Here is a 110,873-nt window from a genome sequence, read left to right on the forward strand (position 1 = left end):
GCGCCTTGGCCGGGCCGATGCTGACGGCAACGACCTCTTCGGCGGAACCCGCTTCCTTCAGCCGGATCGCTTCTTCGACGGCGATTTCGTCGAAGGGGTTCATGCTCATTTTCACATTCGCAAGATCGACGCCGGAACCGTCCGCCTTCACGCGCGGCTTCACATTGTAATCGATCACCCGTTTGACGGGCACAAGGATCTTCATCGCAGGCCTCTCCTCTGGCGACATCCATATGCCGCATGGTCTGCCGCTTATGTAAACAAGCTGACGTATAGGTCAAGCTGGCTCGAGCGGCGCTTTCCCTAGAGACGCGCAAGACCGAGGGCGCGTTCCCGGCGAAACCTTCGGCGCGCCGGGCGATTGATGAGCTGGGGAGACCGCAATGGCCACCGATCCGAACAATGTCGGCGAAATTCTCGACGGGCTTCAGGAGCTTGCCGAGCGCAATGACAGCGTAACGGTCGACAATGTGATGGACGCTTTCGGTGCCCGCACCTTCGGTCCGGCGATCATGATCCCCGCTTTGCTGGAGCTCACGCCGATCGGCGCGATTCCTGGCGTTCCGACTTTCCTCGCTGTCACTATCGTGCTGATCGCGGTGCAAAAGGCGATCGGACGAGAGCATGTCTGGCTGCCCGGTGCCATCCTCAATCGTTCGGTCGCGAGTGGGAAGATCCAAAGCGGGGTCGAAAAGCTGCGGCCCGTCGCCCGGTTCATGGATCGGCATTTCCATGGACGTCTGAAATGGATCGCGCGCAAGCCTTTTTCGCGCATTGCTGCAGGCATCGTCGTGCTCCTATGCCTCACCGTGCCCTTCCTCGAAGTGTTGCCCTTTGCCAGCAGCGTGCCGATGCTGGCCATCGCGGCGTTTGGCCTTGCGGTGCTCGTCAGGGACGGTGCGCTGATGATCCTGGCGCTCGCCGGCAGTCTCGTCGCACTGTCGCTAAGCCTCGACTATTGGGACGGCGGCATGAGCGACACGCCGGAGACCGACGGTGTCGTATCCGAAGAAAACGTGCAGGCTGCAGAGGCTACGGCGGAGAAGGCCGAAATGACAGCGAAGGACACGGCCGAGAAGGCTGCCGATGCCGTCAACGGCGATTAGCGGGCGCTACAGGCTCAAGCCGCCTTCTTGACCTGTGCGACGATCTTCTTGGCCGCATCGCCCAGATCGTCTGCCGAAATGATCGGCAGGCCGGAATTCTCCAGAATGTCCTTGCCCTGCTGCACATTGGTGCCCTCGAGCCGCACTACCAGCGGCACATCCAGCTCGACTTCTTTCGCCGCGATAACGATGCCTTCGGCAATCGTGTCGCAACGCATGATGCCGCCGAAAATGTTGACGAGGATGCCTTCGACCGCCGGATCGGACAGGATGATCTTGAATGCGGCGGTGACCTTCTCGGTCGTCGCGCCGCCACCGACATCGAGGAAGTTGGCCGGGAAGGCCCCGTTCAGCTTGATGATGTCCATCGTCGCCATGGCAAGGCCCGCGCCATTGACCATGCAGCCGATATTGCCGTCCAGCTTGATGTAGGCGAGGTCGTGCTTGCCGGCCTCGACCTCCATCGGGTCTTCCTCTGTCTCGTCGCGCATCCCCTCGATATCGGGATGGCGATAGAGCGCGTTGCCGTCGAAGCTCATCTTGGTGTCGAGCACCAGCAGCTCACCGCCTTCGGTTTCGACCAGCGGATTGATTTCCAGCATTTCGCAATCGAGCGTCGTGAAGGCTTCGTAGAGCTGCTTCGCCAGGTTGCTCGCCGCCTTGGCCAGCGCGCCTTCCAGCTTCAGCGCATTGCCCACGGCGCGGCCGTGATGCGGCATGAAGCCGGTGGCGGGATCGATCGCGATCGTGGCGATCTTCTCCGGCGTTTCGTGCGCAACGTCCTCGATATCCATGCCGCCCTCAGTCGAGACGATCATCGCAACCCGGCTGGTTTCGCGGTCCACGACCATGGAAAGGTAGTATTCCTTGGCAATGTCGACGCCATCGGTGACGTAAAGGCGATTGACCTGTTTGCCCTCGTCTCCCGTCTGGATTGTGACCAGCGTATTGCCGAGCATCTCCTTGGCATCGGCCTCGACATCCTCGACGCTCTTCGCAAGCCGCACACCACCCTTGGCGTTCGGGGCTAGCTCCTTGAACTTGCCCTTGCCGCGTCCGCCGGCATGGATCTGCGCCTTCACCACATAGAGCGGTCCGGGCAGCTTCTTTGCGCCTTCCACGGCCTCTTCCACGCTGGTTGCCGGATAGCCCGTTGGCACGCCGATGCCGAATTTCGCGAGCAGTTCCTTGGCCTGATATTCGTGGATGTTCATGAGAGACGCGCCTTCGTGCGAATGGAGTCGAGATGTGGTGGGCGCTTAAGCATCATAGGGCGGCGCTTGCAAACCCTGATCTGCGGCATCATTTCGGTCGTTACGCGATGATCGACACGATGAAACTGGAGCAGGTCTGCCGGGAGGCAGGCCATATGGCGCTCGGCAAGTGGCCAGGGCATGGCCACGCGCTCAAAAGCTGGGAGAAAGCGCCTGGCAACCCGGTGTGCGAAGCGGATATCGAGGTCGATGCTTTCCTGCGCCGGGAACTCACGAGCCTGCTGCCCGCGGCTGGCTGGCTGTCGGAGGAAACCGCAGACGATCCTTCCCGGCTGGACAAGGGGCTTGCCTGGCTGGTCGACCCGATCGACGGGACGCGCGATTTCATCCGGGGTCGGGAAGGCTGGGCGGTCTCCGTCGCGCTTGTGAGCGGCGGCCGCCCGCTGGTCGGCACACTGGTCGCCCCGGCGCGCGGCGAGGTCTGGTCCGGCGTTGCCGGGAAGGGCGCCTGGCTTAATGGCACGCGTCTCAAGGCGAGTACTCGCAAGAAGCTGCCAGGCGCGCGCGTACCCGCGCACGACCTTCCGAAAGCTGACCACGATCTGGAGAAGGTGTTTCAGCCCAATTCCATTGCCCTGCGCGTTGCGATGGTGGCCAATGACGAAGCCGATCTCGTTGCGACACTGCGCTGGGGTTACGAATGGGATATCGCCGCCGCCGCGCTGATCGCGCGCGAAGCCGGTGCGCGGGTGTCCGACGCTTTCGGCAAGCCGCTCGCCTACAACAAGCGCGACCCCCGCGCCTTCGGCTTGCTCGCGAGCGCGCCGGGCATTCACGACGCGGCGGTCGAGCGGCTGGCGGGAAGGGCGGAGTTAATGTCTTGAGAGGCCGCCCCCGGGCGGACGTTCGCCCTTGCCTCGCTTCGCTCGGAGCTCCGCCAAACCTCTGAAATCTAGCAATGGGATCGTTGTGTTCATGCGACGAGAGCGCGCGAACTGCGCGCCCGCAGATGCCCCGCAGCCGGACCAAGCGCGGCGGAGGAAATAGCAGCGAGGATGTCCGCGCGGAGGCGCGGACCCAAAGAAAAAAGGCCGCCCCGCATGGGACGGCCCTTTTCGTGGTCTGACGGCAATCAGTACGCTTGCTGCACGTCGTCCTGCGTGACCGGGGTGATACGGATTTCGACGCGGCGATTCTGCGCGCGGCCGGAATCACTGGTGTTGTCGGCGATAGGGTACTGCTCGCCATAACCGATGGTTTCGATGCGAGCGCGCGATACACCGCGCGACGTCAGGTAGTTTGCCACCGATTCGGCGCGGCGGCGCGACAGGTCAAGATTATATTGGTCGCTGCCGGTCGAGTCGGTGTGGCCCATCACGTCGATCAGCGATTGCGGACGATCGACGAGGTTCTGGGCGACGCCGTCGAGCACATTGCGCATGCTCGGCGAGATCGTCGTCGAATTGACGGCAAAGGTTACGTCCGGGAAGCGCACGAGGAAGCTGTCATCGCCTTCGACGACATCCACGCCGGTGCCGGCGGTGACTTCCTCGATCTCGCGAATCTGCTCGTCCATGCGGTAACCGACATAGCCGCCGGCCGCCGCGCCGATGCCGGCGCCGACGATACGAGCGGTCTTTCCGCCGACGATTCCGCCCAGCAGATAGCCGAGACCGGCACCGCCGATGCCGCCGATAGCGGTGCGGGAAATCTTCTGCTCGCCGGTGTTCGGATCGGTGACACATGCCGTCGTCGTGCCGACAAGTGCGACAGACGCAATCGACGCGGTCAGAAATTTCTTCATTTTCATTATCTTATTCCTCCAACTGGGCACGGACCCCTCTGCGAGTGGTCGGTCCTGCTGTCGCTGCAACGTCCATGTGCCCTCCCTGTTCCGCTTGGAGCGGTGCAGACCCCCTTCGCACGCGGCAGCATATCTGTTAGCGCCGCTGTCCTGATGTCGCCCTTTCCCTGGCACTATCTCGCCGCCCTCGCTTTCCTGATCGTGCTCAATGGCGTTTTCGCTATGTCGGAGCTGGCGATCGTCTCTGCCCGCACGGCGCAACTGCGCATGGCGGCGGACAAGGGTAGCCGCAGCGCTGCCGTCGCGCTGCGCCTCGCGGCGGAGCCGGGCAAGTTCCTGTCCACCGTGCAGATCGGCATCACGCTCATCGGGATCGTCGCCGGTGCGGTTTCGGGTGCGACGCTAGGCCAGCCAGTCGGTGAACGTCTGGCGGCGCTCGGCGTCGATCCCGACACGGCCGATACGCTCGGCTTTACTCTGATGATCGGCCTGACGACATTCTTCAGCCTCGTCATAGGGGAGCTTGTGCCCAAACAGTTGGCCCTGCGCGCGGCGGTGCCCATCGCGCTCATCATGGCCAGACCGATGGCTTTGCTCGCAAAGGTGGCCGCGCCCTTCGTCTGGCTCCTCGATGCTTCGTCCAACCTGCTGCTCGCCGTGCTCGGCATTCGCCACAAGGGCGATCACCGCCTAACGGCGGAAGAGCTGCAGATGATTTTCGCGGATGCCACGCGCACCGGCGTGATCGAGGAGCAGGAGCGCGCCATCCTGTCCGGCATCATGCGGCTGCAGGACCGGCCCGTGCGGGAATTGATGACGCCGCGCACCGAAATCGACTGGATCGACATCGGCGCAAGCGAAGCGGAAATGCGTGAGGCGATCGCCGCATCGCCGCATTCGCTGCTGCCAGTGGCCGATGGGTCGCCCGACAAGGTGCTGGGCGTGGTCAAGGCACGCGAATTGCTGGCATTGCTCGTGGCGAAGGAGCGCGTCGTACTTGAATCGCTGCTGCGCAAAAGCGAGGTCGTGCCCGATCAGCTGGACGCGATGGACGCGCTGCGCGTGCTTCAGCAATCGGGCACAGGCATGGCGATGGTCCATGACGAATACGGCCACCTCGACGGGATCGTGACGACAGCGGACGTGTTGGGCGCCATTGCGGGCGATTTCGCCAGCCACCAGGATGAAGGCGACACGCCGATGATCGTGGAGCGAGAGGACGGCTCGCTATTGGTGTCGGGTGCGCTGGCTGCCGATGCCCTGGCTGAACGCCTCGGCCTCGACCTCCCCGAAGGCCGCGAGTTCGCTACCGCAGCGGGATATGCTCTCTATGTGCTGAAGCACCTTCCGGCAGAGGGCGAGCATTTCACCGATCAAGGCTGGCGCTTCGAAGTCGTCGATATGGACGGGCGCAAGATCGACAAGTTGCTGGTTGCGGAAGCATAGGGGTTGTTTGCAAATCAGGAAGGTATCACCGCACTAGCAGCCTGGCCGTCGCCTTGCGGGGCGGCGAGGATGGTGCGGACTTCGGTGCCCTTGTTCACCGTGTAGGTGTCCGGATCGCCGACATTGGAGCGGATGCCCCGATCGGCTTCGCCTGCCAGCTCGATGGCGCGGTTTTCGATCGCGCTGCGCTGTGACGGACCGCCGAAAAGCGCTTCCAGCGCCTGTTCGGATGCCGTGCCCTCGACATCGCGCGGCGCGCCTTCGGTGGGCGGGACGAGGTGGAAATCGGGCGGCACCACCAGCGGCGCCTGGCGCTGCACGGCGAATTCGTCCGGCCGTTCGCGATTGCCGATATCGATGCCTCCACAGGCGCCAAGCGTGCTTGCCGCGCCAGCTGCGATCAGGATCTTCGTCAATTTGGCCATCATTATTCTCTCGTGCATTCGAATGTGCGGGCGCGTCGCGCGCCGATAAGTCAGCTCGCCGCGTCCTGCTCGTTTTTCGGTTTCTCGCGCATGAACAGCGCGCGGGCAAGGATAATCACCACGCCAATGGTGATAGCGGCGTCGGCGATGTTGAAAATGAGGAAGGGCCGGAAGTCCCCGATATGAAAATCGGCATAGTCGATGACGTAGCCGAACAGGTATCGGTCACGGATGTTGCCGAGCGCGCCGCCCAGCACCAGGCCGAGCGCGAAAATGTCGCCCAGCAGCCGCTCCCGCAGCATCCACACCAAGACGACGCAGGCGATGGCGGCGGTTACCGCAACGAGGATCCAGCGCATTTCCATGCTCGTCGCTTCGAACATGCCGAGCGAGACGCCGTAATTGTTGGTTCGGGTGAAGTCGAAGAAGGGGAGGAGCTCGTACTGGTCGCCCACCTGGTCCAGCCCGAGATCGCGCACCACGAAACGCTTCATCCACTGGTCGGCGATGAAGACGAAGACAGCGATGGCAATGCCGATCAGGCGATGTCTGGTGAGCGTCGTCATACGTGCGCGTCCATGTCGGCGACCACGTCTGAGCATCGATTGCAGAGGTCGCCATCCTCTTCGACTTCGGACAGCAACCGCCAACAGCGGCCGCATTTTGCATCGTCGGACTTGGTGACGCGCAGGTCGTCGCCGTTATGCGTGGTGACGGTACCGGTGATGAAGAGCGCTGCCAGCTGGTCTGGCGTGAAGCCTTCCGGAACGTGTGCAGCCGGCACCGCGACTTCGGCTTCGAGGCCTGAGCGGATGACCTTTTCGCGCCGCAGGGGTTCGATCGCTTCCATCACGCGTTCGCGCAGCTCGCGCAATCTCGTCCAGCGGTCCATATTGGCATCGGCAGACGGGATTTCTGGCCATTCCAGCAAATGCACGCTGCCCGTATCCGGATAACGCGTGCTCCACACTTCCTCCGCGGTGAAGACCAGCACCGGGGCGACGTAGCGGATCAGCGCGTGGAACAGCGTGTCGAGGACGGTGCGATAGGCGCGCCGCTCCACGCTGCCCGGCGCATCGCAGTAAAGCCGGTCCTTGCGAATATCGAAGAAGAAGGCCGAGAGATCTTCATTGGCAAATTCGGTGAGTGCTCGGGTGTACGCGTTGAAGTCGAAATCATCGACGGCGCGCTTCATCCGCGCGTCGAGCTGGCCCAGCCGTGCGAGCATGTACCGCTCCAGCTCGGGCATGTCGGCGACATCCACCCGCTCGCTCTCGTCGAAATCGGCCAGCGCGCCGAGCATGTAGCGGAAGGTGTTGCGCAGTTTGCGGTACTGGTCGGCGACGCCTTTCAGGATTTCCGGCCCGATCCGGTGATCCTCGGTGTAATCGACGCTTAGCGCCCACAGGCGGATGATGTCCGCCCCGTATTCCTGCATTACCTTGAGCGGATCGACGGTGTTGCCGAGGCTTTTCGACATCTTGCGACCGTCGGCGGCCATGGTGAAGCCGTGGGTCAGCACTGCTTGGTATGGCGCGCGCCCGCGCGTGGCGCAGCTTTCCAGAAGCGAGGACTGGAACCAGCCGCGATGCTGGTCGCTGCCTTCCAGATAGAGGTCCGCCGGGCTGCGCTGGTCGGGCCAGTTGTCGCTTTCGAGGACGAAGGCGTGAGTCGAGCCGCTGTCGAACCAGACATCGAGAATGTCGGTGACCATCTCGAAGTCCGCAGGATCACGATCGGGGCCGAGCAGCTGCGCGGCGTTTTCCGCATCCCAAGCATCGACGCCGCCATCCATGATTGCTGCGACGATGCGCGCGTTCACCTCGGAGTCGACCAGGTATTCGCCGCTCTTTCGGTGGACGAACAGCGTGATCGGCACACCCCAGGCGCGCTGGCGGGAGAGCACCCAATCGGGGCGGCCCTCAACCATAGAACCGATACGGTTCTTTCCCTTGGCCGGAACGAACCGCGTATCCCCGATGGCATTCATGGCGAGGCTGCGGAGCGTCTGACGGCTCGTCGGCTCGTCCGCCGGGTCGATCGCGCCGCCTTCGCCTTCCCAGCTTTGCTCTTTTTCCAGCTTGCGCGGAGCGACCCCTTCGATCTCACGATCCATCGGCACGAACCATTGCGGCGTGCAGCGATAGATGACCTTGGCCTTGGAGCGCCACGAATGAGGATAGCTATGCTCGTAATCGGCTGAGGCAGAGAGCAGGGCGCCGGCTTCGCGCAGATCCGAACAGATCGGCCCGTCCGGCGCGTTGAATTTCGGATTGATGACAGAACCGTTCCGCTCGTCGGTGCGCGGCAGCCAGCCCCAGTCCTCGCGATAGCGACCGTCGGCATCGACCACGAATTTGGGATTGATCCCATGCGCCTTGCACAGCTCGAAATCGTCCTCACCATGATCGGGCGACATGTGGACGAGGCCGGTGCCGCTGTCGGTGGTGACGAAGTCGCCCGGCAGCAACGGACGCGGCTCGGCAAAGGACCCGCCGAGATGATGCATCGGGTGCTGGGCGACGGTGCCGGCGAGGTCGGCGCCTTTATATCGGCTCTTTGTAATGCCCAGCGCTGGGAACACTTCAACGGATGGCTGGACTGCGCCGTCGATCTCGATGCTAGACAAAGCGGCATTTAGCCGCTTCTTGAACGGCTCAATCAACTCTTTCGCAATGAGGATTCTCGTCGCGTCGTCGGGGAGGCCAGCTGCCTCTGCAGCTTCAGCAGTTGCCACTTTGCCGGATTTCGGAGAGGCGCCTGCAGCTGCCCCGCCTTCATAGACGATATCAAGCAAAGCATACTCGACCTCCGGCCCATAAGCCAAAGCCTGGTTCACCGGGATCGTCCACGGCGTCGTCGTCCAGATCACCGCATGCGCGCCGACCAGTTCCTCGATCGGGCTTTCGACAATCTCGAACGCCACGTCGATCTGCGTCGAGGTGATGTCCTCGTACTCAACCTCGGCCTCGGCGAGCGCGGTCTTCTCGACCGGGCTCCACATCACCGGCTTCGCCCCGCGATAGAGTTGGCCGGTCTCCGCAAATCTCAGCAGTTCGGCGACGATTCCTGCCTCGGCGTCGGGAGACATGGTGAGGTAGGGCTTCGACCACTCGCCGGTCACACCGAGGCGCTGGAACTGCTCCATCTGCACGCCGACCCATTCGGCGGCATATTCGCGGCATTCGCGGCGGAATTCGCGCGGCGGAACCTCGTCCTTGTTCAGCTTCTTCTTGCGGTATTTCTCCTCCACCTTCCATTCGATGGGCAGGCCGTGGCAGTCCCAGCCGGGCACGTAGGGCGCATCCTTGCCGAGCAGGCTCTGCGTGCGCACCACCGCGTCCTTCAGCACCTTGTTCAGCGCATGGCCGATATGAATATTGCCGTTCGCATAGGGCGGGCCGTCATGCAGGATGAAGGTCTCGCGACCGGCACGCGCCTTGCGCAGCTGCCCGTAGACATCCTCCTCCTGCCAGCGCGCGAGAATGCCCGGTTCCTTCTGCGGAAGGCCGGCTTTCATGGGAAAATCGGTCTTGGGCAGGAAGACCGTGTCTCTGTAGTCGCGTTTCTCGCTCATTATGGGCGCGCAGCTAGACGCTCCCGCGCCTCTTCGCAATCGCGTTCCATCTGCGCCTTGAGCGCGTCGAGATCGTCGAACTTCGCTTCGGGGCGAATGAAGTGGTGGAAGGCGATGTCCAGCACCTCATCGTAAAGATCGCCGTCGAAGTCGAAGAAGTAGGGTTCGAGCAGCTCTTTCGGCGGATCGAATTGCGGACGAATGCCAAGATTGGCCGCGCCTTGCAGCTGCTGCCCGGTGGAGAGGATACGGCCCGATACGGCATAGATGCCGAAGCGCGGGCGAAGATAATGACCCATGTCGATATTGGCGGTGGGATAGCCGAGCTCGCGCCCCCGCTTGTCCCCGTGGATCACTTCGCCGCGCACCGTGAAGGGGCGGGAAAGAAGGTGCGCCGCCGTCTCGCACTCGCCCGCCTTGAGCGCATCGCGAATGCGGCTGGAGGAAATCGTCTGGCCATCCTCGCCGACCGGGCCGATGGCGCGGGTGGCGACGCCGCATGTCGCGCCGACCTCGCGCAGCACCTCGACATTGCCGCCGCGATCCTTGCCGAAGGTGAAATCCTCCCCCGTCACCACGCCGCCTGCGCCGATATGGCCGCCGAGCAGTTCCGTCACGAAGCTCTCGGCGCTCATTGCCGCAAGCTCGTCACCGAATTCGAACACCAGCATCGCATCCGCGCCCGCGGCCGTGAAAAGCTCCTCGCGCTGGCCGAGCGTGGTGAGACGAAAGGGCGGGACGTGCGGTGCAAAGTGACGGACGGGGTGTGGATCGAAAGTGGCGACCATTGCGGGCCTCCCCTCGGCGCGCGCCCATTCAACGGCCTCGCTGACGACACGCTGATGGCCGAGGTGAAACCCGTCGAAATTGCCGAGCGCAATCACCGCGCCGCGCAGCGTGTCGGGGACAGTATCGCGGTGGGACAGCCTCACGCCGCGTCCTCCATCGGCGCGATGCCCGCCCGGATCACGCGCAGCGCGTTGAGCCCCATGATCGCGCGTATCTCGTCTTCCGAAAAGCCGTCATCCATCAGCGCCTGCGTCACCTGCACGATCTGCGAGGTGTCGAAGCCGACCTCGACGGATCCGTCGAAATCGCTGCCCAAGGCGACATGCTCCACGCCCACAAGATCTGTCACGTGGCGCATCGCGGCGACGATGGCGGCGGGCGATGTATCGCACACCGCACCGTCGAAATACCCGATGCCGATCACGCCGCCCGTTTGCGCCACGCCGCGTATCTCCTCATCGGTGAGATTGCGGTTGATCGGGCAGGTCGCCTGCACGCCGCCATGGCTGGAGACGACCGGACGGCGCGCCATTGTCAGCACCTCGGCCACGCATTCATGGCTGCAATGCGCGATATCGACGATGATACCCATGTCCTCCATGCGCGGCACGATCTCGCGCCCGAAATCGGTGAGCCCGCCTTTCGCCTCGCCATGCATCGAGCCTGCGAGGCGATTGTCGAAAAAATGGACGAGTCCCGCCATGCGCAGCCCGCCATCGTACAACCGCTGCAGATTGGCCACATCGCCCTCGAGATTGTGCAGTCCCTCCACGGAAAACATCGCACCGATGGGCCTGCCGGTCGCATTGCGCGCATCAAGGACGGCGTCGACATCGTCGGGCGTGCGGACCAGCCGTAGCGCATTTGGCGCACTGTTCGCTGCGCTTTCAAGTCGGCTTGCATGCCAGGCAGAGCGCTCGAAGGTGGAGAACCAGGTGCGCACCGGCTGCAGCTGGCCGATGGAAAGCAGCGTAATATTGTCGCGCGCTTCGGCGCTGTTCCGGTCGAAATTCTGCCCTGCAGGCGATTTGCTGACGCTGGAGAAGACCTGCAGCGCGACATTCCCCTCGATCAGCCGCGGCAGGTCCATATGGCCGCGATCCGCCGCATCAAGCATGTCGCGCTTCCACAGCAGCGTGTCCGAATGCAGATCGACGATGGTGAGGTCGGCATGCAGCGCGCGCGCTTCGTCGGAGATTTCGGGCAGCGGCGCGTCGGCGATGGTGTTCATGTCCCGCTCGGCCATACCGGGGCCGAGGATGAAGACCCCCGCCAGCGCGAGCAGCAGCAATACGCCGAGGATTTTGAGGACGCGGCCGATCATCGGCGGCGCTCGAAGGAAACGAAGTCGAAGGGCGGCGCGGTGTCGTCGGCGGCGTGATGCTCGCGCGCGACCTCGACCCATGTCGGATCGTCTGCGGGGGACCGCATGGTGACGTCGCCAGCCGTGTCTTCCAGCACTTCGGTGAGCTCGAAGCGGGTGCCGTGCTCCCACATCAGGTCGAAGATTTCCGCCCCGCCGATCACGGCGAAATCGCCTTTCCCCGCCAGTGTCATTGCGTCCTCCGGCGAATGCGCGACCTCCGCGCCCTCAGCCCCCCAGCCTCCTTGCCGCGTCAGCACGATATGGCGGCGACCGGGGAGCAGACCGGGCAGACTTTCGAAGGTCTTGCGGCCCATCACCATCGGCTTGCCCATCGTCAGCCGCTTGAAGCGCTTCAGGTCTTCGGGAATCGACCACGGCAGATCGCCATCGCGGGCAATCACGCCATTGGTCGCCCGCGCGACGATGAAGAGGATTTCACGGCTCAAGTCATCCGACCCGGGTGATGTGGCCCAACTTGCGCCCGTCGCGCGCCTCGGCCTTGCCGTAAAGATGCAGATGGTTGGCAGGATCGGCGAGGTGCGATCGCAGTTGCATGGCGGGCGGGCCGATCAGGTTCAGCATCGTGATCGTGTCCGAAACGCTTGCCGTGTCGCCCAGCGGGAGTCCGGCGACGGCGCGGATATGATTCTCGAACTGGCCGGTGACGGCTCCCTCCATTGTCCAGTGGCCCGAATTATGGACGCGCGGCGCCATCTCGTTGAACACCGGGCCGTCATTCGTGGCGAAGAATTCGGAGGTGAGAACTCCAACATAGCCTAGCGCTTCGGCGACCTTGCCTGCGAGCTTGCGAGCCTCCGCCACCTGCTCGCCGACGATACCGGGCGCAGGCAGTTCGCTGCGAACGAGAATGCCCCCTTCATGCACATTGCGGGTCGAGTCCCAGAACCTCACCGCGCCATCGCGGCCCCGCACCAGGATGACCGAGAACTCGCATTCGAACTGCACCATGCGCTCGTAAACGCACCCGCTCAGCGGGACGCGGATGCCCTGTGCATCACCAGCACTGTCGATGCGCCACTGGCCCTTGCCATCATAGCCGTCGCGCCGTGTCTTGAGGATGCCAGGCGTACCCACCCGCTCGACCGCGGCGGGGAGCTCGTCATCCTGATCGACCAGCGCGAAGGGCGCAGGCCGCCCGCCATGCTCCTCGATGAAGCGCTTTTCGCTCACCCTGTCCTGCGCGATTTCGAGGGCGCGGGTGCCGGGGACGAGCAGGTCCGTCGGGATCGCGGCCAGCGGATCGACCGGGACATTTTCGAATTCGTAAGTGACGGCGTCGCAGCTGGCGGCAAAGGCGGTAAGCGCGTCGCGATCGTGCCAGGAGGCGTTGGTGAAATGCGCGGAGACGTCCGCCGCGACGCTGTCCGTTTCGGGCGCGTAGATATGGCATCTGAAGCCGAGCTGCGCGGCCGACATGGCCAGCATACGGCCAAGCTGGCCGCCGCCGAGAATGCCGATCGTGGAACCTGGTGCCAGCACCCCTACCTCGCTCACGCCTGAGGCCGCTCCGCCACCTTGTCGGTCTGCGCGGCGCGGTGATCCTGCAAGCGCTGTGTCAGCGCATCGTCGCCAAGCGCGAGGATCGAAGCTGCAAGCAGCCCGGCATTGGTCGCGCCCGCCTCGCCTATGGCTAGCGTTCCCGTCGGCACGCCAGCGGGCATCTGCACGATGGAGAGCAGGCTATCGAGGCCGCTGAGTGCCTTCGACTGCACCGGCACGCCGAGCACTGGGAGATGCGTGAGCGCGGCGATCATGCCGGGCAGGTGTGCCGCGCCGCCCGCGCCAGCGATGACGACCTTGAAGCCTTCCTCGGCCGCGCCCTTGCCGAAGGCGTGCAGCCTGTCCGGCGTGCGGTGGGCGGAGACGATGCGCGCATCGTAGGCGACACCGAGTTCGTCAAGCACCTTCGCGGCGCATTGCATGGTGGGCCAGTCGGACTGGCTGCCCATGACGATGGCGACGGGAGCGGCCATCTCAGGCGTCCTTCAGATAGCGCATTTCGCCCGGCTGCATCGCATCGTCGAATTCATAGACGATCGGCTGGCCGGTCGGGATTTCGAGGCCGGTTATATCGTCGTCCGAGATGCCGGACAGATGCTTCACCAGCGCGCGAAGGCTGTTTCCGTGGGCGGAAATGATAACTGTCTCGCCTGTCGCCAGCTGCGGCAGGATTTCTGCTTCCCAATAGGGCAGCACCCGCTCAATGGTCAGCTTCAGGCTCTCGGTCTGCGGGACATCGATCCCGTCATAGCGCGGGTCGTTGCCGGGATCGTATTGATCGCCCTCGGGCATTTCAGGGGGCGGCACATCGAAACTGCGACGCCAGATCTGCACCTGCTCGTCGCCATGTTTCTCGCGCGTTTCCTGCTTGTTGAGGCCGGTCAGGCCGCCATAGTGACGCTCGTTGAGTTGCCAGTTCTTGGTTTCAGGGATCCACAGCCGATCGCATTCCTCCAGCGCCAGATGCAGCGTCTTGATCGCGCGCTTCTGCATGCTGGTGAAAGCCACGGTGGGCAGCACGCCCTTGTCTTTCAGCAGGCGTCCGGCGGCGCGCGCTTCCTCCACGCCCTTTTCGGTCACGTCGACATCCCACCAGCCGGTAAAGCGGTTGGCGAGGTTCCATTCGCTCTGGCCATGACGGACGAAGATGAGGGTCGGCACGCTGGTCTCCTGTTTGCGAGAGGGCGCGTTAGCGTTCCTCGCCCTGATTTGGAAGCTCAGCCTTGTTTGTCGTGATCGCCTTGGCCTGCGTCTTGCGGCGGCGCAGGTTCTCCCGCAGCTTGGCGGCGAGGCGCTCCTCGCGGTCGGTATCCTTGCTCATCCGGCATCTCTTGCCGTAAGGCCCGTCGCACCTCAAGCTTGGCTTGACTTTCGACAGGCATGAGACAATAGCGCGCGCCTGTTTCGGTATGCCGCGGTAGCTCAGTGGTAGAGCGCACCCTTGGTAAGGGTGAGGCCGAGAGTTCAATTCTCTCTCGTGGCACCATTTTTCCAAAGGAAAATGGTTTGTTTGTCGGCCTCAAACGCCGGCGTTCGCGTCCGCTCACTTGGCTTGCCTCGCCTTCCCCCTCCGCTCCGCTGCGGGCGGCCGTTCGGCCTTGCCGGGCGTTGCCGGAGCTCCGCAGCACCTCTACGTCGTTGCGCAAGGATCGTCGCGTTTATGCGGCGACAGAGCGCGACTGCACGACCGCAGGTGCCCCGCAGCGAAGCGGAGGGAACAGCACCGAGGACGAAGTCGCGGAGGCGGCTTCGCAAACAAATATTCCTCTCTATAACGCACCCATGCACGACGACGAACCGCTGACCAAACTCGATCCCAGCTACACCACCGTGATGCGCATCGAAGGCTTGCTGACCACGCTTCCCTTCATCATCGGCGCGGGTGTGCTGTCCGTGATGGATATCGTCCCGTCCTGGGTTCCCGGCATTCCCGTCCTGATCCTCGCCATCCTGCTGATCGGCGTCCTGCCGGCGAAGCGGTATCGCTCGCGCGGTTATCAGATGTCGGATGACAGGCTCCGCGTCGTGAAGGGTGTGATGTTTCATTCGGACACCGTCGTCCCGTTCAGCCGCGTCCAGCATCTCGATGTCGAGCAGGGACCGCTCGAACGCGGTTTCGGAATTGCCCGGCTCATCCTGCATACCGCAGGCACGCACAACGCCTCGGTCACGCTGCCGGGCCTTGCCCATGCCGATGCGACCGCCATGCGCGAGGAAATCCGCCAGCATGTGAAGCGCGAATCGCTGTGAGCGAAGTGGAGATCGCGGCGGCCGGCGAGCCGATCGAGACGGATGAGTGGCGGCGCGTCAGCCCGCTTTCCATGGTGGTGCAGGGGCTCGACCTGATTGCGCGCGCATTCATTCCGTTGGCTTTCGTTACATACGGCGTTGCGACAGGGGATGCGTTGGGCACTGATGATGGATTGGGCACGCCTACATTCATTGCTGCTGGCGTGTTCCTGCTAGTCATCGCAATGTCTGCGGTGAGCACATATCTCGGCTGGTACCGGCTGCGTTACCGCATCGGCGCGAACGACGTGCGGCTGGAGCAGGGCATCATCAGCCGCTCCGCACGCTCCGTCCCCTATGATCGCATTCAGGATGTCAGCCTGGAGCAGAAACTGCTGCCGCGCTTGCTCGGCCTGGTCGAAGTCAAGTTCGAGACCGGGGCTGGCGGCAAGGAGGAGCTTAAGCTTACCTACGTCAAGGAGGCCGAGGGGGAGGCGCTGCGCGAGACGGTGCGGTCGCTGGTGGAGGACGCGGACGAGGCGGCCACCACCGGGCCGGAGGCCGAAAATGCCGTACCTTCTGCTCCCGCCGCCGATGCACGTCTGCTCTTTGCGATGAATGAGAAGCGCCTTTTCACCTACGGCCTCTTCAGCTTCTCGCTGGTTATCTTCACCGTGATCCTGGGCGCGGCGCAGCAGTTCGAGTTCCTGCTGCCTTTCGATCTCGGCGATTTGATCGAAAGCTTCGTGGAGGACGAGCGCTATGCCGATGCTGGCGGTTATATTGCAGGCCTCGACACGACCTCGCGCATCGTCGGGATCCTCTGGCTGATTGTCAGCATCATCGGCGTCGGCCTGCTGTCGGGCTTGGTGAAGACATTCCTGCGCGATTACGATTTTCGGCTGGAGCGTACGGCCAAGGGCTTTCGCCGCCGCCGTGGGCTGTTGACCAAGACGGACGTCGTCATGCCGGTGCACCGCGTTCAGGCGTTGATCGTCTCGACCGGCTGGCTGCGCCGCCGCTTCGGCTGGCACGGGCTTAGCGTTATCAGCCTTGCGCAGGATTCGGGCAGCGCCAATCACGATGTCGCGCCATTTGCCAAGATGCACGAGATCGCGCCGATCGCGGGCGAGGCGGGCTTTGCCCTGCCGGACGATAGCGAGGAATGGCGACGGCCGAGCCCGAAATATTACGTCGACAGCGCCATCATCAATGCCATTACATTCATCGTGCTAGCAGCGATCGGCGTAACGGTGGCGCTGGCCATGGAAAACCTGCGCGGCAGCGTCCTTGCGCTGATTGTGGCTCTGGTAGCGCTGCTAACGGCCTTCTTCGCGCTGCGCGAATTCTACCTCTGGCGGTACGATCGCCACGCGCTCGATCCCGATCAGGTGCTGTCGCGCCGCGGCTGGCTTGCCCCGCGCACGCAAATCGCCAATCGCGTGAAACTCCATACGGTCGAGATTGCGCAGGGACCGATCGCGCGCTGGCGCGGCTATTGCGATCTCAAATTCGGGATGGCGGGCGGCAGCTTCGCTTTCGAGGGCCTGCGGGTCGAGGATGCGCGCAAGCTACGCGCTGCCGTTCTGGACAGCATCGCCTCGGTCGATTTCGCCAAACTGGCGCGCTGACCTAGCTTTCGATTTCGGCCCGCAGATCCGCCCATTCGGGATGCTTGCGGAATTGCGCCGCGACATAGGGGCATTGCGGCACGATGGTGAAGCCCTGCTCGCGCGCATCGTCCACCATGGCCTGCACCAGTTTTGCCGCAATGCCTTTCCCGCGAGCTTCGGGCGGCGTGAAGGTGTGATCGGCGATCCGCGCCTTGCCGCGCGCCTTCCAGGTCAGTTCGGCCTTCGTGTCCGTTCCCTCGACATCGGTGCGATAAGCGCCATGCGTCGTCTCGTCGGTTACAGTAATATCGATGTCGGCCATGCCTCACTCCTTCTTGCGCTCAACCGCCGCCGCCGCCATTGCGTTCCGCGATGCAGTTCCTCTCCGATAATGCCGCGCCGGTGCACCCCAGGGTGTGGGAAGCGATGCGCGCCGCGGATGCCGCGGACACGCCTTACGACACCGACGCGCTGAGCCGGGAGCTCGATGCCCGCTTCACCGCATTGTTCGGGCGCGAATGCACCGCAATGTTGGTGGCGACGGGGACAGCGGCGAATTGCCTGGCACTGGCGACGATGGTGCAGCCGCATGGCGGAGTGGTCTGTCACCGCGAAGCGCATATCGAGATGGACGAATGCGGCGCGCCCGGCTTCTACCTCCATGGCGCAAAGCTGTTGCTGGCCGAAGGCGCGGGCGCGAAGCTGACGGCGGACGGCATCGCCAAGGTTCTCGCGGGTATTACGCGCGGCGTGCATCAGGTACCGGCGCAGGCGATCTCGATCACGCAGGCGAGCGAATACGGCCTTTGCTACCGGGCGGAAGAGCTCGCCGCCATTCGCGCAATCGCAAACGATCACAGCCTCGGCCTGCATATGGACGGCGCGCGCTTCGCCAATGCTGCTGCCTTCCTTGGCGGGTCGGCCAGCGAGGCGGCGGGTGATGTCGACGCGCTCAGCTTCGGCTTCGTCAAGAATGGCGGCATGGGCGCGGAGGCGATCGTGTTCTTCGATACCGAGGCTGCCGAGCTGGCGCGCTGGCGGCGCAAGCGCGCGGGCCATTTGCAAAGCAAGGGCCGCTTTCTCGCCGCGCAGGTTCTGGCCATGCTGGAGGACGACCTCTGGCTGGACAATGCGCGCGCTGCCAACGCCGCCGCGCAGATCGTGGCGGATGGCGCGGGCGACCGTCTGGTCCATCCGGCCGAGATCAACGAGTCGTTCGTTCGCATGGACGCTGGCGAACGCGCGGCTCTGCGCGATCAAGGCTTCGCCTTTTACGACTGGGACGAGACATGCGTCCGCCTCGTCACCCACTGGGCGAGCGACCATGACGACGCGCACAAGCTAGCCCGCGCGATCGCTGCCTTATGAACGCTCCCGCCGAGGCGGAAAGCCTGTTCGCCCCGAAGAACCTCGCCGCATTCCTGCTGGTGAGCGTGATCTGGGGCGGCACCTGGCTGGTGATCAAGGATCAACTGGCCAATGTCCCTCCGACATGGTCGATCACCTATCGCTTCATCGTGGCAGCGGCAGGCATGTTCGCGCTCGCCGCCTTTCGCGGGGAACCGCTGCGGCTGCCGCCGGGCGGGCAGCGCTGGGCGCTCCTCCTCGGCATCTTCCAGTTCGTGCTCAATTTCACTTTCGTCTACAATGCGGAGCGGTTCATCACCTCAGGCCTCGTCGCGGTGATGTTCGCTCTGCTGGTGGTGCCCAATGCTTTGCTCGGCCGCGCCCTGCTCGGCCAGCCGATCACACGCGCCTTCGTGCTCGGGTCGAGCATCGCCGCGCTCGGCATCGCGCTGCTTTTCGCGCATGAATACCGCGCCTCGCCTGCGACATTGGGCGAAGTGTTGCTTGGCGCGGGGCTTACGGTGGGCGGCATCCTTGCCGCCAGCTTCGCTAATATCGCGCAGGCTATGGAGGGGGCGAAGCGCTCGCCTTTCCTGACACTGCTCGCCTGGTCGATGCTGTGGGGCGTTGTCATGAATGCGTGCGTGGCGCTGGCGACCCAGGGTCCGCCGGTGTTCGACACGCGGCTGACTTACAGCCTTGGCATACTCTATCTCGGCCTCGCCGGATCCGTGGTGACGTTCCCGCTCTATTACGGCCTGGTGCGGAAGGTCGGCGCGGGGCAGGCCGCCTATTCGAGCGTGATCGTGCCGGTGGTGGCGATGGTGCTTTCTACCTTGTTCGAAGGCTTCGTCTGGGGCTTGCTGCCGGCCCTCGGCGCAGTGCTGGCGCTGGCGGGGATGGTCGTTGCGCTCCGGGGCCGCGCTAGCCCTCCGCCGCGCCGCGCCGTTCCAGAGCCCTGATTGCGCCGAGGCCCTCGCGATAGGTCGGATAGCGCGGGGTCCAACCGAGCACGCGCTTCGCCTTGCCATTCGCCACGCGGCGGTTCTCGGCATAGAATCCGCGCGCCATGGGGGAGAGGTCCGCCTCCTCCAGCGTCTGTAGCGGCGGCGGCTCGACATCCAGCAAACGGCAAGCCTCCTCGATCACCGAGTTCTGGCTGGTCGGCAGATCGTCGCCCAGATTGTAGGCCCCGGTAGGCGCATCGCTCTTGATTGCGGCCATAACGCCGCTGGCGATATCCTCGACATGCACCCGGCTGAAAACCTGCCCCGGCAAGTCGATCCGATGCGCCTTGCCGCTCCGCACCCGGTCCAGCGCCGCGCGACCCGGTCCGTAAATTCCCGGCAGTCGGAACACCCGCGCCCCGCGCTCCAGCCACGCCGCATCGCAAGCCGCCCTCGCCGTTCGCCTACCGGCGCCGATTGGTGCGCTCTCATCCACCCAGGCGCCTTTCTGGTCCCCGTAGACCCCCGTCGAAGACAGATAACCCAGCCACTTTTCGCCGACCAGATTGCCGTAGGTTTGAAGAACAGGATCGCTGCCCGTTTCCCTGTCCGGTGGAACCGAAGAAAGGACCCAGTCGGCTGGATGTATGGCCCTTGCCGTAACCTCCCGGTCCGCGAAGTCGAGATCGCCATCCGAACCCGTCGCCGATACCGTCCAACCCTCCGCCTTCGCCTGTTCCGCAATGCGTTTTGCCGAATAGCCGAGGCCGAAAATGAACAGATGCGCCATGTCATGCGTATTAGCGGTTGGACGCTCATCGCCAAGGAATTACGCAAGCCGCCATGGATATCGCCCGCACACCCGCCACGCCCGACGGCAACCAGCATCTTGCCGATGCCGCGCCAGAACCGCACGATCCCGCCACGATTCGGCGCGAGGATTACCGCCCGTATCCGTGGCTGGTGCCCGACGTCGCTCTGGACTTTGATCTTGGACTCGAAGCGACGCGGATAACTGCAAGGCTGACCGTCGCGCGCAATGCCGAGGCCGATGCTTCGGACACGATCCGCCTCAACGGCGACGATATCGAACCGTTGAGCATCAAGGTGGATGGCGAAGTGTCGAACGACTGGCACATGGATGGCAGCGACCTGATCCTGCCACTTTCGGGCGATGCGCACGAAATCGAGATCGCGACCGCAATCGACCCGTCCGCCAACACCAAGTTAATGGGTCTTTTCGCCTCGAATGGGATGCTGTGCACGCAATGCGAGGCGGAGGGCTTCCGCCGCATCACTTTCTTCCCTGACAGGCCGGATGTGCTTTCGACTTATCGTGTGCGGATGAGCGGGCCGAAGGCGCAATTTCCGGTCCTGCTGAGCAACGGCAATCTCGAGGCGCAGGGCGATGGCGAGGAAGGCACGCACTGGGCCCAGTGGCACGATCCATGGCCCAAACCATCGTATCTCTTCGCTCTTGTCGCGGGCGATCTGGTCGCCAATTCCGACAGCTTCACCACGATGTCGGGCCGCGAGGTCGCGCTGAACATCTGGGTGCGCGAAGGCGATGAGAACCGAACCGGTCACGCCATGGAATCGCTCAAGAGGTCCATGCGCTGGGACGAGCAGACGTTCGGGCGCGAATACGATCTCAACCTCTACAACATCGTCGCCGTCAGCGATTTCAACATGGGCGCGATGGAGAATAAGGGCCTCAACGTCTTCAACACGAAATACGTGCTGGCGGACGCGGAGACCGCGACCGACGGCGATTTCGACGGCGTCGAAGGCGTCATCGCGCATGAGTATTTCCACAATTGGTCGGGCAATCGCATCACCTGCCGCGACTGGTTCCAGCTTAGCCTGAAGGAAGGTTTCACCGTTCTGCGGGACCAGCTTTTCAGCCAGGACATGGGAAGCGAGCCTGTCAAGCGGATCGAGGACGTGCGCATATTGCGCGGGGCGCAATTCCCGGAGGATAGCGGCCCGCTCGCCCACCCGATCCGTCCCGACAGCTATCGCGAGATCAGCAATTTCTACACCGCTACGGTGTATAACAAAGGTGCCGAGGTCATCCGTATGATGCGTACGATGGCCGGTGGAGATGCCTTCCGGAAAGGCACCGACCTCTATTTCGATCGCCATGATGGCGAGGCGGCGACCTGCGAGGATTTCGTCACCGCGATGGAGGATGGTGCAGGGCTAGACCTCACGCAGTTCCGCCTCTGGTACAGCCAGGCCGGCACCCCGAAGATCGGTGTTCGCATGGAGCATCGCGGCGATAGGGCGATTTTGCATCTCAAACAGGATGTCCCACCGACGCCGGGCCAGCCCGATAAGGCGCCGATGCCCATTCCGCTCAGGATCGCGCTGTTCGATCGCGAGAGCGGGCAACACGATGGTGAACAGCTGGTTACGCTCACCAAAGCTCAAGAAAGCTTCAGCTTCGACAGCATCTCTTCGCTTCCGGTGCTCAGCATCAATCGTGGCTTTTCCGCGCCCGTGACCATCGAACGCGAAATTTCGCAGGACGATCTGGTCTTCCTTGCCGCGCATGACGACGATCCCTTTGCGCGCTACGAGGCGCTGCAGGATCTTGTCGTAAGTCACCTAAAGGCTGCCGTTTCGGGCCAATTGGAAGAAGCTGCGAAGCGGGATGGCGAGGAAGCCATCACCAGCGCATTCGCCTCCGTGCTGGCCGACGACAGCCTGGATGAGTTGATGCGGGGCGAACTGCTCGTCCTGCCCAGTGAGACATACCTGGCCGAAACGATGCTGGTGGCTGATCCGGCAGCGATCCATTCCGAACGGCAGGCATTGCGCGGTGCGATCGCCCGCGCGCTGGAGAGCGAATTTCTGAATCTACACGAACGCGCCGGCGCCGTGCCTTTCGGCATGGATGCTGCCGCAAAGGGCGCGCGGAAGGTGAAGACGCAGGCGCTCATCTATCTCGCTGCCGGCAATCCCGACGTGGCGCGCCGGCGCGCGTGGTCGCAGTACGAACAGGCCGATAACATGACTGACCGGCAGGGCGCATTGATGGTACTTTGCGGCTTGTCGGGCATCGAACGGACCAATGCGCTGATAGACTTCTACAATCGCTTCCAGGGCAATCCGCTGGTCATCGACAAGTGGTTCGCGCTGCAGGCAAGTTCCATGCATCCCGCTGCGCTCGAACATGTGAAAGCGCTGGCCGATCATCAGGATTTCACGCTCAAAAACCCCAATCGCGTGCGCTCGCTCTACATGGCGATGGCATATAGTCCGCACGCATTCCATGCAGCGGACGGCGAGGGCTATCGTATGATCGCTGACCTGATCCTGGCGCTGGATCCGATCAATCCGCAGACGGCATCGCGTTTCGTGCCGCCTCTGGGGCGCTGGCGGCGGATCGAGCCGAAACGTTCGGCCTTGATGAAGGAGCAGCTCGAACGTCTCGCTGCCGCGCCCGGGCTTTCGAGTGACACGCATGAACAAGTTAGCCGCAGCCTTGGATAATCCGCGCGCGATCATCCGCAGCGAGGCGCTAGGCGGCGTTCCGCACGGCTTCCTGACCGGGATCGCCTCCACGGCCGAGCCCGATCCAGCGCGCATTTCGCCCGGTGCGCAACTCGTGCTGGTGAAGCAGGTGCATTCGGCCACCGCGCTGAGCGTGGACGCGCCCTTCGTCGGTGCCCCACGGCCGGAAGCCGATGCCATGGCAACCGCCACGCCGGGTCTCCTGCTTGGAATCGTAACGGCCGACTGCGCGCCCGTGCTTTTTGCGGACAGAGAGGCGGGTGTGGTAGGCGCAGCCCATGCCGGGTGGCGGGGCGCGCAAGGCGGGGTGCTGGAAGCCACGGTGAAGCAGATGGAGACGCTCGGCGCCGAGCGCGCGAATATACGGGCAGCCATTGGACCAACGATTGCGCAATCAAGTTACGAGGTCGATGAGGATTTCGCAGAACGATTCGACGCACGCGATGCGCGCTTCTTCGAGCGCGGCGAGCCGGGGAAGTATCAGTTCGATCTGCCTGCCTATGTTCGGCATCGCCTCGAAGAATTGCAACTTGCGGCGGTCGACGATCTCGGCCTCGACACTTATGCCAGCGAAGATCGCTTTCACTCCTACCGCCGCGCCACGCATCGGGGGGAGGACAGGACGGGCCGCCAGTTCTCCCTGATCGCGCTTCCCGGATAACCGCGTTGCAAAAACTGCAAGAGCAGGTGCCGGATTAGGGCGAAAAGGCGGGTTGGCACGGCAGGCAAGCTGGTCTATTGGCGCGCCAAGCTGCGCTGCCATGCCCGCACTTCACGGGCGATTTCCGGGGCGCGAGAATGCATCAATCCGGCTGCGATCCGCCTGTCGAGGCGGCTTCCGGCTTCGATAGGCAAGGCAAGGACATGGCAACGACCACGGGCTCCCCCGACTCGAATGAACCGGTCGCCGAAACCACCACGGAAGACGGCGTGCGCCGCCGCGACTTTCTTGAAGTCGCCGCGGTATCGGCCGCCGGCGTGGGTGGCCTCATCATGGTCTATCCGCTCGTAAGCCAGATGGCCCCGTCGGCGGACGTGCTGGCCGAAAGCACGACCGAGCTCGACCTTTCGTCGCTCGAAGCGGGGCAGGCGATCAAGGCCACCTTCCGCAAGCAGCCGGTCTTCGTCCGTCGCCTGACGAGCGAGGAAATCGCTGAAGCGAATGCCGTGCCGACCGGTTCTCTACGCGACGCGGAATCGCTCGCCGATCGCACGCAAGAGGGACATGAAGACGTATTGGTCGTCATGGGTGTCTGCACCCATTTGGGCTGTGTGCCGCTGGGCGCTGCCGAAGGTGAGAACAAGGGCGAATATAACGGGTATTTCTGCCCGTGCCACGGTTCGCATTACGACACCGCAGCGCGCATTCGCAAAGGCCCGGCGCCGACCAACCTGGTGGTGCCGGAATACCAGTTTACTTCCGATACGACGATCCTGATCGGATAGGACTAGCAAGAGACCTGATATGAGTTTTCCCTGGGCCAGAGAATATCAGCCGGCGAACGGCTTCACCAAGTTTCTCGACGAGAAGCTGCCGGTGCCACGCCTCGTCTACAATGCCGTAGGTGCCGGTTACCCGGTCCCGCGCAACCTGTCCTATTTCTGGAATTTCGGCGTGCTTGCGGGGTTCTGCCTCGTCCTGCAGATCGTGACTGGCGTCGTTCTCGGTATGCATTACGCCGCCAATGCCGAAATCGCCTTCGCCTCGGTCGAGCACATCATGCGCGACGTCAACTGGGGCTGGCTGATGCGCTATGTCCATGCGAATGGCGCAAGCTTCTTCTTCCTCGTTATCTACATCCACATCTTCCGCGGGCTTTTCTACGCATCGTACAAGCCGCCGCGCGAAATGATCTGGCTGCTGGGCGTCACGATCTTCCTGCTGATGATGGCGACCGCCTTCATGGGCTATGTTCTGCCCTGGGGTCAGATGAGCTTCTGGGGTGCACAGGTTATTACGGGCCTTTTCAGCGCCATTCCCTTGGTGGGTGAGCCGCTGCAGGTTTGGATCCTGGGCGGTTTCGCACCGGACAACGCCGCGCTGAACCGGTTTTTCAGCCTCCACTATCTGCTGCCCTTCGTGATCGCGGGCTGCGTCATCCTGCACATCTGGGCGCTGCACATTCCGGGTTCGAGCAACCCGACTGGTGTGGAAGTGAAGCAGGAAAGCGACACCTTGCCGTTCCACCCGTATTACACGGCGAAGGACGGCTTCGGACTCGGCATCTTCCTGTTGCTGTTCTTCGCTTTCGTGTTCTTCCTGCCAAACGTGCTCGGCCATGCGGACAATTACATCCCGGCGAACCCGCTATCGACGCCCGCACACATCGTGCCAGAATGGTATTTCTATCCCTTCTATGCGATCCTGCGCGCCTTCACCTTCGACTTCATCCTGCCGGCGAAGCTCTGGGGCGTGCTCGCGATGTTCAGCTCGATCCTTGTGTGGTTCTTCCTGCCCTGGTTGGATAAGGGCCCGGTGCGTTCTGGCCATTATCGCCCGCTGTTCCGCAAGTTCTTCTGGTTCGGCCTCATTCCCTGCATGGCGATCCTGTTCGTCTGTGGCGGAGCGCCGGCCGAAGAACCGTGGGTAATGTTGAGCCAGATCGCGACCGCCTACTACTTCCTTCACTTCCTGGTGATCCTGCCGATCGTGTCGTCGATCGAGCGTCCGGACCCGCTTCCCTATTCCATCACCGAAGCGGTGCTGGGGTCGGACAAGAAAGCGGTGTTGGGCGAGAACGCCGAACCGGTAGCCGTCTGAGCCGGACCGGATTAGGGGAATAACGAAATCATGATCCGCCTTGTTGGTATTCTCGTCGGCCTCGGCTTCACCTTCGTGGTGATGATCTCTTTCGCGGTCGGCGCCTACACCGCCGCGACCGAGCCGGCCGAAAAGCCCGCCTATTATGCCTTCCACAAAGAGCCGGTGCAGCCCGCCGGAGGTTTCCAGTTCGATGGAGCTTTCGGGACATGGGATGTCGCCCAGCTCCAGCGCGGGTATCAGGTCTATAAGGAAGTGTGCGCGGCCTGCCATGCGATGGATTACGTCGCGTTCCGCAATCTTGCCGAACTCGGCTATTCCGAAGCACAGGTAAAAGCCGAAGCCGCGACCTGGCAGGTGCCGGGCGTCGATCCAAACACCGGTGAGGCGACGATGCGCCCGGCCACCGCGACCGACTATTTCCCTTCGCCCTATCCCAACAATGTGGCGGCTGCTGCGGCGAACAACAACGCGATCCCGCCCAACCTCTCGCTGATAACCAAGGCGCGCAACAACGGCTCGAACTACGTCTATTCGCTGCTGGCCGGTTATGCCGATCCGACCACGTATCGGAATGAAGATGGTGCTGTCTTTGCCGAGGCCGCGCCGGGTTCGATGCCTGGCACGGGTCTGTATTTCAATCCGTATTTCGAGAACCTCAACATCGCGATGGCGCCGCCGCTGACGACGACGGGTCAAGTCACATATGCCGATGGCACGGAAGCGACGATTCCGCAGATGTCCGCGGACGTGGCCGCTTTCCTTACCTGGACGGCAGAACCCAGGATGATCGTGCGCAAGCAGACCGGATGGTGGGTCATCGCCTTCACGCTCTTCGCGACGATCCTCGCCTGGTTCGCCAAGAAACAGGTCTGGTCCGGGGTCAAGCCGACCCGGCGCGACTGATCGGGTGAGTGCCGCCACGTCCGCAGCGGACGCGGTGCGGCCGCTAATCCGAACCATTCCCGATTTTCCGAAGCCGGGCATCCAGTTTCGAGACATCACCACGCTGCTGGCCGATGCATACGGGCTGCGTGCTGCGACACACGGACTGGCCGAGCTCGCGGCCTGCCATCCGTGCGATGTCATCGCCGGGATCGAAGCGCGTGGCTTCATCTTCGGCAGCGCGCTCGCGGTCGAAGTGGGATGCGGCTTCGTCCCTCTGCGCAAGCCAGGCAAACTGCCCGTCGACACGATCGGCGAGGACTATCAGCTCGAATACGGCGAAGCGCGGCTCGAACTCGATCCGACGCTGATCGTCGACGGCGCGCGCGTGCTGCTTGTCGACGATCTGTTGGCGACCGGCGGCACGGCAGTGGCCGGGGCCAGACTGCTGCGCCGTGCCGGTGCGGTGGTCGAGCAAGCGCTGTTCGTCATCGATCTGCCAGATCTGCCCGGGCGTGGGGCACTCTCGGCAGAGGGCGTCGAGGCGCATGCGCTTATTGCGTTCGAGGGCCATTGATCCGCAGGCAAGTGGGAAAGGTTCGCGTCCACGCGCATTTGGCGTATAGCAGGACAGGATAACGGGAGGATCATGGAAACTCAGGCGCTTACAATCGCATTGGTCGGCGTGCTCGGCATCGGTGCCCAATGGCTGGCCTGGCGCACGGGATGGCCCGCCATCGTGCTCATGCTCGCGGCCGGTTTCCTTGCCGGGCCGGTGCTCGGCTATTTCGGCTACCCCCTGCTCGATCCCGAAGCCGCATTCGGAGACCTGCTCGAACCGATGGTCGGCATCGGTGTCGCCATCATCCTGTTTGAAGGCGGGCTCAGTCTCGATTACCGCGAGCTCAAGAAATACGGCGAAGGCGTCTGGCGCCTCGTTTTCCTCGGCGTTCCGCTGGGCTGGATCTTCGGAACGCTGGCCTGCTATTATATCGCCGGACTCGTCCTTCCCGTGGCGATCCTGTTCGCAGGCATCCTCGTGGTGACCGGGCCTACGGTCGTCCTTCCACTCCTGCGCCAGTCGGCAGTGCAGCAACGCCCCGCGGCCTTGCTGAAATGGGAAGCCATCGTCAACGATCCCATCGGCGCGCTGTGCGCCGTGGTCGCCTATGAATATTTCCGCGCCACCGTGGATGGCGGAACCGCGTTCGAGGTCGTGCCGCAGATCGCTATCGCGGGCGCCCTGTCCGGCGTAATCGGCTATGCTGCGGCAAAGCTGGTCGCCTGGAGTTTTCCCCGCGGCCTCGTGCCCGAATATCTCAAAGTGCCGGTGCTGCTGGTTCTCGTCGTCGGCGTCTTCGTTGTCTGCAACAAGATCGAGCATGAAGCCGGGCTGGTCGCGGTCACCGTCATGGGCATTGCGCTCGCCAACATGCACGTGTCGAGCCTTCGCAGCATCCATCCGTTCAAGCAGAACATCGCCGTCCTGCTCGTGTCGGGCATCTTTATCTTGCTGTCGGCCTCGCTCGATCTTAGCGAGCTGACCTACCTCAACCCGTTCGAGGTCGAAGGGCTGCGGCTGTATCTGTTCCTTCTGGCGCTTCTTTTCATGGTGCGACCGGCGACGATCCTGCTTTCGCTGCTTGGAAGTTCGGTCCCCTGGAACGAGCGCCTGTTCCTTGCCTGGATCGCTCCGCGCGGCATCGTGCTCGTCGCCATCAGCGGCCTTTTCGCGCTGCGATTGTCGGATCTTGGCTATGCCGACGGTTCGATCCTGATCGGCCTGAGCTTTGCCGTGGTCGTGGCGACGATCGTCGCGCACGGTTTCTCGGTCGACATCGTCGCCCGTCTTCTCAAGGTGAAGGGTGCGGAGCGTCCTGGGCTTCTTATGGCGGGATCGACACCTTGGACCGTCGGCCTTGCCGAAGTCCTTCAGAAGACCGACACGCCGGTGATGATCGTCGATTCTTCGTGGCAACGCCTGAAGCGTGCGAGGACGCGCGGCCTGCCGACCTATCATGGCGAAATCCTGAACGAGGCGACCGAACACAATCTCGATCTGACGCCGTTCCAGTCGCTGGTCGCCGCCACCGATAACGAGGCATACAATGCGCTCGTCTGTTCGGAATTCGCGCCGGAGATCGGCACGGACAAGGTCTATCAGCTGGGCGAAGGTGCGGACGATGACGACCACCGCCAGATCCCCGCATCGCTACGCGGACGTGCGCTCTTTGCCTCCGGCTTCGGGGTGGACGACGTACAGCAGCGCCAGCAGGAAGGCTGGGTCTTCCGCCGCACCAAGCTGTCCGAGCAGTTCGATATGGACGATGCGCGCGAAAGCTTGCCGGAGGCGGCGAACATGCTGCTGCTGATCAAGCCGAGCGGCGAGTTGAAATTCTTCACTCACGCTGCCGCACCGGAACCGCAGCCGGGCGACCAGATCATCTCCTTCTCGCCGCCGCGTGCGCAAAGCGAGGAGAAGGCGGCGAAGAACGCGGAGCGCAATGCGACGCGCAACCAATCAAAGGGCGGCCCCAAGCCGGAGCCCGCATGAGGACGAGAGACCACCCCATGACCAATCGTCTTGCTATACGCGCGCTAACCTTAGCAGCGCTTGGCGCATCGGCACTCGCTTTGGCGGCATGCGATGTGCGCCGAGACAGTGATGCGGAGGAGCCCGCGCCTACCGCTACGCCGAGCGAGACTGCATCGCCCGATGCCGAGACCACTCCAAGCCCGAGCGCGACGCCCGTACAATCCATCCTGCGGGACGAGACCGCGCCGGAACAGGACACGGTCCTGCCCGCGCAGCCCATCGAGCTCGTCATCCCGTTTCCCGACGGTGCGGATATCGGGGGCGATGCCGAGCGCATGCTGGCCGGCGTCATCGGCTCGCGCGCGCTCGAAGAAGAGGACTGGCAGGTAATTCTGCGCGGCCATACCGATTCGTCCGGTAACGATCAGGCGAATCTGCGCGCCTCGCGCGCTCGCGCCGAAGCGGTCGCTGCCTGGCTCGTCGAACGCGGCGTGGATGATGACCGGATCAAAGTGATCGCCTTCGGAGAACAGAACCCCATCGCGCCGAATGCGCTGCCCGATGGCTCCGCTAATGAGGAAGGCCGTCGGGAGAACCGCCGCGTCGAACTCACGATTGAGCCGGAGGGAGGCGCGCAGGACGATAGGCAGAGCGATGCGACAGGCGGTGATGCACAAGCGCGCCCGACGGCGCGCCCCAGCGCGGCGCGCACTTCGCGCCCTTTTCGCGACTGACGATCTTCGCTTGACGTAGCCGCCCCGCCGGTGGCAATCGCGGCATTGGAGTGCGGGTATAGCATAGTGGTAATGCTCCAGCCTTCCAAGCTGGCTAGAGGGGTTCGATTCCCCTTACCCGCTCCAGAAACTTACACCTCCATATTGTCGATCAGGCGCGTCCCGCCGATCCGCGCGGCCACGAAAAGGCGGGAATTGCCGTTATCGGTATCGAGCCGTTCCAGTGTATCGGCATCACGCAATTGCGCGTAATCGACCTGCGCAAAACCGGCACCGAGCAATTCGTCCTCCAGCATGCCGAGGGTCGGATGGACTTCCTGCCCATCGCGAATGCGCGCGATCGCCTCCTCCATCGCGCGGGGGAGAGTGGCGGCCGCTGCGCGCTGTTCGGGTGACAGATACGCATTGCGGCTGCTCATCGCGAGACCGTCCGGCTCGCGCACGGTCGGCACAGCAAGGATCGCCTCGGCGCGCGGAAAGGACAGGTCGAGATCGCGCGCCATGCGGCGGATGACGGCAAGCTGCTGCCAGTCCTTTTCGCCGAAAAATGCCATGTCCGGCCGCACCTGGTTGAAGAGCTTGCACACAACCGTCGCCACGCCGTCGAAATGGCTGGGCCTGTCCGATCCGCATAGCCCGCCGCTTACGCCCGAAACGCTGATATTCGTGGCATAGCCCGCAGGGTACATCGCCGCGCCATCGGGCGCCCACAGCAGTTCCACGCCCTCGCGGTCGAGCTTCGCGGTGTCCTCCGCCAGGGGTCGCGGATAGGCATCCAGATCTTCGCCCTCGCCGAATTGCCGCGGATTGACGTAGATCGAGGCGATAACGTCGTCCGCCTGCTTCATCGCCTCTCGTATCAGGGTCAGATGCCCGTCATGCAAAGCGCCCATCGTCGGCACCAGCGCCACCGTGCCGCCATCGGCGCGCAACTCTTCCACAGCTTCGCGCAGGGCGTCGATTGTCGTGACGGTTTGCAAGGGTTCATGCCTTCCCTATTGTTAACGGCGTCCGGGGCGCATTGCCTCACCCTATGAGAGAAAGCCAGCTTTTGACCACGCCGCACCGCATCGTCTTCGCCAATGAAAAGGGCGGCACCGGAAAGTCGACGACGGCCGTGCATGTCGCCGTGGCGCTGGCTTATCAGGGCGCGACGGTGGCCGCGCTCGATCTCGACACGCGGCAGGCGACCTTCTTCCGTTATTGCGAGAACCGCAGCGATACGCAGACGCGGCGCGGCGCGACCTTGCCCGGCCCGGTGTTCGACACATGTCACGGCGACACGATCGAGAGCCTGGAGGCAGAAGCTGCCCGCATCGGCGAAGGCGCGGACTTCATCGTATTCGACACGCCGGGGCGCGACGATCGCTTTGCCCGCCATGTCGCCGCAAGTGCGGACACGCTGGTGACGCCGATGAATGACAGTTTCGTCGATTTCGACCTGATCGGGCAAGTCGATGCCGAGACCTTCAAGGTGCGCAAGCTCTCTTTCTATGCCGAACTGATCTGGGAAGCCCGCATCAAGCGCAGCCGGGTTCAGCTGGAGGAAAGCAGGCGCGAGATGGACTGGGTCGTGGTTCGCAACCGCACCGGCTACACCGATGCCCGCAATCAGCGCCGCATCGACCAGGCACTGACCGAACTGTCCAAGCGGGTCGGTTTCCGCGCGGTCCAGGGCCTGTCGGAGCGCGTCATCTATCGCGAGCTTTTCCCGTCCGGCCTGACTCTGCTCGACAAGGGGCATCTGGGCGAACTGGGAACCAGCCATCTTGTCGCGCGGCAGGAATTGCGCAATCTGGTGCAGAACTTGCGCCTGCCCATGCCCAAGCGTGACGGCGAGGTGCCTCGCGCCGATCTTCCGGCCACCGCGCCCGCGCACGAACCCGCCTGAGATGATGCGCCTAATCGTCCTTGCCGGCCTCGGACTGCTCGCCTTTCGCTGGATCACCGGCCGCTGGCCGTGGCAACCCAAGGTATCCACTCGCAATCAGGCGATCTTCCGTGCTCGTCGACTGCTCGGTGTCGAAGCAGGCGCAAATCGCGCGGAGATCATGGCTGCGCATAAGCGGCTGATCGCCGTGGTGCATCCCGATCGTGGCGGTTCGAGCGACCAAGTGCATGAAGCGAACGCCGCGCGCGATCTGCTGCTGGACGAGTTGCCCCGCGAAGTGCGCTAAGCTACCGCCGGGCCAGAGAAAGGTCCGCAAAGCATGAGCCACGATTTCCACCCCACCGTCCTTCGCGAATATGATATTCGCGGCATCATCGGAGAGACGCTCGGCCCCGACGATGCCCGCGCCATCGGCCGCGGTTTCGGCACGCTGCTGGCACGCGATCTCGGCGATGGCGCGGTGCCGCTGGTTGCCGTGGGTTACGATGGCCGCGTCAGTTCCCCCATCCTGGAAAGTGCGCTGATCGAAGGACTCACCGCGAGCGGCTGCAATGTGCGCCGCATCGGGATGGGCGCGACCCCCATGCTGTATTACGCCGAAGCGTCAGCCGAAGAGGTGGATGGCGGCATTCAGATAACTGGCAGCCACAATCCCGCCAATTACAACGGCTTCAAAATGGTATTTCGCGGGCGTCCGTTCTTCGGGGCCGATATCCAGCGGCTCGGCGAGATCGGCGCTGCCGGAGAGTGGATAGACGGCGCCGGTAGTGTCGAGACGATAGAGATCGAGGACGAATACGTTGCTCGCATGCTCGCCGCGCTGGACAGTATCGAACCGAGCGCCCTGGAGGGCCTCACGGTGGCGTGGGACGCCGGCAATGGCGCGGCGGGCCCCGTGCTCGAAAAGCTGGCTGCGCGGCTTCCCGGCACGCACCATCTCCTCTTTACCGAAGTCGACGGAAACTTTCCCAACCATCATCCTGATCCCACTGTCGAGGCAAACCTTGCGGACCTGAAGGCCCTGGTCGCCGAGAAGTCCTGCGACTTCGGAATTGCCTTCGATGGCGATGGCGACCGGATCGGCGCGATCGACGGCGAAGGCCGCGTTATATGGGGGGATCAACTACTGATGATCTACGCTGAGGACCTCCTAGGGAAACTACCTAATTCGACCATTATCGCCGATGTGAAGGCGAGCCGCGCGCTGTTCGATCATGTGGAACAGCACGGTGGGAAGCCGCTGATGTGGAAGACCGGCCATTCGCTGATTAAGTCCAAAATGAAGGAAGTTTCTTCGCCGCTGGCGGGCGAAATGAGCGGTCACGTCTTTTTCGCCGACGAGTATCACGGTTTCGACGATGCGCTTTACGCAGGCGTGCGACTGATTGCTGCCTCGGCTAGGCTTGGAAAATCGGTGACGCAGCTTCGCGGTGAAATGCCTGCCATGCTCAACACGCCGGAAATGCGCTTTCAGGTGGATGAAAGCCGTAAATTCGCCGCCATCGAGGAGGTGAAGGCGCGCATGACCGGCGATAACGTGCCCGAGGGCGTCGAAGTGAACGCGACCGACGGCGTTCGGGTAAATACGCCCGATGGCTGGTGGCTGCTGCGCGCCTCGAACACGCAGGATGTGCTGGTCGCGCGCGCGGAAAGCGAAAGCGAGGCAGGTCTGGAGCGCTTGATGGCACAGATCGACGAACAACTGGCGCTAAGCGGCCTCGAACGCGGCGAGAGCGTAGGGCATTGAGAGGAAAATCATGAAAATTGTTTTTGCACCGCTGGCAGCCTTCGGGCTCGCCGTTTCGCAACCCGTGATGGCGCAGGACGCGCAAACCGTCAGCGAAGACGACATGGCGGTGGTCGGCGAGATGATGGCGGAGCTGTTCCAGTCCGAGCCGCTGACCGCCGAACAGCAGGCTCGCCTGCCGGCTGCGCAGCAAGTCGTCGGGGCGATGATCCCCGAAGGCTCCTATGCCGAGATGATGCGGGAAGTGATGCAGAATACGATGGCGCCCATGTTGGGCCTCATCGGCAGTCCGGAAGTCATTCTTATGTCGCGGATCGATGTGGACGAACAGGTGTTCAACGCCATGTCCGAAAACGAACGACGCGAACTGATGACCATGCTCGATCCCGCATATGAAGAGCGCGGGTCGGTGATGATGGACGCGCTGATGGGCAGCATGTACGGGATGTTCGACGTCATCGAAGAGCCGATGCGTGAAGGGCTGTCGAAAGCCTATGCCGCGCGCTTCACCGCCGATCAGCTGGCCGATATCGCGGTATTCTTCGCAACGCCGACTGGGCAGGTTTACGCTCCAGAATCCATGGCGCTGTTTGCCGATCCGCGTGTCATGTCGGCAAGCATGGAAGCGATGCCTGCAATGCTCGGCAGTTTCGCCAATATGGAAGCCGACATCGCCGCGGCGATGGCATCTCTGCCTGCCGAACGCGGTGTGGACGACCTCACGGCTTCCGAGCGCGCGAGGGCGGCCAGGCTCCTCGGCGTCAAACCCGCCCAGCTTGGCGACGTGATTCTCCCGCCAACGGGAATATAGGACAGAAAAAGGCCCGCATCGCTGCGGGCCTTTTCATTTTGGGTGATATAACCGATCAGGATTCGCTGATCTGCTCCTTGCCGGACCGCATATCGGTCTGATGCAGGCGCAGGTTGTTCTGCACGTGATCGACTCCCGACACATCGTAGATGCAGTCTTCCGCACGGCGCTTCTCCCAGCGCGTATTGACCTTGCCGTCGAGCGTCACTTCACGGTCGGAGACGGTCACCTGAATGTCCGTTGCGTCCACGCCGCGATCATCGGTCAGCCGGTCACACGAGTCTTCCAGAATACGCTCGTCCGAACGCCTGTAATTGCTAGGCCCACGACCGCGATTGTCCATTTCCCGGCGACGTTCTGCGTCTTCGTCGCCAAACCAGCTAGCAATTTCGTCACCGGCCTTGTCGAAAAAGCCACGTTCATCGCGATTAGTGCTGCGACGCGAATACGTATCCTGCGGCCAGAAACTGCCGCCGCCGGTCATCTGCTCGGGACCGGCGAGCGGCTCCTGTCCACCATAAGAGTCGCCTCGGAAATAGCCGTGATTGGCGCGTTCGCCCGATCGTTCGAAGCCCGTGGCATCGCGGTCATACTGGTCGAGCGGGTTGTAATCGCTGCGCGCGCGTGAGGGCATCGCCGTCTTGCGGCGACCGCGTCCGCGCTGGAAGTCGCGGTCGAACCGGTCGGAGTATTCATCGTCGCGCTCGCGATACATGCTCTCGCCATATTGCGAGGACGAGCGCTGCTCTAACTGCTCCTGCTGGCGGCCATAGCCGCGATCGTCGTCGTAATAGCGATTGCTTTCGTTCGATTGGTTGTAACGGTTTGGCATAAGTGTGGCTCCTGCGTTTGAGAGTGTCGCCTGTGTGCGTTGGGAGGCCCGGCGATGCGCCCCATTGGCGCGGTATATTGTGAGAACGGTTGAGCCCGCCTGCCGGTCCACAACGCGGCGCGGCTGGTTCACGCTTCGGCTGATCGGCGACAGACAGCCTGCTTTCCTACGCAGCCGCGCTCTGCGAAGGGATCGCCATGTCCATTCTCACGCCCTTCTCCATCCGTCGACGAATCCGCGGAAACACGCCCGGCCTTTTTCGTTTCAGGACAGTGTCACACCTGTCACACCCTGCCCTGGCAACGGCCTGGTGAGCGCTGTGCCGCCCGAGATCGCGGACTGGTTCTCCGGCCGCGGCTGGCGCGTGCGGCGTCATCAGGCGGAGATGCTGGCAGCCAGCGATGCTGGCAAGCACGCGATGCTCGTCGCCGATACCGGGGCTGGCAAGACGCTGGCGGGCTTCCTGCCGACGCTTGCCGCGTTCACGCCGTCCCGCATTGCCGATGGCGCGCGGCCCGAAGGGCTCCACACACTCTACATCTCGCCATTGAAGGCGCTGGCGCACGATGTGCAGCGCAATCTCGTCACTCCCGTCGAGGAAATGGGCCTCGACATTCGTGTCGAGACCCGCAGCGGCGACACGTCGTCGGACAAGAAGCGCAGGCAGCGCAGCAAGCCGCCCAATGTGCTGCTGACGACGCCGGAAAGCCTCTCCCTCCTGCTGAGCTATCCCGAAAGCTTCGACCTGTTCGCAGGACTGAAGCGCGTTGTCGTGGATGAAGTGCACGCTTTCGCGACGCAAAAGCGCGGGGACATGCTCGCCCTGTCGCTCAGCCGCCTCCAGGCGATCGCGCCCTCAATGCAGCGTGCTGCCCTGTCAGCCACGGTTGCGGATCCGGAAGCCTTCCAGGGCTGGGTCGCGCCATGGGGCGATATCGATCAGGTAGAGCTGGTGATCGGCGAGGAGGGTGCCGAGCCGCAGGTGGAGATCCTGCTGCCCGACGAAGAACGCGTTCCGTGGGGCGGCCACGCAGCCACTTGGTCCATCCCCCAGCTCTACGGGCGTATCCGGAAGAACAGGACGACGCTCGTCTTCACCAATACGCGCTTTCTGGCGGAGTACATCTTCCAGCACCTGTGGGACGCGAACCACGACAATCTGCCGATCGGCATCCATCATGGCTCGCTAAGCAAGGAGGCCCGACGCAAGGTCGAAGCGGCGATGGCGGCAGGCGAATTGCGCGCGCTGGTGTGCACGGCCAGCCTCGATCTCGGCGTCGATTGGGGCGATATCGACCTCGTCGTACAGATGGGCGCTCCGAAAGGATCGAGCCGCCTACTGCAGCGGATCGGACGCGCAAACCACCGGCTCGACAGCCCTAGCCGTGCCCTGCTCGTCCCCGGTAATCGGTTCGAGTTTCTCGAGGCGACGGCCGCCCGAGACGCGGTGAAAGAGGGCATGCGCGATGGCGAAGACTTCCGGCCCGGCGGCCTGGATGTACTTGCTCAACATGTGATGGCCTGCGCCTGCGCCGCACCATTCGACGAGGCGGCATTGCTGAGGGAGATACGCTCCTGCCTGCCCTATGCGGGCGTCGATGAAAGCGTCTGGGGCCGTGTGCTCGAATTCGTGGCGACGGGCGGATACGCGCTGCGCGCTTATGATAAGTTCAAGCGCATCACGAAGGACGGCGATGGCCTCTGGCGATTGAGCCATCCCGAGCACGCACACCGCCATCGAATGAATGCGGGCATCATCCTCGATGCCGAGATGCTCGAGGTTCGGTTCCGCAATGGCCGCTCGCTCGGCAAGGTGGAAGAACGCTTTGCCGCCTCGCTGAGGCCCGGTGACACGTTTCAATTCAGCGGCGTGAATGTCGAGGTCGAGCAGCTCAAGGACATGGAGCTGATCGTTCGGGCGAGCGCCAAATCCGCCATGATCCCGAGCTATGGGGGGCTGCGCCTTCCGCTCACCACACATCTGGCCGATCGCGTTCGCACCATGCTGACCGACCGCGCGGGCTGGGCGCGTTTCCCCGACGATGTGCGCGAATGGCTGGAAGTGCAGGACTGGCGCAGCCATTTGCCGGGTCCGGACAATCTGCTGGTCGAGAGCTTCCCCCACGCCAAGCGGCATTACACCGTTTATTACACCTTCGTCGGCTGGAACGCGAACCAGTCGCTAGGCATGCTGATTACCAAGCGCATGGACGAGATGGGGCTGATGCCCGGCGGTTTCGTGGCGAACGATTACTCGCTGGCGGTATGGGGCCTGAAACCGGTGACCGACCCTGCGCCGCTGCTATCGCCCGATATCCTGACGGAGGAGTTTATCGACTGGGTGCAGGACTCGCACCTGCTGCGCCGTGCTTTCCGCGAAGTCGCGGTGATCGGCGGGCTGGTCGAGCGCCAGCATCCGGGCAAGCGCAAGACCGGGCGGCAGGTCACTTTCAGCACCGACCTCATCTACGATGTGCTGCGCAAATACGAACCGGATCATGTCCTGATCGAGGCTGCCTGGGCCGATGCGCGCGCTCGAATGACTGATATCGGAAGGCTTGGCGACCTGCTCGATACAGCCGCGGAAAAGCTCGATTTCGTCGAGCTCGATCGGGTCAGTCCGCTTGCGGTGCCGGTGATGGTAATGATCGGCCGCGAAAGTGTGCCGCAGGGTGCGCAGGACGACGAACTGCTGCTGGAGGCGGAGAGCCTAGCGGGAGCGGCGATGCGGGTGGATGGCGTGCCGGAGGAGTCGGACAGGTCAAATTGATCTAGCGATTAGGCGAGGCGCAAGCCGGTGTTTCGGCTAGCGGGGCAACCCGTTCGATTGGTTCGACTACGATGCTGGTGTCATTAGGTGTCCGAGTGATCATTAGGCGCAGAGAGTCGGAATCGAAATGTCGATGATCATCTAAGTCACCGAAGCAGAACTTGTTCGCTCCACTGCGCTTCACTAACGAAAGAACTCGTAGCGACAATTCGTAGCTGGCATTGGGATCCGGTGCGAAAACAAGGCTTGGCTCTACAGGCAGCATCAAATTCCCAGTCAGCTGTTTCCGGAGTTCCCGTTCGGAGACGGTTTCGCCGTTCCATTGGATGGTCCCATCCTCTTTCGGCACCACGACATTGACCAGCGCATCGTCCGAGAGGTCCCATGCCTCGGGAGGCAGCGAAAGGGGTCCCGTGGTCGGGATGTCTACTTCAAGAGCGTGCGTTTGCATGGGCGCATCGACCCAGATGACCATGCCGACGAATAGCGCGACCGCGACTGCAATGACGTCGTAATTGCTTCGCCGGAATGGTCCGCCGTGATTGTATGGCAGCCGAGGTGAGCGCCGAAGCTTACTCGGCATCGAAGCGGCGATACTGGTGATTACCATCGAAAGCGAAGCGGGAGATGTCGGCGTCGCCTACGAGATGGATGACCTGCACCGCGTCCTCGTAGCTCGTGTTCGCGTCTGGCCGAAAGCGGACCACCGGATCGGCCGGGTTCGCTTTGGCGGCGGCGAGGCGGGCTTCGAGCTCAGGATGATCGACGGCCTCGCCATTCCAGTAGATCGTGCCGCCGCGCGATAGTGTGAGCGCGATTTGCTGCGTCTCTCGGCTTTTGGTTTCGCCGGTCGGAAGGTCGACTTCGATCGAGTCGGTCGCGAGTGGGATAGAGAGGATCAGCATTACCAGCAGGACGAGCAACACATCGATCAGCGGCGTGATGTTGAGTTCGCTCATGGGCGGCGCAGGCGTGGTTGCATAGGGCCGGGCGAGCAGTCGCGATTGCAGAGCCATCGGGCAGTCTCCTCTGTTTGTTACATGATAACATCACAGAGATTGCCCGCTGTCAAATCGGACCACGCGGCATGGACGCATCGTGGGCACAAAAAAGGCGGCCGAGGCCGCCTTTTTCAGTAGTGTTGTGGGAAGACTTACTCGCCCGAACCGAACTGGCGATACCGCTCATTTCCGACGAAGCCGAAACGCGTAACGCCCGAGCTCTTGATGATGTCGAGAACCCGTGCAGACCGGTCGTAGCTGGCATTGGCTTCCGGTTCGAACTGCAGTTCGGGCTCCGGCTGGAGCTGCATCGACTGCTGCAGCTGGAAGACCAGACCGCCCTCATCGACCTGTTCACCGTTCCACAGGATCTCGTCATTGGGCGTGATCACCACCTTGTTGGTGATCGGATCGACTTCCGGCTCATTCGTCGGTGGCGACGGTTGCGGCAGGTCGACATTGATCGCGTTGGTGGCGACGGGAATGGTGATGATGAACATGATCAGCAGAACGAGCAGGACGTCGATCAACGGCGTCATATTCATTTCCATCATCGGTGCGCCGTCGTCGCTACCGCCAGACATTGCCATGTTTGCGTACTCCTAATTGACGCTGCGAGCGTGCCGCTCGCGCATCGTGAATTCAGCCTTCCGGATCGACCGGGTTCGAGATGAAGGCTACGGTCGGGTAACCGGCGGCCTGCACGTTGAAAATCGTACCGGCGACACAGCGCCACGGTGCGTTGACGTCTCCGCGGATATGAACCTGCGGGATCAATTCGGGGTCGGCCATGATCGCTTCCGGTCCACCGGCGCGCTGCACGATGTTATCGAGACGCTCGAAGGCGACATCGTAAAGCTCGGTCGAATCGACCAGCGTGGTGTTGTTGAAAAACACCCGGCATTCGCCGTCACGCGTCGCGCCAGTATACCCGGAGCGGATCGTGCGCGGTGTGCGACCTTCCGCATCGGTGGTCGTGACCGTGATGAGCAAATTCTCGACCTTGTCGTCAGATTCCTGGTTTTCGATGATCGGGATCTGCAGTTCTTCGACAGTCTGGATAGCGACCGGGACAGCGATCAGGAAGATGATCAGCAGCACCAGCATGATGTCCACCAGCGGTGTCGTGTTGATGTCGGACATCGGCGTCGCTTCGCCACCGCCCATACTGATTGCCATAATCTCGTCCTATCTCACGTTACATCTGGAGGCGGCGGGCGCCAGCATGCGACAAGCGCCCGCCGATTTCACTCTGTCTTAGCGCTTGGTCGGCGTGCCACCCGACGTCGTAGAGGTCGTGCCCGCAGTGCCGGCCGGGCGCGCGGTGCTGCCGGCAGGCTTGGCGGTGGCGGGCGCAGTCTTCGCAGCCTGGCCGGAAGCCTGGGTGGAGTTCGACGTCATCACTGCCGGCTTAACGGCGCCATTGGAGGTGATATTCGCCTGCAGGTCGGTCGAAAAACCGGACAGCATCGCAGCGATGCGACGGTTGCGCGACTGAAGGTAGTTATAGGCGAACACCGCAGGCACGGCGACGAGCAGACCGATGGCGGTCATGATCAGCGCTTCGCCGACCGGGCCGGCGACCTGGTCGATCGAGGCCGAACCGGTGGCACCGATCTTGATGAGCGCGTTGTAGATACCGATCACCGTACCGAGCAGGCCGACGAAGGGTGCGGTCGCGCCGACCGTGGCGAGGAAGGGCAAGCCACCTGCAAGCTTCGCATTGATCGAAGCTTCCGAGCGCGCGAGCGTGCCATGCAGCCAATCGTGCGATTCGAGATTGTCGTCCATCTTAGCCGACTCGTTGCCGGCACGGATGCCGTCATCGACCAGCTGACGCCAGGCGCTGTTCTTGTCGAACTTGGTTGCGCCTTCCTTCAGCGAACCGGCACGCCAGAAAGCGGCGCGATTGGAACGATATTCCTTCATCACCTTGTTCTGCTCGAAATACTTGGTGATCAGGATGTAGAACGATCCAACCGACATGATGATCATGACGCTGAGAATGAACCAGGCGACCGGGCCGCCTTCTTCCATTGCCTGCACAAAGCCGAAATCAGCTTGCGGAGCCTCTCCGGATGCGGCGGTCAGTAGTTCGATAAGCATGCTGTGGTTTCCTTAATCAAAAAACGTTCGGGTCCAGTTCCGAAATGCTATTCGGGAAGCCGGTAAACGATGGTTTGCGACAGTGTCGATTGTATCGGATTGCCAGCGTCATTGAGAGCAGGGTTGTAGCGCGCATAGCGCTCCATCCCGCGGCACGCCGCGTCGTCGAGCGTGCTCGAACCCGAGCTTCCCGTCACCGAGCACGCGGCGACGCGACCGTTGGTGCCAACGGTTATGTTCATCCGCACGGTGCCCTCTTCTTCGCGGCGAATGGCGCGCGAAGGATAGTCACCCTGAATCCGTCCAGCCCAGCGCCCCTGCCCATCAGGTGTGGCAGCGCGGGCACGCGAGGGCGGTGTCGGGGTCGGTGTCGGCGTCGGTACTACCGTCGGAATGCCGGTGGGCTCGGCCCTCGGCACTCTGGTAACTACAGGCCGCTCCGGAGGTATATTCACTTGCGTCCGAACATTGGGAGGATTCGGGGCGATATTAACGGGCGGCGGCGGCGCAACCGGCGGCGGCGGTGCAACCTCCACCTGCGGCTCTTCGGGTGGCGGCGGTTCTTCCTCCGGCTCCGGCGGTTCAGGCTCCTCGATATCCACGGTGGTAACCCGCTCGACGGCTTCTTTCACCGCCGAATATGCAAGCCCGGTCACGAGCGCATAACCGATACCAACATGGATGAGGGCAACGATGATAATCGCGATAATGCGATTACCGCTCATTTCTTGGTCAGCGTAAGCCATCCAGTCCCTTCACTCCATCTCATTTCGCCGGGTTTCCGGCCTTCGCGATCAACAGGATTCGCACCCTGCCAGTCGCCTTCGTCCCTTGTCCAGCATGGATAACATGCCGGAAAATCCAACGGGGCGCGAGAATTTTTGTGCCCCATCGGCAACAGCCGGGAAATTTTTGGCAAGTCCCGGGCCGCAGGGGGCGCGTCTTAACGAGGCGGAAAGGTCAGGGCAAACGCTTTATCGGTTAAGTCCCAATTCACGCCTTCTGACGCCTGAGGGCTGCACAATGCGCAAGGCGCGCCGTGCCTTGCCAAGCCGCATCGAGCCGGGGCAGAGGACTTTTCATGAAAAATGACAAACGCTTTTCGGACGCACTCAAACTGACTCTGACCGCCCTCGCTGCAGCCGCATTGCCCGCATGCGCGGCATCGCTGCCTTCTCTGCCTGGCACGGGCGGTGCGCCGCAGCCGCAGGCGGAGCTGCCGGAAGCCCAGGCACCGACCTATGCCGATCTGGTAACGTTCGCGCGCGCCGCGCCGCTGGTGGCGATTGTCACGGTGGACGACCAGGCGGTTTTCCCGGTGGAGCGCGCCCCCGATCTCGCACCGGGCCGCGCACGGCTCTATCTTGAATCTTTAACCCGTAACCTTTTGACGTCGCCCACGGGCGTCGGCGAATCGCTGACCTTCGTCACCGATGTCGATCGCGATGCGGATGGCGACGCGCCCGATCTGGAGGAACAGGATTTCATCGTCTTCGCCAGCCTTGTTCCGGGGCGCCCCGGCGAAGTGCAACTCGTATCCAGTCGCGCAATCCTTGCGGCAGGCCCCTCGATCGAAGAACGAGTCCGCCGCGTTCTGCGCCAGCTTGCAGCAGCAGATAGTCCGCCAACAGCCACCGGCGTTCGCGACGTGATCTCCGTGCCTGGCAATCTTGCGGGCGAATCGGAAACGCAGATGTTCGTCGAAACCGCGCGCGGTGCACCGGTTTCGCTCAGCGTCGTGCGACGTCCCGGGCAGCAACCGCAATGGGGGGTCTCCTTCGGAGAGATTGTCGACAGCGCAGCGCGCCCGCCAGCGCCAGAAACCCTCGAATGGTTTGCGCTCGCCTGCTTTTTGCCCCGCGAACTGCCAGAGAGCGCGTTCCTGCAGGCCGATAGCGATGCGCGCCAGCGGGCCCGCGCCGATTACGCCTTCGTGCTTGAAGAACTCGGCCGCTGCGAAAGGCGCTTCACCTGAGGCTGGCCAAGCCTCGATGGCGCGACTACTCCGCACGCCGCATTGCACAATAGCGGGGACGACATGGCGGAACAGTTGCGAATAGCTTTGGCGGGTCTCGGCACGGTGGGCGCGGGCGTGATCCGCCTGCTCGAGGAGAATGGTGACACAATTGCGCAGCGCGCCGGGCGGCCTATCGCGATTAGTGCCGTTTCCGCGCGGGATCGCACGAAGGATCGCGGTGTCGACCTGTCCGGCTATGCCTGGGAGGACGACATGACGCGGCTGGCTGCGCGCGATGATGTCGATGTCGTTGTCGAGCTGGTTGGCGGATCGGACGGCCCCGCGCTCGCTCTGGCGCGCGAGGCGCTGGGCCATGGCAAGGGCTTTGTGACGGCCAACAAGGCGATGGTCGCCCATCACGGTCTCGAACTGGCGGAACTGGCGGAGCAAGAGGACGCTCCGATGCGCTATGAAGCGGCGGTTGCGGGCGGTATCCCGGCCATCAAAGGAATCGGAGAAGGCGCTGCGGCCAATCGGATCGCGCGAATTTACGGTATTCTCAACGGCACCTGCAATTACATCCTGTCGGAAATGGAAAGCAGCGGGCGTGATTTCGGCGATGTGCTGAGCGAAGCGCAGGTACTGGGCTATGCCGAAGCCGATCCCACGTTCGATATCGAAGGCGTCGACGCGGCGCACAAACTCGCCATCCTGGCCGCCCTCGGATTCGGCACGCGGCTCGATTTTGCTGATGTCGAGATGATCGGCATCAGCCGCATCCGCGCTGCGGACATCGCGCAGGCCCGCGCTTTGGGCTATGTCATCCGCCTTATCGGCCTTGCCGATTGCGAGGATGGCGGGCGACTCTTCCAGCGCGTCGCGCCCTATCTGGTCCCAGCGTCGCATCCTCTCGCCGGGGTATCCGGGGCGACGAACGCAGTGGTTGCCGAGGGCAACTTCGCAGGCCGCCTTCTGTTCGAAGGCGCCGGCGCGGGGGACGGCCCCACGGCCAGCGCGGTCGTGGCCGACATCATCGACATCGCCCGCGGCAACACGCCGCCGCCGTTCGCGGTCCCCGTATCGGCGTTGCGCCATACCGAAAGCGCCGATCCCGCCAACCGCCGGAACCGCGCCTATCTGCGCTTCGTCGTCGCGGATCGCCCCGGTGTTCTCGCCGAAATTACCGCCGCCATGCGCGATGCGGGGGTGTCGATCGAAAGCATGATCCAAGAGGGTCATCCGGAGGACGATGAGGGTCCGGTCCTGGTCGGCATGGTAACGCATGAGGGCCGGGAGGGTACTGTGACCAAGGCAATGGACCTGCTCGAAGGATCGCCCAGCCTGGCCGAAGCGCCGCTGGTGATGCGGCTGCTCGGTTAGTCCTCGTCCGACAGGTCGATCGGCACACGTTCGCCAGTCAATCGCTCATCCATTTGCTCCCCGGGCGCGGCCGAAACCAACGCTGCGTCCTCTGCACTAAGCGGCTCGGCGAAGGCGGTGGTGTCGACCATCAGCGCGGGTTCGGGCGCCCAGCCGAAGCGGATGCATCCGGGGCCGGGGTTCGTCACCCAACAAGGCGGATCGGTCAGTCCGGGAATGATCCGCCGGTCGGAACGCGTCGGCCGTGGGATGGGCGAGAGGTAGCGTTCCGTCTCCGGCAGTTCGGCGCAGACGAGGATGACGTCCTCGTCCTGCGCCTCGGTCTCGCAGCGATCCTGCCGCGTGATCGGCTCCTGCTGCGGTGTTTCATCCTCGCCTTCGAGTTGCGGGCCGTAAGCCTCCTGCGCTCCGGCGGGCGAGGCAGGCAGGCCGAGAAGGAGGAAAGGCAGCGCCAGCTTTCTCGACATTGCCTCAACCCCTCTCTAAGCGGTGCGGCACCATCACCCGGGAGAGTGAATTGCCGATGAACTCCGATACCCAAAGCCCGAGCGAAAGCGTCCTCGACCGCGTCCTCGTGCTCGAAATGGTGCGCGTCACCGAAGCCGCAGCCATCGCCGCTTCCGACCTGATCGGACGGGGAGATGAAAAAGCCGCCGACGCCGCCGCCGTGGAAGCCATGCGGGGTGCCTTCGACACGCTCTACATGGATGGCACGGTGGTGATCGGAGAGGGAGAGCGAGACGAGGCGCCCATGCTCTATATCGGCGAGAAGGTCGGCATGGGGAAGGGGCCGAAGATCGACATCGCTCTCGATCCGCTGGAAGGCACCACCATCACCGCGAAGGCCGGGCCCAACGCGCTCGCCGTGCTGGCGGCGGCGGAGGAGGGCTGCCTGCTCAACGCGCCCGATGTCTATATGGACAAGATCGCGGTCGGCCCAGGTTATCCCGAAGACGTCATCAGCCTCGAGAAGTCGGTGAGCGAGAATGTCGAGGCGGTGGCGAAGGCCAAGGGCGTGGAGCCGAAGGACATCATCGTCTGCGTGCTCGACAGGCCGCGCCATGCCGACATCATTGCGGAGCTTCGCTCGCTCGGTTGCGGTGTCGTGCTCATCGGCGATGGCGATGTGGCGGGCGTGATCGCGACGACCGACCAGGACACCACGATCGACATGTATATGGGCCAGGGCGGCGCGCCAGAAGGCGTGCTGGCCGCCGCAGCCCTGCGCTGCGTGGGCGGACAGTTCAACGGGCGGCTCGTTTTCCGCAATGCCGACGAGCGCGCTCGCGCCGCCAAGTGGGGCATCGAGGATCTCGACCGCATCTACAAGCTGCACGATCTTGCTAGCGGCGATTGCATCTTCGCAGCCACCGGCGTCACCGAAGGCTCGCTGCTGGACGGCGTGAAGCGCCTTCGCCGCCCGGACGGCTCCCGCGTGATGACGACCGAGAGCGTGGTCATGCGCGCGAGTAGCGGGACCGTGCGCTGGATCAGGGGCGAGCACCGAATCTGACGGAATTGGCTGAAGTCCAACCGCGCGCCGAAGGGGAGAAAAGCTTTGCAGCTTTTGCCAAGTCAGTGGCTCGCGAAAAACATCGCACTTCAGCTTGTGCTTGCGATCGGCGCATTTTGGACACTCATCTCTGACCTTCCAGTCGCCACTGGTATTGCAATCGCCGCGGCTGTGGTCATTTTGGGCATCGCATTGAGGAAAAGCGTCGGCGTCAAGCTGGTCTGGAAAGCCGCATTGCTGGTCTTGTCGCTGTCAGGCATGTCGATCGCGCTTCTGCTTGGCTCGGCGATGCAGCATCGTGCTGTCTGCGACGATGTACATGGAAATAAGGTTTGCTCACCCGGGATCTACGCGCCCCTGCCTTACGACAATCCGCGACGGCCGATGTATAATTCGGCCCGCTAGATCGCCGTTGATCTGACGACAAAGCGCCTCGCCATGTTGCACTCCCATGACCGTCCGCTAGGCCGGGACAGCACCAGCCAACAGGGATTCGCGCTCCATGAAGATCATGTCCGGCAACTCCAACCTGCCGCTCGCTCGCGCCATTGCCGGATATCTCGAAGTGCCGCTCACCGATGCCAGCGTTCGCCGGTTCGCGGATGACGAGATTTTCATCGAGATCCATGAGAACGTGCGCGGCGAGGACGTATTCATCGTTCAGTCGACGAGCTATCCGGCCAATGACAATCTGATGGAGCTGCTCATCGGGATCGATGCGCTGCGCCGCGCCTCGGCCGCCCGGATTACTGCCGTGGTCCCCTATTTCGGTTATGCGCGGCAAGACCGGAAGCCCGGCCCGCGCACGCCGATTTCCGCCAAGCTGGTCGCCAATCTCATTACCGAGGCAGGCGCTGATCGGGTGCTGGCGGTGGACCTGCATGCAGGGCAGATCCAGGGTTTCTTCGATATCCCGACCGACAATCTCTACGCCGCGCCGACGATGGCGGCGGACATACAGGCGCGCTACGGCGACAAGGATCTGATGGTCGTCTCCCCCGATGTGGGCGGCGTGGTGCGTGCCCGCGCGCTCGCCAAGCGGCTCGACAACGCGCCGCTCGCTATCGTCGACAAACGGCGCGATCGCCCGGGCGAAAGCGAAGTGATGAACATTATCGGCGACGTGAAGGATCGTGCCTGCATCCTGATCGACGACATCGTCGATTCGGGCGGCACGCTCTGTAACGCGGCGCAGGCGCTGCTCGATCAGGGTGCGAAAAGCGTCGCCGCCTATATCACGCATGGCGTGCTGTCCGGCGGCGCTGTGGCGCGGGTGGACAAGAGTGCACTGACCGAGCTCGTCATCACCGACACGATCAAGCCGACCGATGCCGCCGACGATTCCAGCCGTATTCGCGTTCTAACCATCGCCCCGCTGCTGGGCGAAGCCATCCGCCGCATCGCCGACGAAAGCAGCGTGTCGAGCCTGTTCGATTAGGGTCTAGGCCACAGCGTCCTGCGGGCCGGAGCGCGGTTCGCTGTCGGGGTCGCGCCACGGGCCGAGTTCATTGGCCGAGAGGCGGTTCAGGGCATCGAGCCGCCGTCGCTGACGCACTTCGAGTGCGAGGCGCAGGAAGGGGTGCGGGCCGGTCTGCAATTCGCTGGGCGGTCGGTCGAAGAAGCTGCGCACTTCCTTGATCCGGTGCGACTGGTCGAAATAGCGATCCTCGATCTCGGGCCGGTCCTCGGGCCGTGCGACATCCAGCAGCGCCGCGCCCATGTCGAGCACGCGTGCCCGGCGCAGCGCCTGTTTCGGCGTGAGGCCATAGGCGTGTTTGATCGTACGCTCTATCGTGCGCTTGGAGACATCGTGCTGGCGTGCGAATTCCTCCACCGTCATGTCCGGATCGGCGAGGCATTGCTGTTCGAAATCGAGGACGATTGGATCGGGATCGGGCCAGCCGGCCTTCTCGATCAGCGGGCGCACAAAACCGTCTTCCAGCGCGCGCAGCCACAGATCGTAAGGGCTCTCCAGCGGGACGAGCGAACCGATGGGGGTGTCGCGATCCAGATGTTCGTCGAGATCGATGATCCGATCCACCATCGCGCAATTGTCCGGCAGGCCTAGCAGCGATGCGGCACCGGCGTTGAAATGCAGCGTGATGGCGACATAGCGGCCCGAAATTCCAAGCGGCATGCAGCGGGTCTGCGGGCCGAAATAGAGCGCGCGGCCATGCGGACCGGGCTGCCACACCTGCTCGCCATCAGCCGTGCCTGCCGTCCACGGATCGTGATAGATGATCGTCATGCAGGGATGATCGACAACGCGGCCACACTGGATCCGCATTCCGTCGGGCAATTCGCCCTCGGCAATGCTCCACCAGTAACACCAGGGAAGAAGGTCGGACGCAGGGGCGCGGGAAAGGGCGAGCGGTGATCCGCTGCGTGTCGCGCCTGTCCGCGACGTGATGTGCGGCCCCTGTGCCATTAACCATGCCTTCTGCGCCTCGCACGGCCCGATTGCAACTTTCTCACCACCGGCTAGGAGAAAGTGCATGATTTCCGACAGCGATATCGCTCTGGCTCACCGCTGCGCCGACGCGGCGCGCGATGCCATCCGCCCGCTTTTCCGTGGCGAATACGATTCCGACTCGAAAGCCGATGCCAGTCCGGTGACCGAAGCCGACCGGGCAGCGGAAGCCGCGATGCGCAAGCTGATCGAGGCGGAATGTTCGGCGGACGGCATTCACGGCGAGGAATTCGGTGTGAAGGACGGCGCGAGCGCGCGCCAATGGGTGCTCGATCCGATCGATGGGACCACCGCCTTTCTGGCCGGCCGTCCGATCTTCGGCACGCTGATCGCGCTGCTGGTGGATGGCTTTCCGGTGATGGGCGTGATCGATCAGCCGATCCTTGGTGAACGCTGGATCGGCATTGCCGGGCAGGGCACGCGCTTCAATGGCAAGGCTGTGAAGGCGCGGCTGTGTCCGGAGCTCGGCAAGGCGACCATCGCCACAACGGGGCCGCATTATTTCAGCGTCGAGCAGGGAGATCGCTTCATGGCGCTGGCCGGGCAGACAGACCACAGGCGCATGGTGATGGGCGGCGATTGCTACAATTACGGCTGCCTTGCCTCGGGCCAGCTCGACATCGTCGCCGAGGCCGGGCTGAAGCTGCACGACTACGCCGCGCTCGTCCCGGTGGTCGAAGGTGCGGGCGGGGTGATGAGCGACTGGGGCGGCGAGCCGCTCCATGCGGAGAGCGACGGCACCGTGCTCGCACTAGGCGATCCGGCGCGGCTGGAGGATGTGCTGGACGTGCTTGCCAACGACTGACCGATGGTGCGGCACGGCTCGGCATCGCTTTGTTGCGCCTCGGCACCACCGGTTCGGTCAAATATGACAGATCGGTGAAGCATCATTTCCGAGCAGGGCGCGCGAGCGTATTTTCCCGCAAGGCCGGATGCGCCAATAGAGCGCGTTGAGCCCGCAAGAGGGAGAATGTCATGCGTATTTTGCCGATCTCTACATCGAAATCACGTGCCGCCTGGCTCGCAGGATGTGCGACGCTCGCGGTCATGGCCACACCCGCTCACGCGCAGGAGGGGCAGGAGCCGGTCGCCGCCGAGGAAGACGATCTCAATAATGCGATCATCGTTACCGCCACGAAGCGCGCGGCCAACATTCAGGACATTCCCTTTTCCATCAACGCGCAGACCGCCGATGACATCCAGCGTTCGGGCGCGGTTACGATCGAGGACCTGTCGCGCAATGTCGCTGGCTTGTCGGTCCAGAATCTCGGCCCCGGGCAGAGCCAGGTCTCGGTGCGCGGCGTGTCCGCCGGACAGGTCGTGCGCGACCAGCCGGGCGTGAAGGAACAGGTCGGTGTCTATCTCGATGAAAGCGTCATCTCGCTCTCGCTCTTCACCCCCGATCTCGATCTGTTCGATCTCAACCGCGTGGAAACCTTGCGCGGCCCGCAGGGCACGCTGTTCGGTTCAGGCAGCGTCGGCGGCACCATCCGCTACATCACCAACCAGCCGGTCATCGGCCTGACCGAAGGTGTGGTCGAAGGGAACATCAACCGCGTCGACGGGGACGATCTAGGCTACCATCTGAAGGGGGCGATCAACGTGCCGCTCGGCGGCAATGTCGCGGCGCGCGCGGTCGGCTATTATACGCAATATGGCGGCTTCATCGACGCCGCTGGATCGGGCGGCGGGCAGAACGTCAATGATGGCGAGCGCTATGGCGGCCGCTTGTCAATCCGCTTCGACAATGGTGCCGGGCTAAGCGTCACGCCGCGCGTGGTCTACCAGCGCGTCGAGGCGAACGGCTTCAACCGGCAGGAGGTGTTCAATCTTTACGCCAACCCCTTTACGGTAAGCACCGATCCTTTCATCTTCGACGATCGCCAGCAATTCCTGCTTCTGCGCGAAGGGTTCGAGGACGAGACGCTGATCGCCGACCTTGTCGCCGACGTGGATCTGGGCGGCATCATCCTCACCTCGGTCACGTCCTACACGGACCGCGAGATCCTCGTCAGCCGCGATGCGAGCGCGTTGACAGGGTCGGTCTCGGTCGATCTCGATCTCGACAACGACGCAGTCTTCCTGCCCTCCAACCTGCGCGACACGACCGACCTCGAAACGTGGACGCAGGAACTGCGGCTGGCATCCGACACGGACGGCCCGCTGCAATGGCTCATCGGCGGCTTCTATCAGGACACCAGCCGTTTCTATCGCCAGCGCTTGCCGACGCCGGGTTACGCCGCGTTCGTCGACGATGCGCTCGGCGATGGCACGTCTGCCGCGGTCGCCAATGGCTTCGACAATCTGGACAGTCCGTTCAACTCGGACCTGCCTTACGATATCGAACAGTTCGCCGTGTTCGGTGAGGCGACCTATTCGCTGACCGACCGCTTCGATATCACAGCAGGCGCGCGCTATTACAATTTCGACGAGACGCGCACGATCACCACGGGCGGCTTGTTCGCCAATGGCGATGCCGGTCAGGTTGACACGACCAGCTCGGACGGGATCAGCCCGCGCGTGCTGCTGAGCTACGACATCACGCCCGATCTCACGCTGAACGCGCAGGCGTCCAAAGGCTTCCGCCTTGGCGGCGTGAACGATCCGCTCAACACACCGCTCTGCAATGACGAGGATCTGGCACTGTTCGGCGGTTTCCAGGACTATGACGACGAGTCGCTCTGGAATTACGAAGTCGGCGCGAAGGCGCAGGGCCGCGGCTTCTATGCCAATGCCGCCGCCTTCTACACTGATATCAGCGATCTGCAGGTGACGCTCGATGCGGGCAGCTGCTCTTCCCGCATCGTCTTCAACGTGCCCGAAGCGCATACGATGGGCGTGGAAGCAGAATTCGGCGTGACGCCGCTCGACGGGCTCGATTTCGTCGTCTCCGGCAGCCTGCTGGAAGCCGAGTTCGACAGCACGCTGCCCGATCCGCTGGCCGGGGCGACGGGTATTCGCGAAGGCAATCGCCTGCCATCGGTGCCGGAATTCCAGGTGTCGGTTACCGGCAGTTACGAATTCCCTATCGCTCGCAACGCCGACGCGTATTTCGCTGCGGCCTTTACCCATGTCGGCAATCGCTACACCCAGCCGAGCGACCAGGAAGACAATCCGCGCACCTTCGTGTCGAACCTGCCCTTCCTCGGCGCGCCCGGCACGGATGAAACCGTGGTCGACTTGCTGCTGCCGTCCTACGAATTGCTGAACCTGTCGGCTGGCGTGGACATGGACAATGGCCTGTCTGTCATCGCTTATGTGAACAATGTGTTTGACGAGAACCCGCTGCTTTCCTTCGACCGAGAACGCGGCGGCCGCGCCCGCCTTGGCTTCGCCGTGGGCCAGCCGCGCACATACGGCATGACGGTCCGCAAGGAGTTCTGATTTCGATCTTTCCGGCGGCGCATCGCCCTCTGTCGAAGCGCCGTCGGACAGCAACATTTCCGAACCCTAACGCGGGCACTTTTCGCCGCCGCAAAAATATGCAAATGGCCCCCGCCCGCCACGTCGGCGGGCATCGTTAGGGGGTCTAACCACATGAAGAACTTGCTTATCGCCGCCGCGCTTGGCGCGGTGGTGGCCACGCCTGCCTACGCGCAGGATCTCAATCCGGCAGCCGAAGACAAGGCCGGTGCGCGCATCGAAGGCCGCGTCTTCTGGGAACGCATCAACGATCCGGAAGAAGACATCGGCATCAATTACGAGCTCGGCAGCGGTGTCGGCTTCGGCGGCGAAATCGGCTATGATATTCCCGTAAGCGAAACCGTGCTGGTCGGTCCGTATGCGCAGTACTCGGCCTCCACGGTCGAAACCTGCGAACTTCACCTCTGCGTCAGCTCCGGCGGCTACTGGGCTGCGGGGCTGCAGGTCGGCTTCATCACCGGCCAGTCCGGCATGGTTTATGGCAAGCTGGGCTATGGCCAGCAGACCGTCGACCTGGTCGGCCCGTTCGAATTCGAAGGCGAGACTTTCAACTTCGACGAAAGCGAAAGCGGCGGCGGATACAAATTCGCCCTCGGTTACGATCACAGCTTCTCCGAGAACATTTACGGGCGCATCGATCTGTCGGTCAGCGAAAGCTACGACATTTACGATTTCGATTTCCAGCGCACCACCATCGGCATCGGGATCGGCGCGCGCTTCTAAGCGCTTCTCGCAAGCTTGAACGCGGCGGCGTGGCCTACGGGCTGCGCCGCCGCATTTGCATGCCGGGCCGCGAATCGCTTGCATTTGCGGGCAAAAGCGCTAATTGCGCGCCCTTCACCGACACGTGATTATCTGCCGGTCTGGCCGTAAGGGCTGCCAGGGCTGGTTCGGACGTGTCTCTGACAAGGAGATGAAAATGCCCAAGCTGAAGACCAAGAGCGGTGTGAAGAAACGCTTCAAAATCACCGCCAACGGCAAGGTCAAGCATGGTGTCGCGGGCAAGCGCCACCGCCTGATCAGCCACAGTGCGAAGTATATCCGCCAGCAGCGCGGCACCAAGGTTCTCGCCAAGTGCGACCAGGCTGCCGTGAAGAAATGGGCCCCTTACGGGCTCGATTGAGGGAGTACTAGCACATGCCTCGCATCAAACGCGGCGTCACCACGCGCCAGAAGCACAAGCGTCTACTGGATCAGGCGAAGGGCTATCGCGGCCGTCGCAAGAATACGATCCGTGTCGCTCGCCAGGCCGTCGAAAAGGCCGGCCAGTACGCCTATCGCGACCGCAAGGTCAAAAAGCGCAACTTCCGCGCGCTGTGGATCCAGCGCATCAACGCGGCCGTGCGCGCGGAAGGCCTCACCTATTCGCAGTTCATGCACGGCGTGAAGCTTGCGGGTATCGAGCTTGATCGCAAGGTCATGGCCGATCTCGCCATGAACGAGGCGGAAGCCTTTACCGGCATCATCAAGCAGGCGAAGGAAGCGCTTCCCGCCTGATTGACGAGCTTTAGAAATACGAGAAGCGCCATCCGAGAGGGTGGCGCTTTTTGTTTGCGACCACTAAGCGAGCGAGCCCATGAGCACGAGCCAGGAAGAACAGGTCACCCAAACGCTGGAGCGCCTGCATCGCGCCGCAAGCGTTGCCGATGTCGAAGCGATCCGCGTGGAAGCGCTGGGCAAGCAGGGCTGGATCAGCCAGCTGATGAAATCGCTCGGTAAGATGACGCCTGAGGAGCGCCAGAGCGAAGCTCCGCGCATTCAGGGCCTGCGCACCCGGGTCGCCGACGCGATCGAAGCGCGCAAGGCGGCGCTGGCGTCGGCCGAGCTCGAGGCCCGCCTCGCGACCGAGACGATCGACCTCACATTGCCTGCGCCCGCGCAGCCGCAAGGCAGCATCCACCCTGTGAGCCAGGTAATGGACGAGCTGGCGGAGATCTTCGCCGATATGGGCTTCTCCGTCGCTACTGGCCCGGAGATCGAGGACGACTGGTACAATTTCACCGCGCTCAACATGCCCGAAAGCCATCCCGCGCGCGCGATGCACGACACCTTCTACTTCCCGGACGAAGCACATAAGGGCGGGCGACCGGCCTCAAGTAGCGAAGCGGTAGGCCCAGGACGAATGCTGCTGCGCACGCACACATCTCCGGTGCAGATCCGCACCATGATCGCCGAGGGCGCGCCCTTGCGCATCATCGCGCCGGGCCGCGTCTATCGCAGCGACAGCGATGCGACGCATACGCCGATGTTTCACCAGGTCGAAGGGCTGGTGATCGACAAGGGCATCCATCTCGGCCATCTGAAATGGACGCTGGAGACGTTTCTCAAGGCGTTCTTCGAGAAGGACGATATCGTCCTGCGTTTGCGCCCCAGCTACTTTCCCTTCACCGAGCCGAGCGTCGAGGCCGATGTCGGCTTCGCCATCGTCGACGGCAAGCGCGTGCTCGGCGGCAGCGGCGATGCGCCGGGGCATGGCTGGATGGAGCTGCTCGGCAGCGGCATGGTCAACCGCCGGGTCATCGAGTTTGCCGGACTGGACCCGGATGAATGGCAGGGTTTCGCCTGGGGCCTCGGGGTCGATCGGCTCGCCATGTTGAAATACGGCATGGACGATCTGCGCGCCTTTTTCGACGGCGATGCCCGCTGGCTGTCGCATTACGGCTTTTCCGCTTTCGATCAGCCGACCCTTTCCGCCGGCGTGGGAGCGCGGTCATGAAATTCTCGCTCGAATGGCTGAAATATTTCCTCGAAACCGATGCCACGCTGGACGAGATCGCCGCGAAGCTGAATGCCATCGGCATCGAGGTGGAGGATATCGAAGATCCGGCACAGAAGCTGGACGGCTTTCGCGTAGCGGAGGTGCTGACGGCCGAGAAGCATCCCGATGCGGACAAGCTGCAGGTGCTGTCGGTGAACACCGGTGAGGGTTCGCCGCTGCAGGTCGTTTGCGGTGCGCCCAATGCGCGCGCGGGTATGAAGGGCGTGCTCGGCCTGCCCGGCGCGGTCGTCCCGGCAAACGGGATGAAGCTGCGCCAGAGCGCCATTCGCGGCGTGGAGAGCAACGGCATGATGTGCTCGGTGCGCGAGCTGGAGCTGGGCGATGAGCATGACGGCATCATCGAACTGCCGGAGGACGCGCCGGTGGGCGAAGCCTTTGCGCAATATCAGGGCACGAGCCCGGTCTTCGATGTGGCGATCACGCCGAACCGGCCCGATTGCATGGGCGTTTACGGCATTGCGCGCGATCTCGCCGCGGCTGGCATGGGCACGTTCAAGCCTGTCGAGCCGAGCGGTATCGAGGCGACGCATCCCTGCCCGGTCGAAATCCGCACCGACGATCCCGAAGGGTGTCCTGCATTCTATGGCCGCGTGATCAGGGGCGTCGACAACACCGTGCCGTCTCCCGACTGGATGCAGCGGCGGCTGATCGCCGCGGGCCAGCGGCCGATCAGCGCTATCGTCGACATCACCAATTACGTCATGCTCGCTTACGGCCGCCCGGCGCATGCCTACGACCTCGCAAAGCTCTCCGGCCCCGTGGTCGCTCGCCGCGCCAGAAACGACGAAACGGTCCAGGCGCTGAATGAGAAGACCTATACGCTCGACGACACGATGACAGTCATTGCGGACGACAATGGCGTCCATGACATCGCCGGGATCATGGGCGGCGAGCATTCGGGCGTGCAAACGCAGACGACCGATGTGCTGCTCGAAATCGCCTATTTTGACCCGGAGCGTATCGGCGTGACGGGCCGCAAGCTCGGCCTCGCCAGCGATGCGCGCACGCGGTTCGAGCGCGGCGTCGATCCGGCCTTCCTCGACGATGGTCTGGCTATTCTCACCAGCCTCATTCAGCGCGTCTGCGGCGGGGAGGCGAGCGAGGTTGTGCGCGCCGGATCGCCGCCGAGCGAGCCGAAGGCGGTTGCCTTCGATCCCGGCCTGACCGAGCGACTGGGCGGCATCGGCATTCCCGAAGACGAGCAGCGCCGCATTCTCGAAAGCCTCGATTTCACAGTCAGCCCGGACTGGCAGGTCACCTGTCCGCTGCGCCGCCACGACGTGGAAGGCGCAGCCGACCTGGTCGAGGAAGTCGTTCGCATCCACGGCCTCGACAAGGTCGCAAGCGTTGCCTTGCCGCGCGTGGATGGCGTGGCCCGCCCGACAGCCACGCCCGAGCAGCAGGTGGAGCGCCGGGTGCGACGCGCCGCCGCTGCGCGCGGTCTGCACGAGGCGATCACCTGGTCTTTCCTGCCGACCGATCAGGCCGAGCATTTTGCCTCCGACGGCGAAGCGCTGTGGGTGCTCGACAACCCGATCAGCGAGGACATGAAGGCGATGCGCCCCTCGCTTATCCCCGGCCTGCTGTCGGCGGCCAAGCGCAATGCCGATCGCGGCGCGGATGGCGCGCGGCTGTTCGAGATCGGCCGTCGCTATCTGCGCGGTAAGGATGGCGCGAGCGACGAGCATCCAACGCTTGCCGTGCTGCTGGCGGGAGAGAAGACACCGCGCGGCTGGGTCAACGGAAAGGCGGCGATGTTCGACGCCTTCGACGCCAAGGCCGAGGCGGAAGCGCTGCTTGCCGAAGCGGGAGCTCCGGTCGACAGGCTGATGGTGATGAGCGAGGCGGGGGCACAATTCCATCCCGGGCAGTCGGGAACGCTGCGGCTCGGCCCGAAAAACGTGCTTGCCCGCTTCGGCGCGCTGCATCCGGCCACGCTCGATTCTTTCGATATCGACGGGCCGGTGATGGCGGTCGAAATCTATCTCGACGCGATCCCCGCCAAGAAGGGCAAGCAGGGCTTCGCCAAGCCCGACTATGCGCCGCCCGCTCTGCAGGCCGTCAAGCGCGACTTCGCCTTCCTCGTTCCGGCAGAGCTTGCCGCGGGCAATCTGCTGCGCGCCGTGAAAGGCGCGGACAAGGCCCACCTGACCAATGCGCGCATCTTTGACGTGTTCGCCGGGCAGGGCGTGCCGGAAGGCAAGAAGTCGATCGCGCTGGAAGTCACGCTCCAGCCCGGAGAGAAGTCGTTCAAGGATGACGAGCTGAAGGCGATCTCGGACGCCGTGGTTGCCGCCGCGGGCAAGCTCGGCGCGGAACTGCGCGGCTGACCCGATGACCAATTCGCGCCGCACCTTCGCGATCATCTCGCACCCTGACGCCGGCAAGACCACGCTGACCGAAAAGCTGTTGCTGCAGGGCGGGGCGATCCATCTGGCGGGCGAGGTGAAGGCGCGCGGTGCGGCGCGGAGGGCGCGGTCCGACTGGATGAAGATCGAGCAGCAGCGCGGCATCTCCGTCACGTCCAGCGTGATGACCTTCGAAAAGGAGATCGAAGGGGAGACGATCACCTTCAATCTGCTCGATACGCCGGGCCACGAAGACTTCTCGGAAGACACCTATCGTACGCTGACGGCGGTCGACAGCGCCATCATGGTGATCGATGCCGCCAAGGGTATCGAGCCGCAGACGCGCAAGCTGTTCGAGGTCTGCCGTCTTCGCTCCGTCCCGATCATTACCTTAATCAACAAGGTGGACCGCGAGGGGCGCAGCGGATTCGAATTGCTCGACGAGGTGGCGGACATGCTGGCGCTCGACGTCAGCCCGCAGATGTGGCCCGTTGGCATGGGCGGCCTGTTCGAAGGCCTGCTCGATTTCCGCAGCGGCGAGGTCGCGCGGCCCGAAGGCGACTCGAAGGAATATCTCGGCAAGCGCGATGGTGACGCGGATATTCCGGAGAATTTCGCCGAGGAGGCCGAACTGGCGCAGGTCGGCTATCCCGAATTCGATCTGGAGGCCTATCGCAATGGCGATCTCACGCCGGTCTATTTCGGCAGCGCGCTCAAGAATTTCGGAGTCGAGGAGCTGATCGATGCGATTGCGCGTCACGCCCCGCCCCCGCGCCCCCAGCCTGCCGGCGAGGACCAGATCAGCCCAGAGCGGGACGAGGTCACCGGCTTCATCTTCAAGGTGCAGGCGAATATGGACCCGAACCATCGCGACCGGATCGCCTTCATGCGGCAGGTGTCCGGCACGTTCAAACGCGGCATGAAACTGACGCCGAGCGGGCTGGGCAAACCCATTGCCGTGCATTCGCCTATCCTGTTTTTCGCACAGGACCGCGAGATTGCCGACACTGCCGAGCCGGGCGATATCATCGGCATTCCCAATCACGGCACGCTGCGCGTTGGTGATACGCTGTCCGAAAAGAACGACATTCGCTTCACCGGCCTGCCCAATTTCGCGCCCGAGATCCTGCGCCGCGTGCAATTGAAGGATCCGACAAAGACCAAGCAGTTGCGAAAGGCACTGGACGATCTTTCCGAAGAGGGCGTGATACAGGTATTCTACCCGGAGATCGGCGGCAGCAGCATTGTTGGCGTGGTCGGACAGTTGCAGCTCGACGTGCTGATTTCGCGCCTCTCAGCGGAATACAAGGTGGAAGCCGCACTCGAAGCCTCACCCTTCGCCACCGCCCGCTGGCTGAAGGGCCCACAGGACAAGATCGACGAATTCGAGCGCTTCAACCAGGGCAGCCTCGCGCGCGACCGTGACGGCGACCTCGTCTTCATGGCGAAGAGCCCTTGGGATGTCGGCTATCAGGAAGAGAAGAACCCCGAACTGGCGTTTTCGGCAACGAAGGAACGGTGACAGCAGCGTCGGGCGTCACTAGGCTGACCCAATGGCTGATTTCTTCGACGCGCTGAGCGACAAACATATTGCGATGATCGAGCGCCAGCCGGTGTTCTTCGTTGCCACCGCCGCACCGGATGCGCGGATCAATCTGTCGCCCAAGGGCTACGACGCGTTTCGCATCCTCTCGCCGACACGCGTTGCCTATCTCGACCTCGCCGGATCGGGCAACGAGACCAACGCCCATCTGCTCGCCGACGGGCGCATCACCGTCATGTTTTGCAATTTCGAACAGCCCGCGCTCATCCTGCGCCTCTATGGCATCGGCAAGCCGGTGTTGCCGAAAGACGAGGGCTGGGATGCGCTTGCCGTCCATTTCACCCTGCTGCCCGGCACGCGGCAGATTTTCGATATCGCCGTAGAGAGCGTGCAGACAAGCTGTGGCTGGGGTGTGCCCTTCATGGATTACGAACGCGAGCGGCACACGCTGCTCAAGGCGCACAAGGATGTCGATGCAGAAGCGTGGGCGGCCAAGCACCGGGCTCGCACCGAGAGCATCGATGGGCTGCCGACACGGCCGACCGATCGCTATATCGAGGGAGAAATGCCGGACACGCCCGCGTGAGCGGTATGCGGATTACCTTCGCAAGCTACAATATCCACAAGGGCGTGGGCGGTGATCGACGACGCGATCCCGAGCGCATCGTGGACGTGCTTGGCGAGCTCAAGGCCGATGTGGTCGCGTTACAGGAAGTGGACGAACGGTTCGGCACGCGCAGAAGCATACTCGATCGCAATATGCTCGCCGAGCGCGGCTGGCAAATTGCTTCCATTCCGATAAAGCCCGCCAGCCTCGGCTGGCATGGCAATGCACTGCTGGTCCGCGAAGGGCTGGAAATCGTCGATGTCGAAGCCGATCACCTGCCGCAGATCGAGCCGCGTGGAGCGGTTCGGGCGACGATCATGGCGGGTGCGCAGCCGATCTGCGTCACCGGTATGCATCTCGACCTGTCCGGTCTCGGGCGAAAGCGGCAATTCGCGCATCTGTGCAATGCCAGCCGCGCGCCGGGTCTGCCCGCCGTGATGATGGGCGACTGCAATGAATGGCTCCGTCCGATCGGCGGCGAGCGCGGGCTCGCGGCACATTGGACCATGGTCGAGCCGGGGCGAAGCTTTCCCGCGCGGCGGCCGCTGCTGGCGCTCGACCGGCTGATGCACACGCCGCATTGGGAATGCCTCCGCGCCGAAGTCCATGCGACCGCGCTGGCGAGACAGGCATCCGATCACTTGCCGATCCGCGTGACGCTGGCGCTGCCCACGAATTAGGCGGCCCTGCCCGCGATTTGTGCGGTGCAACACGACGACGTGGTGTTGCGCGAATGAAAAGCGCCTTGAAACTAGCGGAATGCCGAACTGGCACGCTGCTTGCTGATCATGCTGTGCCGGGAACGGTCTCCCGGGGCAGCAAAGGGGGTCGGCGTGAAATTCGTCATTGCCATCATCAAACCGTTCAAGCTCGACGAAGTGCGCGAAGCGCTCGCCGAGATCGGCGTCGCCGGAATGACCGTTTCCGAGGTCAAGGGCTTCGGGAGGCAGAAGGGGCAGACCGAAATTTACCGCGGGGCGGAATACGCGGTGAACATGCTGCCGAAGGTGAAACTGGAAATCGCTGCGAGCGACGATCTGGCACCCAAGGTGGTGGAAGCGATCCAGCAGACGGCCAGCACCGAAAGTATCGGCGATGGAAAGATCTTCGTGCTCGATCTCGCATCGACCACGCGCATCCGCACCGGCGAAACCGACGAAACCGCGCTCTAATCAGGGGTCGAGCACAATGAACACGAAATTCCTTATCGGTGCCGCGGCTTTCCCCGCTGCGCTTGTCCTGTCCGGCCCGGCCGTCGCGGCACCGGTCGCGGAGGCCGCCGCGCCCGTGGCTGACGCGGTCGGCGGTGGCACGGCCTATATCTTCAACACGCTGCTGTTCCTGATCGGCGGCTTCCTGGTGATGTGGATGGCGGCAGGCTTCGCCATGCTCGAAGCCGGTCTGGTGCGCGCAAAGAACACCTCTACCCAGTGCCTGAAAAACATCGGCCTCTATTCGATTGCCGGTCTGATGTTCTGGGCGGTCGGCTATAACATCGCCTATCCCGGCTTTGCCGAGGGGGCGCTTGGCCTCTTCGGTATCGGCGGCACGACCTACGGCATGCAATCCGCGGGCGAGGCCGATCTCGAAAAAGGCTATTCGGTCGCGTCCGACTGGTTCTTCCAGATGGTGTTCTGCGCGACGACGGCGTCCATCGTGTCCGGGACGTTGGCGGAGCGCATCAAGATCGTCCCGTTCTTCATGTTCGTAACGGTGCTGACTGCCGTCATCTATCCGGTCGTGGTGAGCTGGGAATGGGGTGAAGGCTATCTCGATAGCGTCTGGGGTTTCTCCGACTTCGCCGGATCGACTCTCGTCCACTCGACCGGCGGCTGGGCTGCCTTGGTGGGCGCGATCATTCTCGGTCCGCGCCTCGGTCGTTATGGGCCGAACGGACAGATCAACGTCTTTCCCGGCACCAACATTCCGCTGGCGACGCTCGGGACGTTCATTCTCTGGCTCGGCTGGTTCGGTTTCAATGGCGCATCGCAACTGGCGATGGGTACGGTTGGCGATGTTTCGGACGTTTCGAAGATCTTCGTGAACACCAATATGGCTGCGTGCGGTGGTGTGGTGGTCGCGATCATTGCCACCCAGCTGCGCTACGGCAAGGCTGACGTGACGATGGCGCTGAACGGCGCGCTGGCTGGCCTCGTCGCGATCACGGCAGAGCCGCTCGCGCCCACGGTCGGCCAGTCGGTCCTGATCGGCGGTATCGGCGGATTGCTGCCGGTGATCTTCGTGCCGCTGCTCGACAAACTGAAAATCGACGACGTGGTCGGCGCGATCCCGGTCCACCTCGTAGCGGGCATCTGGGGCACGCTGATCGTCGCATGGACGGGCGATGCCACCCTCGTCGGCCAGCTGGTCGGTGTGCTGCTCACGATGGTGTGGGTCAGCGCAGCGAGCGCGATCGTCTGGCTCCTCCTGAAAATCACGATCGGCATCCGCCCATCGGAAGAGATCGAACTTGCCGGTCTCGATATCCACGAAACCGGCGTCGAAGCCTATCCGGGTCTCGCCAACCAGGCCTGACCCGAAAAGCTCGGCGCGGATCGGGAGGCTCCTCTCTCTCCCTCTCGATCCCGCCTTCCCTCGTTCCTCCTGCGAACGACACTGCAACGGGCCGGAGCCGACCGCTCCGGCCCGCTTTTTGTTTTCCTTGCGCGATGACATCCACGCTCGATTGCCAAAGAGCGTGTGTTACGTGTTTATGCGTATCGAGAATTGTCGGGGAGCGAGTGATGAAGCGGAGCCTTTGGATTGCCGGCGCGACTGCGATGATGGCCACGCCTGCAATGGCGCAGGATGGGCCGTATGTCGGAGTGGACGGCGGGGCAGTGCTTACACAGGACACCTCGGTCGATATCGGGAATGAACGCGAGCCCGTCGAGATCGCCAGCGACCTCGGCTGGATTGGCGCGGCGAATGCCGGTTACGACTGGGGCTCGCTGCGGACCGAACTCGAAGGATCCTATCGCAGCTGGAGCCTGGACGAGCTGACGGCGACGGCGCGCGGCATTCCGACAGGCGGCGACGATTTGGAAACCGGGACATTTGCGCTGGATGGCGATGCCAGCCTCGCATCGGTCATGGGCAATGTGCTGCTCGATTTCGGCGGGGACGAGGGGCTCGGCCTGTCGCTCGGTGTCGGTGTCGGTCGCACATGGCTGGATATCGATGCGAGCGCGGACGAGACCGGGCCGGGCTATCTGGACGGTAATGATAGCGCGTGGGCATGGCAGGGGCTTGCGCATGCACGGCTGCCGATCAGCGACCGCGTGAATGCAGGCCTCAAATATCGCTATTTCAGCACGCTCGAATTCGAACTCGACGATAGCTTGGGGCGTTTCAACGAATTCGAATTCGCCGTGCATTCGCTCTCTGTAGGCGTGGAAATCGCTCTCGGGCGTCGGCAGGAGGCGGCGCAGGTGATCCAGCGCCCCGCGCCGCCGGCTCCGCGTTCGATCGCTACTGCGCCACCCCCTCCACCGCCACCGCCGGTCGATGTGTCCTGCAACGCCGGACCGTATATCGCCTTTTTCGACTGGGACGAGGCAACCATCACGCCGGAAGCCGCCGCCGTGTTGAACAGCGCCATTTCAGCATATCGCAATTGCGGCACCGCTCGGGTCATGCTGGCCGGACATACCGACACCTCGGGCCCGCGCGGCTACAACCAGCGGCTCGCCGAGAGACGTAACACCGCCGTGCGCGATTACCTGCTCAGTCGCGGTATCTCTGCGGCGCGGATAGCGGGTGAAGCCTTCGGTGAAAGCGACCTGCTGGTTCCGACGGCGGATGGCGTGAGGGAGCCGCAGAACCGCCGCGTGGAAGTCACTTACGGGCCGAATGCGGGCATGTAGTCAGTCCTCGCTTGGCGTGCAGCGCTTGCGGATCATGTCGGAGGTTTCGCGGCTGCCATCGTGTGACCAGCCGGGCTCGCGCCAGATGTAATCCAGTTTGTGTCGCCACGGGGCGCGCCAGACATCGCGTACGATCGCCTGCCACTCGTGGAACACCGTCTTCAGCAGATTGAAGCTGCCGAGCTGGTTTACGATTCCGTAGCGAATGCGGTCGGTATCGTCCTCGGGAGCGAAGGTCCCGAACATCCTGTCCCACACGATGAAGGTGCCGGCGTAGTTGCGATCCAGATAGCGCGCGTTGACGGCATGATGGACGCGGTGATGCGATGGCGTGTTCATGACCGCCTCGAACCAGCGTGGCATGCGCGTCACGCTCTCGGTGTGAATCCAGAACTGGTAGATCAGGTTGAACCCGCCGCAGATCAGGATCATCCCCGGCTCGAAGCCGATCGCGGCCAACGGCAGGCGAAAGACGAAACTGACTGCGATGAAGCCGGTCCAGCTCTGCCGGAGCGCGGTGGAGAGATTGTAGTGCTGGCTTGAATGGTGGTTGACGTGGCTCGCCCAGAACCAGCGCACGCGGTGCGCGGTACGGTGAAAACAGTAATAGGCCAGATCGTCGAGCGCGAAGCAGAGCGGCCACGCCCACCAGGCCCAGCCGATGTCGAGCGGCGCGAAGCGATGCGTCCAGACGAGCATGGCGACCACCGCGCCGCCGGTCAGCGCGCCTGCCACCGTGCTGCCGAGGCCGATGGCGAGTGAAGTTGCCGTGTCGCGTGATTCGTAAGCGGCAGGATTCCGACGGCGCGCCCAGAGCAGTTCGGCGACGATCAGCAGCACGAAGATCGGGATTGCATAGGTGACCGGATTGAAATCCATGCCGCGCAATCTAGCAGAGCTTCATCACGTCGCCCAGCATTCGGCGTCTTTGCCGATTGCCAGCGATAGCTCGAATGTCGGGTCTGCAAAACGAATGTCCAGCCTACCGTCGGCGGCTGTCACCCTGTCTTCGGCGGTTAGCGTTCTCGCCACGAATTGCGCGCCGTGCGGCACGAGCACCGCCGTCCTGCCGGAGGCGTCCCGAGCAATCGCCCCTGCGCCATCAGTATCCAGAGCAATGGCAATCGGCTCGAACCCGCCCGCCGCAAGTCGAAACCGCTCGCGAGCATCATCTTCGTCTTCGAGTTGCGCATTACGTGAGAAGCCGAGCCGATGGGCAAAATAGATAAGCGCGAGAATGGCGAGCAGCGATCCCGCAAATTGCAGCGCCGCCCCGATCATGGCGGATCAGCCGCGCGCCTTTGCCGATAGCGTGGCCATGGCATCCTTCATCGGGTTGAGGTCGTAGCCTGCCCTCGCCGCAGCCTCCGCAAGCGTTTCGGGACTGTCGCCCTCGCTGGCGCGTGCGAGAGCCCACAGGAAAGTCGAGCGCGTGCCGGATCGGCAATAGGCAAGCACCTTGCCGTCGGCTTCCGCAAGAGCGGCTTGCATAGCCGCGATCTGTGGCGGACCGAAGCCAGCCTGGCCCACCGGGATGGCGCGATAGGCCAAGCCATGCTCGGCGGCGCACGCCTCGATGTCGGAGCCTGCAGGCTGGCCCGGCACTTCGCCATCGGGACGATTGTTCACGATCATTGCAAACCCCTGCGCCTTCGCTTCTGCGACGTCGCCGGTGGTGATCTGCGGGCTCGCCGATACGGTTTCGGACAAGATTCGAAAATCTGTCATGGATGACGTGTGACAGCCGAAAGGCTCCCCGCGCAATGGTAAATCGTGCGCGTATGCAGGATGCGACGCGTGGCGCTTTGGCCACTGTCACGCAAATGCAAAGTTAAAATGTTCGCGTCGCTGGGGATTTGTGTCTATACCTCGCCGACGAAGCGGCGGGGGAGGTCCGTCACTTCGGGTCGGCGGATCACTTGTCCGCCCTGCCGGCCGGTATCAGGACGAGAATTGAAGGTTCACGGTTTTCATGGGTTACGACAAGGGACGTCGCGGTCGGGGTCGCGACAAGCGGGACGGTTTCGGCGAAGAAGGTTTCGATCCATTCGGTGAGGGCGGTCCGCCCCCGATGGATAGCGGCGGCTGGCGCGATGGCGGCAATGATCGCTTCGGCGGCGGTAGCGGTGGCGGCGGCCGTTTCAATGACGATCGCGGCGGAGGCGGCTTCGGTGGCCAGCGTGGCGGAGGCGGTGGCTTTCGCGGCGGCGGCGGCGGTGCCCCGCGCGGCGGCGGCATGCCTGCCCAGGTGGTCGGCACGGGCCAGGGCAAGGTCAAGTTCTTCAACACGCAGAAAGGCTTCGGCTTCATTCAGCGTGACGAGGGCGGAGAGGACGTGTTCGTCCATATCAGCCAGGTCGAACGTGCAGGCCTCGAAGGTCTTGCCGAGGGGCAGGAGCTGCAGTTCAATCTCGTCGATCGCGGCGGGAAGGTTTCGGCAGCGGACCTCCAGGTCGTGGGCGACGTGATCGAAGTGCAGAAGGCTGCGCCGCAGCGCGAGCTGACCGGTGAAAAGGCCGTGGGCACGGTGAAGTTCTTCAATTCGATGAAGGGCTTCGGTTTCATTACTCGCGACGATGGCAAGGAAGACGCCTTCGTGCACATCAGCGCGGTAGAGCGGTCCGGCCTGCAGGGCATCGACGAAGGCGACAGGTTCGAATTCGACCTCGAAGTCGATCGGCGCGGCAAGTATTCGGCCGTCAATCTGGTCCCCGTCCAGGCCTGACCGGATTTGCGGATAGGGTCGGCCGGAAATTTGACCGGCTGCCCGCTGCGAAATAAAGACACATCGTAAGGCGGTCGGACCGGAACAGGCCCGGCCGCCTCTTACGTTTCACCCGCTTTTCGAGGAATGCACACCATGTCGATCACGCCGCTCATGCCAGTCTATCCCCGCTGCGGCGTGCGGCCGGTGCGCGGCGAGCACTGTCATCTGATCGACGAGGACGGCACGCGCTATCTCGATTTTGCGAGCGGCATCGCGGTCAACCTGCTGGGTCACAGCCACGCCGGCCTGATTGGCGCGATCCAGAAGCAGGCGGAAACGCTGATGCATGTCTCCAACCTCTATGGCAGTCCGCAGGGCGAAGAGCTGGCGCAGAAGTTGGTCGACAACACCTTTGCCGACACCGTGTTCTTCACCAATTCCGGCGCCGAAGCGGTGGAATGCGCGATCAAGACGGTACGTGCCTATCACCAGCATGACGGGAATGACGAGCGGTTCGAGATCATCACCTTCGTCAACGCCTTCCACGGACGTACGATGGCCACGATCAGCGCATCCAATCAGGAAAAGATGCACAAGGGCTTCAACCCGCTGCTGCCCGGCTTCCGCTATGTCGAGTTCGACGATCTGGAAGCGGCAAAGGCGGCGATCGGACCGCAAACCGCGGGTTTTCTCGTCGAGCCGGTCCAGGGCGAAGGCGGTATCCGGCCGGCGAGCCAGGAATTCATGCAAGGCCTGCGCAAGCTCGCCGACGAGCACGACCTGCTCCTCGCGCTCGACGAAGTGCAATGCGGTGTTGCGCGCACCGGCACACTCTACGCCTACGAGCAGTACGGGATCGAGCCGGACGTCGTCGCCAGCGCCAAGGGCATTGGCGGCGGCTTTCCCATCGGCGCTTGCCTTGCCACCGAAAAGGCGGCGCGCGGCATGACGTTCGGCACGCACGGCTCCACCTATGGCGGCAATCCCCTCGGCATGGCGGCAGGCATGGCGGTGATGGAAGCCGTGGCGAACGACGAATTTCTCGCCGAAGTCCGCGCGAAGGGAGAGCGGCTGCGCAGTCGGCTCGAACAGTTCATCGGCAATTATCCGGATCTGTTCGAAAGCGTGCGCGGCATGGGCCTGATGCTCGGAATGAAGATGAAGGTCGAGCCGAGACCGTTCATGGTGCATCTGCGCGATCATCACGAGCTGCTGACCGTCGCTGCCGGCGATAACACGTTGCGCCTGCTGCCTCCGCTGGTGATCGGCGATGCGGAAATGGACGAGTTTTTCGAGAAGCTTTCTGCAGGCGCGGCGAGCTTTCAGCCCGAACACGCCTGATGGCGGGGCGCCATTTCCTCGATCTGTCGGATGCGGGCGGCGATGCCGTGGCGGCGATTATTGCCGACGCGCTCGACCGCAAGAAGGCGCGTGCCGACTGGCCGAAGGGGAAGGCCGATGCCGATGCGCCGATGGCGGGCCGCGTGCTTGCCATGGTGTTCGAGAAGAATTCGACCCGCACCCGTGTCAGCTTCGACATCGCCATGCGCCAGCTCGGCGGCACTGCCATCATCGTCGATGCGGGCACGTCCCAGCTTGGGCGCGGAGAATCGGCGGCGGACACGGCGCGCGTGCTCAGCCGGATGGCCGATGCAATCATGGTTCGCACTGACGACCACGCGAAGATCGAGGCGATGGCCCGCCATGCCGACGTGCCGGTAATCAACGGTCTGACCGACCGCTCGCATCCGTGCCAGATTGTGGCCGATCTGCTCACTGCCATCGAGCACGAGAAAGCGCTGCCGGGGCTCGAGGTCGCGTGGTTCGGGGATGGCAACAATGTGCTCCATTCGATCCTGGAGGCCGCGGCGTTGATGAAGTTCAACGTGCGCATCGCGACGCCGCGCGGCTACGAACCGGACGCGGAGTTCGTGGAAATGGCGCGCGCGGAGGGCTCGACAGTTACGCTGACGCAGGATGCGCGCGAGGCGGCTGCCGCGGCCGATGTCCTTGTTACCGATACATGGGTGTCGATGGGGCAGGCCGACACCGAAGAGAAGCTCGCCGCGATGCAGCCCTATCGCGTCGACGCCGCGCTGATGGCGCAGGCGAAGTCCGATGCGATCTTCCTGCATTGCTTGCCGGCGCATGTCGGCGACGAAGTGAGCGAGGAGGTTTTCGAGGGTCCGCAGTCGGTCGTGTTCGACGAAGCAGAAAATCGGATCCACGCGCAGAAGTCGGTGCTCTTGTGGTGTTTCGGCCTGCTCGGCTGAGCTGCCTTCCAAAAGCCGACGCCATTCCCATATGGCGGCCATGACTTCCCTACACAGCGAAACCTTTGCCGACAGGCTGCTCGGCTTCACCTTGCCCGATCGAGACAGCCGCGGCCGCCTTGTGCGGCTGGGGCCGGTGCTCGACGAGATCCTTGGCGCGCATGATTACCCGACGGCGCTGGCCCACGCGCTTTCCGAAGCGCTCGTGCTGACGACGCTGATGGGCGGGCTGCTGAAGGACGAGGGCGACCAGCTGACGCTGCAAGTGCAGAGCAAAGGCGGCATCGCCGACCTGCTCGTGTGCGATTATCGTGGCGGAGAATTGCGCGGCTATGTCCAGCATGATCGCGACAAGGCGATCGCGACCGGCGCGAGCGCATCTCTCGCCACCCTTTTCGGGGAAGGCCACCTCGCCATCACCTTCGACATTGCGCGCACCGGCAAGCGCTATCAGGGCATCGTTCCGCTCGAAGGCGAGTCGCTGTCGGCGGCGGTGGAAAGCTATTTCGCGCAAAGCGAGCAGGTGCCGACCCGCATACAGACCGCGATCCGCTCCGGACCCGAAGGCAGCCTGGCGGCGGGGTTTCTGGTGCAGCACCTGCCCGATGGCGAAGAGGGGCGAGAGCGCCTCCATGCGAGGCTCGACCATCCGGAGTGGCAGCACGTCTCCGTCATGGCGGAGAGCATCAAGCACGAGGAGCTCGCCGATGCGGGTCTGTCGCTCGAAGAATTGGTGTGGCGCCTCTATCACGAAGAGCGTGAAGTGCGGGTCATGCCGGGAGCGCGGATTTCGCGCGGCTGTCGCTGCACGGAAACGCATTTCGAGAGCGTGCTGGCGCGCTTCCCGAAAGAGGAGCGGCGCGAAATGGCGAATGAGGACGGGATAATTCTGGTGGATTGCGCATTCTGTTCAAAAGAGTTCGCCATCCAGGATTGAACGGTTCGTCGCGCAGAAAGTGCAATTCGCCGTTCATGTCGGACTGTGGTATAGAGACGAATACGACCAAGGAATTTGAAATGCAGATCGGGAAAGTCATCAGGATAGCGGGCGTCGCCGGCGCGGCGCTGCTCGCTTTCGCACCTGCATCGGCGCAAGCGCCGGGCCTCGCCATGCTGGAACGGCTCGATCGCGGACAATGGACGCTTTCGATGCGCGGCGGTGGGTCGCAAAGGATCTGCGTGCGCACGGGCCGCGAATTCATCCAGCTGCGGCATCGCCAGCCCGGCTGCGAACGCTTCGTCGTTGGCGACGAAAGCAATGAAGTCACCGTCCAGTATACCTGCCGCGGCAATGGCTATGGCCGCACGACCATTCGGCGCGAGTCGAGCAATCTCGTGCAGGTTCGCAGCCAGGGCATTCACGGCGGGCGCCCATTCTCCATCGATGCGGAAGCGCGCCGCACCGGCAGCTGCTAGGCGCTTGCCCGTGCGCAATGAGCCGCTATGGCGCAGCGCATGTCGACTGAGAAATCGATAGCGACGATCCTGCTGTCAGGCGGGCTGGATTCGATGGTAAGCGCGGCACTCGCGCGTGAGCAGGGCTTTCGCCTGCACGCGCTGACGATCGATTACGGCCAGCGCCATGTGCGCGAATTGCAATCGGCAAAGGCGATTGCCGAGAGGATGGGCGTGGAACGGCATGTCGAACTCCCGCTCGATCTGCGCCAATTCGGTGGTTCGGCGCTGACCGACGATATCGAGGTCCCGAAGGATGGCGTGGGCGAGGACATCCCCGTCACTTACGTGCCCGCGCGCAACTTGCTGTTTCTCGCGCTGACCACGGCCTTTGCCGAAAGCAGCGGCTCTACCGATCTGTTCATCGGGGTGAATGCGCTCGACTATTCGGGCTATCCCGATTGTCGCCCCGAATTCATCGCAAGCTTTGCAGAGACGGCGCGGCTGGGCACGAAGCAGGGTGTGGAGGGTCAGCCCTTCGTTATCCACGCGCCATTGCAGCACATGACGAAGGCTGAAATTGCCAGCGAATGCGCACGGCTAGAGCTCGATCCGGCTTGGAGCTGGTCCTGCTACGATCCGACCGACGAGGGGATGGCCTGCGGCCGCTGCGACAGCTGTCGCCTGCGTCGCAAGGGGTTTGCCGAAGCGGGGGTCACGGATACAGCTCCCTACGCCGCCGATCCGGACTAGCTGCGGGTCACCAAGCCGCAGGCGACCCGGCTTCCGGCATCGCCAGCGGGATCGCTTCGGTAATCGTCGGCGCCTTCGTGCACCACGATTGCAGTACCGTCCGCGTCGAAGACGCTGTCGCCTACGAAATCGGCAGTCCCGCGCAGCAGCGTGCTCATTGTCCCGGTGCCATCGGCTGCGATCGTTACATTCGGCAGATCGCCGAGATGCGCGCCCTGAGGGTTGAGCGTGCCATGCTCATTGCCACGCGGATTGAGATGCCCGCCAGCCGAGGTGAAATCGTTCGCGGTGCAATCGCCGGTGGTGTGAAGATGCACGGCGTGCGTTCCGGCGGAGAGTCCGGTGAAACTCGCGTTCAAGGTAACCTCGCCGCCAAGCGAATACATGCGGGCCGAGCCCACAGTATTGCCCTGCCTGTCCTGCAATGTCGCGCTGCCGATTTCGGTGGCCGCGGTCTGATAGGCTGTCTGGCATCCCGCCAGGGCGAGGAAGGCCAGCGGGGCGATGATGAGCGAGCGCTTTTGCATGCGAGATCCTTTCGTCATTCAGCGAGTAAACTCGGAAAACTTTGAAAAGGTCCGTCAGGCGTGGGGGAGGATACCCGCTTCGGTCAGGGCGGCGATCAGCTCCACGATGGCTGCGCGCGCTTCGCTATCTTCGGTAGTGCCGCCGCTGGGAGAGCTCACAATACCAGCCCGTCGCCAGCCATTGTCGAAGCGGATGCTCGCTCCGGTCGAGATATCGAAGACCTTCATCCCATTTCGGGGCTGGGCAAACAGCCAGTTGCCGGCCTGCCGGCACGCGATTGCGCCCGGATGGTGCACCCAATCGCCGGTAGGCTGGTCGCCCACCAGCCAGCACTCGCCGTCGGTCGGAGCGCTCGGCGGTGCGTCGCTTTCCCCCTGAACCGCGCAATGCAGCAGCGCGTCGATCCGGGCGAGCGCCTCGTTTATGAAGCTTTCCTTCTGTGCCTGGGCGACGAACAGGTTGGGAAGGTCGAAACGCGGGGTGGCGGAGGTGAAACTGATCGGTTCTGTCATGGCGTGTTCCTCAGTCGATACGAGTTAGGGCAAGGGGGTGCGAGCGGGCGTGGGTGCCGATCTGCCGGACCCAGAGCTGCTGCCCCGAATGATCGGCGCGAAGCTGCGTCAGGGTGGCCGCATCGATGCGGAGCGAAGGCCGATCGGACTGCCACAGCAGGCGTGGAGCTTCGATGCTGCCGAGCCCGACTTCGTAACTTTCGGTCTGTTCGACAAGCGGCACCTCGACACCATCCGGCCAGCGCCACGCGCCGCGCGCGCGCCTGGTCCAGCCGAGCGTGAGTCCGCCATCGGACTCAATGTCCGCGCGCGGATGGACAGGCGTAAGCGGTCGCCTCGAAGCACCTGACAGCGCAATGGTGGCGATCACCGGGTCGGTATCGACGAGGCCGATGGCGGCAATCGCCTCGCTGTCACCGAGCTTTGCCGTGTCCAGCTGGATCGGCTTGCCATCGAGAAGGACGAATGGCGCACCGGCCGGGGCACCGGTCGCATCTTCCGTCCCACCGCGGCCGCGCAGCAATGTCGAGAGACGCCAGCGCGCATCGCCGAGACGCTCGGCATGACAGAACTGGAGGATTTCCTCGCCGACAAGCGCCCGGTTCGCGCCGCTCGCCAGCTCGGCAAGAGTGCAGCTTTCGAGCACGAAGTCGGTTGAGGCGAGGGAAACGATCGCTTCGGAATGGCGGTCGATGATCATCGCAGGGGCTGGCGACAAGTCGGTGGCGAGTGTGCCGACCACGCTGCGGCGGCTGCCCGTCGCGCCGATAGGCGAGAGACCGCTGGCGGTTTGCGCGTATAGCGCCGAGCCTTTCCACCCGGCCGAGCTTGACGAAGCCGCAGCATAAATTTGCCGCGTATCGGTCTCTCCCGCGCCGTCCCATGGCAGTTCAAAGGCATAAAGGGTGGTGGGCGAGGATACGAGGTCGGGCGGTGACAGCACTCGGCCCGTCTGCGTCGCGGTCGTCACGCCCTGGTGGCTCGGGAGCCGCAGCAGTTCCAACTCGACGCCGGTATCGCGCCACTCCCACGCTTCGATCCGCCACCGCCCGGGCAGGTCGGGCAGGGCGACGACCTGTCCAGGCTTCACGCGCGGATCGATCTCGGCGATGCGATAGGCAAGGCGATCCTGCGCGAGGAAGGCTCGGCTCGCGGCGGCATCGGCCAGCGACTTGGCGCTATCCGCTGTCAGGGCGCCGGGAAATTCGATCACGCGGTTGCGACCGGGATCGGCACGGCCGCTCGCGCGCTGGAGCCCCGCCTGATAGTCGCGGTCTACGTCGTAATATCGCATCCCGGCGGGCACTCTTGCAGCGTCGGCGCGGCGGCTTTCCGACCGGCCGCTTTCGTCGCCGAAGCTATCTCCCGACGCATCCACCACCGCTTCCGGCAGGGTGAAGATTGCATCGTCCTGCGGTGCGCCGTCGCCGATGGCGAGCCCCTCGCCCGATGCATCGCTGGCGAGAGGATAGACTTGGTCGATCGCTGCAAGATGGCTCGCCAGCGGGCCGCCCTCGTCGCTGTAGCCTCGCAATTTGCCGAGTGGGCGGCTGGACGTGACGTGTCCGGCGAGCGGCGCGAGCATCGTGGCGAGGCTGACATCGCCGTCCTCCGCAACGACTTCGAATGTCAGCGCGGGAATGCGATTGCCGAATTCGGCGAGTTGCAAGTCCTCGAACACGCCATAGGCGAAGCCGCGATAGGCGGGGCATTCACTCCCCTCGGCGCTTGCAAGCAAGGGGTCGACGGGCTGGTCTCCGGCGCCATCATGGATGCGCAGTGTTCCAGGGACCTTGAGATCTCCGGCCGCACCGCGCAGCAAATTGCCATCCGCCCAGATCCGTCCCACGCGCGCAATTGGTCGGCTGGCGAGCGCGACTGCAAAGGAAATCGAGTAGGCGAAGGTCGTCGTCGATGGTTGGCCCTTGCCGCCGCCCGTCTTCTCGCTCGTCTCCTGAAGGTCGGTCGCCCAGATGATCGTTCCGGCGGCGCGCATCGTGCCGAAGTGACGCGGCACGGGAGCGCCATAGCTCGATGTCGTCACCTTCAGCTCGGTCAGGCGCGGGCCTTCATTGCTGTCCGTGCCGAAAATCTCGGCGTCGATTTTCGAACCGATGCTCGATCCGAAGACGGCGCCGATCGGCCCGAGAATGGCGGAACCGACGGAGGAGAGAACCAGTGTGGCCATGAGAATTGGATTCCTGTCAGGAGAGGCGCCAGCGCCCGGTCACCCTATCGGTGTCGGTCAAGGCGGTGCGTACGACGCGGCGAAGTCCGGCATGGGCATGGACGATCCGCGTCGCATCGAGCGCGATTGCGAGGTGAAATTGCCCGGGGCCGGGTTGCATCAGCAGAAGGTCGCCCGCGGCGGTGGAGCGCGATGTGGCCGTGAAACCCGCAGGAGCGAGTAAGGCAAGCAAGCCGTCAATATGCGCTTGCCGGAGCGAGTAGGCCGGCAGCGTCGGCGGCGTCCGGCCGATATCGCGTAGAGCGAGGTGGACAAGCCCGATACAGTCGATTCCGGTGACCGGGTCACGCCCGCGCAGGCGGAACGGCACCCCGCAATAAGCATCGGCGGCCCGCGCAAAGGCCGCGCCATCGCTCTCCATCAGCCTGTCGGGTAGCGCGCCAGCAAGTCATTGCCCGGCAGATGCGGTTCGCCTCGGAAATTGGCGGCATTGCCGAAGCGCGTGGCGCAGGTCGAGATGGTGTGATCGCACCCTTCGCGAAGAAAGGCCTTGTCGCCCACCGCAATGGCATCGGTCAGTGTCCGGTCGAGCACCAGCCCCGATGGTCCCGCTTCGATGACCTCCATCGTCAGGCCGGCGAGAGGACCATCCACCCACTTTACCGTGCCGCCATGCATGTTGCCCGCCGGAGGCGCGCTGCCAAAGCGCACGCGGTTGTCCGCCAGGTCGAGCGCGGTCACGGCGGCCAAGTGAGTTACGCGGGCCGGATTGAACCGGCAATCGGCGTCGCAGAAACTTGCCCGGCATGTCGGGCTCGTTCGCGGGACGAAGTCGGCTTCGAGCGCGGCCTTCGCCGAACGCAGCTCGGCTTCGAAACGGCCGCTGGTGCGCGATACGCCGCCCAGCTCACCGTGGAAGAGCGTGGCGTTGTCCAGACTTTCCCAATCGACAAGTCCGATGGCGATATGCGCGCTTTCGTATCGGCCGCTCGCGAGGTCATCTTCGGAGATGGAGTCGTGCGCGAGGACGCCTTCGACTTCGACGCCGTCTCTCTCGAGTCCGGCGGTGCGGCGGATGGCGGACGGCAGCATTCCAGGTGCAGCTCTATATGTCATCCCGCCGAAGGCCAGGTCGCGATCATGGCTGGTAAACCCCAGCGCGACGCCGTCCTTGCGGCGAATGCGCCACCAGGTCGCGACGCCTTCCAGTTCGGAACCCAGGAAGACGTGGCTCATGTCTCTTCCTTCACTTCGATCAGCGGCACGCTGGGCGCTTCTCCCGCCGCGAAGGTCGCGCCGGTGATGTCCAGCCGATCCTCGGCGAAGCGGACGGGCACGTCGAAGTAGAATCCGGCACGCACTTCCGCGCCATCCGGCGGTGCGTCGATGAAGATGATCCGTCCGCCGTCCTCCAGCGTCCAGTCATTGGTGACCTCGCCAGCGACGCTGACCAGGATGCTGTCGGCACGCGGGCGGGTGATGGTCCGCTGTTGCGGCTCATCCCCGCTCCCGTAGCTTTTCGACAGGTGATATGTGGCGGCAAGACCGTCTCCCACCCCGATCAGCTGATCGCTCGCGGTCGGCGTACCGGTCAATCCATTGGAGCTGAAATCGTAGGGATCGGCGAGGCGAAAGCCGCGCGCCGGACCGCGCCGCGCGCGGAAGAATTCGAGCAACACGCCAAGCTCGCTATGCGAACGGATGCCGGGGCCGACATCGTAATTGAGACGCGCATCGCTCCACTGGCTGTTGCGTCGTTCATGGCCGGATGCGGTGAGCGCGATGGATGTCGAAAATTCCGGGCTGACTCCGGCATCCCGCCCGAGAGCGAGCGGATAGAGCACATCGTCGAAAGCTTGCATTGGTGTCTCCTGTGGCGGAAGGCGGACGTATCCATCGCGGCAGACCTGCGGCAGCGCCCAGACGAACCGTCGCGGAACGCCGCGCGCGGCGGCCTCGTCCAGTCCGGCGTCGATACGCGCCCAGAACAGCTCTGCATCGGCAGGGTCGAGGACGAAGCCTGCCATGTAATCCTGCTGGCCGAGAGGGTAGCCGAGCCGCTGGTCGACCTCCGTATACGTCTTGCGCCGCAGCGCTTCGGCACCCAGCGTCAGCCAGTCATAATCTTCCAGCTGAAGCCGGTCATATTGCGGGTGGGCCCATTGGCTTGGCAGGTTGAGCCTGTCCGCCTCTGGCATGTCGGCATCGAAAATCGTCGGCGTGAAGGCGAGCAGGTAGCATTTTGCATCGCTGCCCGATTGCTGCCGCACACGATTGCGGACCGAATTGGCGGCGAAGCCCAGCGATTTCGCTGCCTCGTCCAGCACCACCAACTGCGCCGCCGTGATCGGTCCGCGCATGTCGGTTATCGGCGGCGCAGCGTTGCTGAAAACGCTGCGCGCCGCATCATCGTATATGCAAGGCGCCCCGGTATCGGGCTGGATCCACCACCACGGCTCGCCGACCTGCATCACCACATCCATCCCGGCCTGCTCCTGCAGCAGCCCGAAGCGCGCTGCCGCGCCGCGCACGAAGTTCTTCGCGGCATTGTTGGCCGGCGAGATGAGCGATGACGGCGGCACCCAGCCGGTGAGCGCGGGCGATCCGTCATGGGCGCGCTGCATCCAATCGGGCGGGCAATGCTCGGCGAAAATCTCGAAACTGATCGAGGCGATCACCTGATAATCCATCGCCAGCGCTTCTTCGAAAAAGGCGCGGTGCCAGGTTTCTGCCGGTCCGCAGAGCAGGCCATTGCGCTCCACCAGCAGCGTGCCGTCCGCCGCCGGCTCCAGCCGGAAGAAGTGGCTCATCCCGACATAATGGATGATCTCGCCACGATAGCCGAGCTGCAAGGTGTTGCGCAGCAGGCGGGCAGGCGTCTGGTTGTAGGCATCATCATAGGCGGTCGCCATGCCGATATCGTGCGGTGGCAGCATGACATCGCCGATCGGCAGCATGGCGTGCGCGCCATCGCTGGCGATGTCGAACAGCTCGACCCAACCATTGGCGCGCGAGGTTAGCAGCGCGCCATTCGCCGGATCGTAGGCGGGCGGCACCAGCGAGATGAACAGCCGGTCGATATCGGACGGATGGACGACAGCGCCGTCCGCCTGCCAGCCTTCGCGCAGCTGCGAAAAATCGAGCGACACCACCGCATCGTCGGGCGCGCCGCTCGCGTAGTTCCACAGCCGGACATACCAGGTGCGCGACGCGCCGCCGGCATCGCGCCCTTCGATTGTCAGCGTCGGCCCATGCACCGCATCGAGCGGCAGGACGCCTGCGGACCGCCAGCGAAAGGTCAAGCTGGTATGCGCGTAATCGCGGTTCGTGTCATAGGCCAGAAGCGGATGATCGAGCGTATCCTCGCTGTCCCAGATCAATCCGGCTAGGGCATCGTGATGCAGGAATTCGCATTCGACGCGCAGGGTCGTGGGACCGGTTCCGGTGATGCTGGCCATCATCGGGCGCGGAAAATCGACCGTCCAGAAACGCGGATCGAAGCGCTGGATAAAATCGGAGTCCTGCCCGGTGCGGTCTTTCGCGAGCCAGTAAGCCATGTCGTGCCTCCTCAGCTTTCCCGCATCGCGCGGGCGACGGCGCTCGCCACCTGGCGCGACGAGCGGCGCAGCATTTGCGGGCTGCCGGTTGCGCGCGGCGCGGAAAGGTTGATCGCAACGCGCACATCGCGCGCGCCCTTGCCGCTGCCGGTCTCGACACGCCCGGCGCTGGTCGGCACGAACACTTCGGGTCCGCGTTCGCCTACGAGATAAGCATTGCCGGGCGATACCGGCCCGCCGGTTGCACGACCGGGCAGACCGAGCAGGGAACCGAAAATGCCCTGCAGGGCGGAGCCGAAATTGAAGCCACCACCCTGGCCCTGGCCACCGCCCTGACCTTGGCCGAACAGCGATCCGAAGCCTGACTGGATGGCCTGCGCGGCAATTTCTCCGAGCGCCTTCAGCGCCACGTTCTTCAATTCTTCGAAGCTCAGCTTGCCCCGGCGAATGGCCGAGACAAGCCCGCGTTCCAGCACGTCGCCAGCCTTGGCGAAGCCATCGAGCAGCGAGCTGTCCAGCGCGCTGCGCATCTCCTGCACGTCGCTGCGAAAGCCGCTGGTGCTTGCGCGCACATCGACCATCAGGGTTTCGATTTCATCGTCCATTGTCGTCCATTTCCATCATGCGTTGCAGCGCCGCGCGGTCGATCCCGTCGCCGCGAGGTTCGCTTTCGGGATCGAGGATTGCAGCGAGTTCGGCCGGGGTGGCCTGCCAGAACCAGTGCGGCGGCCAGCCGAGCAGCCTGCCCGCGCCGCCCGCCAATCGCCGCGCGCCGGCGGCGAAGGTGGCTTCCATCAGGCCCGGCCCTGGAGGATTTGCGCCAGAAGCGCGCGCAGCGGCTTCGACACGGCGGCAAGCCCCGCCGCCATCACCGCTTCTCCGACGTCATCGCGTGTCGTTGCGCCGCGCTCTGCCAGGCAATGCCAGAACAACGCGGCGATCTCGGTGAGGCGCAGCTGTCCTTCGCTCGCCCTCTCGACGAGCGCAAAGAGCGGCCCCAATTCCTCCTCGGCGGCGACCAGTGCGGCAAAGGTCGGGCGCAGCACGCGCGCTGTGCCGTGGATGACGATAGCCGCCTCACCGCGCAGAACATTCGCGGTCACGACGGCATCACCGGGCCGGAGCTTTCCAGCTGCAACGTGTAATTGCGCTCACCGTTGAAATCGCCCGAATAGTCGAGCCGCTGGACGAGGAAACGACCGCGCAGGCGCTCGCCATCCTCGAAGGACAATTCGTATTCGTCGATCGTGCCGGCGAGGGCATGGGCGCGGATCGCGGTCTCGGCTTCGCTGGCGAGGAAAATACCCGCCGCGCTGACCGAGACGGAGCGCACGCCGGCGCCGGAGAGCAGATCGCGCCAGCCGCCCGATTCCTTGTGCGTGACGACGACGGCATCGCCGTTGATCGACATCTGCGTGGTGCGCAAGCCGGCAACGGTTTCATATGCAGGGGGCTGGGCGCCGTCCCCGATCTTGAGGAGGAAGGCGGAGCCTTTTTGAGCTGACATGTTTGGTTCTCCGATAAACTCCCCTCCTGCTTGCGGGAGGGGCTGGGGGTGGGCCGGTGAAAGAGGCGCGGTGCGGGCATCGCCCACCCCGCTGCGACTATGCCTCGCCGACGGCTCGGCAAGTCTCGCTCCCATCCCGCAGGCGGGAGGGGATTAGGCGGCCAAAAGCCGGAAGCGGTATTCGAGCAGCGTTGCGCGTCTGTTGAGCGAGCGTTGCGCGGCCCGGGTGCGCAGGAAAGTCACGTTGGCGATGGCGAAACCGTCCTGGTCCGGCGACAGCGCGGCGATGCGATCTTCGATCAGCGCGGCGGTGGCGGCGGTTTGCGCTGCCTCCTCTCCGCGCGTTTCGAGTTCGAGCGCCACGCGCACTTCGCGACCCTTGCGGGTCTTGGTGCTCCAGTCCGTGCTCGCGCTTGCGGCAATGCCCAGCCAGGGCGGCGCGGCGCGCGACGGCGCTTCCTCGGCGACATCGTTGAGCGCGGCGGACAGCAGCGGATCGCTGGCCAGCCATGCGATGAGTGCCATGCGAAGGGTGTTTTCCATCATGGTTCCTCCCGGCCCGCAAGCGGCCAGAGCAGCCGCGCGTCACGCCAGTGTGCGCCATCGCGGCGACGGGCACGCAGGGCGCTTTCCGCGTGCGCTTCGGCCAGTTTTCGCGCTTTCGCTGTAAGCCTTGAAGCGAGGCCGGAACGGCGAGCGATGCTGGCAGAAATCATGCCACGCGCATCCGGCGCCAGGGCTGCCACAGAGCGACAACTGCCGCTGGCGGAGCCTGCCCGCCGCCTTCATTGCGCTGGCGATAATGGTGCGCGGCAAGCCGCAGCACGCCGTGGCGAATGCCCTCGGGCAGACCTGCCCAGTCGGGGGCGAGGCCCGCAGTGAAGCGAACACTCACACGGCTCACCGCTGGAGAGGCCAGCAGGTGCACGCGGCCGCAGCCATCTGCCGCGATATCCAGGAGATACTGTCCGGGATCGAGCGGCGTGCGCGCGCTATCCGATGTGATCGCTTCCATCGCGGTGATGGCCTGCACCGGCGTGGCGACGAGCGATTGCCAGCCGCGCATGGCGGGCAGCACCTCTTCGCATTCAGCTTCCAGCGGCATGATGCGCGTGAACGCCTCGCAGGTGTCCAGTGCTGCGCGCAACAACGCTTCGAGCGAGGCGTCATCACGTGTGGTGGTGATGGCGAGCCACCGTTTGAGCTCGTCCAAAGCATCGGCCGCCAGCACGGGCGGTACGACAATAGCCCGCCTCATGGCAGTCTCCTTGTGGTTGAGGTATTTTGGTTTCGCACACCCGCATCCGAGGGCGCGTCCTCGGTGCTGGTCGCACCGGAAATCAGCGCGAGTTTGCTGGCCCGCTGCGGAGCACCGTCACGCAAGAGACGGCAAGGCCGAACGGCCGCCCGCAGCGGGCGCAGCTTGCTGCGCATCTAGCCCGGACGAAGCCGCGGACGCGGCTTCGCAAACAGACTTTCCCTACACCTCGATCTTGAGCAGTTTGATCGCTGCACTATCGAGCACCTGGCCGCCCACGCGCTTGGTCGCGTAGAAGTGGACGAAGGGCTTGTTGGTGAACGGATCGCGCAGCACCTGCGTGGCGCTGCGTTCAGCGATCAGGTAACCGGCGCGGAAATTGCCGAAGGCGATCGGGAAAGCGCCGCCCGCGACATCGGGCATGTCCTCGGCCTCGACTACCGGATAGCCGAGCAGTCGATCCGGCTGGCCCTCGACGAGGCCCGGCTGCCACAGGAACGCGCCGTCGCTGGTCTTCAGTTTGCGCACTTCGCTGAGCGTTGCCGAATTCATCACCCAACTCGCGCCCTGGCGATGCCCGGCCTTCATCGTGTGGACGAGGTCGATCAGCCGCGCTTCCGGGTTGGTGCCGAAACCGTCCGCATCGCCCGTGCCGATATATTGCAGCGAGCCGAAGGGGCGGACCGCATCGCCGGCCATGGACGTCGGCGAGGAAAGGAAGCCGAGCGGCTGGTCGACGCCGGAACCGTTGACGAAGGCGGAGCCTTCTGCGCGGGCGAATTCCATGGCGATTTCGCTCGCCAGCCATGCTTCCATGTCGAAACCGGCATCGTCGAGCATCGCCTGGCTTGCCGCCGGATTGGCGTAGAGCTCTCCGGTCGGCGGAGCGATCTCGGCGAATTCCGGCGTGTCGGTTTGCGGGCGACCGGCTGTCTCGCCAACCCAGCCCGAGGCGGTGCCGCCGGTAGTGACGAGCTTGCGATAACCGGCGCTGCCGGTCTGCACGACTTGTGCCAGCGCGCGAATTGGCGAGATTTCCTTCAATTCGCTCGAAATGAGCGTGTCGATCTGGCGCGGCACGGCATAGCCGCCATCGCGCGGTACGGCGCCGGAAATCGACTTGATCTCGTCCTCGCGGCCGCGGCGCAGATAGCCGTCGACGAAGCCCTTGACCTCGGCGGTCGGCTCGGCGGACGATGCGGCGATGGCGGGACGCGACGCGGCGCGGCTGACCCGGTCGAGCCGGGCTTTCACCTCGTCGACATCCGAACGAAGCGTCTTCACGTCGGCCTCTGTCTTGTCCTGCCGCGCGACGATATCGAAGCTTTCGGCCATCGGATCGGACGCGGCCGGCTGGGCCGGGTCGGCGGTAACTGTCTGGGTGGGAATCTGGATATCCATAGGGGTATTTGCCTTTCGGTTGAAAATCCTCCCCTCCTTTTCAAAGGAGGGGGTTGGGGTGGTTGTGCGACCGCGAGGTCGCATTGCGGGTCGAGCACCACCCCACTGCGACTAGGCAGCCAGCTGCCAAGTCTCGTTGCCCCTCCTCTCAAGAGGAGGGGATTGTCAGGAAATCAGGTGTATTCTCGCTCCGTGCTGGAGCGGACGGGTGACGAGGCTTACTTCGAACAGGTCGATGTCTTCCAGCACACGGCCAGCGGGCGAGCGGCGAAAGCCTCGCGCGCGGTAGCCGAAGCTGAGGCCGTTCGCGGCTTTGGAAAGCAGGGCGGAGACGGCGCGGCTTTCGGGATTGTCGATCCGGGCGATGACGCGCAATCCGCGGTCATCCTCCTGCGCAAGCTCGACTGAGCCGATGCGCTGGTCGGGCCGATGCTGCCAGAAGAGCGGGATCGGATCGCGACGCTCGGCCAGTGTTCTGGCGAAAGCGCCGGGCCGGATCGTGTCTTTCGCGCCGTCGGCAATGTCGAACAGCGCGGCGTAACCGGCGATCCGCATCACCGCAGCAGCTCCGCGACGTTGAGCCTGACCGCGATGCCGACCAGCAGCAAAGCGCCCAGCACGCGGACGAGCCAGTCCACTGCCGCCTTCCAGGCGCTGGCCTTGGCCGTGCGCCAGGCGCCGAGCAGGTCGCGCAATTCGTCGAGATCGTCCTGCGCGTTGTCGTCGCCCAGGCCGAGCCGGTCGAGCACGCGCCGCGCGCCGACTTCGCTCGCTTCCTCGACAATGGCGCGCAAGGTGACGAGGTCAGCCCCGCCGTCCTGCGTTTGCGCCTGCGCGATCAACGCGGCGAGCATGTCTTCGCGGTTCATTTCGTATCTCCGGCAGGGGCGAGGCCGAGCAGGCTGCGCTTTTCTTCCGTGCTCAGGAATTCCGCCGCGCTCACCTGCTTCCACAGCCGCTCGCGGTCCTCGGAAAGCGCGGTCACCTGGTCGAGATCGACGGTGAGCGACAGGCCCGGGAACCACGGCGACAGACCCTCCGCGAGACCGCCCAGGATCTTGCCCGAAAGCGGCAGCAGGGTGAGGCGCCACAGCGCGCGATTGGCCTCGCGATAATTGGCGTAGGTGTTGTCGCCCGGCAGGCCGAGCAGCATGGGCGGCACGCCGAACGCGAGCGCGATATCGCGCGCGGCGGCGGACTTCAGCTCCGCGAAGTCCATATCGGCGGGGGAGAGGGAGAGGCTCTGCCATTTCAGCCCGCCTTCCAGCAGCATGGGCCGCCCGGCATTGCCGCCGCCCTGATAGGCTGATTGCAATTCCGCCTTCAGCCGCTCGAACTGGTCGGTCGTAAGGCCGGCCGTGTCTGCGCCGCCGTCATAGACCAGCGCGCCCGATGGCCGCGCCGCATTCTCCAGCAAAGCGCGATTCCAGTGGGCGGCAGCATTGTGGATCGCGACGGCCTGCTCGGCAGCGGAGAGGCACCCCGCGCCGTAGTGATCGTCTGCCGGGTGGAAGGCTTTCAGATGCACGACCGAGGGCCAGCCATGCTCATCCTCCACCGGCAATTCCAGCGTCCGCTCGCCCAGGCGATAGCGATAGGCTGCGGGCCAGCCATCCTCTCCCGGCACGATCGCAACGCGCTCGGGCCGCAGCGCGAACAGTTCGACAGGCTGGCCCGCGCCGTCCTTCGCGATCTGCACGAAGGCATTGCCGTGCAGCAGCAGATGCGCGGCGAGCGTTTCGAGCAGTGATTGCCCCGCGCTCGAGGCATTTACGAGCGCCATCGCGCCATCGTCGGAGGCGCTGAGCGGCGCGCCGCCCACGCCTTCGGACACGATCCGCACCGCGCGCTGCGCCACCGGATTGTCGAGAAAGGCATGGCGCACGGCGGAGCGATATTCGAACGGCGCCCGCGCCCCGCCCTGCTCGTAGGTCCACCCCCAGGGCGACTGAAACGAGCGCGCCAAAGGCACGCGAGAACCCGCCCCGCCCTTGAAGGCGGAGCGTAGCGATGAGAGAAATTGCATGGAAATGCTCCTGAATTGTTCGTCATTCCCGCGAAGGCGGGAATCCAGTAGCGGATGAGCGATGCAGCGCGATTTCGCTCCAACCGTTTATCTTCTGGCCTCCGCGCGCAACGGCACACTCTATGTCGGCGTCACATCCAATTTGATGCAGCGCATTGCTCAGCACCGCGCAGGAATCGGCGGAGGATTCGCCGCCAGACATCGCGTCACGCGGCTTGTGTGGTTCGAACAGCACGGGACTATGGAGCACGCGATTATTCGCGAGAAACGCATCAAGAAATGGAACCGCGCGTGGAAACTGAGACTGATCGAGGCTGACAATCCGGACTGGCGCGATCTTGCGGAGGAGTTCGGTTTCAAACCGCTCGGCTGACTGGATTCCCGCCTGCGCGGGAATGACGAAATTATATTTATCGGCGTTCTATCAAAATCCCCGCACCCTCGGCACCGCGCCGCGCTTGCCCAGCATCAGTTCGGTCAGCGCCCATACCAGCGCGTCGGCCCTGTCCGGCGAGCGGCCGGGGCCTTCGTAACTGCCGCCGGTCATCAGGCCGCAGAGCTGGTCTTCGAGCCTGGCGAACTGGCCGGCATGGCGCACGCGGTCGTTTTCGTAGAGCGCGGCTACGGGCTCGGCGCGGGCCACTTTGCCGGTGCTCGCATGGACGAGCTTGATCGGCATCTGGCAATCGGCCGCGCGCAGCACGCTTTCGACCATCGCGCCGCCCTGGTTCGCCTCGGCAACCACGCGGTCCGCTTTCCAGTGCAGCGCCGATGCGGCGACCGCGCGAGCCCAGCGTTCCGGGCTGGGCCGCGCGACGCTGTCATCGGCCATCACCTTGGCCAGCCCGTCTGCGGTCAGCCCGACGACGATGATGCCGCATTCGTCACCGCGCGCCGAAGCGGGCGGATCGACGCCGATCACCACGCGAACGAAGCCTTCCACATTGAACCCTTCACGGCACCGCTCGATCAGCGAGCGGGTCCATAGCGCGCCCTCGACATCACGCAGCAGCTCGCCATCGAGTTCCTGCCGACCGAGCGCGCTGTCGCCATATTGGCGGCGCATGACATCGATGAAGCCGACCGCGAGATTGTCCTCATTCTCGTCCGAGCGCCCCCGCGTAAGCGCAATGTCCGGATCGGTCGCATCGGCCAGCAGGCGGCGCAGCAGCGGCACGGCGCGCGGCGTGGTCGTGGCGACGATACGCGGGCGCTCGCCCATCCGCAGGCCGAACCGCAGATTGTCCCAAGCGCCAAGCGCACGTTCCGAACTGTTGTCCCATTTGGCGATCTCGTCACACCAAGCATGGCTGTGCTGCGGGCCGCGCAGGCTGTCCGGCTCGCCCGCCGAATAGAGCGTGGCGGATGCACCGTTGGGCCATGTCACCTTTCGCAGGGACGGCTCGAAATGCGGGTAATCGACATCGGTATGGCAGCCGAGCAGGCCGCTTTCGCCCTCCACCATGACGGAGCGCGCCTCCCCCAGCGATTTGCCGACCAGCGCGATATGTGCGTCCGGTTCGTTCCATGCGATATTGCGAACCCATTCGGCACCCATCCGTGTTTTCCCGAAACCGCGACCCGCGCACACCAGCCATATCAGCCAATCGCGATCGGGCGGCACCTGGTTGTCACGCGCCCAATAGGGCCAGTGCTTTTCCATGACGCACCGTTCTTCGCGCGGAAGCCGGTTCAGGAATTTGCGCCGCTCGGCCGGGTTCATGCCCGTTATGACGAGCCGCCTGTGTGCGCCGGTCATGCGGCCGGGTGGTCGCCCGGATCGCCCACAGGCGCGGCAGCCTGCGCGGCGGCGGCCTTCGCCTTTCGCGCCTGCTGGCGCTCCCAGATACGGTCAAGCTTGGTGTTCAGCCTGTCGAGCACGGCATCCTTGTCGTATTTCGCTTGCCGCGCGCGCTCCTTTTCCGCGCTGGCCCGGTGCGCCGCAAGCAAGCGCAGCGCATTGGGAATATCGAACTTCGCGTCCCCCTGCGCTATGCCGAAGCGCAGCCGCTGCAGGGTTTCCATCTCCAGATGATCGTATCCCTCCAGCAGCGCGGCGGACCATCGGCGGCGGAAATCGGGATCTTCCCGGCGGTGCTTATAGACGTAGGAAAGCTGCGCGTCGCAGGCGCGCGCCGCTTCGGACACGTTGGACGTTTCGGCCAGCGTTTCGAAGAACACGAATTTCCAGTTCTGTTTCAGCCCCTGACCCTTCTGGTCCTTCCTTGCCTTTACACGCTTCTTCACTGCATCCTCCAATCCGGCGCGACGACCGGACACGAAAAAGGGCGCCGCCCGGTGGGAAGCGCCCTTTTCGACTCGGTCTATCGCGATCTTCCGTTTCTCTAACCAAACAGCGTCACGATGTCAACAATAAAGTGCCATATCGGTTCTTTTGTTGGACTTGCGCAGAGGACTGCGCTGGCTTAGACGCGCGCAGTCCGTCGCCATACCAAGGTCTCCACCGACATGCTGATGAAACCGCTTCGCGGTCTGTACGACTGGACGATGGAGAAGGCCGCGCATCCGCAGGCGGAGTGGTGGCTGGCGTTCTTCTGCTTCATCGAATCCAGTTTCTTCCCGATCCCGCCGCATCCGCTGCTCGGGCTGATGTGTCTGGCGGAGCCGAAAAAGGCGATCCGATTTGCCCTGATCGCCACCATCGCCTCGGTGCTCGGCGCGTTGCTGGGCTATGCGATTGGCTATTTCCTGTACGAAGCGGTGGGCGAGTGGATGATCGGCGCGCTGGGGCTGACCGAGAGCTTCCCCGTCGCTGCCTGCTATATCCGCGAACAGGGCGCTGCGGCGGTGTTCCTCGCGGCCGGCACGCCGATCCCGTTCAAGCTGATGACCATCACGGCGGGCTTCATCGAGATGAACCTGGTGACCTTCACCCTCGCGGCCATCGCGGGCCGGGCGCTGATCTTCATGGTGGTGGGCGTGCTGTTCCGCATTTTCGGCGCGCCGATCAAGCGGGTGATCGACGAATATCTCGGCACGGTGACGACGGTGTTCGTGGTGCTGGTGGTGGCGGGTTTCGTCGCCATCACGCAATTCGGCGGCGGGGACGAGGATACCGGCGAGCAGAGCGCCTGCGACCGGGTTACCAGCCTCGAGCAGCTGTGAGGCGAGGCACTGGGAACCCACCGGCGCAATGGTGACAATCCCGTCCCCTCTGCGCCGCGCCATTCGCTCATGCCATCATACGGCCGCCGGACTGCTTGCCTTCCTCAGGCGACCTCGGATCGAAGCGAACGAGAACCTGTCGATCGGCAACCGGTTTTCGATCGGGGCCGGGCTCTTCGCGATCTCGCTGGCCGTCACAGCCGTTTTCGGCCTTCTCGCCCTGCCGATCATATTGGCGACGGACCTGACGACCGGAGAGAGATTGAACGAGGCTCTTGCCGGTTCGGCTTGGTCGGTAATGCTGGCTGTTGTTCTGATCGGACCGTTGGTGGAGGAAATCATCTTTCGCGGCTGGCTTTCAGGCACGTGGCGTGCCGTCTTCGCTTCGGCGCTTGCCCTGGGGACGATCTATGCCGGGTCTGCGATCGTCGATCCCTATTTTGCGGAAGGAAGCGCCGTTAAGTCTGGCCTGCTCGCGCTTGGGGCAGTCGCCATTGTACTGGGTCTGTCGCCGCTGGACCGCGGACGCCGCATCGTCGGCTTCGGGCAGGCCTTCCCGACCATTTTCTATGTGCAAGCGATCATATTCGGCGCGCTTCATTTCACGAATTACGCAGCGACCTCGCCGGTTATCGCACTGGTCGCTACGCTGCCATTAGTCGCGTGCGGATTGATCTGGGGCTACGCCCGGATCAGGCTTGGATTCGCTTCGGCCGTAATGTTGCACGCGGCGTATAATGTGCCGGCCGCGATGGGATCGGTCTTCCTGATGCAGTCCAACTGATCCTGCCTGCGCCGACCGGTGCCGAAGGGATATTTCGCGAAGACCGCCACACCCGCCGGAGGCCGCCCCAGAGGCGACCCCGCTGACGGGCGAATGGATTACATCATCGTCTCGACCATGCCCGGCGCCATCGCGGCGGCGAGGCTGACGAGCGAGACGAAGCTCAGCACGGTGCCGCTCAGCATGGAAATGGCGCTGCGGTCGGGATTGGCGAAAAGTGTCATTGTGTTTCTCCTCATATCGTTGTCGATGGGAGGAGTTTCGCCGCGCGCCGCCAATGCGTTACATCGAACCGCGCGCGGGAAAAGCGATCACTGTGATCGCGGGACTGTCTTCCGGGGCCGTCAGCCCTCGAATTCGGTCTCAAGCGTGATCTCGGTGTCGAGCAGCTTGGATATCGGGCAGCCTTCCTTCGCTTCGCCCGCCAGTTTCTCGAACGTGGCCTGGTCCATGCCGGGCACCTTGCCCTTGGCAGAGAGGGCGGACCTGGTGACGGTGAAGCCGCCATCGTCCTTTTCCAGCGTGACCGATGCCGAAGTGACGATGCTGCCATCCTCGTGCCCGGCCTCGGCCAGCTTGAAGCTCAGCGCCATGGTGAAGCAGCTGGCATGGGCCGCCGCGATCAGTTCTTCGGGATTGGTGCCCGCCTCGTCCTCGAAGCGGGTCTGGAATCCATAGGGCTGCGCGGAAAGCGCGCCGGAGCCGGTGGACACGTGCCCCTTGCCGCTCTTGCCAAGGCCCTCATAGGTCGCGCTGCCGGTATTGGTGGTTTTCATCGTTGGTATCTCCTTCAGGGAAAGAGACGATGGAGCCGGCGTCGGAGTTCCTAAACGATCCCCACAGCCTTCCCCGCGCGCTCGAACATGCCGAGGATCGTCTCGACTTCTTCGCTCGAATGCTCGGCGCATAGCGAGCAGCGCAGCAGCGTCATGTTGGCAGGTGTGGCCGGTGGGCGCGCGAGGTTGACGTAGAGCCCTTCGGTCAGCAGCGCGCTCCACATGGCCGCGCCTTTTTCGAGATCAGGCATGATGACGGCGACGATGGCGCTTTGCGGCTCATCGGTGCCAAGCTCGAAACCGAGCCCCTTCAGGCCGGAATGCAGGCGGCGCGAATTCTGCCACAGGTGATCCCGCTTGTCCTTGGCGCTCATCAGCTTGCGAATGCTGGTCGCCGCGGTGGCGACGACGCTGGGCGGCAGGCTGGCGGTGAAGACGTACGGGCGGCAGACCAGCCGCATGATCTCGAATTTCGGGTGGTTGGAAACGCAGAAACCGCCCACCGTGCCGACGCTCTTTGAAAAGGTGCCTATGATGAAATCGACATCGTCCATGACGCCCGCATCCTCGACGACGCCCCGGCCGTTCTCGCCGATGAAGCCCATCGAATGCGCTTCGTCCACCAGCACCATTGCACCGTTTTTCCTGGCGATGCGGACCATTTCCTTCAGCGGCGCGACATCGCCCAGCATGGAATAGACGCCTTCCAGGATCACCAGCTTGCCCGCGCCTTCTGGAATGCGCTTCAGGCGCTTTTCCATCGCTTCGATATCGTTGTGCTTGAAGGGCACGACCTCGGCATTGCCCATCGCGCAGCCGTCCCAGATGCTGGCATGGCTATCGATGTCGAGCACGATGTAATCGCCCTTGCCCGCGATGGTGGAAATGATGCCGAGATTGGCCTGGTATCCGGTCGAGAACACCATGGCATGGTCCATGCCGTAGAATTCGCGCAGCGCATCCTCGCATTCGCGGTGGCCCTGATAGGTGCCATTGAGGACGCGGCTACCGGTCGTGCCGGATCCGAAGTCGGCGAGCGCCTGCTGGCCCGCATCGATCACATCGGGATCGAAAGTCATGCCCATGTAATTGTAGGTGCCGAGCAGGATCGTGTCGCGCCCGTTGCAAATGGCGCGGGTGGGGCTGAGCACCTTTTCCATGACGAGCGAAAACGGGTCTTCGACCCCGCTCGCCAGCAAGCCCTCACGCATCGCGATGATATCGTCGAACTTGGAGAAGAGGTCTTTCCCCTCGCCTTCCAGCACTTCGGGCTGATCGGCCTGCATCACGCCTTCGCTCATGCCGCTTACTCGCTCGTCATCTTGGTGACGGCATCGACAAGCTGGCCGTAGGTCTCGATCTCGGCCTGCTGGTTCATGCTGATGATGATGTCGAATTCGTCCTCGATCGCGGCGACGAAATCCATCACCGTCAGGCTGTCGAATTCGAGGTCGCCGGCAAAGGTCGTCTCGTCCTTGATTTCGACGCCCTTCTTGTTGAACGGCTCGATAATCGAACGGATGCGGGTGTCGACTTGGGCGCGGTCCATGTGGGCCATCCTTGCAACGTGAAAGTTGCAAGCGGCAAACAAGTCGGCGCGGCGCTTGTCAAGCGCGCCCTTGGGCGGGGCTGGTCACACGGAAACGGTCAGGAGACGGTTTCGGGTGCCGGTTCCATCAGCCCTTTCACCGCGGCCATGAACGGCCCGATGCTGACAGGCTTGGCAAGATAACCCTCCGCGCCCGATTCCCGGATACGCTCTTCATCGCCCTTTCCGGCATAGGCCGTGACGGCGAGCACCGGCACCGCGGCAAGATCGCGGTCATGCTTGAGCGTGGCGATGAGGTCGAGGCCGGAGACGTCCTGCAACTGGATGTCCATCACCACGAGATTGGGGATGAAGGCACGGGCCCGCTCGATCGCCTGGTTGCCATCGGCTACCGGTTCGACTGCAAAGCCGCTGGCCTGCAAAACGTCGCAGAAAAGTTTGCGGTTCAGATCGTTGTCCTCGACAACGAGGATTCTCTTGGTCATTGCGCCCCCGTCGGTCCGTCTTTTGTCAAGACCGTCATTGCCCCTTTACCCCGAAACCGGGAATGGAACAATTCGCTCGGAACGTAAAGATTCGATTAAGGATGGCGCGACCCTGGCGCTTGCCGCGCTCGGCTGGATCCTCGCGGATGAGAGCCGTGCGCAGCGTCTGCTCGACCTGACGGGACTGACGCCGGACGGACTGCGCGCGGCACTGGACAAGCCCGCCACCCACCGCGCTATCCTCGATTTCCTCGCCGCACACGAGCCTGACCTGATTGGTGCGGCTGACGCGCTGGATGTGCCACCAGAGGATTTTATCGCCGCGCGCAGGGAGCTTGCCCGATGAGCCGCCCGCTCCTTGTCACCGATTGCGATGAAGTGCTGCTGCACATGGTGCGCCCGTTCAGCGAATGGCTGGACCGGCGGCACGACATCGCCTTTGCGCTGGAGGGCAATCCCTTTGTCCAGTCGATGACGCGGCGCGGCAGCGACGAAGCGATTGCCGAAGAAGAGGTCTGGGCGCTGCTCGGCGGGTTCTTCGATACCGAGATGGACAGCCAGCAGCCCATTGTGGGCGCGCTCGAGGCGATGGCCGAAATCCAGCGCGATGCCGATGTGGTCGTGCTGACCAATCTTACCGACGAGCGTAATGAGGCGCGAACCGAGCAGCTGCGCAAACTGGGGTTCGAAGCGCCGGTCTATACCAATCAGGGGCCGAAGGGTGGGGCGCTCAAAAGCATTGTCGAAGAGCACGGCGCCAGCCACGTCCTTTTCATCGACGACCTCGCCCAGCACCACAAATCGGCCAAGGCCGAAGTGCCGCATGTCCATCGGCTGCATCTGTGCGGAGAGCCGAGTATCGCGCCGCATATTCCTTGCGCGCACGAAAAGGGCCACGCCCATGCGCGGATAGACAGCTGGGACGAGGCGCTGCCATACATCCTCGCAAACCTTCATTCCGGAGAATAATCGCATGTCCATCAAGGCTCGCCTCGACGAACTCGGCATCACGCTGCCCGAAACTTCGCCCGCGCTGGCAAGCTACCTGCCGGTGATGCGGCACGGCGATACGATCTTCGTGTCCGGCCAGCTGCCGTTTCGCGATGGCGTGGTTATCACCGGCACGCTCGGCAAGGATGTCTCGCTGGAGGATGCGCAGGAAGCCGCGCGCGCCTGCGGACTGATGATCCTGGCGCAGCTGAAGGCGGAGCTCGGCTCGCTCGACAAGGTGGCGCGGATCGTGAAGCTGGGCGGCTTCGTCGCCTCCACGCCCGATTTCACCGATCAGCACAAGGTGGTGAACGGCGCGTCGGACCTGATGTTCGAAGTGTTCGGCGATATCGGCCGCCACGCGCGTGCCGCGGTTGGCGTTCCGAGCCTGCCGGTCGGCGCCTGTGTCGAAGTGGACGCGATCGTGGCCGTCTCCGATGGCTGACGCGCCCGCCTGGCTCGACGCCTGGGCCTTTGCCCATCGCGGGCTGCACGATGCGGATGCGCCGGAAAACTCGATGGCCGCCTTTCGCGCCGCCATCGCCCGCGGCTTCGGAATCGAATGCGATCTTCGGGTCAGTGCGGATGGCCGGGCGATGGTGTTCCACGATGCCGATCTGGAGCGGCTGACCGGCGGTCCGGGTGTGACGGGCGAGCATACGGTCGGCGAGCTCACTGCGATGGCGCTGACGGGCAGCGAGGAGCGCATCCCGACGCTGCGCGACATGCTGGAGCTGGTCGCCGGGCAAGTGCCTGTTCTGCTGGAACTGAAAAGCGATGGCCGCGACAGCGTGCACAAGCTCTGCCGCGCGGTGCGTCGCGATCTGGAAGGATATGCGGGCGATATCGCGGTGATGAGCTTCGATCCTCGGATCCCCGCCTGGTTCGGGGAGCGTGTGCCCGATCTGCCGCGCGGTCTTGTCGTGACCGAGCAGAATGCCCGCACGCTGACGGGCGCGTTCAGGCGGCGGCTGGCAATGCGACATTCGCGCCCCGATTTCCTCGCCTACGACATTCGCGACCTGCCGAGCCGCTTCGCCGTGCGCTCCGCCAAATCGGGCCGCCCGCTGCTGACCTGGACGGTGAAAACCTCCGCGCAGCTCGAAACGGCGCTAGCCTGCGGCGCCGCGCCGATCCTGGAGGGTGCAGGGGTGGCGGCGTGGGAGGAGCATCCCTAGATTGCGTGCATGGCCGATGGCGAGCTGACCGCGCAGATACACTCCGCCATTGGCGAAATCCCGAAAGACGCTTGGGACGCGCTCGCGGGCGCTGGCAATCCGTTCGTCTCGCACGACTTTCTGACGATCCTCGAGGAGTCCGGCAGCGTCGGGCCGGGTACGGGCTGGCAAAGCGCGCCGCTGACGCTCACCGATGGCGAGGGGCGCCTGCTCGCCGCCATGCCCAGCTATCTCAAATCGCATAGCCAGGGCGAATATGTTTTCGATCATGCCTGGGCCGATGCGTGGCACCGCGCGGGCGGCGACTACTATCCGAAGTTGCAGATCAGCGCGCCCTTCACCCCCGCCACCGGCCCGCGCCTGCTGCTGGCGGAGCACGCCTATGCGGAGCCGCTCCTGCGCTCTGCCGAAAGCCTGGTCGCGCAGAACGGCTGGTCGAGCGCGCACGCGACATTCGTGGAGCCGGAGCAGGTGCCGCTGTTCGAAGGGGCAGGCTGGATGCGGCGCGAGGACATCCAGTTTCATTGGACCAATCGCGGTTACGAAAGCTTCAGCGATTTTCTTGCCACGCTCACCTCCCGCAGGCGCAAGGATCTGCGCAAGGAGCGGGCCCGTGCGGTCGAGGGTATCGAGGTGTGCGCGCTGAGCGGCGACGACATTCGGCCCGAGCACTGGGACGCCTTCTGGCTGTTCTATCAGGACACCGGCGCGCGCAAATGGGGCACGCCATATCTGACGCGCCAGGCTTTCGACCTGTTCGGAGAGCGGATGGGCGAAAAGGTGCTGCTGCTGATGGCGTTCGAGGACGATATGCCGATCGCCGGTGCGCTCAATTTCATCGGCGGCGATGCGCTTTACGGTCGATATTGGGGCTGCCTCGTCGACAAGCCCTTCCTGCATTTCGAGCTTTGTTATTATCGCGCCATCGACGAAGCGATCGCGCGTGGCCTGTCACGGGTGGAAGCGGGCGCGCAGGGCGGCCACAAGATGGCGCGCGGCTACGAGCCGGTGGCGACCACCTCCATGCATTACATCCCGCACCAAGGGTTCAGAGAAGCGGTCGAGGGTTTCCTCCAAGCCGAACGCCGCGGTGTGGCGATGGACCGCGAAATGCTGGCGCGGCGGATGCCGTTCAAAGCGTTCGATTAGGCCGCTCGCGCATTCCCTGTCCGCAGCCATTCGCGGGCGCGGCGCTGGGCTTCGCTGATCTCGCGCGCGGTCATCTCGTCCGAGATATCGGCGCGGCACCAGCTGGCGGCTTCGTGGCCTTGCGCGGCGGCCAGATTGAACCATTTGTGCGCCTCGATCATGTCGCAGTTCACGCCGTGGCTACCGGTCGAGTAAGCGACGCCGAGGTCGTAGCAGGCGTCGATGTCCCCATCTGCGGCGGCAGCGAGGCAGCGTGCCACCAACATGTCCGCGCCGCCAATGTCGGCAGGCTGGACCTTCACGAACGTTTCGATCCTGGCAAGTTCCATGATCCTCATCCCCTGTTTTCGGCCGGCGCCCCTGTTGCCCGGCATCTGATGAACCCCGGTTTTGAGGATCGTGGTCAATATATGGTTAACGCGAACCCTGCTTTTTGCGCCGTTGGAAACCGGCGCGCCGGCATGGCGGGACATTGCCGCTTGTGCCTCCGGAAGCCTCACCCTATAGGCGCGCCCGACCGAAAACGCCTTTGCGGCCGCATCAGTCGGCCGGGAGCGGGGAAGGCCCGGGGAAAGGGATTCGAAGCACCGATGGCAACGGCCACGCATGACGATATCGATGTCCTCGCCAAGGCGAAGCGCGCGCTTCCGCACGATTACACGCCGTCCGATCAGGACGAATACATGTCGGATGCGCAGCTCAACTATTTTCGCGTGCTGCTGCTCGAATGGAAGAAGTCCATCGTCGCTGCGTCCGAAGGCACTTTGCAGAGCTTGCAGGACGGCCCGATCCGCGATCCGGACCCCAATGATCGCGCCTCGAGCGAAACCGATTGGGGGATCGAACTGCGCACTCGCGACCGCCAGCGCAAGCTGATCGCCAAGATCGATTCCGCCATGCGCCGCATCGACGAAGGCGAATATGGCTGGTGCGAAAAGACCGGCGAACCGATCGGTATCAACCGCCTGATCGCCCGCCCCATCGCCACGATGACAGTCGAAGCGCAAGCCGCGCATGAACGGCGTGAGAAGATCTCGCGCGATAACTGACCCGTTTTGGGACAGGTGGGCCGCTCACCTGCTGCGTTAACGCCTGTTTAGCCATTTGCCAGCCAACCCGCACGCACGATAAGGCGCAAGATAACGAAGGCTCGCAGTGACGTTTCTGAGGATGGAAATGGACCCGATCAACAATGTCGATACCCGCCAGGTCGGCCGGGACAGCCTGTTCCTTCTGGCGCAGGTCCGGATCGCCGGTCGGGATGAGCCGGTGCGCGTCAAGGTGCGCAATCTCTCCGCCGGCGGCATGATGGCCGAAGGCGATGCCCGTGTTGCCCGCGGCGCGCTCGTCACCGTGGAATTGCGCAATATCGGCGATGTCGAAGGGTCGGTGGCTTGGGTTCAGGGCAATCGGTTCGGCATCGCATTCGTCGATGAGATCGATCCCAAGCTGGCCCGTGCTTCGGGTGTCGCTGGCAATTCGGACTTCTCCGCCCGCAACCCGATCCCCGCCAAGGCGCACGACAAGGGTACGCCCCGCAAGATCTGATACGAAGCACAGTTGAAGCGCGCCGGGCGCAGGCCTATCGCCGTCGACTATGCCGTGCACCCGCCATCTGATTGCCCTCGCCGCCCTCATGCTGGCCGGTTGCGGCGCGGGCGATGACGGCGCGCTCGATGTCGCGCTGATCGGCAATGAAGACACCGTCTTCACCCGCGGCATTCTCCTTTCCGACAGCGCCCAGACGCTGCGCGCGGCAACCGAAAGCGGCCTGCTGGAGCTGAATGCGCAGGGCGAAGTTGTCCCCGCTCTCGCCGAGACATGGCTGCCGACCGAGGACGGCCTCAGCTACATTTTCCGCCTGCGCGACACGACCTGGCCGGACGGCACGCCCATCTCCGCCCAATCAGCGCGGGCGGCGCTGGTGGCGGCCATGGCGCGGCTGGAGGGCACGTCGCTCGGACGCGATTTGGCGCCGGTTGAGGAGGTGCGCGCGATGGCCGGTCGAGTCATCGAAATTCGCCTGTCCGCGCCCGAACCCTATTTCCTGCAGCTGCTCGCCCAGCCGGAACTCGCCCTGCGGTACGAGGATGGCGGAACCGGCCCGATGAGCTTCTCGCGCGCAGAGGGCTATGCCGCGCAACTGGCGTTCAAGCCGCCGGAAGAGCGCGGCCTGCCCGCCAGCGAGGATTGGCGCGAGCGGGTCCGCGATATCGATCTGGTGGTGGTCGATGCGCAAACCGCGATCGAACTGTTCGACGATGGCGCGGTCGAAGTGGTGCTCGGCGGCGATCTCGGCACCTTGCCGCTGGTCGATGTCGGGCCGCTTTCCACCGGCACGTTGCGCGTGGATGCGACGATCGGATTGTTCGGCTTGCTACCCCGGCGCGCGGACGGCGTGCTGGCCGACGCTGTGACGCGAGAGGCGCTGGCCATGGCGATAGACCGGGAAGCGCTGATCGGGCGGTTCAATATCGGCGGCTGGCCGCCCGCCACGCGCATCGTGCCCGCTTTGGTGCCAGGCGTCAGTGCGAGCGCGCCGCGCTGGGGCGACGACATCGAGCTGCGCCGCGCGGAAGCCCGCTCCCGCATCGGCGGCAGTGCGCCCGCATTGTCGCTTGCCCTTCCGGAAGGCACGGGCTGGGACATGCTGCTGGACGAGCTGGCGCAGCAGTGGTCCAGCATCGGCGTAACGCTGCGCCGGGCGGAAAGCACAGCGGCGGCCGACCTCGTGCTGGTGGACAGGATTGCCCGCTATCCCTCACGCCGCTGGTTTCTCGACCAGTTCAATTGCGAATTGCGGCGCGGCCTTTGCAGTGGGGAGACCGACGCCCTGATCGCCCAGGCGCTCGGCGAAAGCGATCCGGAGCGCCGCGCCGCACTCACCGCGCAGGCGGAAGCCGAATTCACCGAGCGCAATATCTTCATTCCCATCGCCGCGCCGCTGCGCTGGTCGCTCGTGCGCGGCAGCGTGACCGGGTTCGAGCCGAACCCCTGGGCCTTCCATCCCTTGCCGCCGATGGCGCAAATCCCCAGATAGAGACGCATGGACGACAGCCGCAAACCCGTGCCCATAGACCCCGATCCGCTGCGTGCGGATACGATCCGGCCCGAGCGTATCCGCCCGAACCCGGTCGGCCTCGATCTGCCGCTGGGCAACGATCCGCAATCGGTACGCCGACGGATCGAGGCGATGGAAATGGTGCTGGAGCGCAGCTTCGTCATCCCCGGCACCAATCGCCCGGTGGGCCTCGACGCGATCATCGGCCTCATCCCCGTGGTGGGCGACATCATCGCCATGGGCCTGGGCGCCTATATCGTGTGGGAAGCGCGCAATCTGAACATGCCGAAGTGGAAGCTTCTGCGCATGGCGGGCAATGTCGCCTTCGACAGCGCAGTTGGCGCGGTGCCGTTGGCGGGTGACGTGTTCGACTTCCTTTTCCGTTCCAACAGCCGCAATCTGCGGATCGTGAAAAAGCATCTCGACAAGCACCACCCCGAAAGCCGCGTGATCGATCAGTGATTTCGCGCTAGGGCCACGCCATGGCCACTCGCGACGTCACCTATTCCAGCTATCTCGATCTCGAGCGCATCCTGTCGGCGCAGCATCCGGCATCGGACGCGCATGACGAGTTTCTGTTCATCATCGTTCACCAGGCCAGCGAGCTGTGGCTCAAGCTCTGCCTGCACGAGCTGGAGGCGGCGCGCGAGCTGATCGTGGCCGATAACCTTTCGCCCGCTTTCAAGATGCTGTCCCGCGTGGCGCAGGCGCAGCGCCAGCTGATTTCGAGCTGGGACGTGCTCAGCACGATGACGCCGCACGACTATTCGCTCATCCGCCCGCATCTCGGCACGTCGAGCGGGTTTCAGAGCGCGCAGTACCGGCTGATGGAATTCATCATGGGAGGGCGCAATCCCGACCATGTGACGATGCATGAGGCGGTGCCGGATGTAGCGAAGAAGCTGCGCGCCGAACTCGACAGGCCGAGCCTTTACGGCGAAGTGCTGCGCCTGCTGCAGCGGCGAGGCTTCGCCATTCCCGAGGAACTGTTCGCGCGCGATTTGCAGGCCCCGCACGAGCCGGTCGACGCGGTGACGCGGGCCTGGGCCGAGGTCTATCGCCATCCGAACCGCTACTGGGATCTTTACGAATTGGCCGAGAAGCTGGTCGATCTGGAATACCATTTCCAGCGCTGGCGCTTCGGCCATCTGAAAACCGTGGAGCGGATCATCGGCTTCAAGAAAGGCACGGGCGGCACGGCTGGCGTGCCTTATCTTGAAAGCGTGCTGAAGCTCGGCTTTTTCCCCGAACTGCTGGCAGTGAGGACCGAGATTTGAACGCGCTGATTGACAGGGCGGCAAAGCTCGACGCCGAAGATCCGCTCGCCGAGCGCCGCGACCTGTTCGCCATTGCGGATGACGTCGCCTATCTCGACGGCAATTCGCTCGGCCCGCTGCCCAAGGCAACCCGCGCCCGACTTGGCGAAGTGGTCGACAAGGAATGGGGTGAAGATCTCATCGCCAGCTGGAACACCGCCGACTGGATTCACCTGCCCCAGCGCATCGGCGCGAAGATCGCCCCGCTGATCGGCGCGCGCCCTTATGAGGTAATCGCGGCGGACAGCGTTTCGGTGAACATCTTCAAGCTCGTCAGCGCCGCGCTGGCGATGCGGCCCGGCAGAAAGGTCGTGCTGAGCGAGCCGGGCAATTTCCCAACCGATCTCTACATGATCCAAGGGCTGGAATCGCAGGATTTGGCGGAGCAGCGGCTGGCGGAACGCGGGGAGATCGAGGCAGCGCTGGACGAGGATGTGGCCGTGCTGCTGCTCACCCATGTCCATTACAAGACCGGCGAAATGTTCGACATGGCGGCTCTGACGAAGGCGGCGCACGATGCGGGCGCGCTGGTGCTGTGGGACCTGTCGCATTCGACCGGCGCGGTGCCGGTGGACCTGAACGGCGCGGGCGCGGATTTCGCGGTCGGTTGCGGCTACAAATATCTGAATGGCGGCCCCGGTGCACCCGCCTTCGCCTATGTTGCCGAGCGGCACCATGAGGCACTCCGGCAACCGCTCAGCGGCTGGATGGGCCATGCGCAGCCTTTCGCCTTCACCGACGATTATGCCCCCGCGCCGGGCGTCGACCGCCTGCTTTGCGGCACCGCGCCGATCCTCAGCATGAGCGCGATGGAGGAAGGCGTCGACCTGATGGCAGCCATCGGCATCGCTCCGCTGGTCGAGAAGAGTCGCAGCCTCTCCGAATTTACGCGTGCGGCCATGGAACGCCACGTGCCCGAACTCGAATGCGTATCGCCCGAAAATCCGGCGCGCCGCGGCAGCCAGCTTTCCTGGCGGCACGAGCACGCCTACGAATTATGCCAGGCACTGATCGCCCGCAAGATCACCGGAGACTTCCGCGCGCCAGACGTGCTGCGCGTAGGCTTCGCCCCCGCCTATGTCCGCTACGCCGACTGCGCGCGGCTGGTGAGCGAACTACGCGACATTCTCGACACGGGCGAATGGCAGAAGCCCGAATATGCGGAGCGCGGGGCGGTCACCTAGCATCCTCGTCTGCCCGGACCTGATCCGGGCGTGGTGCTTCCTTCGGCACGGTCGAAGGAAGAAAGCACTGCCCCGGAACAGGTGTGCTTTGCACAGCTTCGCTTTCCGGGGTGACTCGACGGGAGCGGGTTTGTCTTTCCTACAGGCGTATTGGCATGCTTGCTTGCGGATATGCCGAGCCTGTCGATCATCGCGCACAACCGGGTGACAGATCCCCGAAAAAGGGTGACACTTCGGGTGCCGGAAGGTCACGCATTTTTGCGCAGACGGGTTACGCCTACCCCGCGAAAGGTCACGCTTTCACCGCCGAAAGTGACGGTTTTCGGACGAAAGGTCACACCATGCGCCGCAAAAGGTCACAAATGCCGGTTTTCGCCCCTGGACACTGTAACACTTGTCACACCCCTGCAGGAGCGGCACCGCTCACTCTTCGAGTTCGATGTCCCAATACAGCCAGTCCCGCCAAGTCTCGTGGAGGAAGTTGGGCGGGAAGCTCTTGCCGTGTTGCTGCAGCTGCCAGCTGGTCGGGCGGATGGGCTCGTATTGCAGGCGCATGCCTGCCTGCTTGGGCGTGCGGCCGCCCTTCTTCATGTTGCACGGGGCGCAGGCGGTGGCGATGTTCTCCCATGTCGTCTTCCCGCCAAGCCGGCGCGGCATGACATGGTCGTAGGTCAGGTCCTTCTGGCTGCCGCAATACTGGCAGGCGAAGCGATCGCGCAGGAACAGGTTGAAGCGGGTGAAGGCGGGAAACTGGCTCGGCTTAACATACTGGCGCAGCGCGATGACGCTGGGCACCTTCATGTCGAGGCTCTGCGAGTGCACTGCGCGGTCGTAGGTCGCGACGATGTCGACCCGTTCGAGGAACACAGCCTTGATCGCGGTCTGCCACGGCCACAGGCTGAGCGGATAGTAGGAAAGCGGCGTGTAATCGGCGTTGAGCACCAGCGCCGGGCAGCTTTCCAACTTCCGTGTGGGATCCTCCTCCGCGCTGCGGAAGGTCGCGGCCCTCTCGATCAATTCGGTCTTGAACACGTTCGGTGTCCTCCGTCTTGCCGTGGAAGATGCCATTGCAGGACAAACCGTCAACCCTGTTACGGACAGGCTATCCACAGGGTTGTCCTCACGCGGCCCCTTCTGCCAAGGCCGTTGGCGGCATGATCGTCACCCGCTTCGCCCCAAGCCCGAATGGCTCGCTGCATCTCGGCCACGCCTACAGCGCCATCGTGTCACACGATCTGGCGAAGGAGGCCGGGGGCCGCTTCCTGCTGAGGATCGAGGACATAGACGGCGCGCGCTCCCGCCCAAAGCTGGCCGACGAATTCAGGCGCGATCTGGAATGGCTGGGGCTGGAATGGGACGAAGTGCCTGCTCAATCCACGCGGCTCGCCAGCTACGACGCGGCGGCTCGGCGATTGCTGGAGGACGGCTTCCTCTACCCCTGCACCTGCACGCGGGCGGAGATCGAGGCGCTGGAGCCGCGCATCGGGCCGCAGGGCATGGTCTATCCCGGAACATGCAAGGGCGCGGCCTACGATCCGGAGCGCCCGGCGGCGATGCGGCTGGACATGGACCGCGCGCTGGACGCCGTCGGCAGGCTCGAATGGGACGATGCCGAAGCTGGCGCGCAGATGGCCGATCCGCGCCAGTTCGGCGATGTCGTGCTGGTGAGGAAGGACGCGCCCGCCAGCTACCACCTGGCTGCAACGCTCGACGATGCGGCGGATGGGGTGACGCTGGTGACGCGCGGGGCGGACCTGTTCCACGCCAGCCATATCCACCGCGTGCTGCAGGCGTTGCTCGGCGTGCCGGTGCCACGCTGGCACCACCACACGCTGTTGCTGGACGCGAGCGGCAGGAAGCTCGCGAAGACACGCGGCTCGGGTGAGCTCGGCTACGGGCTTGCAGGCAGGCGCGAAAGCGGCGAAGACGGGCGCGAACTTGCCGACACATTGCGCATGGGCCAAATGCCGTGTGGCATCACGCTCTCGCGCTTCCCACATGGTGGAACATGAACACATTCCTCGTCATCGTCATTGTCCTGCTGGCCGTCATGGTGGTCGTTTCGCTGGTGCGCGGCATCATCGCCTTCCTCCAGACGACCAAGATCGACCTCGAACAGGGCGGCGCGAATTCGCAGGAGCTGATGGCGCGCCAGAACAAGGCGATGTTCGATCGCATCAAGTATCAGGCGCTGGCGATCGTGGTCGTGGCGGTGTTGCTCGCCGTCAACAGCTGATGGTCAAGCTCAACAAGATTTACACGCGCACGGGGGATGACGGGACCACCGGCCTCGTCGACGGATCGCGTCTGCCCAAGCACGCAGCCCGCATGGAAGCGGTGGGCGCGGTGGACGAGGCGAATGCTGCGCTCGGGCTGGCAGTGCAGAGCCTGAAGGGTGCGCCTCGCGACGACTGTGTGCGCTTGCAGAACGACCTGTTCGATCTCGGCGCCGATCTCGCCACGCCGGGCGAGGACTTCGAGCCTTCGGACATGGTGCTGCGCATCGTGCCTGCGCAGGTCGATTGGCTGGAACAGCGCATCGATGCGGTGAATGCCGATCTGGAGCCACTGACCAGCTTCATCCTGCCCGGCGGCAGCGAAGCGGCGGCGCGGCTGCACCTTGCCCGCACGTCCGTGCGGCGGGCCGAGCGGGCGGTATCGGCGCTGGCAGCGCAGGAGCCGGTCAATCCGGCAGCTGCGGCCTTCATCAATCGCCTTTCCGATTACCTGTTCGTGCTCTGCCGCGCGGTGAACGATGGCGGCGCCGGCGACGTGCTCTGGACACCGGGCGCGAACCGCTGATTGCGGGAACGGGCAAGGGGGCCTCTCCGTTGAGGAGGCAAAGGAGAATACTCCGTGACCGACAAGCCAGAAAGCCAGGAAGCCCGTCAGGCGAGCCTCGCCCCCGAAACGCACAACGATGAGCAGGACGACCACCGCATGCAGGCGCAGGAAGTGTCGGAGCAAGCGCGAAAGCTGACGCCGCAGACCGGCAGCCCGACCGAAAGCGAAAAGAGCGACAACGAGTCCGGGCTGATGAACGATTCGACGCAGGACACGATCGACCACATGCGCGACATGGAAAGCTCGGGCCGGATCGACATGGGGGCTTACGAAGGTGAGCCGAACCATGACGACAATGTCGACAAATACGGCAAGGACAAGAAGCCGGACGGCTTACGCGGTGACGGGACCTAGACTTTCGCGAGAGAGCTGTCGTCGAGCACCCAGAGCGCGATGATAAGAAGGGCCGCGCCCGCCGCTATGGACCAGGCCACCAGCCTGATATTGGGCAACTTTGGCGAGTCCACCGCGTGAGATGACAGCCTCTCGAACGCCTTGCAGGCGCGGCGCTCCGCGCTGATGGCGAAGATAACGGCCAGCGCGATGAACATCGTTGCGATTACGCGCGCAAGCCAAGGCGGGTCGAACTCACCGAATAGCGCGCGAAAGCCGATGCCGATCGCGATGGCGGCGAAAGCGGTGCGCATCCAGCCCGCAAAGGTACGCTCAAGGGCCATGATGGTGCGGTCTTCGGCCCAGTTGGTCCGGTTCTCGGCCCATTTGGTACTCTTGTCCTGCTCTTCATGGATGTCGTGGTCCGCCATGAGGCGATGCTAGCGGCCCGAGGCATAAACGCAATCGCCGCGCGTTAATCTTCGCCGGCTTCGCGCTTCAGCTCATACAGCAGGTCCAGTGCTTCCCTCGGAGCAAGCGCATCGATGTCGAGTGCCTGGAGGCGTTCGCGCAGCGCGTCGCATTGCTCCCCCTCCGCCTCTGCGGCGGCAGCGAAGAGCGGTAACTCGCCCAGCCCTGCGGCGAGCCCGCCGGTTTCCGCGCGACCCTTCTCCAGCCTGTCGAGCACCGAACGTGCACGCCTTACCACGGGCGGTGGCACGCCTGCCAGCTTTGCGACTGCGAGGCCGTAGGAGCGATCCGCCCCGCCCTCCGCCAATTCGTGTAGCAGGACGAGATCGCCCTTCCACTCCTTGGCGCGCACATGGTGCAGGCTGAGCGCATCGCAGGTCTCGGCCAGCCGCGCCATCTCGTGATAGTGCGTGGCGAAAAGGCACCGGCAGCGGTTCGTTTCATGAATCGCTTCGGCGACTGCCCATGCCAGCGCCAAGCCATCATAGGTCGAGGTGCCGCGCCCGACCTCGTCCAGGATCACGAAGCTGTGCTCGGTAGCCTGGCTGAGGATGGCGGCGGTTTCGACCATCTCGACCATAAAGGTGGATCGCCCGCGCGCGAGATTGTCCGACGCGCCGACGCGGCTGAAGAGCTGGTCCACCAGGCCGATCCGCGCGGCTTCGGCCGGGACGAAGCTGCCCGCCTGCGCCAGCAGCACGATCAGCGCGTTCTGGCGCAGGAAGGTGGACTTGCCACCCATATTCGGACCGCCGACGAGCCAGACCCGATCGTCCTTGCCCAGAGCGCAATCGTTCGCGACGAAGCGTTCTTTCCCGTTTGCCAGCGCCGCTTCGACCACGGGGTGGCGGCCTGCCGTGATATCGATACAGGCATCGTCGATAATTTCTGGCCGACACCATACGCCCTCCGAAGCGCGTTCCGCATGGCTTGCCGATACGTCCAGCCGGGCCAGTGCGGCGGCGGTTGCGGCGATGGCCTCGCGGCGGTCCGCAACCTTGCTCACCAATTCTTCGAAATGCGCTTCCTCAGCGGCCAAAGCGCGGCCACCTGCCTCCGCGATTCGACCCGCCTCTTCGTGTAAAGTCAGCGAATTGAACCGCACCGCATTCGCCATCGTCTGTCGGTGGGTGAAGCCGCTTTCGGCTGCCATCAGCTTGTCGGCGTGCTTGCTCGGCACTTCGATGAAATAGCCGAGCACCCCATTGTGCTTGATCTTGAGCGAGGGCGTTTCCGTTTCCTCGCGATAGCGCGCTTCCATTGCCGCGATGGCGCGCCGGGCATTGCCGGAGACTTCTCGCAACTCGTCAAGCGCGTGGTCGTAGCCGCCAGCGATGAAACCGCCATTCGCCCGCTCCGTAGGCGGGGCAGGTACGAGCGCGCGGGAAAGCAGGTCGGTCAGTTGGGCATGGCCGGTAACGGCGGGAAGCAGCCGTTCCAGAAGCGTAGGACGATCCGACTGGCTCTTGAGCAGGTCATGGATGCGCCGCGCCTCCAGCAGCCCGTCGCGGATCTGCCCGAGATCGCGCGGGGAGCCCCTATCCGCTCCCAGCCTGCCCAGAGCGCGGCCGATATCAGGCACTGCGCGCAGCATATCGCGAAGGTCGGCGCGCAGGATCGGGTCTTGGTGCAGTCGCTCCACGACCTGCAACCGTTCGGCGATGGCCGTGCCGTCGGCGAGCGGCGATGACAGATCCTCTGCCAGCAATCTGCCACCGGCGCCGGTCGAACAGCGATCGACCGCATCGATCAGCGAATGGGCGCGGCCTCCCTGCTGGCTGGAGAGGATTTCGAGGCTGGCGCGCGTCGCCTCGTCCATCGCCATATGGCCGCCGCTCGTGCGGACCACCGGCGGAAGCAGCAGTGGCAGCGATCCACGCCCGACGTGGTCGAGATAGGCTATTAGCCCGCCCGCCGCCGCCAGCATGGCGCGTGAAAACTGGCCGAAGCCATCGAGCGTTGCGACACCATGCACTTTCTTAAGCCGCGCTTCGCCCGCATCGCTGCCGAAGTCGCCGCGCGGCCTTGGCACGGCACCGAGCGGTGGCGTGCTCCAGTCCTCCGGGGCGACGATTTCGCGTGCGCCGACCCGCGCCAGCACCGCACCCACTCGCTCGGGCGGGCATTCCTCTAGCACCATCGCGCCGGTCGAGATATCGCAGGCGGCCACGCCGCAGCTCCCGCGCATTTCGCACACCGCCGCCAGCATGTTCGCCCGGCGCGGTTCGAGCAGCGCTTCCTCGGTCAGCGTGCCTGCGGTGACTAAGCGTACGATATCGCGGGCGACCAGCGCTTTCGACGTTGGCGTCCCCTCGCGCTTGGCTCGGGCCTTCGCCTCCTCCGGCGTTTCCACCTGTTCGGCAATCGCGACTTGGCACCCGGCCTTGATCAACCGCGCGAGATAGCCTTCCGCCGAATGCACTGGCACGCCGCACATCGGCACCGGCGCACCGTTATGTTCGCCGCGCGTAGTGAGGGCAATGTCGAGCACGTTCGCGGCGCGCTTCGCGTCATCGAAAAACAGCTCGAAGAAATCGCCCATGCGATAGAACAGCAGGCTCTCTCCGGCCTCGGCCTTGAGGTCGAGATATTGCCTCATCATCGGAGTTGCGGAGCCAGCCATTGCCTTTCCAGCGGTAGCGGCGCGTGCGGCGATTCGGGAAGGGCGCGGCGTTCAGCTTTCCCCTATCGCCGCGCGGCGCATCGCTCTATGCGGTTGGGCAAACAGGAGAGAACGACTTGGACGAGCAGGAAAATACCAGTTTCACCGCGCGCGAAGCGCTGTTCTACCACGAGACGATCCGCCCTGGTAAGATCGAGATCATCGCGTCCAAGCCGATGACCACACAGCGCGATCTGAGCCTCGCCTACTCTCCCGGCGTCGCCGTCCCGGTTGAGGCGATTGCCGAGAACCCGGCGCTCGCGGCGAAATATACGGCGCGCTCCAATCTCGTCGCAGTGATTTCCAACGGCACGGCCATTCTCGGTCTCGGCAATCTCGGCGCGCTCGCGTCCAAGCCGGTGATGGAAGGCAAGGCAGTGCTGTTCAAGCGGTTCGCCGATGTCGATTCCATCGATATCGAGCTGGCCACCGAAGATCCCGACGCCTTCATCGAGGCCGTCGCGCTGATGGAGCCGACTTTCGGCGGCATCAACCTGGAAGACATCGCCGCGCCGGAATGTTTCATCATCGAACAGGCCCTGCGCGAACGGATGAAGATTCCGGTCATGCATGACGATCAGCACGGCACCGCGATCATCGCTGCCGCCGGTCTGCTGAACGCCGCGCATCTCACGGGGCGCGAGCTCAAGGATTGCAAGATGGTGGTGAACGGCGCGGGTGCCTCCGCGCTCGCCTGCACCGCCCTGATAAAGGCAATGGGTGTGCCGCACGAGAACGTGATCGTGTGCGACCGCTCCGGCCCGATCTATCCCGGCCGCGAGAATGTGGACCAGTGGAAAAGCGCGCACGCGGTCGACACGCCGCATCGCACTCTGGAAGAAGCGTTGGACGGCGCCGATATCTTCCTCGGCCTATCCGCCGCTGGTGCGCTGAAGCCCGAATGGGTCGCCAAGATGGCCGAACAGCCGATCATCTTCGCGATGGCCAATCCGGTGCCGGAGATCATGCCGGATGTCGCCAAGGCCGCGCGGCCCGATGCGATCATCGCCACCGGGCGCAGCGACTTTCCCAACCAGGTCAACAACGTGCTCGGTTTCCCCTTCATCTTTCGCGGTGCGCTCGATGTGCGGGCTACTGCCATCAACGAGGAAATGAAAGTCGCTGCGGCAAGGGCGATCGCGGAGCTGGCGCGTGAACGCGTGCCTGAGGAAGTGGCGGCGGCTTACGGCACGAATCAGCAATTCGGCCGCGAATACATCATCCCCGCGCCCTTCGATCCCCGACTGATGGAGCGGGTTTCCTGCGCCGTAGCCAAGGCGGCCATGGATTCCGGCGTGGCGCAGGACATGATCGAGGATTTCGACGCTTACGCGCTTGCCCTTCGCAGCCGTCTGAACCCGACCACTTCCGCGCTCACCCGCGTCTACGAGGATGCCAAGGCGAACCCGAAGCGAATGGTTTTCGCCGAAGCGGAAGAGGATGTCGCTCTGCGCGCGGCGATCCAGTTCCGCGACTTCGGCTATGGCACGCCAATCCTGGTGGGCCGCACGGAAAAGGTGCTGGAAAAGCTGGAAGAGCTCGCGGTCGACGACCCGGAAAGCTTCATCATCGAGAACTCGAACACGTCCGAGCATATCGAGCCGATGGTCACCTATCTCTACAAGCGGTTGCAGCGGCGCGGCTATACCGAGCGCGACGTGCGCCGGATGGTAAACCAGGAGCGCAACGTGTTCGCCGCGCTGCTGGTGGCGCTGGGCGAGGGGGACGGAATGATTTCCGGCCTGACGCGAACCTTCAGCCAGACCGCACGGGAAATCAATCGCGTGCTGGACGAGAAGCCAGGCGCAACGCCGTTCGGCATTCACATGGTGATCGGCAAGAACCACACGACCTTCCTCGCCGATACGACGATCAACGAACGGCCCGACGCGGCGCAGCTGGCGCATATCGCCAAGGAAACCGCCGCCGTGGCGCGGCGTATGGGGCATGAACCGCGCGTCGCTTTCCTGTCCTATTCGACCTTCGGCAATCCGTCGGGCCAGTGGCTTGGCAATATCCGTGAAGCCGTGGCAATCCTCGACAAGGAAGATCCCGGCTTCGAGTACGAAGGCGAGATGGCACCCGATGCCGCGCTGAACCCTAAGGTGATGGCGCTCTATCCTTTCAGCCGCCTGTCCGGCCCCGCCAATGTGCTCATCATGCCGGGCCTGCAATCGGCGAATCTTTCGGCCAAGCTGCTGCGAGAGCTTTCCGGCGATGCCACAATCGGCCCGCTGCTGATCGGGACGGAAAAGCCCGTCCAGATCGCGCCCATGACCGCGATCGCGCCGGAAGTGCTGACCTTGGCCGTGCTCGCAAGCGCGGGGGTCGTCGGCTAGCCGCGATCGTTTGCGACAATTCGGTACGCTGGCGTTCAGCCGAACATGCTATGCCCGTGCACTGAGCAGCGAACGAACGATAGCGACCGATCGTTTCGGCCTTGGTTCGCGGGCGGGTGAGGACATACCAGGCGATGTGTGCGGCTGGCTGCGCAGCCAGCTGCGAGGGTTCGATGCATTCCCCGCCGCGCTCGGGACCGATGCGATCTCGCCGTCCATCCAGCGACCGCACGCCACCTTGCTACCAAGCTTGCGCGCCATTTCATCGCCGACGATCCGCCCGCCGCTTCGGTTGACAGGCTCAGCGCGGCATACAGCGATAGCGGCGGGGAGCTGCGCGCAGTCTACGAAGCGCTGATTGCCGAACCCGAAGTGTGGAACGCGCCGCGCATCAAGTTTCGCAGCGGATGGGATTGGCTTGTCGCCGCAGGACGTGCGCTCGGCAATTCGGCCATGCCGCGCCGACCCGGTGAGGCGAGGCGACTTCTGCAAATGCTCAGCCAGCCGACGTGGAACCCGAACAGTCCGGCAGGCTGGGGCGATGCGGCGAGCGATTGGGCTGCACCCCAGGCGCTCATGACTCGCGTCGAGATTGCCAATCGGCTTGCCCGACGTGCGGGCGACCGGTTCGATCCGCGACTTCTGGCCGAAGACGTCCTCGGCGCTGCTTTGCGACCCGCCGCGCGCGATGCCATCGCTGCTGCGGAGCAACCGCCGATGGCCATCGCCCTGATGATCGCCAGTCCCGAATTCCTGCGGAGGTAGCATGACCGATCTTGCCATCACACGCCGCCACATGCTCGCCGGATCGCTGGCAACAGGCGCTGTGCTCGCCATGCCGGGGCACGCCTGGGGCAGCCGATACGCGCCGTAAATTCGTGTTCGTGATCCAGCGCGGCGCGGCGGATGGACTGGCCATGGTTCAGCCGCATGGAGACCCCGCGCTGCGCAGCCTTCGCGCCCGGCTCGTCGATGACGATGCGCGTGATCTCGACGGCTTTTTCGCATTGCATCCGGCAATGGAGCAGATTGCTACCCTGTTTCGCGATGGTGAGGCGCGGGCGCATCATGCCGTCGCCACCACCTATCGTGAGCGGTCGCATTTCGATGCGCAGAACGTGCTCGAGAGCGGCGGTTCGCGCGCTTACGAAGTGCGGACGGGTTGGCTGGGTCGGATGTTGCCGCTGATCGGCGCTCGGCCTTCCGCGCTCGCACTGGCGCCCACCGTGCCACTCGCGCTGCGCGGCGATCTGCCCGTGGGCACCTATGCGCCGAACGGTCTGCCCGATGCCAATGACGACCTGATCCAGCGCCTCTCCACGCTGTATTAGGAAGACACTCAGCTCGCCCCTTTGTGGGACGAAGCGCTGCGGACAGAGGCGCTGACCGGGGACATTGTCGGGAATGGCGGCCGCAATGGAGAGCGCGTCGGCGAACTCGCCGCCACTCTACTGACGGGCGAAGGCGGCCCGAGCGTGCTTATGCTCGAGACGGGTGGATGGGACACCCATCGCAACCAGTCGGGGTGCATGGCCAACCAACTTGGCGGGCTCGACGCGCTGCTCGGTTCGCTCAAGGCCGGGCTTGGTCCGGTCTGGCGTGACACGCTGGTGCTGGTCGCTACCGAATTCGGGCGCACCGCCGCGATCAACGGCACCGGCGGGACCGATCACGGCACCGGTTCGGCTGCACTCCTGCTTGGCGGCGCGCTGCCCGCGGGCGATCCGGTGGTGGCGGACTGGCCCGGCCTGTCGCGCCTGTATGAAGATCGTGATTTGGCCCCGACCGGTGACTTGCTCGCCATCGCGACCCGGGCGCTGGCGGGCCATTTCGGAGTGGATGAGGACCGCGCGCTCGCCGCGTTGTCGCCCGGCTAGTAGAACCAGACGATTGCGGTGCAGACCGCCGCGCCCACCGCCAGGTTCATCGGCACGCCGATCTTCAGGAAATCCGTGAAGCGGTAATTCGCCGCACCGTAGACCAGCGTGTTCGTCTGATAGCCGATGGGGGTTGCAAAGCTGGCGCTGGCACCGATCATCACCGCCACCACCAGTTGGCGCGGATCCATGCCCGCAGCCTGTGCGAGGCCGATGGCAATCGGCGTCATGATGACCGCGACCGCATTGTTGGTGACCGTCTCCGTCATCAGGCTCGTCACGGCGTAAAGCAGTACCAGCACCAGCAGCGGCGATCCATCGACGATCAACGGCCGCAGCCAGTCGACGATCAGCTGCATCGTGCCCGCATTGCCGAGCCCCTGCCCGAAAGCGAGCATGGCGAAGATCAGCACGAGCGTGCTCCCATCCAGGCTCGACCATGCCTCATCGGGTTCGAGGCAATGAGTCAGCAATACGAACGCCACGCCCATGATGGCCATCGCCTCGATCGGGAAGCCGAATACCGCTGCGCCGATGACGACGGCAGCAAGCGTGGCGATGGCGATGGGCGCTTTTTCGCGTCGGAAAGAGCGGATGCCGCTTTCGGCAACATGGGTCAGCTGGACATTAGCCTGCAGCGCGGCGGCGGCATCGCCCGTCGCGGCAACCAGCAGGCGGTCGCCCGCGCGCACACGGACATCGGCCAGTGTCGGCCCGGCAAGGTGGCGCGGGCGCGACAGGCCGAGCACCCGTACTTGCAAACGGGACAACAGAGGGATCTCCGCCAGTCTGCGCCCGACCACGGGATGCGATGCGGACACCACCGCCTCGACGATCCGCAAGTCGTCCGGCTTCTCGTCCTTGCGCGTCGCCACTCCACCGCCGAGGCCGACAAGCCCGGTGCGGAAATCGGTGGCTTCGGCGAGCGAGGCGAGTTCTTCGGGCGTTGCGGAAATAACGAATTGGTCGCCCGCGGAAAGAGGCAGATGCTCGACCTCCGAACGATTGAGATCGCGCCCCTCCTGCCGAGCGAGGATGGACAGCCCCGGCCGGCGCACGAAACTCGTCTGCTCGAGTGGCTTGTCGATCAGCGCGCTCTCGGCAGCAACGGTGAGGTGGGACAGATAGACGTCGCTTTCGCGCTCCTCGTCATCGGCGCGTGATCCGCGCTTCGGCAGCAGCAGCGGGCCAAGCAAAGCCATGACCAATACGCCCGCGCCCGCTGCGGCGAGGCCCGCCACGGTGATTTCGAAAATGCCGAACGGCTCGAGCCCGGCATCTTGCGCAACGCCATCCACCAGCAGGTTGGTGGAGGTACCGATCAATGTGAGCGTGCCGCCGAAGATCGAGAGGTAACTCAGCGGGATCAGCAAGCGCGTGGCCGACATCTTCAGCACACGTGCCAGGCGCTTCATGATGGGGATCATCACGATGACGACCGGCGTGTTGTTCATAAAAGCCGAGGCGATAACCGTGCCGCCCGCAATCTCGGCCAGCGCCAGCCTCGGCTTGCGCAAGGTGCGACGGATGACCCAGCCGGAGACTGCTTCCAGCGCGCCGGTTCTGAGCAGGGCACCGGACAGGATGAACATGGCCGCAATGGTGATCGGTGCAGGGTTGCCGAACACGGCCAGCATCTCGTCCGACGGAAGAAAGCCGAGCACCCACATCGCCGCCGCGCCGATGATCGCGATCACCACCGGCGGCCTGCGCTCCATCGCGAATGCCGTGAACATGGAAACGAGGATCGCCAGCCCGATCAGGGCCGAATATTCGTTCAG

123 protein-coding genes and 2 tRNA genes (2 of these 125 running past the window's edge) are annotated in these 110,873 nt (G+C 63.9%); 69 read left to right on the top strand and 56 right to left on the bottom strand.

Annotated elements, in window-relative coordinates:
* Positions 1-205, bottom strand: partial view of an electron transfer flavoprotein subunit beta/FixA family protein gene (locus D6201_RS09875; protein ID WP_120048634.1) — the 5' end (the start) only. Its footprint begins 542 nt before the window's first position; the window shows 205 of its 747 coding nt (coding positions 1-205); the start codon lies at positions 203-205; the stop codon falls past the left edge of the window.
* A gap of 178 nt (positions 206-383) precedes the next feature.
* Between D6201_RS09875 and D6201_RS09880 the strand changes: the two genes are divergently transcribed.
* Entirely contained in the window at positions 384-1,106 is a 723-nt protein-coding gene (locus D6201_RS09880; protein WP_120048635.1) for an exopolysaccharide biosynthesis protein, read from the top strand.
* A 14-nt stretch (positions 1,107-1,120) separates the two neighbouring features.
* Here D6201_RS09880 and sucC read toward each other — a convergent pair whose 3' ends face one another.
* Positions 1,121-2,320, bottom strand: coding sequence for an ADP-forming succinate--CoA ligase subunit beta (gene sucC / locus D6201_RS09885; RefSeq protein WP_120048636.1), 1,200 nt, complete (start codon positions 2,318-2,320; stop codon positions 1,121-1,123).
* A 107-nt stretch (positions 2,321-2,427) separates the two neighbouring features.
* Between sucC and D6201_RS09890 the strand changes: the two genes are divergently transcribed.
* Positions 2,428-3,204 (top strand): 3'(2'),5'-bisphosphate nucleotidase CysQ, encoded by a 777-nt coding sequence (locus tag D6201_RS09890; RefSeq protein ID WP_120048637.1) that lies wholly within the window; start codon positions 2,428-2,430, stop codon positions 3,202-3,204.
* A 248-nt stretch (positions 3,205-3,452) separates the two neighbouring features.
* Here D6201_RS09890 and D6201_RS09895 read toward each other — a convergent pair whose 3' ends face one another.
* Positions 3,453-4,130, bottom strand: coding sequence for a YiaD family glycine zipper/OmpA-like lipoprotein (locus D6201_RS09895; RefSeq protein WP_120048638.1), 678 nt, complete (start codon positions 4,128-4,130; stop codon positions 3,453-3,455).
* Positions 4,131-4,277: 147 nt separating this feature from the next.
* Between D6201_RS09895 and D6201_RS09900 the strand changes: the two genes are divergently transcribed.
* A complete protein-coding gene (locus D6201_RS09900; protein ID WP_120048639.1) occupies positions 4,278-5,570 on the top strand; it encodes a hemolysin family protein in 1,293 nt (430 codons plus the stop codon).
* 14 nt (positions 5,571-5,584) lie between these two features.
* Here D6201_RS09900 and D6201_RS09905 read toward each other — a convergent pair whose 3' ends face one another.
* Genes D6201_RS09905 through D6201_RS13180 form a run of 10 tightly spaced genes read right to left on the bottom strand, consistent with a single transcriptional unit; the run spans position 5,585 to position 14,569 of the window.
* Positions 5,585-5,995 carry a DUF3035 domain-containing protein gene (locus tag D6201_RS09905; RefSeq protein WP_120049338.1) on the bottom strand — a complete coding sequence of 137 codons (411 nt, stop codon included), beginning with the start codon at positions 5,993-5,995 and terminating at the stop codon, positions 5,585-5,587.
* A gap of 50 nt (positions 5,996-6,045) precedes the next feature.
* Positions 6,046-6,561 (bottom strand): signal peptidase II, encoded by a 516-nt coding sequence (gene lspA, locus D6201_RS09910; protein ID WP_120048640.1) that lies wholly within the window; start codon positions 6,559-6,561, stop codon positions 6,046-6,048.
* Complete coding sequence (locus D6201_RS09915; protein ID WP_120048641.1) at positions 6,558-9,572, bottom strand: isoleucine--tRNA ligase; 3,015 nt, start codon at positions 9,570-9,572, stop codon at positions 6,558-6,560. The genes lspA and D6201_RS09915 overlap by 4 nt, the downstream gene beginning before the upstream one ends.
* Complete coding sequence (locus tag D6201_RS09920) at positions 9,572-10,504, bottom strand: bifunctional riboflavin kinase/FAD synthetase (RefSeq protein ID WP_120048642.1); 933 nt, start codon at positions 10,502-10,504, stop codon at positions 9,572-9,574. The genes D6201_RS09915 and D6201_RS09920 overlap by 1 nt, the downstream gene beginning before the upstream one ends.
* Positions 10,501-11,685: a dipeptidase gene (locus D6201_RS09925; protein ID WP_120048643.1), complete on the bottom strand. Its 1,185-nt coding sequence runs from the start codon at positions 11,683-11,685 to the stop codon at positions 10,501-10,503. Before D6201_RS09925 ends, D6201_RS09920 begins: the two co-directional genes overlap by 4 nt.
* Positions 11,682-12,173 carry a dihydrofolate reductase gene (locus tag D6201_RS09930; protein ID WP_120048644.1) on the bottom strand — a complete coding sequence of 164 codons (492 nt, stop codon included), beginning with the start codon at positions 12,171-12,173 and terminating at the stop codon, positions 11,682-11,684. Before D6201_RS09930 ends, D6201_RS09925 begins: the two co-directional genes overlap by 4 nt.
* 1 nt (position 12,174) lies before the next feature.
* Complete coding sequence (locus D6201_RS09935; RefSeq protein WP_120048645.1) at positions 12,175-13,227, bottom strand: 5-(carboxyamino)imidazole ribonucleotide synthase; 1,053 nt, start codon at positions 13,225-13,227, stop codon at positions 12,175-12,177.
* Between the two features lie 11 nt (positions 13,228-13,238).
* Positions 13,239-13,721: a 5-(carboxyamino)imidazole ribonucleotide mutase gene (gene purE / locus D6201_RS09940; RefSeq protein WP_120048646.1), complete on the bottom strand. Its 483-nt coding sequence runs from the start codon at positions 13,719-13,721 to the stop codon at positions 13,239-13,241.
* Between the two features lies 1 nt (position 13,722).
* Positions 13,723-14,409, bottom strand: coding sequence for a 2,3-diphosphoglycerate-dependent phosphoglycerate mutase (gene gpmA, locus D6201_RS09945; RefSeq protein ID WP_120048647.1), 687 nt, complete (start codon positions 14,407-14,409; stop codon positions 13,723-13,725).
* Positions 14,410-14,437: 28 nt separating this feature from the next.
* A complete protein-coding gene (locus D6201_RS13180; RefSeq protein WP_277949491.1) occupies positions 14,438-14,569 on the bottom strand; it encodes a hypothetical protein in 132 nt (43 codons plus the stop codon).
* Positions 14,570-14,659: 90 nt separating this feature from the next.
* On the opposite strand from D6201_RS13180, the gene D6201_RS09950 reads away from it, so the two are divergent.
* From D6201_RS09950 to D6201_RS09960, 3 genes are all read left to right on the top strand, one after another.
* Positions 14,660-14,734: transfer RNA gene (locus tag D6201_RS09950), tRNA-Thr, on the top strand.
* Between the two features lie 296 nt (positions 14,735-15,030).
* Positions 15,031-15,498, top strand: a complete 468-nt coding sequence (locus tag D6201_RS09955) for a PH domain-containing protein (protein WP_242447507.1) — start codon at positions 15,031-15,033, stop codon at positions 15,496-15,498.
* On the top strand, positions 15,495-17,108 hold the full coding sequence (locus tag D6201_RS09960) for a PH domain-containing protein (RefSeq protein WP_242447508.1): 1,614 nt from the start codon (positions 15,495-15,497) through the stop codon (positions 17,106-17,108). Before D6201_RS09955 ends, D6201_RS09960 begins: the two co-directional genes overlap by 4 nt.
* Position 17,109: 1 nt before the next feature.
* Here the strand turns inward: D6201_RS09960 and D6201_RS09965 are convergent, their stop codons facing one another.
* A complete protein-coding gene (locus D6201_RS09965; protein ID WP_120048648.1) occupies positions 17,110-17,412 on the bottom strand; it encodes a GNAT family N-acetyltransferase in 303 nt (100 codons plus the stop codon).
* A gap of 50 nt (positions 17,413-17,462) precedes the next feature.
* On the opposite strand from D6201_RS09965, the gene D6201_RS09970 reads away from it, so the two are divergent.
* Together D6201_RS09970 and D6201_RS09975 are read left to right on the top strand one after the other, a co-directional pair.
* Complete coding sequence (locus D6201_RS09970) at positions 17,463-18,458, top strand: threonine aldolase family protein (RefSeq protein ID WP_120048649.1); 996 nt, start codon at positions 17,463-17,465, stop codon at positions 18,456-18,458.
* Positions 18,455-19,399, top strand: coding sequence for a DMT family transporter (locus D6201_RS09975; RefSeq protein ID WP_120048650.1), 945 nt, complete (start codon positions 18,455-18,457; stop codon positions 19,397-19,399). The genes D6201_RS09970 and D6201_RS09975 overlap by 4 nt, the downstream gene beginning before the upstream one ends.
* Here the strand turns inward: D6201_RS09975 and D6201_RS09980 are convergent.
* Positions 19,362-20,174, bottom strand: a complete 813-nt coding sequence (locus tag D6201_RS09980) for a Rossmann-fold NAD(P)-binding domain-containing protein (RefSeq protein WP_120048651.1) — start codon at positions 20,172-20,174, stop codon at positions 19,362-19,364. The genes D6201_RS09975 and D6201_RS09980 overlap by 38 nt on opposite strands.
* A gap of 53 nt (positions 20,175-20,227) precedes the next feature.
* On the opposite strand from D6201_RS09980, the gene pepN reads away from it, so the two are divergent.
* The 9 genes from pepN to D6201_RS10025 all read left to right on the top strand — a co-directional run bounded on the left by pepN (position 20,228) and on the right by D6201_RS10025 (position 29,945).
* Entirely contained in the window at positions 20,228-22,882 is a 2,655-nt protein-coding gene (gene pepN / locus D6201_RS09985; protein WP_120048652.1) for an aminopeptidase N, read from the top strand.
* Complete coding sequence (gene pgeF, locus D6201_RS09990) at positions 22,854-23,564, top strand: peptidoglycan editing factor PgeF (RefSeq protein WP_120048653.1); 711 nt, start codon at positions 22,854-22,856, stop codon at positions 23,562-23,564. The genes pepN and pgeF overlap by 29 nt, the downstream gene beginning before the upstream one ends.
* Positions 23,565-23,767: 203 nt before the next feature.
* Positions 23,768-24,349, top strand: coding sequence for a ubiquinol-cytochrome c reductase iron-sulfur subunit (gene petA, locus D6201_RS09995; protein ID WP_120049341.1), 582 nt, complete (start codon positions 23,768-23,770; stop codon positions 24,347-24,349).
* Positions 24,350-24,368: 19 nt separating this feature from the next.
* A complete protein-coding gene (locus tag D6201_RS10000) occupies positions 24,369-25,664 on the top strand; it encodes a cytochrome b (RefSeq protein ID WP_120048654.1) in 1,296 nt (431 codons plus the stop codon).
* Positions 25,665-25,694: 30 nt separating this feature from the next.
* A complete protein-coding gene (locus D6201_RS10005) occupies positions 25,695-26,570 on the top strand; it encodes a cytochrome c1 (RefSeq protein ID WP_120048655.1) in 876 nt (291 codons plus the stop codon).
* 4 nt (positions 26,571-26,574) lie between these two features.
* Entirely contained in the window at positions 26,575-27,126 is a 552-nt protein-coding gene (locus tag D6201_RS10010) for an adenine phosphoribosyltransferase (RefSeq protein ID WP_120048656.1), read from the top strand.
* 72 nt (positions 27,127-27,198) lie between these two features.
* Positions 27,199-29,103, top strand: coding sequence for a cation:proton antiporter (locus tag D6201_RS10015; RefSeq protein WP_120048657.1), 1,905 nt, complete (start codon positions 27,199-27,201; stop codon positions 29,101-29,103).
* 17 nt (positions 29,104-29,120) lie between these two features.
* The gene (locus D6201_RS10020) at positions 29,121-29,819 is read left to right on the top strand and encodes an OmpA family protein (protein WP_165853538.1); all 699 of its coding nucleotides are present in this window, start codon (positions 29,121-29,123) and stop codon (positions 29,817-29,819) included.
* 52 nt (positions 29,820-29,871) lie between these two features.
* Positions 29,872-29,945 (top strand) — tRNA-Gly (locus tag D6201_RS10025).
* A gap of 5 nt (positions 29,946-29,950) precedes the next feature.
* Here the strand turns inward: D6201_RS10025 and panC are convergent.
* Entirely contained in the window at positions 29,951-30,799 is an 849-nt protein-coding gene (panC, locus tag D6201_RS10030; protein ID WP_120048659.1) for a pantoate--beta-alanine ligase, read from the bottom strand.
* A gap of 53 nt (positions 30,800-30,852) precedes the next feature.
* Here panC and D6201_RS10035 point away from each other — a divergent pair, with 53 nt between their 5' ends.
* Genes D6201_RS10035 through D6201_RS10050 form a run of 4 tightly spaced genes read left to right on the top strand, consistent with a single transcriptional unit; the run spans position 30,853 to position 34,268 of the window.
* Complete coding sequence (locus D6201_RS10035; protein WP_120048660.1) at positions 30,853-31,710, top strand: division plane positioning ATPase MipZ; 858 nt, start codon at positions 30,853-30,855, stop codon at positions 31,708-31,710.
* A 1-nt stretch (position 31,711) separates the two neighbouring features.
* Positions 31,712-31,996, top strand: a complete 285-nt coding sequence (locus D6201_RS10040; RefSeq protein ID WP_120048661.1) for a J domain-containing protein — start codon at positions 31,712-31,714, stop codon at positions 31,994-31,996.
* A 33-nt stretch (positions 31,997-32,029) separates the two neighbouring features.
* Positions 32,030-33,457 carry a phosphoglucomutase/phosphomannomutase PgmG gene (gene pgmG / locus D6201_RS10045; RefSeq protein ID WP_120048662.1) on the top strand — a complete coding sequence of 476 codons (1,428 nt, stop codon included), beginning with the start codon at positions 32,030-32,032 and terminating at the stop codon, positions 33,455-33,457.
* Between the two features lie 10 nt (positions 33,458-33,467).
* Positions 33,468-34,268: a DUF2059 domain-containing protein gene (locus tag D6201_RS10050; RefSeq protein WP_120048663.1), complete on the top strand. Its 801-nt coding sequence runs from the start codon at positions 33,468-33,470 to the stop codon at positions 34,266-34,268.
* 55 nt (positions 34,269-34,323) lie between these two features.
* Here the strand turns inward: D6201_RS10050 and D6201_RS10055 are convergent, their stop codons facing one another.
* Complete coding sequence (locus tag D6201_RS10055; RefSeq protein ID WP_199798185.1) at positions 34,324-35,100, bottom strand: BON domain-containing protein; 777 nt, start codon at positions 35,098-35,100, stop codon at positions 34,324-34,326.
* Between the two features lie 310 nt (positions 35,101-35,410).
* Here D6201_RS10055 and D6201_RS10060 point away from each other — a divergent pair, with 310 nt between their 5' ends.
* Positions 35,411-37,870: a ligase-associated DNA damage response DEXH box helicase gene (locus tag D6201_RS10060; protein ID WP_422664706.1), complete on the top strand. Its 2,460-nt coding sequence runs from the start codon at positions 35,411-35,413 to the stop codon at positions 37,868-37,870.
* A gap of 1 nt (position 37,871) precedes the next feature.
* Here the strand turns inward: D6201_RS10060 and D6201_RS10065 are convergent, their stop codons facing one another.
* The 6 genes from D6201_RS10065 to D6201_RS10090 form a co-directional block, all read right to left on the bottom strand.
* Entirely contained in the window at positions 37,872-38,345 is a 474-nt protein-coding gene (locus D6201_RS10065; RefSeq protein WP_120048664.1) for an ExbD/TolR family protein, read from the bottom strand.
* A 97-nt stretch (positions 38,346-38,442) separates the two neighbouring features.
* Positions 38,443-38,886, bottom strand: coding sequence for an ExbD/TolR family protein (locus tag D6201_RS10070; RefSeq protein WP_120048665.1), 444 nt, complete (start codon positions 38,884-38,886; stop codon positions 38,443-38,445).
* A gap of 137 nt (positions 38,887-39,023) precedes the next feature.
* Positions 39,024-39,461 carry an ExbD/TolR family protein gene (locus tag D6201_RS10075; RefSeq protein WP_120048666.1) on the bottom strand — a complete coding sequence of 146 codons (438 nt, stop codon included), beginning with the start codon at positions 39,459-39,461 and terminating at the stop codon, positions 39,024-39,026.
* 52 nt (positions 39,462-39,513) lie between these two features.
* The gene (locus tag D6201_RS10080) at positions 39,514-40,050 is read right to left on the bottom strand and encodes an ExbD/TolR family protein (protein WP_193725699.1); all 537 of its coding nucleotides are present in this window, start codon (positions 40,048-40,050) and stop codon (positions 39,514-39,516) included.
* Positions 40,051-40,128: 78 nt separating this feature from the next.
* Positions 40,129-40,977, bottom strand: coding sequence for a MotA/TolQ/ExbB proton channel family protein (locus tag D6201_RS10085; RefSeq protein WP_120048667.1), 849 nt, complete (start codon positions 40,975-40,977; stop codon positions 40,129-40,131).
* Positions 40,978-41,024: 47 nt separating this feature from the next.
* Positions 41,025-41,723 (bottom strand): TonB family protein, encoded by a 699-nt coding sequence (locus D6201_RS10090; protein ID WP_165853539.1) that lies wholly within the window; start codon positions 41,721-41,723, stop codon positions 41,025-41,027.
* Between the two features lie 335 nt (positions 41,724-42,058).
* Here D6201_RS10090 and D6201_RS10095 point away from each other — a divergent pair, with 335 nt between their 5' ends.
* The gene (locus D6201_RS10095; RefSeq protein ID WP_242447510.1) at positions 42,059-42,952 is read left to right on the top strand and encodes a hypothetical protein; all 894 of its coding nucleotides are present in this window, start codon (positions 42,059-42,061) and stop codon (positions 42,950-42,952) included.
* Positions 42,953-43,015: 63 nt separating this feature from the next.
* Positions 43,016-44,314, top strand: coding sequence for a homoserine dehydrogenase (locus D6201_RS10100; RefSeq protein WP_120048668.1), 1,299 nt, complete (start codon positions 43,016-43,018; stop codon positions 44,312-44,314).
* Here the strand turns inward: D6201_RS10100 and D6201_RS10105 are convergent.
* Complete coding sequence (locus D6201_RS10105) at positions 44,311-44,781, bottom strand: hypothetical protein (protein ID WP_120048669.1); 471 nt, start codon at positions 44,779-44,781, stop codon at positions 44,311-44,313. The genes D6201_RS10100 and D6201_RS10105 overlap by 4 nt on opposite strands.
* Before the next feature lie 56 nt (positions 44,782-44,837).
* On the opposite strand from D6201_RS10105, the gene glpX reads away from it, so the two are divergent.
* The 3 genes from glpX to D6201_RS10120 all read left to right on the top strand — a co-directional run bounded on the left by glpX (position 44,838) and on the right by D6201_RS10120 (position 47,265).
* Complete coding sequence (gene glpX, locus D6201_RS10110; RefSeq protein WP_120048670.1) at positions 44,838-45,827, top strand: class II fructose-bisphosphatase; 990 nt, start codon at positions 44,838-44,840, stop codon at positions 45,825-45,827.
* A gap of 45 nt (positions 45,828-45,872) precedes the next feature.
* Positions 45,873-46,232 (top strand): hypothetical protein, encoded by a 360-nt coding sequence (locus D6201_RS10115; protein WP_133303992.1) that lies wholly within the window; start codon positions 45,873-45,875, stop codon positions 46,230-46,232.
* 97 nt (positions 46,233-46,329) lie between these two features.
* The gene (locus D6201_RS10120; RefSeq protein WP_120048672.1) at positions 46,330-47,265 is read left to right on the top strand and encodes a ribose-phosphate pyrophosphokinase; all 936 of its coding nucleotides are present in this window, start codon (positions 46,330-46,332) and stop codon (positions 47,263-47,265) included.
* Between the two features lie 3 nt (positions 47,266-47,268).
* Here D6201_RS10120 and D6201_RS10125 read toward each other — a convergent pair whose 3' ends face one another.
* A complete protein-coding gene (locus tag D6201_RS10125; RefSeq protein WP_133303993.1) occupies positions 47,269-48,255 on the bottom strand; it encodes a helix-turn-helix transcriptional regulator in 987 nt (328 codons plus the stop codon).
* 67 nt (positions 48,256-48,322) lie between these two features.
* Here D6201_RS10125 and D6201_RS10130 point away from each other — a divergent pair, with 67 nt between their 5' ends.
* From D6201_RS10130 to D6201_RS10190, 13 genes are all read left to right on the top strand, one after another.
* Entirely contained in the window at positions 48,323-49,102 is a 780-nt protein-coding gene (locus D6201_RS10130; protein WP_120048674.1) for an inositol monophosphatase family protein, read from the top strand.
* A gap of 242 nt (positions 49,103-49,344) precedes the next feature.
* The gene (locus tag D6201_RS10135; RefSeq protein WP_242447511.1) at positions 49,345-51,681 is read left to right on the top strand and encodes a TonB-dependent receptor; all 2,337 of its coding nucleotides are present in this window, start codon (positions 49,345-49,347) and stop codon (positions 51,679-51,681) included.
* A 153-nt stretch (positions 51,682-51,834) separates the two neighbouring features.
* Positions 51,835-52,443, top strand: a complete 609-nt coding sequence (locus D6201_RS10140; protein WP_120048676.1) for an outer membrane beta-barrel protein — start codon at positions 51,835-51,837, stop codon at positions 52,441-52,443.
* Between the two features lie 196 nt (positions 52,444-52,639).
* A complete protein-coding gene (rpmI, locus tag D6201_RS10145; protein ID WP_120049347.1) occupies positions 52,640-52,843 on the top strand; it encodes a 50S ribosomal protein L35 in 204 nt (67 codons plus the stop codon).
* A gap of 14 nt (positions 52,844-52,857) precedes the next feature.
* Positions 52,858-53,217, top strand: a complete 360-nt coding sequence (gene rplT / locus D6201_RS10150) for a 50S ribosomal protein L20 (protein WP_120048677.1) — start codon at positions 52,858-52,860, stop codon at positions 53,215-53,217.
* Between the two features lie 79 nt (positions 53,218-53,296).
* Positions 53,297-54,436, top strand: coding sequence for a phenylalanine--tRNA ligase subunit alpha (gene pheS, locus D6201_RS10155; protein WP_120048678.1), 1,140 nt, complete (start codon positions 53,297-53,299; stop codon positions 54,434-54,436).
* Positions 54,433-56,829, top strand: a complete 2,397-nt coding sequence (gene pheT / locus D6201_RS10160) for a phenylalanine--tRNA ligase subunit beta (RefSeq protein ID WP_120048679.1) — start codon at positions 54,433-54,435, stop codon at positions 56,827-56,829. Before pheS ends, pheT begins: the two co-directional genes overlap by 4 nt.
* 4 nt (positions 56,830-56,833) lie before the next feature.
* A complete protein-coding gene (locus D6201_RS10165; protein WP_120049348.1) occupies positions 56,834-58,369 on the top strand; it encodes a peptide chain release factor 3 in 1,536 nt (511 codons plus the stop codon).
* A gap of 31 nt (positions 58,370-58,400) precedes the next feature.
* Complete coding sequence (locus tag D6201_RS10170) at positions 58,401-58,976, top strand: pyridoxamine 5'-phosphate oxidase family protein (RefSeq protein ID WP_120048680.1); 576 nt, start codon at positions 58,401-58,403, stop codon at positions 58,974-58,976.
* 5 nt (positions 58,977-58,981) lie between these two features.
* Complete coding sequence (locus D6201_RS10175) at positions 58,982-59,677, top strand: endonuclease/exonuclease/phosphatase family protein (RefSeq protein ID WP_120048681.1); 696 nt, start codon at positions 58,982-58,984, stop codon at positions 59,675-59,677.
* 153 nt (positions 59,678-59,830) lie between these two features.
* On the top strand, positions 59,831-60,169 hold the full coding sequence (locus D6201_RS10180; RefSeq protein ID WP_120049349.1) for a P-II family nitrogen regulator: 339 nt from the start codon (positions 59,831-59,833) through the stop codon (positions 60,167-60,169).
* A gap of 16 nt (positions 60,170-60,185) precedes the next feature.
* The gene (locus D6201_RS10185) at positions 60,186-61,532 is read left to right on the top strand and encodes an ammonium transporter family protein (protein ID WP_120048682.1); all 1,347 of its coding nucleotides are present in this window, start codon (positions 60,186-60,188) and stop codon (positions 61,530-61,532) included.
* 209 nt (positions 61,533-61,741) lie between these two features.
* A complete protein-coding gene (locus D6201_RS10190) occupies positions 61,742-62,863 on the top strand; it encodes an OmpA family protein (RefSeq protein ID WP_165853540.1) in 1,122 nt (373 codons plus the stop codon).
* Here the strand turns inward: D6201_RS10190 and D6201_RS10195 are convergent, their stop codons facing one another.
* Genes D6201_RS10195 through D6201_RS10205 form a run of 3 tightly spaced genes read right to left on the bottom strand, consistent with a single transcriptional unit; the run spans position 62,864 to position 64,591 of the window.
* Positions 62,864-63,742, bottom strand: coding sequence for a sterol desaturase family protein (locus D6201_RS10195; protein WP_120048684.1), 879 nt, complete (start codon positions 63,740-63,742; stop codon positions 62,864-62,866). It lies immediately after the preceding gene.
* Between the two features lie 24 nt (positions 63,743-63,766).
* Positions 63,767-64,144, bottom strand: a complete 378-nt coding sequence (locus tag D6201_RS10200; RefSeq protein WP_120048685.1) for a hypothetical protein — start codon at positions 64,142-64,144, stop codon at positions 63,767-63,769.
* Between the two features lie 6 nt (positions 64,145-64,150).
* Positions 64,151-64,591, bottom strand: coding sequence for a protein tyrosine phosphatase family protein (locus tag D6201_RS10205; RefSeq protein ID WP_120048686.1), 441 nt, complete (start codon positions 64,589-64,591; stop codon positions 64,151-64,153).
* A gap of 244 nt (positions 64,592-64,835) precedes the next feature.
* Here D6201_RS10205 and D6201_RS13185 point away from each other — a divergent pair, with 244 nt between their 5' ends.
* From D6201_RS13185 to queC, 6 genes are all read left to right on the top strand, one after another.
* Positions 64,836-65,588: a cold-shock protein gene (locus D6201_RS13185; RefSeq protein WP_120048687.1), complete on the top strand. Its 753-nt coding sequence runs from the start codon at positions 64,836-64,838 to the stop codon at positions 65,586-65,588.
* Positions 65,589-65,723: 135 nt separating this feature from the next.
* A complete protein-coding gene (locus D6201_RS10215; protein ID WP_120049350.1) occupies positions 65,724-66,911 on the top strand; it encodes an aspartate aminotransferase family protein in 1,188 nt (395 codons plus the stop codon).
* Positions 66,911-67,843, top strand: coding sequence for an ornithine carbamoyltransferase (gene argF, locus D6201_RS10220; protein WP_120048688.1), 933 nt, complete (start codon positions 66,911-66,913; stop codon positions 67,841-67,843). Before D6201_RS10215 ends, argF begins: the two co-directional genes overlap by 1 nt.
* A gap of 40 nt (positions 67,844-67,883) precedes the next feature.
* Positions 67,884-68,780 (top strand): Hsp33 family molecular chaperone HslO, encoded by an 897-nt coding sequence (gene hslO, locus D6201_RS10225; RefSeq protein ID WP_120049351.1) that lies wholly within the window; start codon positions 67,884-67,886, stop codon positions 68,778-68,780.
* An 80-nt stretch (positions 68,781-68,860) separates the two neighbouring features.
* Positions 68,861-69,259, top strand: a complete 399-nt coding sequence (locus D6201_RS10230; RefSeq protein ID WP_120049352.1) for a DUF3617 domain-containing protein — start codon at positions 68,861-68,863, stop codon at positions 69,257-69,259.
* Positions 69,260-69,286: 27 nt separating this feature from the next.
* Positions 69,287-69,991 carry a 7-cyano-7-deazaguanine synthase QueC gene (queC, locus tag D6201_RS10235; RefSeq protein WP_120048689.1) on the top strand — a complete coding sequence of 235 codons (705 nt, stop codon included), beginning with the start codon at positions 69,287-69,289 and terminating at the stop codon, positions 69,989-69,991.
* Here queC and D6201_RS10240 read toward each other — a convergent pair.
* The 16 genes from D6201_RS10240 to D6201_RS10315 form a co-directional block, all read right to left on the bottom strand.
* Positions 69,988-70,518 (bottom strand): superoxide dismutase family protein, encoded by a 531-nt coding sequence (locus D6201_RS10240; protein ID WP_120048690.1) that lies wholly within the window; start codon positions 70,516-70,518, stop codon positions 69,988-69,990. The two genes, queC and D6201_RS10240, sit on opposite strands and share 4 nt — an antisense overlap.
* A 54-nt stretch (positions 70,519-70,572) precedes the next feature.
* Positions 70,573-71,031: a DUF2793 domain-containing protein gene (locus D6201_RS10245; RefSeq protein ID WP_120048691.1), complete on the bottom strand. Its 459-nt coding sequence runs from the start codon at positions 71,029-71,031 to the stop codon at positions 70,573-70,575.
* A 10-nt stretch (positions 71,032-71,041) separates the two neighbouring features.
* Complete coding sequence (locus D6201_RS10250) at positions 71,042-73,219, bottom strand: phage tail protein (RefSeq protein ID WP_120048692.1); 2,178 nt, start codon at positions 73,217-73,219, stop codon at positions 71,042-71,044.
* Between the two features lie 16 nt (positions 73,220-73,235).
* A complete protein-coding gene (locus tag D6201_RS10255) occupies positions 73,236-73,640 on the bottom strand; it encodes an NlpC/P60 family protein (RefSeq protein ID WP_120048693.1) in 405 nt (134 codons plus the stop codon).
* A complete protein-coding gene (locus tag D6201_RS10260) occupies positions 73,640-74,455 on the bottom strand; it encodes a DUF2163 domain-containing protein (RefSeq protein WP_120048694.1) in 816 nt (271 codons plus the stop codon). Before D6201_RS10260 ends, D6201_RS10255 begins: the two co-directional genes overlap by 1 nt.
* Positions 74,452-76,776, bottom strand: coding sequence for a DUF2460 domain-containing protein (locus D6201_RS10265; RefSeq protein WP_120048695.1), 2,325 nt, complete (start codon positions 76,774-76,776; stop codon positions 74,452-74,454). Before D6201_RS10265 ends, D6201_RS10260 begins: the two co-directional genes overlap by 4 nt.
* 11 nt (positions 76,777-76,787) lie before the next feature.
* Entirely contained in the window at positions 76,788-77,381 is a 594-nt protein-coding gene (locus D6201_RS10270; protein WP_120048696.1) for a tail tape measure protein, read from the bottom strand.
* Complete coding sequence (locus D6201_RS10275) at positions 77,371-77,571, bottom strand: phage tail assembly chaperone (RefSeq protein WP_120048697.1); 201 nt, start codon at positions 77,569-77,571, stop codon at positions 77,371-77,373. The genes D6201_RS10270 and D6201_RS10275 overlap by 11 nt, the downstream gene beginning before the upstream one ends.
* Positions 77,571-77,879, bottom strand: coding sequence for a gene transfer agent family protein (locus tag D6201_RS10280; protein ID WP_242447513.1), 309 nt, complete (start codon positions 77,877-77,879; stop codon positions 77,571-77,573). Before D6201_RS10280 ends, D6201_RS10275 begins: the two co-directional genes overlap by 1 nt.
* A complete protein-coding gene (locus D6201_RS10285; RefSeq protein ID WP_120048698.1) occupies positions 77,876-78,283 on the bottom strand; it encodes a phage major tail protein, TP901-1 family in 408 nt (135 codons plus the stop codon). The genes D6201_RS10280 and D6201_RS10285 overlap by 4 nt, the downstream gene beginning before the upstream one ends.
* A gap of 153 nt (positions 78,284-78,436) precedes the next feature.
* Positions 78,437-78,829: a DUF3168 domain-containing protein gene (locus D6201_RS10290; RefSeq protein WP_340137527.1), complete on the bottom strand. Its 393-nt coding sequence runs from the start codon at positions 78,827-78,829 to the stop codon at positions 78,437-78,439.
* Positions 78,830-78,995: 166 nt separating this feature from the next.
* A complete protein-coding gene (locus tag D6201_RS10295) occupies positions 78,996-79,541 on the bottom strand; it encodes a head-tail connector protein (protein ID WP_120048700.1) in 546 nt (181 codons plus the stop codon).
* Between the two features lie 222 nt (positions 79,542-79,763).
* Positions 79,764-80,942, bottom strand: coding sequence for a phage major capsid protein (locus D6201_RS10300; RefSeq protein ID WP_120048701.1), 1,179 nt, complete (start codon positions 80,940-80,942; stop codon positions 79,764-79,766).
* Between the two features lie 165 nt (positions 80,943-81,107).
* Entirely contained in the window at positions 81,108-81,497 is a 390-nt protein-coding gene (locus D6201_RS10305; RefSeq protein WP_120048702.1) for an HK97 family phage prohead protease, read from the bottom strand.
* Positions 81,497-81,811 carry a DUF6127 family protein gene (locus D6201_RS10310; RefSeq protein ID WP_120048703.1) on the bottom strand — a complete coding sequence of 105 codons (315 nt, stop codon included), beginning with the start codon at positions 81,809-81,811 and terminating at the stop codon, positions 81,497-81,499. The genes D6201_RS10305 and D6201_RS10310 overlap by 1 nt, the downstream gene beginning before the upstream one ends.
* Positions 81,808-82,968: a phage portal protein gene (locus D6201_RS10315; RefSeq protein WP_120048704.1), complete on the bottom strand. Its 1,161-nt coding sequence runs from the start codon at positions 82,966-82,968 to the stop codon at positions 81,808-81,810. The genes D6201_RS10310 and D6201_RS10315 overlap by 4 nt, the downstream gene beginning before the upstream one ends.
* Before the next feature lie 61 nt (positions 82,969-83,029).
* On the opposite strand from D6201_RS10315, the gene D6201_RS10320 reads away from it, so the two are divergent.
* On the top strand, positions 83,030-83,341 hold the full coding sequence (locus D6201_RS10320; RefSeq protein WP_120048705.1) for a GIY-YIG nuclease family protein: 312 nt from the start codon (positions 83,030-83,032) through the stop codon (positions 83,339-83,341).
* A gap of 51 nt (positions 83,342-83,392) precedes the next feature.
* Here D6201_RS10320 and D6201_RS10325 read toward each other — a convergent pair whose 3' ends face one another.
* Positions 83,393-84,727 (bottom strand): DNA-packaging protein, encoded by a 1,335-nt coding sequence (locus tag D6201_RS10325; RefSeq protein WP_242447514.1) that lies wholly within the window; start codon positions 84,725-84,727, stop codon positions 83,393-83,395.
* Positions 84,724-85,248: a hypothetical protein gene (locus tag D6201_RS10330; protein ID WP_133303994.1), complete on the bottom strand. Its 525-nt coding sequence runs from the start codon at positions 85,246-85,248 to the stop codon at positions 84,724-84,726. Before D6201_RS10330 ends, D6201_RS10325 begins: the two co-directional genes overlap by 4 nt.
* Before the next feature lie 189 nt (positions 85,249-85,437).
* Between D6201_RS10330 and D6201_RS10335 the strand changes: the two genes are divergently transcribed.
* Complete coding sequence (locus D6201_RS10335) at positions 85,438-86,094, top strand: YqaA family protein (protein ID WP_120048708.1); 657 nt, start codon at positions 85,438-85,440, stop codon at positions 86,092-86,094.
* Between the two features lie 28 nt (positions 86,095-86,122).
* A complete protein-coding gene (locus D6201_RS10340) occupies positions 86,123-86,878 on the top strand; it encodes a CPBP family glutamic-type intramembrane protease (RefSeq protein WP_120048709.1) in 756 nt (251 codons plus the stop codon).
* A gap of 98 nt (positions 86,879-86,976) precedes the next feature.
* On the opposite strand, the gene D6201_RS13190 is transcribed toward D6201_RS10340, so the two are convergent.
* The 5 genes from D6201_RS13190 to D6201_RS10365 all read right to left on the bottom strand — a co-directional run bounded on the left by D6201_RS13190 (position 86,977) and on the right by D6201_RS10365 (position 89,688).
* Positions 86,977-87,102: a hypothetical protein gene (locus D6201_RS13190; protein WP_277949492.1), complete on the bottom strand. Its 126-nt coding sequence runs from the start codon at positions 87,100-87,102 to the stop codon at positions 86,977-86,979.
* A gap of 120 nt (positions 87,103-87,222) precedes the next feature.
* A complete protein-coding gene (locus tag D6201_RS10350; protein ID WP_120048711.1) occupies positions 87,223-87,654 on the bottom strand; it encodes an OsmC family protein in 432 nt (143 codons plus the stop codon).
* A 50-nt stretch (positions 87,655-87,704) separates the two neighbouring features.
* Positions 87,705-88,955 carry a serine palmitoyltransferase gene (gene spt / locus D6201_RS10355; RefSeq protein WP_120048712.1) on the bottom strand — a complete coding sequence of 417 codons (1,251 nt, stop codon included), beginning with the start codon at positions 88,953-88,955 and terminating at the stop codon, positions 87,705-87,707.
* 5 nt (positions 88,956-88,960) lie between these two features.
* On the bottom strand, positions 88,961-89,203 hold the full coding sequence (locus tag D6201_RS10360) for an acyl carrier protein (RefSeq protein ID WP_120048713.1): 243 nt from the start codon (positions 89,201-89,203) through the stop codon (positions 88,961-88,963).
* Between the two features lie 98 nt (positions 89,204-89,301).
* Positions 89,302-89,688 (bottom strand): response regulator, encoded by a 387-nt coding sequence (locus tag D6201_RS10365; RefSeq protein ID WP_120048714.1) that lies wholly within the window; start codon positions 89,686-89,688, stop codon positions 89,302-89,304.
* A 37-nt stretch (positions 89,689-89,725) separates the two neighbouring features.
* On the opposite strand from D6201_RS10365, the gene D6201_RS10370 reads away from it, so the two are divergent.
* From D6201_RS10370 to D6201_RS10390, 5 genes are read left to right on the top strand one after another with little or no spacing between them, the layout of a single operon-like run.
* On the top strand, positions 89,726-90,034 hold the full coding sequence (locus D6201_RS10370) for a DUF3572 domain-containing protein (protein WP_422664707.1): 309 nt from the start codon (positions 89,726-89,728) through the stop codon (positions 90,032-90,034).
* Positions 90,031-90,657 (top strand): HAD family hydrolase, encoded by a 627-nt coding sequence (locus tag D6201_RS10375; protein ID WP_120048715.1) that lies wholly within the window; start codon positions 90,031-90,033, stop codon positions 90,655-90,657. Before D6201_RS10370 ends, D6201_RS10375 begins: the two co-directional genes overlap by 4 nt.
* 4 nt (positions 90,658-90,661) lie before the next feature.
* Complete coding sequence (locus D6201_RS10380) at positions 90,662-91,123, top strand: RidA family protein (protein ID WP_120048716.1); 462 nt, start codon at positions 90,662-90,664, stop codon at positions 91,121-91,123.
* Positions 91,116-91,856 (top strand): glycerophosphodiester phosphodiesterase family protein, encoded by a 741-nt coding sequence (locus tag D6201_RS10385; protein WP_120048717.1) that lies wholly within the window; start codon positions 91,116-91,118, stop codon positions 91,854-91,856. Before D6201_RS10380 ends, D6201_RS10385 begins: the two co-directional genes overlap by 8 nt.
* A 9-nt stretch (positions 91,857-91,865) precedes the next feature.
* Positions 91,866-93,005 carry a GNAT family N-acetyltransferase gene (locus D6201_RS10390; RefSeq protein ID WP_120048718.1) on the top strand — a complete coding sequence of 380 codons (1,140 nt, stop codon included), beginning with the start codon at positions 91,866-91,868 and terminating at the stop codon, positions 93,003-93,005.
* On the opposite strand, the gene D6201_RS10395 is transcribed toward D6201_RS10390, so the two are convergent.
* Positions 93,002-93,478, bottom strand: coding sequence for an SEL1-like repeat protein (locus D6201_RS10395; protein ID WP_422664722.1), 477 nt, complete (start codon positions 93,476-93,478; stop codon positions 93,002-93,004). The two genes, D6201_RS10390 and D6201_RS10395, sit on opposite strands and share 4 nt — an antisense overlap.
* 117 nt (positions 93,479-93,595) lie before the next feature.
* Between D6201_RS10395 and dksA the strand changes: the two genes are divergently transcribed.
* The 6 genes from dksA to kynU all read left to right on the top strand — a co-directional run bounded on the left by dksA (position 93,596) and on the right by kynU (position 98,566).
* Positions 93,596-94,054: an RNA polymerase-binding protein DksA gene (gene dksA / locus D6201_RS10400; RefSeq protein ID WP_120048719.1), complete on the top strand. Its 459-nt coding sequence runs from the start codon at positions 93,596-93,598 to the stop codon at positions 94,052-94,054.
* Positions 94,055-94,181: 127 nt separating this feature from the next.
* The gene (locus D6201_RS10405; RefSeq protein ID WP_422664721.1) at positions 94,182-94,553 is read left to right on the top strand and encodes a PilZ domain-containing protein; all 372 of its coding nucleotides are present in this window, start codon (positions 94,182-94,184) and stop codon (positions 94,551-94,553) included.
* Between the two features lie 49 nt (positions 94,554-94,602).
* Complete coding sequence (locus D6201_RS10410) at positions 94,603-96,045, top strand: ABC transporter substrate-binding protein (RefSeq protein WP_120048720.1); 1,443 nt, start codon at positions 94,603-94,605, stop codon at positions 96,043-96,045.
* A gap of 6 nt (positions 96,046-96,051) precedes the next feature.
* Complete coding sequence (locus tag D6201_RS10415) at positions 96,052-96,528, top strand: DUF4112 domain-containing protein (protein ID WP_120048721.1); 477 nt, start codon at positions 96,052-96,054, stop codon at positions 96,526-96,528.
* 20 nt (positions 96,529-96,548) lie between these two features.
* On the top strand, positions 96,549-97,343 hold the full coding sequence (locus D6201_RS10420) for a tryptophan 2,3-dioxygenase (protein WP_120048722.1): 795 nt from the start codon (positions 96,549-96,551) through the stop codon (positions 97,341-97,343).
* 5 nt (positions 97,344-97,348) lie between these two features.
* On the top strand, positions 97,349-98,566 hold the full coding sequence (gene kynU, locus D6201_RS10425) for a kynureninase (RefSeq protein WP_120049357.1): 1,218 nt from the start codon (positions 97,349-97,351) through the stop codon (positions 98,564-98,566).
* A 423-nt stretch (positions 98,567-98,989) separates the two neighbouring features.
* Here the strand turns inward: kynU and D6201_RS10430 are convergent, their stop codons facing one another.
* Complete coding sequence (locus tag D6201_RS10430; RefSeq protein WP_120048723.1) at positions 98,990-99,598, bottom strand: HNH endonuclease; 609 nt, start codon at positions 99,596-99,598, stop codon at positions 98,990-98,992.
* Between the two features lie 122 nt (positions 99,599-99,720).
* On the opposite strand from D6201_RS10430, the gene gluQRS reads away from it, so the two are divergent.
* The 4 genes from gluQRS to D6201_RS10450 are packed head-to-tail and all read left to right on the top strand — an operon-like array spanning position 99,721 to position 101,764.
* Positions 99,721-100,578, top strand: coding sequence for a tRNA glutamyl-Q(34) synthetase GluQRS (gene gluQRS / locus D6201_RS10435; protein ID WP_120048724.1), 858 nt, complete (start codon positions 99,721-99,723; stop codon positions 100,576-100,578).
* On the top strand, positions 100,575-100,802 hold the full coding sequence (locus D6201_RS10440) for a hypothetical protein (RefSeq protein ID WP_120048725.1): 228 nt from the start codon (positions 100,575-100,577) through the stop codon (positions 100,800-100,802). The genes gluQRS and D6201_RS10440 overlap by 4 nt, the downstream gene beginning before the upstream one ends.
* Positions 100,802-101,368 (top strand): cob(I)yrinic acid a,c-diamide adenosyltransferase, encoded by a 567-nt coding sequence (locus D6201_RS10445; protein WP_120048726.1) that lies wholly within the window; start codon positions 100,802-100,804, stop codon positions 101,366-101,368. The genes D6201_RS10440 and D6201_RS10445 overlap by 1 nt, the downstream gene beginning before the upstream one ends.
* Positions 101,369-101,422: 54 nt before the next feature.
* The gene (locus tag D6201_RS10450) at positions 101,423-101,764 is read left to right on the top strand and encodes a hypothetical protein (RefSeq protein WP_120048727.1); all 342 of its coding nucleotides are present in this window, start codon (positions 101,423-101,425) and stop codon (positions 101,762-101,764) included.
* On the opposite strand, the gene D6201_RS10455 is transcribed toward D6201_RS10450, so the two are convergent.
* Both D6201_RS10455 and mutS read right to left on the bottom strand, forming a co-directional pair.
* The gene (locus D6201_RS10455; protein ID WP_120048728.1) at positions 101,761-102,174 is read right to left on the bottom strand and encodes a YidH family protein; all 414 of its coding nucleotides are present in this window, start codon (positions 102,172-102,174) and stop codon (positions 101,761-101,763) included. The genes D6201_RS10450 and D6201_RS10455 overlap by 4 nt on opposite strands.
* A 44-nt stretch (positions 102,175-102,218) precedes the next feature.
* Complete coding sequence (gene mutS, locus D6201_RS10460; RefSeq protein ID WP_120048729.1) at positions 102,219-104,837, bottom strand: DNA mismatch repair protein MutS; 2,619 nt, start codon at positions 104,835-104,837, stop codon at positions 102,219-102,221.
* 116 nt (positions 104,838-104,953) lie between these two features.
* Between mutS and D6201_RS10465 the strand changes: the two genes are divergently transcribed.
* The 5 genes from D6201_RS10465 to D6201_RS13125 all read left to right on the top strand — a co-directional run bounded on the left by D6201_RS10465 (position 104,954) and on the right by D6201_RS13125 (position 109,092).
* Positions 104,954-107,215 (top strand): NADP-dependent malic enzyme, encoded by a 2,262-nt coding sequence (locus tag D6201_RS10465; RefSeq protein WP_120049358.1) that lies wholly within the window; start codon positions 104,954-104,956, stop codon positions 107,213-107,215.
* A 138-nt stretch (positions 107,216-107,353) separates the two neighbouring features.
* A complete protein-coding gene (locus tag D6201_RS10470) occupies positions 107,354-107,980 on the top strand; it encodes a DUF1800 family protein (RefSeq protein WP_120048730.1) in 627 nt (208 codons plus the stop codon).
* A gap of 1 nt (position 107,981) precedes the next feature.
* On the top strand, positions 107,982-108,089 hold the full coding sequence (locus D6201_RS13115) for a twin-arginine translocation signal domain-containing protein (RefSeq protein ID WP_242447515.1): 108 nt from the start codon (positions 107,982-107,984) through the stop codon (positions 108,087-108,089).
* A 43-nt stretch (positions 108,090-108,132) separates the two neighbouring features.
* Positions 108,133-108,546 (top strand): DUF1501 domain-containing protein, encoded by a 414-nt coding sequence (locus tag D6201_RS13120; protein WP_242447516.1) that lies wholly within the window; start codon positions 108,133-108,135, stop codon positions 108,544-108,546.
* A 21-nt stretch (positions 108,547-108,567) separates the two neighbouring features.
* The gene (locus tag D6201_RS13125) at positions 108,568-109,092 is read left to right on the top strand and encodes a DUF1501 domain-containing protein (RefSeq protein WP_242447517.1); all 525 of its coding nucleotides are present in this window, start codon (positions 108,568-108,570) and stop codon (positions 109,090-109,092) included.
* Here D6201_RS13125 and D6201_RS10480 read toward each other — a convergent pair.
* Positions 109,089-110,873 carry the 3' portion of an SLC13 family permease gene (locus tag D6201_RS10480; protein WP_120048731.1) on the bottom strand. The gene runs 3 nt beyond the window's last position, so only the last 1,785 of its 1,788 coding nucleotides appear in the window; its start codon lies off the right edge, out of view; the stop codon is at positions 109,089-109,091. The two genes, D6201_RS13125 and D6201_RS10480, sit on opposite strands and share 4 nt — an antisense overlap.

Origin of the sequence: Aurantiacibacter aquimixticola, from assembly GCF_003605475.1 — a bacterium.
GTDB classification, from domain to species: Bacteria; Pseudomonadota; Alphaproteobacteria; order Sphingomonadales; family Sphingomonadaceae; genus Alteraurantiacibacter; species Alteraurantiacibacter aquimixticola_B.

Coding starts and splice junctions, on each gene's coding strand:
- D6201_RS09925 (WP_120048643.1), bottom strand. CDS start 11,685: ATGATCGGCCGCGTCCTCAAAATCCTCGGCGTATTGCTGCTGCTCGCG.
- queC (WP_120048689.1), top strand. CDS start 69,287: ATGGCGCAGCGCATGTCGACTGAGAAATCGATAGCGACGATCCTGCTG.
- D6201_RS10275 (WP_120048697.1), bottom strand. CDS start 77,571: ATGGAAGCCACCTTCGCCGCCGGCGCGCGGCGATTGGCGGGCGGCGCG.
- D6201_RS10130 (WP_120048674.1), top strand. CDS start 48,323: ATGATTTCCGACAGCGATATCGCTCTGGCTCACCGCTGCGCCGACGCG.
- D6201_RS09895 (WP_120048638.1), bottom strand. CDS start 4,130: ATGAAAATGAAGAAATTTCTGACCGCGTCGATTGCGTCTGTCGCACTT.
- D6201_RS10100 (WP_120048668.1), top strand. CDS start 43,016: ATGGCGGAACAGTTGCGAATAGCTTTGGCGGGTCTCGGCACGGTGGGC.
- D6201_RS10305 (WP_120048702.1), bottom strand. CDS start 81,497: ATGCGGATCGCCGGTTACGCCGCGCTGTTCGACATTGCCGACGGCGCG.
- D6201_RS10320 (WP_120048705.1), top strand. CDS start 83,030: ATGCAGCGCGATTTCGCTCCAACCGTTTATCTTCTGGCCTCCGCGCGC.
- D6201_RS10065 (WP_120048664.1), bottom strand. CDS start 38,345: ATGGTCATCTGGGTCGATGCGCCCATGCAAACGCACGCTCTTGAAGTA.
- D6201_RS10410 (WP_120048720.1), top strand. CDS start 94,603: ATGCCGTGCACCCGCCATCTGATTGCCCTCGCCGCCCTCATGCTGGCC.
- lspA (WP_120048640.1), bottom strand. CDS start 6,561: ATGACGACGCTCACCAGACATCGCCTGATCGGCATTGCCATCGCTGTC.
- D6201_RS10020 (WP_165853538.1), top strand. CDS start 29,121: ATGACCAATCGTCTTGCTATACGCGCGCTAACCTTAGCAGCGCTTGGC.
- pepN (WP_120048652.1), top strand. CDS start 20,228: ATGGATATCGCCCGCACACCCGCCACGCCCGACGGCAACCAGCATCTT.
- rplT (WP_120048677.1), top strand. CDS start 52,858: ATGCCTCGCATCAAACGCGGCGTCACCACGCGCCAGAAGCACAAGCGT.
- D6201_RS10420 (WP_120048722.1), top strand. CDS start 96,549: ATGGCCACTCGCGACGTCACCTATTCCAGCTATCTCGATCTCGAGCGC.
- D6201_RS09880 (WP_120048635.1), top strand. CDS start 384: ATGGCCACCGATCCGAACAATGTCGGCGAAATTCTCGACGGGCTTCAG.
- hslO (WP_120049351.1), top strand. CDS start 67,884: ATGACTTCCCTACACAGCGAAACCTTTGCCGACAGGCTGCTCGGCTTC.
- D6201_RS09900 (WP_120048639.1), top strand. CDS start 4,278: ATGTCGCCCTTTCCCTGGCACTATCTCGCCGCCCTCGCTTTCCTGATC.
- pheS (WP_120048678.1), top strand. CDS start 53,297: ATGAGCACGAGCCAGGAAGAACAGGTCACCCAAACGCTGGAGCGCCTG.
- spt (WP_120048712.1), bottom strand. CDS start 88,955: ATGAGCGAAGGCGTGATGCAGGCCGATCAGCCCGAAGTGCTGGAAGGC.
- sucC (WP_120048636.1), bottom strand. CDS start 2,320: ATGAACATCCACGAATATCAGGCCAAGGAACTGCTCGCGAAATTCGGC.
- D6201_RS10360 (WP_120048713.1), bottom strand. CDS start 89,203: ATGGACCGCGCCCAAGTCGACACCCGCATCCGTTCGATTATCGAGCCG.
- gluQRS (WP_120048724.1), top strand. CDS start 99,721: ATGATCGTCACCCGCTTCGCCCCAAGCCCGAATGGCTCGCTGCATCTC.
- argF (WP_120048688.1), top strand. CDS start 66,911: ATGGCGGGGCGCCATTTCCTCGATCTGTCGGATGCGGGCGGCGATGCC.
- D6201_RS09915 (WP_120048641.1), bottom strand. CDS start 9,572: ATGAGCGAGAAACGCGACTACAGAGACACGGTCTTCCTGCCCAAGACC.
- D6201_RS10310 (WP_120048703.1), bottom strand. CDS start 81,811: ATGAACCGCGAAGACATGCTCGCCGCGTTGATCGCGCAGGCGCAAACG.
- D6201_RS10285 (WP_120048698.1), bottom strand. CDS start 78,283: ATGTCAGCTCAAAAAGGCTCCGCCTTCCTCCTCAAGATCGGGGACGGC.
- mutS (WP_120048729.1), bottom strand. CDS start 104,837: ATGGCTGGCTCCGCAACTCCGATGATGAGGCAATATCTCGACCTCAAG.
- D6201_RS10195 (WP_120048684.1), bottom strand. CDS start 63,742: ATGGATTTCAATCCGGTCACCTATGCAATCCCGATCTTCGTGCTGCTG.
- dksA (WP_120048719.1), top strand. CDS start 93,596: ATGGCAACGGCCACGCATGACGATATCGATGTCCTCGCCAAGGCGAAG.
- D6201_RS10125 (WP_133303993.1), bottom strand. CDS start 48,255: ATGGCACAGGGGCCGCACATCACGTCGCGGACAGGCGCGACACGCAGC.
- D6201_RS10015 (WP_120048657.1), top strand. CDS start 27,199: ATGGAAACTCAGGCGCTTACAATCGCATTGGTCGGCGTGCTCGGCATC.
- D6201_RS13120 (WP_242447516.1), top strand. CDS start 108,133: ATGGTTCAGCCGCATGGAGACCCCGCGCTGCGCAGCCTTCGCGCCCGG.
- petA (WP_120049341.1), top strand. CDS start 23,768: ATGGCAACGACCACGGGCTCCCCCGACTCGAATGAACCGGTCGCCGAA.
- D6201_RS10260 (WP_120048694.1), bottom strand. CDS start 74,455: ATGAGCCACGTCTTCCTGGGTTCCGAACTGGAAGGCGTCGCGACCTGG.
- D6201_RS13180 (WP_277949491.1), bottom strand. CDS start 14,569: ATGAGCAAGGATACCGACCGCGAGGAGCGCCTCGCCGCCAAGCTGCGG.
- D6201_RS10290 (WP_340137527.1), bottom strand. CDS start 78,829: ATGATGGAAAACACCCTTCGCATGGCACTCATCGCATGGCTGGCCAGC.
- D6201_RS10000 (WP_120048654.1), top strand. CDS start 24,369: ATGAGTTTTCCCTGGGCCAGAGAATATCAGCCGGCGAACGGCTTCACC.
- D6201_RS10445 (WP_120048726.1), top strand. CDS start 100,802: ATGGTCAAGCTCAACAAGATTTACACGCGCACGGGGGATGACGGGACC.
- rpmI (WP_120049347.1), top strand. CDS start 52,640: ATGCCCAAGCTGAAGACCAAGAGCGGTGTGAAGAAACGCTTCAAAATC.
- D6201_RS10325 (WP_242447514.1), bottom strand. CDS start 84,727: ATGACCGGCGCACACAGGCGGCTCGTCATAACGGGCATGAACCCGGCC.
- D6201_RS10185 (WP_120048682.1), top strand. CDS start 60,186: ATGAACACGAAATTCCTTATCGGTGCCGCGGCTTTCCCCGCTGCGCTT.
- D6201_RS09905 (WP_120049338.1), bottom strand. CDS start 5,995: ATGGCCAAATTGACGAAGATCCTGATCGCAGCTGGCGCGGCAAGCACG.
- D6201_RS10105 (WP_120048669.1), bottom strand. CDS start 44,781: ATGTCGAGAAAGCTGGCGCTGCCTTTCCTCCTTCTCGGCCTGCCTGCC.
- D6201_RS10340 (WP_120048709.1), top strand. CDS start 86,123: ATGGTGACAATCCCGTCCCCTCTGCGCCGCGCCATTCGCTCATGCCAT.
- D6201_RS13185 (WP_120048687.1), top strand. CDS start 64,836: ATGGGTTACGACAAGGGACGTCGCGGTCGGGGTCGCGACAAGCGGGAC.
- D6201_RS10230 (WP_120049352.1), top strand. CDS start 68,861: ATGCAGATCGGGAAAGTCATCAGGATAGCGGGCGTCGCCGGCGCGGCG.
- purE (WP_120048646.1), bottom strand. CDS start 13,721: ATGGCCGCTCCCGTCGCCATCGTCATGGGCAGCCAGTCCGACTGGCCC.
- D6201_RS10135 (WP_242447511.1), top strand. CDS start 49,345: ATGGCCACACCCGCTCACGCGCAGGAGGGGCAGGAGCCGGTCGCCGCC.
- D6201_RS10040 (WP_120048661.1), top strand. CDS start 31,712: ATGATGCGCCTAATCGTCCTTGCCGGCCTCGGACTGCTCGCCTTTCGC.
- D6201_RS13190 (WP_277949492.1), bottom strand. CDS start 87,102: ATGACACTTTTCGCCAATCCCGACCGCAGCGCCATTTCCATGCTGAGC.
- D6201_RS09965 (WP_120048648.1), bottom strand. CDS start 17,412: ATGGCCGACATCGATATTACTGTAACCGACGAGACGACGCATGGCGCT.
- D6201_RS10215 (WP_120049350.1), top strand. CDS start 65,724: ATGTCGATCACGCCGCTCATGCCAGTCTATCCCCGCTGCGGCGTGCGG.
- D6201_RS10035 (WP_120048660.1), top strand. CDS start 30,853: ATGAGAGAAAGCCAGCTTTTGACCACGCCGCACCGCATCGTCTTCGCC.
- D6201_RS10120 (WP_120048672.1), top strand. CDS start 46,330: ATGAAGATCATGTCCGGCAACTCCAACCTGCCGCTCGCTCGCGCCATT.
- D6201_RS10090 (WP_165853539.1), bottom strand. CDS start 41,723: ATGGCTTACGCTGACCAAGAAATGAGCGGTAATCGCATTATCGCGATT.
- pgeF (WP_120048653.1), top strand. CDS start 22,854: ATGAACAAGTTAGCCGCAGCCTTGGATAATCCGCGCGCGATCATCCGC.
- D6201_RS10395 (WP_422664722.1), bottom strand. CDS start 93,478: ATGTCCCGCCATGCCGGCGCGCCGGTTTCCAACGGCGCAAAAAGCAGG.
- D6201_RS13115 (WP_242447515.1), top strand. CDS start 107,982: ATGACCGATCTTGCCATCACACGCCGCCACATGCTCGCCGGATCGCTG.
- D6201_RS10005 (WP_120048655.1), top strand. CDS start 25,695: ATGATCCGCCTTGTTGGTATTCTCGTCGGCCTCGGCTTCACCTTCGTG.
- D6201_RS10205 (WP_120048686.1), bottom strand. CDS start 64,591: ATGACAGATTTTCGAATCTTGTCCGAAACCGTATCGGCGAGCCCGCAG.
- D6201_RS10390 (WP_120048718.1), top strand. CDS start 91,866: ATGGCCGATGGCGAGCTGACCGCGCAGATACACTCCGCCATTGGCGAA.
- D6201_RS10055 (WP_199798185.1), bottom strand. CDS start 35,100: ATGCCAAACCGTTACAACCAATCGAACGAAAGCAATCGCTATTACGAC.
- D6201_RS10095 (WP_242447510.1), top strand. CDS start 42,059: ATGAAAAATGACAAACGCTTTTCGGACGCACTCAAACTGACTCTGACC.
- D6201_RS10270 (WP_120048696.1), bottom strand. CDS start 77,381: ATGGACGATGAAATCGAAACCCTGATGGTCGATGTGCGCGCAAGCACC.
- D6201_RS09980 (WP_120048651.1), bottom strand. CDS start 20,174: ATGGCGCATCTGTTCATTTTCGGCCTCGGCTATTCGGCAAAACGCATT.
- D6201_RS10315 (WP_120048704.1), bottom strand. CDS start 82,968: ATGCAATTTCTCTCATCGCTACGCTCCGCCTTCAAGGGCGGGGCGGGT.
- pgmG (WP_120048662.1), top strand. CDS start 32,030: ATGAGCCACGATTTCCACCCCACCGTCCTTCGCGAATATGATATTCGC.
- D6201_RS10075 (WP_120048666.1), bottom strand. CDS start 39,461: ATGGCAATGTCTGGCGGTAGCGACGACGGCGCACCGATGATGGAAATG.
- D6201_RS10245 (WP_120048691.1), bottom strand. CDS start 71,031: ATGACAGAACCGATCAGTTTCACCTCCGCCACCCCGCGTTTCGACCTT.
- D6201_RS10085 (WP_120048667.1), bottom strand. CDS start 40,977: ATGCTTATCGAACTACTGACCGCCGCATCCGGAGAGGCTCCGCAAGCT.
- D6201_RS10140 (WP_120048676.1), top strand. CDS start 51,835: ATGAAGAACTTGCTTATCGCCGCCGCGCTTGGCGCGGTGGTGGCCACG.
- D6201_RS10385 (WP_120048717.1), top strand. CDS start 91,116: ATGGCTGACGCGCCCGCCTGGCTCGACGCCTGGGCCTTTGCCCATCGC.
- D6201_RS10265 (WP_120048695.1), bottom strand. CDS start 76,776: ATGGCTTACTGGCTCGCGAAAGACCGCACCGGGCAGGACTCCGATTTT.
- D6201_RS10190 (WP_165853540.1), top strand. CDS start 61,742: ATGAAGCGGAGCCTTTGGATTGCCGGCGCGACTGCGATGATGGCCACG.
- D6201_RS10440 (WP_120048725.1), top strand. CDS start 100,575: ATGAACACATTCCTCGTCATCGTCATTGTCCTGCTGGCCGTCATGGTG.
- D6201_RS10165 (WP_120049348.1), top strand. CDS start 56,834: ATGACCAATTCGCGCCGCACCTTCGCGATCATCTCGCACCCTGACGCC.
- D6201_RS10300 (WP_120048701.1), bottom strand. CDS start 80,942: ATGGATATCCAGATTCCCACCCAGACAGTTACCGCCGACCCGGCCCAG.
- pheT (WP_120048679.1), top strand. CDS start 54,433: ATGAAATTCTCGCTCGAATGGCTGAAATATTTCCTCGAAACCGATGCC.
- D6201_RS09970 (WP_120048649.1), top strand. CDS start 17,463: ATGCAGTTCCTCTCCGATAATGCCGCGCCGGTGCACCCCAGGGTGTGG.
- D6201_RS10070 (WP_120048665.1), bottom strand. CDS start 38,886: ATGGCTCTGCAATCGCGACTGCTCGCCCGGCCCTATGCAACCACGCCT.
- D6201_RS10170 (WP_120048680.1), top strand. CDS start 58,401: ATGGCTGATTTCTTCGACGCGCTGAGCGACAAACATATTGCGATGATC.
- D6201_RS10050 (WP_120048663.1), top strand. CDS start 33,468: ATGAAAATTGTTTTTGCACCGCTGGCAGCCTTCGGGCTCGCCGTTTCG.
- D6201_RS10380 (WP_120048716.1), top strand. CDS start 90,662: ATGTCCATCAAGGCTCGCCTCGACGAACTCGGCATCACGCTGCCCGAA.
- glpX (WP_120048670.1), top strand. CDS start 44,838: ATGAACTCCGATACCCAAAGCCCGAGCGAAAGCGTCCTCGACCGCGTC.
- D6201_RS10240 (WP_120048690.1), bottom strand. CDS start 70,518: ATGCAAAAGCGCTCGCTCATCATCGCCCCGCTGGCCTTCCTCGCCCTG.
- D6201_RS10200 (WP_120048685.1), bottom strand. CDS start 64,144: ATGATCGGGGCGGCGCTGCAATTTGCGGGATCGCTGCTCGCCATTCTC.
- D6201_RS09975 (WP_120048650.1), top strand. CDS start 18,455: ATGAACGCTCCCGCCGAGGCGGAAAGCCTGTTCGCCCCGAAGAACCTC.
- D6201_RS10250 (WP_120048692.1), bottom strand. CDS start 73,219: ATGGCCACACTGGTTCTCTCCTCCGTCGGTTCCGCCATTCTCGGGCCG.
- D6201_RS09955 (WP_242447507.1), top strand. CDS start 15,031: ATGCACGACGACGAACCGCTGACCAAACTCGATCCCAGCTACACCACC.
- D6201_RS10405 (WP_422664721.1), top strand. CDS start 94,182: ATGGACCCGATCAACAATGTCGATACCCGCCAGGTCGGCCGGGACAGC.
- D6201_RS10375 (WP_120048715.1), top strand. CDS start 90,031: ATGAGCCGCCCGCTCCTTGTCACCGATTGCGATGAAGTGCTGCTGCAC.
- D6201_RS10350 (WP_120048711.1), bottom strand. CDS start 87,654: ATGAAAACCACCAATACCGGCAGCGCGACCTATGAGGGCCTTGGCAAG.
- D6201_RS10175 (WP_120048681.1), top strand. CDS start 58,982: ATGCGGATTACCTTCGCAAGCTACAATATCCACAAGGGCGTGGGCGGT.
- D6201_RS09890 (WP_120048637.1), top strand. CDS start 2,428: ATGATCGACACGATGAAACTGGAGCAGGTCTGCCGGGAGGCAGGCCAT.
- D6201_RS10080 (WP_193725699.1), bottom strand. CDS start 40,050: ATGGCAATCAGTATGGGCGGTGGCGAAGCGACGCCGATGTCCGACATC.
- D6201_RS10455 (WP_120048728.1), bottom strand. CDS start 102,174: ATGGCGGACCACGACATCCATGAAGAGCAGGACAAGAGTACCAAATGG.
- D6201_RS10295 (WP_120048700.1), bottom strand. CDS start 79,541: ATGAGGCGGGCTATTGTCGTACCGCCCGTGCTGGCGGCCGATGCTTTG.
- D6201_RS10255 (WP_120048693.1), bottom strand. CDS start 73,640: ATGGAGAGCGATGGCGCGGCCTTTGCGCGGGCCGCCGATGCTTATTGC.
- D6201_RS10415 (WP_120048721.1), top strand. CDS start 96,052: ATGGACGACAGCCGCAAACCCGTGCCCATAGACCCCGATCCGCTGCGT.
- D6201_RS10335 (WP_120048708.1), top strand. CDS start 85,438: ATGCTGATGAAACCGCTTCGCGGTCTGTACGACTGGACGATGGAGAAG.
- D6201_RS10365 (WP_120048714.1), bottom strand. CDS start 89,688: ATGACCAAGAGAATCCTCGTTGTCGAGGACAACGATCTGAACCGCAAA.